Genomic DNA, 113,218 nt, shown 5'->3' on the forward strand with positions numbered 1-113,218 from the left:
CCCGCGGACGACCTGGTGCCGTCGGGTCGGGGCGTGCCGGGCCCCGCGGTCCCGAGTCTGTCCGAGACCACCCGGCGGGCGGCGCTGATGGACCTGGTGGACGCCATGGCCACGGCGCTGCTGAGCCTGCCCGACGAGGGCACCGCACCGGCCCTCGAACGCGCGGCAGAAGTGCTGCACGGGCGGTTCGCGGACTGGGTGGTGGCCGACGCGGGCGCCGCGCGGCTGACCCGTACGGCGGTGCTGGGACCGGCGGAGTGCGCCGAGGAGGTGGCGGCCCTGGCCGGGCAGGATCCCGCCGCGTGCCCCCTCGTGGTCGAGGCGGCGCGCGGCGGTTCGACGGCGCTTCAGGTGCGGCCCGAGGACCCGGAGGCCTTCGGCCGTGACGCCTCCGGTGCGCCGGTCCTCGTACGCGCGAACGTGACGTCGTTGCTGTGCGTACCGCTGACCGGCGCGTCAGGGACCGTGCACGGGGTGCTGACGCTGTTCAGGAGCGGGACCGGGCCGGCGTTCTCGATGGCGGAGGCACAGGCGGTGGACATGATGTCACGTCACATAGCGCTGGCCATGGCGCGGTTGAACTGACCGGCGGCCCGCGGGCTAGGCCGCGTCACGCATGACCTGGTCGCGCAGCCGGTCGCAGCAGCGGCTGATCAGCCGGGAGACGTGCATCTGGGAGATGCCGAGTTCGTCGGCGATGCGGCTCTGGGTCATGTCGCCGAAGAACCGCATGTAGAGGATGGCGCGTTCACGTTCGGGCAGCGCCTGGATACGGGGCTTGACGGCCTCGCGGTCGACGACGGTGTCGAGCGCCGGGTCGGCCGAGCCGAGCGTGTCGCTGAGCGAGTAGCCGTCGTCGCTGCCGGGCAGTTCGGCGTCCAGGGAGAGCGCGGTGAAGCTCTCCAGGGCCTCCATGCCGGTCCGGACGTCGTCCTCGCTCATCCTGGCGTGCTCGGCGATCTCGGCGATGGTGGGCCTGCGCCCCGGCACGGTCTGCGCGAGGTCCTGGCAGGCGAAGCGCACCCGGTTGCGCAGGTCCTGGACCCGGCGCGGCACGTGCAGGGTCCACATGTGGTCCCGGAAGTGGCGCTTGATCTCGCCGGTGATGGTCGGCACGGCGTAGCTCTCGAAGGCGTTGCCCAGTTCGGGGTCGTAGCGGTCGACGGCCTTGACCAGGCCGAGAGCGGCGACCTGGCGCAGGTCCTCGTAGCTCTCGCCCCGGCTGCGGAAGCGGCCCGCGAGCCGTTCGGCCATGGGCAGCCATGCCTCGACGATCCTCTCGCGGAGCAGGTCGCGCTCCGGGCCCGGGGGGAGCCCGGCGAGTTCGCGGAAGGCCCCGACGGTGTCGGGGGCGTCGTCGTGCGGATGGTGCGTCGCGCTCGCTTTGGTTCGCATGATGCGTCGCAACTCCCTCGGGGGGTGCCTTGAGTTGGACAGTCACCGTGGGAGCGCGCCCGTGCGCCGGACGGGTACACCCGTGGCGCGGTTCGCCGCTCCCACGGACGTGCCTCCTGTCCGAAGCACTGGGGCTGCGTCTGCCCCGCCGCATGCGGGACAAACGCCGGGTCCCACAGGGGACTCGCTCCCGGCCGCACAGGGGACGAAGGTCCTGTCGCACGGGGCGCGGACTCCCCCGTCTGCCGCGAACACGGCCGAACAGTCCGCCGAACAGGCCGCTGACCAGGCCGATATACACGCGCGGCGACGGGCGTGCGTACGCACGTGTCGAGCGCGGGCCGACGGGTACGCGCCCACCACCCCCGAACCTCTGGAGGGACAGATGCAGCGAGGCAGTGACCGCTTGAGCGTCCACCGGGACGAGGAGATGAAGCACGAACTGCGGGACATGCTCAGGTCGGGACACCCGACCCGGACCGAGGAGTGGCACGATCCCGAGCCCTTCGCCGACGACGACCCGCCGATCACGGTCGGCCCCGTCGTGCCGAACCGGTCCCCCGGCTCCCTGGAGACGCTCCGGCTGGAGCTCGCGCGGTTCCTGGGCCGGACGTCGTTCCCGGCCGGTCCGCGCGAGCTGATCGGCGTACTGCGCGGCAAGAACGCACCCGACAGCCTCGTCGAGGCGCTGGAACTGCTGCCGCTCGACGAGCGCTACGGCACCGTCCACGAACTGGCCGAATCGGTCGTGGGAGCCGTCAGGGCGCGTTAGCGAGGGCATGGCCGCCGGGACCGGGGGTACTGCGGGTGGCATCGTCCATCACCCGGACACCCCCGGTCCGGGACGGCAGGAAGGCCGGCAGACATGGCAGTTTTCGTCAGGGACGTCATGACGCCGGGCGTCGTCGCGGTCCGCCCGGACGCCTCACTGGTGGAGGCGGCCCAGCTGATGCGCGCCCAGGACGTCGGTGACGTCCTGGTGGCCGATCACGCGCTCGTCGGGATCCTGACCGACCGCGACATCACCCTGCGCGCCGTGGCCGACGGCGCCGATCCGCTCACGGTGAGCGCGCGGGCCGTGTGCACACCGCATCCGGTCGTGGTCGGCCCGGACGACGCCCTGGTGACCGCGGTGCAGCTGATGCGCGACCACGAGGTGCGGCGGCTGCCGGTGGTCGACGACGGGCGTCCGGTGGGCATGGTCGCCCTCGGCGACCTCGCGGCGGTGCTCGACCAGGACGTCTAGACCGCGAAGGCCGTCCCGGGGCGGTCCGCGCCCGTGGGCGAAGGCCGCCCCGGGAGCCTCGGGAGGCTCAGGGCCGGCGCCCCAGCAGGCACAGCAACTTCGTCTGTTCGTCGGCCTCGGGCGGCGGCTGCACCGGCTCGGCGAACAGTCCGCTCTCCGCCAACCTGGCGACGTACGGGGCCACTTCACGCATCGTGAGGGCGACGAGGTCGGCGGGGAGCTGCTCGTCCACGCCGATCGCGCGGGACAGGTCCCAGGCGTGCACGACGAGGTCGGCGGTCATCTGCGCGCAGTAGGCGTCGGCGCCGGTGTCGCCGTACGAGAGGTGGACCGTGCGGTCGAGGGCACGCGGCGCGCCGAACGCCTCACGGGCGGCGTGCGCCGCCGTCTCCCAGGACGCCGCGGGGTCGGAACCGAGCATGTCACCGTCGAAGGTGTCGCCGATGGCCTCCACGGTGGCGCCGTACCGCACCAGCGCGGGCACCCACAGCTGCTCGGAGACGAGATGGTTGACCAGGTCGCGCACCGTCCACTCCGTGCACGGCGTGCCCGCCTCCCACTGGTCCGCGCGGACCTGGCGGACCCGGTCGCCGAACAGGTCCAGGGCCTGCGCGTGCCGTGTCAGCAGGGGATCCGGGCCCGGGGTGGCGAGCGGTCCGGTCCTGTGTTCCGTCGTGGGAGTCATGCGGCTCAGGCCCCTCCGGGCGTCCGCTCGCGGGCGCCGTCGCGTGTGCGGCCCGCGACGACCCGGCGCCGCGGATGGCGGCGCAGGTACTCGCCCTCCAGCTGCGCCATGCGTTCGTTGTGGACGCGCAGGGCGTCGTTCGAGCCGTGCAGGAGCGTGTCATGGCGCGTGCGATGGATCGTCTCCAGCTCCTTCATCAGCTGCTGGTCGTCCAGACGGCCCGGGTCGACTCCGGTCATGGTGGTACCCCGCTCGTCGTGTCCTACGGTGCGGTCCGGGTACCGGCCCGGCGAGCATGGTCCGAGCGGCATCCGGGAGGGGCCATGGAGCTCGCCTCCCTCCCTCCACCTTACGAAGATCCGCGGCCCTCGGCCTCCGTGTGTGCCGCAGGAGGGGCGCGCCGGAGGGCGGGACGAGCCCGGTCGAAAGGACCGGGCCGGGCCCCGCACGGCCCGGGATCAGCGGCTCACCTGGCACGCTCCACGCGGCGCTCGTCCCACACCGGCTCCTGCGTCTCCCGCACCCGCCCGTCGGACCCGAAGACCAGATAGCGGTCGAAGGAGCGCGAGAACCAGCGGTCGTGGGTGACCGCGAGGACCGTGCCCTCGTACGCCTCCAGCCCCTCCTGGAGGGCCTCCGCGGACTCCAGGTCGAGGTTGTCGGTCGGCTCGTCGAGCAGCAGGGCGGTGGAACCCTCCAGTTCCAGGAGCAGGATCTGGAAGCGGGCCTGCTGGCCGCCGGAGAGTCTCTCGAAGCGCTGCTCGGCCTGCGCGGTCAGCTCGTAGCGGCGCAGCCGGGACATCGCGGCGCCGCGGTCCTGGGAGTGCTCGGTCCACAGGATGTCGAGCAGCGTGCGGCCCTCCAGCTCCGGGTGGGCGTGCGTCTGCGCGAAGTGACCGGGCACCACACGGGCGCCGAGCTTCCACTCGCCGGTGTGGGCGACGGTGTCGCCGGCGAGCAGGCGCAGGAAGTGCGACTTGCCGGAGCCGTTCGAGCCGAGGACGGCCACCCGTTCGCCGTAGAAGACCTCCAGGTCGAAGGGGTGCATGAGTCCGGTGAGCTCCAGGCCCTTGCAGGTGACGGCCCGCACGCCGGTGCGTCCGCCGTGCAGCCGCATCCGGATGTCCTGTTCGCGCGGCGGCTCCGGAGGCGGTCCGGCCTCCTCGAACTTCCGCAGCCGGGTCTGCGCGGCCTGGTAGCGGGACGCCAGCTCATGGCTGATGGACGCGGCCTGACGCAGGTTCAGTACGAGCTTCTTGAGCTGGGCGTGCTTCTCGTCCCAGCGGCGGCGCAGCTCCTCGAAGCGCGCGAACCGCTCCCGGCGCGCGTCGTGGTACGTCTCGAAGCCGCCGCCGTGCACCCAGGCGTCGGCTCCCGTGGGGCTGGGCTCCACACTCACGATCTTCTCGGCCGCGCGGGCCAGCAGTTCCCGGTCGTGCGACACGAAGAGGACGGTCTTGCGGGTCTCCTTGAGGCGTTCCTCCAGCCAGCGCTTGCCGGGGACGTCGAGGTAGTTGTCCGGCTCGTCGAGCAGGAGCACCTCGTCGGTGCCGCGCAGCAGGGCCTCCAGCACCAGGCGCTTCTGCTCGCCGCCGGACAGGGTCCGCACCAGACGCCACTGCGCCTTCTCGTACGGCACGCCGAGCGCCGCGGTGGTGCACATGTCCCAGAGGGTCTCCGACTCGTATCCGCGCACCTCGGCCCAGTCGGCGAGCGCCTGCGCGTAGCGGAGCTGGGCGGCCTCGTCGTCGACGGTCATGATCGCGTGCTCGGCGGCGTCGACGGCCCCGGCCGCCTCGCGGATCCGTGGCGGTGCCACCGACACCAGCAGGTCGCGTACGGTCGTCTCGTCCCGCACGGAGCCGACGAACTGGCGCATCACGCCCAGTCCGCCCCCGACGGTGACGGTCCCCCCGTGCGGTTTGAGCTCTCCCGAGATCAGCCGCAGCAGGGTCGTCTTGCCGGCCCCGTTGGGCCCGACCAGGGCGACGACGGCCCCTTCTCCCACCCGGAACGACACGTCGCCGAGCAGCGCCCTCCCGTCGGGCAGGTAGTACTCAAGGTGCGCGGCTTCGAGGTGTCCCATGAGGAGGCATTCTCGGTGGACCCGGTGCCGCGGGGCAAACGTGTATTCGGCGCGACGCCGGACGTCGCGGGAGGTCGGGGCGTCGCAGGGTGTCCGGGTGCGCCGGAGGACGCGCGAAAGGCCCGGGCGCGCGGGGCGTGCGCGGACGTCGCGAAAGGCCCGGGCGCGCGGGGCGTGCGAGGACGTCGGAAGACGTCACGGAAGGCCGGGCGAGAAATCGCCGGTCCGGGGTATGCGCAGTGCCATGACCCTGACCCCAGACGTCGACCTCACGCTCCGCCCCCCGGGCCGCCACGTCCTGCGGGACCGCCTGCTCTCCGCGGACTCCGGCCTCTTCGAAGCGGTCGCGGCGCGGCACTGGCCGGGCGGCGACCGCGTGCTGCCCCGTCTGAGCCGCAGTGCGAACCACGGCGTGCTGTGGTTCGCCACGGCCGCGGCGATCGCCGCGAGCCGCACCCCGAGGGCCCGCCGGGCCGCCGTCCGGGGCCTGGCCTCGCTCACCCTCGCCTCCGCGGCCATCAACACGATCGGGAAGCGGTCGGTACGCCGCTCCCGTCCCGCCCTGGACCCCGTCCCGCTGGTACGGCAGCTGAAGCGCCAGCCGATCACCACGTCGTTCCCGTCGGGGCACGCGGCGTCGGCCGCGGCCTTCGCGACGGGCGTCGCCCTGGAGTCCCGGGGGTGGGGCGCGGCCGTGGCCCCGGTGGCCACGGCGGTCGCACTGTCCCGCGTCTACACGGGCGTCCACTTCCCGAGCGACGTACTGGTGGGCGCGGCGCTGGGCGTGGGCGCCGCGTACGCCGTACGCGCCCTCGTCCCGACCCGTGACCGGGGACGCCCGGCCGGGCGTCCCCGCGTGGACGCGCCCGCGCTGCCCGAGGGCGAGGGCCTGGTCATGGTGGCGAACGCGGGTGCGGGCACTCCGGAACGGGTCCGGGCCCTGGCCGACGTGCTGCCGCGGGCGGAGGTCGTCGAGTGCGAACCGGCCGACGTCGGGGCCGAACTGGAGAAGGCGGCGGCGCGCGCCCGGGTCCTCGGCGTGTGCGGCGGTGACGGCACCGTGAACGCCGCGGCGGAGGTGGCGCTGCGCCACGGCCTGCCGCTCGCCGTCCTGCCGGGCGGCACCCTCAACCACTTCGCGCTCGACCTCGGCGTGGAGGGCGAGCGCGATCTGAGCCGTGCCCTCCAGCGGGGCGAGGCGGTGCGGGTGGACGTGGGCCGCTTCTCGGCGGGCCGCAAGGGGGGCATCTTCCTCAACACGTTCAGCCTGGGCGTCTACCCGGAACTGGTGCGGGAGCGTGAGCGCTGGTCGCCGCGGATCGGCGGCTGGCCCGCGGGACTGCTCGGCGCGGTACGCGTCCTGCGCGCGGACCGCCACCCGCTGCACGCCGAACTCGGCGGCCGCAAGCACCCGTTGTGGCTGCTGTTCGCGGGCAACGGCACGTATCACCGAATGGGCCTCGCGCCGGCCCGGCGCTTCGACCTGGCGGACGGCAAGCTGGACGTGCGGGTCGTGCACGGCGGACGTCACCCGGCGATACGACTGCTCGCCGCGGCCTTCGCGGGACCGCTCACCCGCTCCCCCGCGCACGCCGCCGTCCGGGTCCGGAACCTGCGCATCGACGGCATCGCCCCCGGCACACTCCTCGCCCACGACGGCGAAGTCACCGAGGTGGACGGCCCGGTGACCTTGCGGAAGACGCCCGAGGCCCTGACCGTCTACTGCCCGCTCCCCTTCGACGGTCAGGACACCGGCCACACCGCGTGAACCCAGCCGTCCACATAGCAAGATGCTGGTCTCATCATTCGACATGAGCGCGTACGGTGATGGCATCGCCTCGCGGGGTGCGTACGTGACCCCGCGAGGTCCCGTACGACGCGAAGGGGAACGGTCATGTCGAAGTCGCAGGAGACCGCCGTCTACACGCACGGCCACCACGAGTCGGTGCTGCGTTCGCACACCTGGCGCACCGCCGCCAACTCGGCGGCCTACCTGCTCGGTTCGCTGAAGCCCCACATGAAGATCCTGGACATCGGCTGCGGTCCTGGCACCATCACCGCCGACCTGGCCGCTCTGGTCCCCGACGGGCACGTCACCGGCGTGGACCACGCGCCGGGCATCCTGGACCAGGCCCGCGCCCTGGCCGCCGAACGCGGTCTGGACAACGTCGAGTTCGCGGTCGCCGACGTGCACGCGCTGGAGTACCCGGACGACACCTTCTGCGTGGTCCACGCCCACCAGGTGCTGCAGCACGTCGGCGATCCGGTCCAGGCGCTGCGCGAGATGTACCGGGTCACCAAGCCGGGCGGCTTCATCGCGGTCCGCGACTCGGACTACTCGGCCATGACCTGGTACCCGCTGTCGCAGGGCATGGACGACTGGCTGGCCCTGTACTTGCGGGTGGCCCGCGCCAACGGCGGCGAGCCGGACGCCGGACGCCGTCTCAAGTCGTGGGCGCTGACCGCCGGCATCCGGGACGTCACGGCCTCGTCGAGCACCTGGACCTTCGCCACCGAGGACGAGCGGTCGTGGTGGAGCGGGCTGTGGGCCGACCGCACGGTGGCCTCGGCGTACGCGGAGCGGGCCACACAGGCCGGTCACGCGACGGCGGAACAGCTGCGGGCGGTGGCGGACGCCTGGCGGGAGTGGGGGCGCGAGGAGGACGGCTGGTTCTCGGTCCTGCACGGAGAAATTCTCTGCCGCAAGGAGGCCTGATTCTCCGGTTCCGGGACACTCGGACGTGCAGGAGGTCAACACTATGGTTCCCATCTTGCTGGTACTGCTTCTGGTCCTGATTCTCTTCGGTGCCGGTTTCGCGGTGAAACTTCTCTGGTGGATAGCGCTGGCGGTGCTCGTCCTGTGGCTGCTCGGATTCCTGGTGCGCGGCACGAATGCCGGTGGCGGCAGGGGCCGGTGGTACAGGTGGTAGCCATCCCGGTCTGATTCCGGGAGTTGTTGGGAGTTCCGGGAGAGAGACAAAAGCGGCCCGCGGACCGGTCATCCGGTCCGCGGGCCGCTCGTCTCATACCCCGTGCAGGTCGGACGTGATGGACGTCGTGTCGCAGCGCAGGTCAGACGTGATGGACGGTGGTGTCGCACGCAGGCCATGCCAATTCGCCCGCGAACGTGGATTCCCCGGTGAAGGCGTAGGCAGCCCACGGTCCGGTGAATTCCACCCGCAAACCTGACTCCTCATGCTGTGCCCGACGCACACGCTCCACGAATTCCTCCGATTTCATTCGAGGAACCAGATAGGCGGCGTCGAGCACATTCGTGCCGGACTTCCCGGAGAGCTCCACATTGCGTGGCGGGTGCAAACACGCGCCCTCGGCGCGGCGCGACAGGTCGTCATGCAATTGCCGGGCGTATTCCTCGGCATTCGCCGGAACCCGGCCTTCCGCCGTCGCGCCGGAAAACCCCGCGAGGTCGGGTCCGGCGCCTTCGAATGCGGCGGGCCCGCCGGTCTCGGCGTAGATCCGCACCCGCCATTCCACCCGCCCGTCGATCCGGTCGAGGGCGCGCACGAACCGGTCGTGCCCTTCCTGCATCATCAGGCGCACGGCGGCGTCGTCGCGGAGCACCGTGGCGAGCCGCACGGGCAGCGGGCTGGTGACGGTGGTGAGCGCGTCGACGACGCACTCGTGGGCCAGGGCGGTCTCGCCCACCCATTCCGGATCCCGCAGACGACCGCGCAGCGGCTCCACGGCGAAGTCCTTCTCCGGGACCGTGCCGACCACGGCGACCAGGTCCTCGTGCAGGACCTGGCGGGCCGGGGCTCCCGCGACACCGGTCAGCTCGGCCGACAGGGCCGCGGGGAACGGCCGGCAGATCGCGTAGACGTACCGCAGACCAGTCATGCGCTCTCCTCCTTCGGGCCCGGTCGGCGCGGCTTCGGCATTGTCCGCCCGCACGCGCCGCTCGGCATACCTTCGCGTCGTCCTGCGTCCTCCGCCTTCACCCGCCGCTCAGCGCACCACCGCCGTCTCGACCAGGAGCCGCGCGGCCGCCGCGATCGCCTCGGCGTCGATGCCCGCGGCGTGCAGCTGCTCGCCCGGGCTCGCCGAACCGGGCATCGTACGGACGGCGAGGCGCACCAGGCGGGGCACCGGTCGGCCGTCCAGGAAGGCGTCCAGGACCGCGTCCCCGATGCCGCCCTCCTCACGGTGGTCCTCGACCGTGACGAGGCAGCCTGTCTGTTCGGCGGCGTCGCGCAGGGTCCGGCGGTCGACGGGCTTGACCGAGTAGAGATCGACGACCCGGACCTGGATGCCCTCGCGGTCGAGCGCCTCCGCGGCGGCCAGCGCCTCGTGGACGGTGACACCGGCCGCGACCAGGGTCAGCCGGTCCTGGCCACTGGCGCGCAGCACCTTGCTGCCGCCGACCGGGAACTCCTCCGTGGGGCTGTAGATCACGGGGCTGTCGCCGCGCGAGGTGCGCAGATAGCGGATGCCCTCCAGGTCGGCCATGGTGGCGACGAGCTTGGCCGTCTGGTTGGCGTCGCACGGGTAGAGCACGGTCGTCCCGTACAGCGCGCGGAACATCGCCAGGTCCTCCAGGCCCATCTGGGAGGGCCCGTCCTGCCCGATGGCCACGCCCGCGTGCGAACCGACCAGGTTGATGCCGGAGCCGCTGACCGCCGCCATGCGGACGAAGTCGTGGGCGCGCGTCAGGAAGGCGGCGAAGGTCGAGGCGTAGGGCACCCAGCCGCGGCTCGCCATGCCGACCGAGGTGGCGACCAGCTGCTGTTCGGCGATGTAGCACTCGAAGAAGCGGTCAGGATGCTCCTTGGCGAAGAACTCGGCGCGCGTCGAGTCGCTGACCTCGCCGTCCAGGACCACGACGTCGCCGCGTGCGGTGCCGAGCGCGGCGAGCGCCTGCCCGTAGGCGTCCCGGGTGGCGACCTCGTCACCGGTGTCGTAGCGGGGCAGGTCGAGGTGTGCGGAGTGCGCGGCGTGCACGGTCCGTGCGGCGGGCGGCTGCTGGACCTCCACGTGCCGCTCGTGGACCCCGCCCAGCTCCGCGACGGCCTCCTCGGGGTCGGGCAGCGGTTTGCCGTGCAGGCCCTCGCGGTCCTGGGCGGAGGCGACGCCCTTGCCCTTGAGGGTGCGGGCGATGATCGCGGTCGGTTGTCCGGCGGTCGATCCGGCCTCGCCGTAGGCGCGGTCGATCGCGTCCACGTCGTGCCCGTCGACCTCGACGGTGTGCCAGCCGAAGGCCCGGAAACGCCGGGCGTAGGCGTCCAGGTCGTGGCCGTGCCGGGTCGGCCCGCGCTGGCCGAGGCGGTTCACGTCGAGGATCGCGACGAGGTTGTCGAGGTGCTCGAATCCGGCGTGCTCGGCGGCCTCCCAGACGGAGCCCTCGGCGAGTTCGCTGTCCCCGCACAGCACCCACACCCGGTAGCCGGTGTGGTCCAGCCGTTTGCCGGCGAGCGCGACGCCCACGGCGACGGGGAGCCCCTGTCCGAGGGAACCGGTGGCGGTCTCCACCCACGGCAGCCGCCGGGGCGTGGGATGGCCCTCCAGCCGGCTGCCCCGCTTGCGGAAGGTGAGGAGCTCCGGCTCGCTGATGGCCCCCGCGGCCTTGTAGGCGGAGTACAGCAGGGGCGAGGCGTGGCCCTTGGAGAGGATGAACCGGTCGTTGCCGTGATGCTGGGGGCGTTCGAAGTCGTAGCGCAGGTGGTTGGCGAGCAGTACGGCCATGAGATCGGCCGCGGACATCGACGACGTGGGGTGCCCGGAGCCCGCGGCGGCGGCCGCGCGCACGCTGTCCACACGCAACTGCTGTGCCAGCTCGTTGAGTTGACGGGTCTTCATGACGCTCCTTCCGGTCGGTCGGCGTGCTTCGCCGGTGCACCGGGCACGCGTGCCAGTTCCGGCGACGCGGTGTCCAGGGGGACGGACCACGAGCGGACCAGACCGAGTTGTACGGCCTGGCGCGGGAGTACGGCGTCCAGCAGCCAGTCGGCGGCGACCCGGACGCGGTTCGCCGGCATGGCGGCGAGGTGGTAGCCGCGGGTGACCACTCCGGCGACGGGCCCCGACAGCGGGACGCCGAGCGGGTTGGCGGCGGCCTTGGCGCCGCCGAGGTCGACGGTGAAGCCCAGGTCGCGGTGGTGGTAGGCGCGGCGGCTGCCGATGCCGAGCGAGGCGGCCACGTTGCGTCCGGCGATCCGTCCGTGCCGCCAGGCGTGCTGGGCGGTCATCGGCGTGTACTGCCCGGGCCGGTCCAGATCCGGCACGGCCGCGGCGTCCCCGCACGCGTACACCTCGGGATGGCCGGGCACCTGGAGGTACGGGTCGACGAGCAGCCGCCCGTGCTCCAGGGGCCGGCCGAGTCCCGCGACCAGCGGGTCGGGGCGGACGCCGACGCACCACACCAGGGTCCGGGTGTCCACGAACTCCCCGTCGCTGAGCCGGACCCCGGTGGGCGTGGCCTCCTCGACGGACGTCTGGGTGCGCACGTCGACGCCGCGTTGCCGCAGCACGCGGTCGGCGGTGCGCGAGAGCCGCTCGTCGAGTTCGGGCAGGACACGCGGCGCGACGTCGAGGAGCAGCCAGCGGGGCCGCATGCCGTCGTACAACGGCTGTTTGCGCACCAGCGCGTCGGTGAACAGCTTTCCCTGGGCGGCGACCTCGGTCCCCGTGTAGCCGGCGCCCACCACGACGAAGGTGCAGCGTGCGGCGCAGTTCTTCGGGTCGTCGGCAGCGGCGGCGAGCTCCACCTGCCGGGTCACGTGATCCCTGAGGTAGAGCGCCTCCGGCAGGCCGCGGAAGCCGTGCGCGTACTCGGCGACGCCCGGCACGGGCAGCAGTTTGTTGACGCTGCCGACGGCGAGGACGAGGCGGTCGTAACCGAGGGTGCCGCCGTCGCCCTCCGGGCCGGTGTAGTGGACGGTGCGGGCGTCGAGGTCGATGCCGTCGGCCTCGCCGAGCACGAGGCGCACCCGCGGCAGGGTTCCGGTGAGCGAGACGGTGACGCGGCGCGGCTCCAGCACGCCGGCGGCCACCTGGGGCAGCAGGGGCAGGTACAGGAAGTAGTCGGTGGGGTTGAGCAGGGTGATGTCGGCCTTGTGCCGGGTCAGCCGCGACAGGACGCGGGCCGTCCGGTACCCGGCGAAGCCGGCACCGACGATCAGGATGCGGGGTCGACTCACGGTTCGCCTCCGGCGGTGTCGCTCGTACGGGCTCTTCCGCGTCCCCAGGGCGCGGGCACCCAAACACCGGCGCCCCCAGCGTCTCACCCGTGTCGTCCGGGTTCACGTCGGGAGCGCCGCGGCGACGAGTCGCCGTCACCGCACGCGGCGTGCGTCACGGTCAGCGCACGCGGTGTCCGTCACGCGCGGTGATGCGGCGCATCCGGATAGTCCGTTCCGGGAATGTGGGGGGTGCTGCCGGGGGCGCCCGGGGGGACGGGCGGGACCGGCGGGTAGGGCATGCCGAGGCCGCTGGGCGGAGCGGCCGGGGCCGAACCGCCGACGACGTGGTCGGGGTCGGTGTGCCCGTGCGGGTGCGCGGAGCGTCCGTGCGGGTGCGTGGACGGCCGGGCCATGCCGCGCAGCACGAAGGCCACCACTCCGAGCAGTGCCGCGGTGATCAGGGCGGCGGCCCAGCCGGGCAGCCCCGCGGCGAGGCCCAGGCCGATGGCCAGAGCCAGCGCGGCGCCCGCGTACAGGGCCAGGGCGCCGGACGCCGCGTACAGCGTGGCCGTGCGGCGCTGCTTGCGGGTCTGTTCGCGCAGCTCGTCCCGTACGGTCTCGCGGGCCACCTGCGCCAGCTCGTCGACGAGGTCCTTGTCCAGGTGTTCCAGATGATCCAAGCGTTCCATGGCCGCCGAGTACCCGGCCCGGCAGTGGCATAACGCGAGGTAGGCGGCCGGTCCGGGGGCGGACCCGGGCGGCTGCGCGCTCCGGCGGGCCGGCGGGTGCGGTGCTCCCGCGGTGTGCGGGATCCGTGCGAAACGATCTCCCGTCCGGGCGGCCCCAACTAGGCTCCTCCCATGGAGATTCTGGGAGCCACGCTGCGTATCTGCGTCGACGACCTGGAGGCCTCGGTCCCGTTCTACGAGAGACTCGCCGGCGGGAGCGCCCTCCGCTTCGAGCGCGGCGGTGTCTCCGTGGCCGCTGTCGGGTGCTTCCTGCTGATGAGCGGGCCCGAGGCCGAACTGGAGGTCCTGCGCAAGGTCGCCGCGACCATCGCCGTCAAGGACGTCGACGAGGCCCACCGTGTCCTCACCGAGTCGGGCGCGCACGTGCTCGCGGGTCCCGTCGCCACTCCGGCGGGCCGCAACCTGATCGCCATGCATCCGGACGGATCGGTGTACGAGTACGTGGACCGCAGAGCGGAGTAGCCGTCCGGAACGGGCGGCGGGCCCCCGGCGGCTCCGGTGCCGGTCCGGCGGGCCCCCGGGGCTCCGGTGCCGGTCCGGCGGGCCTCCGGCGGCTCTCCGGTGCCGGTCCGCCCGCCCCCACGGGGACTCCCGTACAGACGGAGCCCCCGGCGGAGCGCCCGGGCGCGTGCCTCGGGCCGGTCAGTCCGTGGGCGGCCGCATGCGGAACTCGTACCGCGCCGGCAGCGGATCGTCGGTCAGGCGGGCCCACACCTGGGACATCACCTCGGCGCCCTCGCGCAGGTCGGCCACCTCGAACCCCTCGTCGAAGACGGCGCGGGCCGCGGACACGTCCCCCTCGGCGAGCAGCAGCTGCGCCTCGATCAGACGGAACCGGCCCCGCGCGCGGGTGCCGGAGCCGAGCCGCTCCCACACGGACCGCGCCTGACGGGTCCGCCGTACCGCGAGGAGCGCCTCCACGGCCTCCCGTCCCAGCGCGGTCGTCGCCGCGGTCCACACCTCCCCGGAGTCCCGCCGCTCACGGCACAGGTCGTCGAACGCCTCGACGTACCGGTCGGCGGCCCGCTCCCTGTTGCCCGCCTGCGCGTCGGCGACGGCGAGACAGCGGAGCAAGGGCCACAGGGACGGGGCGAGTTCGAGGGCACGCTCCCAACTGCGCACGGCCTGCGCCGAGTCGCCGGCGTGCCACTGGGCCACCCCGAGGTGGTACTCGGCCAGCGGCACGGCGGGCGCGGTCTCCAGCATGTCCCGCCAGTGCGGGGCGACCAGCGTCTCACCGGGCGGCCCGACCCGCCGGGGCTCGGGAAACGCACCGGTCCGCAGGAGTTCGAGCCAGGGGGCCTGCGCCTCACCGAGCGTGGACTCCTCGAACGGCGTACCGGGCAGCTTGTGGGCGGAGCGCAGGACCTCCAGCGCTCCCCAGCCCGAACCGACGGCGAGCACCTCGCCGGGGTCGGTGTCGGCGTGCGGCAGCCAGGCGGCGTACGCGGCGTCGACGTCCCGGCGCGGCAGGACGTCCTCCAGCCGGGACTCGGCCTCCGCACGCGCCGCCGCCCAGTCCTCGCCGTGCGCCGCCTCGGCTCCCACGGTCAGCGGCCCGTAGGCCTCCAGCCACGAGAACTCGCTCTCCGCCTCCAGCCGTACGTGTTCGAGCTGCGTGCGCGCCAGTCCGGCCTGGATCTCGCAGTAGCCGCCGGTCCCGGGCTCGGTGAGCCACTCCTGCCAGCGCCGCCCGCCCGGTCCCGAGCCCCATACGAACAGCTTGCGTCCGCGCAGCAGGTCGGTCGAGGTCTGCACGAGTGCGTCGCCCGCCTCGTCGACCGCCGCGATCCAGCGGCGCTGCCCGTCGGGCACCTCGTAGAAGAAGTCGGCGGGGAAGTGGCTGTTGAGCGGGTACGTCCGGTCGGCGTCGTCGTACGACGGCACCGGTATGCGCCGCAGCCGGCGCTCGTACCCGAAGTGCCAGGCCTCGTCGGCCGGCGCCAGGACCCTGCGCTCCTCGGGGACCGCGATGTTGGACCACCAGTACACGGGCGCGGGCCGCTCGTGCGGATTGCGCACGCGGACGCCGACGTACAGGAAGTCGGAGCCGTCCGGCAGCCACAGATCGACCTGGAAGGGAAGGTCCCGCAGTCGCTCCCACTCCCACAGGCGCAGCATCTCGCCGCCGTCGGGGGCGGGCACACGGGCGGCGTGGAGGGGTGAGCAGGACAGGGTGGTGTGGCCGGTGGCGCCGATGTTCCACTCGATGCCGCCGGAGAACCAGGCGCCGTTGAGGGCGAAGCAGGCGGGCTGCACCACCGGGTTGCGGTAGAGGAGTTCGCGCTCGGTGGGTTTGTGCAGGAGCGAGACGATCCGGCCGCCGAGGCCGGGCAGCACGGTGGCGCGCAGCCGGTCGTTCTCGATGACGACGGCGTCGAGTTCGCGGGGGATGCGTGCCCTGCCGTATCCGTCCCGGATGCGCTCCGGCAGGACGCTGTGCAGGGGTTCGTAGCCGATCTGCCGGGCCATGTCGCGCGGCAGGCCCTCGCGGTCCCGCTCGTCGATGCGGTGCGCCTCGTCGAGGGTCAGCAGCGGAGGCAGCGGATTGCTGGGGCCCAGGTCCGCCGCAGGGAGCGTCAGTACGTCACGTCGGATCGTCGTCACGATGACCATGGAACATGGTCCTGCGGGAAGTGACCAGGGGCTGTGCTCGCAAGAATGCGGTCAGGATTCCGCAAAGGCGGCGACGACGAGGTCGGTGAGCAACTGCCCCGCCGTGCCGTCCGGGTCCAGGTCGGGGTCGTAGATGGTGATGTTGAGGCCGACGCAGTGCGGGGAGCGCACCAAGGGGCGCAGCAGGGCGAGGAGTTCGTCGGGGAGCAGTCCGTCGGGGTCGGGGCTGTCCACGGCGGGCATCACCGACGGGTCGAGGCAGTCGGCGTCGAGGTGTACCCAGAAGCCCTCGAGGTGCGGCTGTTCGAGGGTCTGCACGGTCGCCCGCGCGAGGGCGTCGGCACCCCACTCGCGCAGTTCTCCGACGGTCACCGTCGGGATCTTCAGCGCGGCGAGCTCGTCCCGCTCGGTGTCGTAGTCGCGGATGCCGAAGAGCCGTACGTCCTCGTCGCGCAGGTAGGGCCTCAGCCCCTCCAGGTCGGTCAGGTCGTCCTGGCCCCGGCCGGTGGCCAGGGCGAGTTCCTCGCCGCCCGCGGCACCGATCCGGTCGGAGTTGCCGGGGTGGCGGAAGTCCGCGGATCCGTCGACGGCGACGATGCCGTAGCGGCCGATGCGGCGCAGCGCCAGCGACGCTCCCAACTGGATGGAGCAGTCGCCGCCGAGGACGACGGGCAGGTCACCCGCGCGGACATGGTGCTCGATGCGGTCGGCGAGCTTGACGGTGTACGCGGCGATGGCGGCGGCGTTGAAGACGCCGTCGCCCTCCTGCCAGTCGCCCCGGTCGTAGCGCGGCGGGACGACGGCACCGCCCTCCAGGGCGCCGAGCCGCTGCACGATGCGCTGCTCGCGCAGGGCGCCGGCCAGCTTGTAGCAGCCGGGGACGGTGCCCGGCGCCGGGGGCCGCAGGCCCAGGTTGGAGGGCGCGTCGAGGACCACGATGTTCCGCATGGACTCATCCTGTCCCGGCGTCCGCCGGGCGGGAAGAGACCATTTCCGCCGTGATCGCCCAGCGCTCGTGGTCCCGCCAGACCCCGTCGATGCGGATGAAGTCCGGCGAGAAGCCCTCCAGCCGGAACCCGCACCGCCGGGCGAGCGCGAGGGAGCCGGCGTTGCCCGGCTGCGCGTTGATCTCCAGCCGGTGCAGCCCCATCGCGCCGAAGGCGTACCGCACGACGAGGTCGAGCCCCTCGGCCATCAGCCCGCGGCCCGCGGCGTGCGCGAAGGCGCCGTACCCCAGCGCTCCGCACAGGAAGCCGCCCTCGACGATGTTGTTGATGTTGATGAACCCGGCGATGCCTCCGTGCTCGCGTTCGCAGACGAGGAAGCCGGCCTTCGTCGGATCGTCGATGAGCCGTCCCGCGTACCGGGCGTAGGCGTCGGCGCTGTCGGGCGGGAAGAGCCAGGGCTGGTGCAGTTCCTTGCTCTCGCGGGCCCGGGCGGTGAACTCCGGGCCGTCCTCGTGGGTGAAGTGGCGTATGCCCACACGAGGGCCTTCGGCGAGGTAGTCAGGCATTCCGTCACCTTACGCGAACGGGTGTTTCAGCTGCGGCGCTTCCTGACGGCGTACGCGCCGCAGAGCCCGCCGATCGCGCCGGTGCCGAGGAGGGCCATCCACAGCGGCATGGTCACCTCAGGGCCGAGCAGCCGGATCTTCGTGCTGCGTCTGTTCTCGAAGACGAAGATCAGGGTGAGCAGGGCCAGGGCCGCGATGCTGATCCTGCCGGGGGTCGCCGGTCCGCCGCTGCCGTTCCCGCCCTCGCTCTCGGAGGTCTTCGGGCTCATGCGCCCAGCATGGGCGGCGCGGTCGCGGCACGCGCGGTGGGACGTTCCTACGGGTGACCCGTGACCGCCCACGGTCACGGGTCACCCTGGCCGGTCGCCGGGTTCCGTCGGTCCCCGCGTCAGTCCCCGACGACCGGCAGCTCCAGTACCCCGGTGTCCCCCGGTGAGCTGGTGACGGTCACCGGCTTCACCCCCTTGTTCCCGAAGTAGGCGTCGTCGCTGGCGGCGACGACGAACCGGAGCCGGTGTCCCGCCTCGTACCGGTGCACGATCCCCGGCAGCGAGACGGTGAAGCGCCGCGTGACGTCCGGCACCCGCACGGGTGCCACCAGGCGGTGCACCAGCGTCTTGGTGCCGTCGGGCGCCACGTCGTAGAGCTTGGCGAAGAGGACCAGTTTGTCCGCGGCGTCGCCGGAGTGCTGCACACGCTCCGTCCCAGGTGAGACGACCTTCAGCGTGGCCCGGGGCGCTCCGACCACGTCGACCGCACGGGGCAGCGGTTCACTGGTCCAGCCCAGGTAGGTGCCCGGTGTGTCGTACGGCGCCGGGTCGGGCAGTCCGACGACCCCGGCGAGGGAGCTCTCGGAGTGGCTCGTGGGCAGCGGCAGGTTGCGGTACTCCCGGCTGCCGCGCGCGACCTTCTTGCGGTCGTCGACGAGCTTTCCGTCACCGGACAGGTAGAGCGCGCGGCTGAGCGAGGGCAGCCGGCCGGCCGTCGCGTAGGTGTGACCTGGATCGGCGATCCAGTCGCGGTAGTACGCGAACGCCGGTCCGGTGTCGGCGTCCTCACGGTGCCTCAGATAGCGGTCGAACCAGGCGAGGATCCGTTTGCCGACGTAACTCGTCTCCAAGTTGCCCTGCGACAGATTGAGTTCGCCGCTCGCCGGGTCGGTGAGCCCGCCGCTGTGACCCCACGACTGCCAGATCATGGTGGTCGTGGTGCCCTGGGCCTTGAGCGCCTTGTACGTCGCCGTCGCCTCGTTGAGGTTGAACAGGCTGTCGGCCTGGCCCTGGACGAGGAGGGTCGGCGCGCGTACCCCCCGTAGATAGGAGACGGGCGACACGCTGCGGGCGTAGTCGAGCAGCGGCCCGGTCCTGGCCGCCGGGTAGCTGCCCGAGTTGAGGGTCCGCACCGTCCGGCAGGCGTCACTCACGAAGTGCAGGCAGGTCAGGTCGTTGATCCGGGAGGGGTCCAGGTTCGGTTCGGTCAGCGGCTGGGTCTCGCCGATCAGGTAGAAGCCGTTGGCCCACTGCCATTTGAAGGCGCCGGGCACCTCGCTCGCACCGCCGGCGTTGTTGGGGTCGAGGGAGTACGCGAGGTCGTGCCAGGTGATGAGAGGGACGAGGGCGTCGACGCGGTGGTCCACCGCGGCGGTGGCCATCTGGACGGCGCCGCCGTACGAGCCTCCGATCATGCCGACGCGGGGATCGGCCTTGCCGTCCCGCGCCACGTAGTCGGCCCGTGTGCCGTCGTCCGCGGCGCGTGTGCCGGCGAGGAAGTCGACCAGCCGGGAGGCCGCCACGCCGTCGATGCGCGGGTCGTCGAGGGAGATCAGGCACCCCGATCCACCGAAGCCCAGCCCGGAGTAGACGAGTCCCACATAGCCACGGGCGGCGAACGCCTTGCCGATCGCGTCCGTCGAACCGTCCGACTTGCTGCCGCCGAAGCCGTTGGTGGCGAGCACGGCGGGTGCGGGGTGGTCGCGGTCCACTCCGGCGGGCCGGTACAGGTCGGCGTCGATCGTGCAGGTGCGCCCGCCGGCCTCGACCGTGAACGTGAGCGCGGTGACGGAGTACGGGACGGGCGCGGCGGACGCGGGTGCGGTGAACGCGAGCGGAGCCGTGAGCGCGGCTGCGAGAGCCAGGGCGAGCGGGGCACCGGATCGCCTGGAGCGGGATCCGGGCACTCGCGGGCGACGGGACACATGGACCTCCACGGTGAGGACGACCCGAATGAGCGCGAAACGACTACCGACCGGTAAGTACCGGCCGGAAGTCATGCTGTGACACGTGTCAGACGGAGGTCAATCACCGTGCTGCATGTTGTTGACGGAGATTCAGTGAACGGGCCGCGTCCGTGACCGCCGGTCGCGGCGGCCACGGACGCGGCGCGGGAGCTTCAGACCAGGGCGGGTTCGTCCAGCGTCAACGTCCCTGTGTCGGCGTCGAGTTCGGCCGGCAGGCCGAAAGGTGTGGTGAGCGCGCCCTCGCAGTGCCCGAAGCCGAAGTGCTCGGCCACGGGCACGCCGAGACCGCCGAGCCGGTCGGCGAACACCGCGCGCACCTCTTCGTAGGGACCGCAGTCCTCCCAGGATCCGAGGGCGATCCCGGCGACCCCGTCGAGCCATCCGGCGCGCAGCAGCTGCGTCAGGATGCGGTCCAGCCGGTACGCCTCCTCGCCGATGTCCTCGATCAGCAGGAGTCCTCCCCGGGCGGAAGGACGCGCGTGCGGCGCGCCGAGGCCGGCGGCCAGCAGGGACACGCAGCCGCCGAGGGTGACCCCCCGGGCACGCCCCGGCACCAGCGCGGTGCCGCGGCCCGAGGCGATGGTCCGCACCGACTCGGGCTCGAAGAGGGTGGCCCGCAGATGTTCCTGCGCCCGCGCGTTCTTCAGGAAGTCGATGCCCGCCACCATCGGGCCCTGAAGGGTCGCGAGGCCCACCCGGGTCGCGAACGCCTCGTGCAGCGCGGTGATGTCGCTGAACCCGAGGAAGACCTTGGGCCCCGCGGCGCGGATGGCGTCCCAGTCGAGCAGGTCGATCATGCGCTGCGCGCCGTACCCTCCGCGGGCGCACAGCACCGCGGACACGTCCGGGTCGCACCAGGCGGCCTGGAAGTCGGCGGCCCGGTCGGCGTCCGTGCCCGCGAGATAGTTGAAGTCGGCGTGACGGTCGAGGACATGGGGCGCCACCACGGGGTCGAGATGCCAGCCGCGCAGGATGTCCAGGCCCGCCTGGAGCCGCTCCTCGGGGATGGGGCCGCTGGGCGCGACGACGGCGACACGCGCCCCGGGGGCGAGTCGTGCGGGTCGGGTCAAGGGCTCGGTGGTGGTCACTCGGCGTGCTCCGGTTCCTGGCTGAGGGGTGTCACTTGGCGAGCTCCAGGGTCGGGACACCGGGCGGGTGCAGTCCGAAGACCTGGGCGTACAGCGAGAGTTCGGACTCCAGGACCCGCACCATCGTCTCGGCCCGCCGGAAGCCGTGTCCCTCGCCCTCGAAGGCGATGTAGGCGTGCGGCACGCGCCGGCCGTGCTCCTCCAGCCTGGCCAGGAACCGCTCGCACTGCACGGGAGGGCAGATCGCGTCGTCGAGCCCCTGGAGCAGCAGGAACGGCGCGGTGATCCGGTCGGCGTGCTCGGTGGGCGACCGCTCCGCATACCGGCCGGGTACCTCGGCGATCGGGCCGACCAGGCTCTCCAGATACCGCGACTCGAAGTCGTGGGTCTCCCCCGTGGCCCAGCCCGCGAGGTCGAGGATCGGGTAGATGATCGTGCCGCAGGCGTACACGTCGGTGCTCGCCAGGGACGCGGCCGTGGTCCAGCCGCCCGCGCTGCCGCCGCGGATGGCCAGCCGGTCTCGGTCGGCGGTGCCCTCCGCGGCCAGAGCCAGTGCGACGGCCGCGCAGTCCTCGACGTCGACGACGCCCCACTGCTCGCGCAGCCGGTTGCGGTACTCCCGCCCGTGGCCCGTCGATCCGCCGTAGTTGACCTCGGCGACACCGATCCCGCGGGAGGTGAAGTAGGCGATCTCCAGGTCGAGGACGAGGGGTGCCCGGCCGGTGGGTCCGCCGTGCGCCCAGACGACGTACGGCGGCAGTTGGTCGCCCGCGGCGACGTGGCCTGGGTGGTGCGGCGGGTAGATGTGGGCGTGGATCTCGCGCCCCGCGGGACCGGTGAAGGAGCGGATCTGCGGCTCCGGGTAGTACGCGGGGTCCACCGGGTCCTCGTGCCGGGCACCGGTCACCCGGGCGCGGCCGGTGCGGGCGTCCAGCTCGACGACCTCGTAGGCGCTGCGGGGGCTGGCCCCGACGCCCATGATCCTGCTGCCGTGCACGGCGAGGGTGGGCGCGAACTCGGTCCAGGGGCCGGCCGCGTCGACCACCTCACCGGTCTCCGGGTCCAGGACGCCGAGGGCGGTGGCACCGCGCCCGTGGACGACCGCGATCAGGCCGGTCTCCAGCGGCGCGAACCAGCGGTGTCCGACGCGCCACAGCGGACCGCCGAACTCCTCCTCGCGCGGGCACAGCGCCACCGGGTCGCCGTCCGGGTCCAGGCGGTACAGATTCCACCAGCCGGTGCGGTCGCTCGCGTACAGCAGGGTGCCGTCGGGTGCCCAGTCGACCTGGACCACGGACTCCTCGGGGCCGCCGGCGACGGACCGCGCGGCGTGCAGGGTGCCGTCCTCGGCCACGTCGGCGAGGATCACCTCCGTCCCGTCCCACGGCATCCGGGGGTGGTCCCAGGCGAGCCAGGCCGCCCGGCGACCGTCCGGCGAGAGGCGCGCCCCGGTGACGAACCGGTGCCGCCCGTCGCTCAGTTCCCGGACGGCGTCGCGGTCCTCGGCGGCCGACCCGTCCAGCGGTACGGCGGCGAGCACCCGCCGTACGTCGGAGGGTCCCTCCCCGGTGAACTCCTCCAGGACGCACCACACCTCGCCGCGCTCCGGCCGCAACTGTGGATCCACCCAGCGCAGTCCGCCGCCGACCGTGGAGACAGGGGTCAACGGCGTGGGGGTGCCGCCCGGTTCGTGCCGGTAGAGCCGCTGGTCGGCGAAGTCGACGAACACCGTGAGGGGCCCCTCGGGGCGCATGACCCCGGCCCACGGCTGCCCGCCGTACTCGATGACGCGGCTGCGCACGTTCCACGGGGCCGGCAGCAGGGACTCCTCCGTGCCGTCCGCCCGGCGGCGGACGAGTGTGCGGCGTCCGCCCTCCTCGGGGCGGGGCTCGGTCCACCAGGCCTCGTCACCGACGAAACCCACGAACTCGGGGTGGCCGTCGTGCGCCGCGGCCAGTGTCGCGTCGATGGGCGAGGGCCACGATCCGTACGCCAACGTCTGCATGCCGTCCCCCTAGGCCGTGCGCAGAAAGCGGTCGAGGACGCGGACACCAAAATGGAGCGCCTCGACCGGGACGCGCTCGTCCACGCCGTGGAACAGGGCCTGGTAGTCGAAGCCCTCCGGAAGCTTCAGCGGGGCGAAGCCGTATCCGGTGATGCCGAGGCGCGAGAACTGCTTGGCGTCCGTGCCGCCGGACATGCAGTACGGCACCACATGTCCCTCGGGCGCGAACTCCTCGACGGCCTCGCGCATCTTCGCGTACGTCGCGGAGTCCAGCGGTGCCTGGAGGGCCACCTCCCGGTGGTGGAAATCCCACTCGACGTCAGGTCCGGTGAGCCGGTCCATGGTGGTGCGGAACTCGTCCTCCCAGCCCGGGAGATATCGGCCGTCCACATAGGCGACGGCCTCTCCCGGAATCACGTTGATCTTGTAACCGGCCTCCAGCATCGTCGGGTTGGCGCTGTTGCGCACGGTGGCCTCGACGAGCGCGGCGGCCGGTCCGAGCTTGCCCAGGAGGCCGTCCACGTCGTCCAGGCCGGCGTCCACGCCGTACAGGGCGGCCAGTTCGGTCAGGGCCGCGCTCGCGGTCGGGGTGAGCCGCAGCGGCCACTCGTACTCCCCGATACGGGTGATCGCCGAGGCCAGCCGGGTCACCGCGTTGCTCCGGTTCACCTTCGAGCCGTGCCCGGCCCGCCCGCGCGCGGTGAGCTTGAGCCAGCCGGTGCCCCGCTCGCCCGCGGCGATCGGATACAGCTGCCGTCCCGCCCCGTCGTGGAAGGTGAACGCCCCCGACTCGCTGACGCCCTCGGTGCACCCTTCGAAGAGCCCGGGGTGCTGATCGGCGAGGAAGCCCGAGCCGTCCTCGGCGCTCGCCTCCTCGTCGGCGGTGAAGGCGACGACGATGTCGCGGCGCGGACGCACGCCGGTGCGCGCCCACTCGCGGACGACGGCCAGGATCATCGCGTCCATGTTCTTCATGTCGACGGCGCCGCGCCCCCAGACCACACCGTCGCGGACCTCGCCGGAGAACGGGTGCACGCTCCAGTCCTCCGCCTGCGCGGGCACGACGTCGAGATGACCGTGCACGAGCAGCGCGTCTGCTGACGGGTCGGTGCCCTCGATGCGCGCGACGACGTTCGTCCGTCCGCGGGTGCGCTCCAGCAGCGTGGGCTCCAGACCCGCTTCCGCGAGCAGCGCCGCGGCGTACTCTGCGGCCGGGCGCTCCTGGCAGTCGCCTCCGCCGCGATTGGTCGTGTCGACACGGATGAGCTCGGAGGTGAACCTCACGACCTCGTCGAGTGCCTGTGCGTCAGCCATACTGCTCCTCCACCGCGGCCGAGACGATCGTGGTGACCGCCTTGAAGGTGCGAATCCCCTCGTACATGGTGTCGCTGGTGTACGCCACCTTGCGCTCCCCGATGCGGTCGACACCGGGCACGACCGTGGCGGCCATCGACAGATGCTCGGCGTCGAACTCCAGCGCCACGGTGAACGGGCCGCCGACGACCGGTTCGTGACGCACCGCCAGCGCCGCCGCCTCCTTGGCGGCGGCCCGGATGTCCGCGGCGGTCCTCGCGGGTGTGCGGCACACGGCCGCATAGCGCGAGACGTGGTCCTTGACGGCGACCTTCAATGCCTCCGGCGCGTAACCGAGCGCGTCCTCGCAGGCCACGTCGTCGCCGGTGACGAGGACGACCGGCACTCCGTACTCGGCGACGACATGGGCGTTGAGCAGGCCTTCGCTGGCGCGGACGTCGTTCACCCACACCCCCGTGATGGAGTTCGCCAGGTAGGTGTGCGCGAGGACTCCCTCCATTCCGGCGCCGGCGTGATAGCCGACGAAGGCGATGCCGTCCACGTCGGCGTGCTGCACGCCCTCCACCATGGACAGCGACTTGTGCCGCCCGGTGAGCATCTGTGCCCGCTCGTCGAGACGCTCCAGCAGGAGATTGCGCATGGTCCAGTGCGCCTCGTTGATCAGCACCTCGTCGGCGCCGCCGTCGAAGAAGCCGAGCACGGCCGCGTTGACGTCGGAGGTGAACAGTGAGCGGCATCGCTCCCACTGCTCGGTCCCCGGCAGCACGTCGGCCGGCCAGGTCACTCCCGTGGCGCCCTCCATGTCGGCGCTGATGAGGATCTTCATGACTCGAAACCGTACGCGCTTCGGCCCGGACCCGGCAGAGCCTGTGGACAACTCTCACCGGTCCAGACCACTGACGTCACCCGGTACGCCCCGCCACCAGCCATTTCGACGGAAGCTCGATGCGTGTGCCGTCCGCCGTGCATTCGGTCGTGACGAGCGGGAGTTCACCGTTCGCCAGCACCGTGAGGCCGGCGGCGCGCAGATACTCGGGGACTGCGGCGTCCGCGACCTCACCGGGGGCGATGCCGTGCCGGAACACCGGAGCCAGCTTGGCGGGCGGGCCGTCGGCGCCCTGCGCCAGACCGCGCAGCACGGCTCCCGCGGCTTCGGCGAGTTCGACGAGGAAGACCCGGCCGCGCTTCCCCACCAGCGTCGCCAGCCCGTCCACGAGCGGCTGCCGGTCGTCCGGCTCGGCCTGGTGGAGGACTCCGCGCATGTAGACGTTGGCGTCGCCGAGCTCCGCGTGCAGGGTCTGTGCCTCGGTCTTCTCCGCGGCGTCGAGCTGCCGGTAGCCGGCCTGACCCGCCGGGTCGGCCTGGCGCGCGTGGTCGAGCGCGGCCGCCGACAGGTCGGCGCCGACGACGTGCGGGAAGCGGTCGGCGAGGAAGCGGGTCTGGGTGCCGTTGCCGCAGCCGAGGTCCACGACGGGCAGGTCCCGGACCGCCAAGTGGGGTTCGAACAGGGCGAGATGGACACCGGCGGTCAGGGCGGGCTCGGCGTCCCAGAAGACCGCTCCGGGTTCGTCGGGGGCCTCCTGCCAGAAGCTCTCCCAGGACTGCCTGTACCGACTCGTCACACTCATGCCCGCTCCCCGGGTCGCGACCGCAGCCCGCCGGGACCTGGCAGGCGAGATCGGTCTATCGCGCCCGGCGCGCGGCGACAAGCGGGCGGCGCGTTCCTTCACGCCACTTTCGGTCCGCGTACCCCTGGCGCACTTCGCGCGCCCCCGCCCGATGGCCGCCGGTGCCGCCGTTCAGCACCGTCGTGGCAGGGTCAGTTCGAACCGGACGGACTTGCCCGCGCCGGTCCGGCTGGCGCCCCACTCGCGGGCCAGGGTGCTGACGACGCGCAGTCCGCGCCCGCACTCGTCGGTGGGCCCGGCGCTGAGCAGCGTCGGCAGTGTGTGGTCGTCGTCGGCCACCTCGCACAGCAGGGTGTCGCCGCGCACCAGCCGCAGGTCGATGCGCCGGCTGTGCGCGTGGCGCACGGCGTTGGTGACCAGCTCCGCGACCATCAGCTCGGCGTTGTCGGTCAGTCCGCCCAGGTCCCACGCGTGCAACTGCTCGCGGACCACCGCGCGCGCCCTGCCGACCTCGACCGGGTCGAGCGCGAGGCGCCATTCGGCGACGTCCTCGGGCTCGATGCCGTTGAGGCGGGCCATCAGGAGGGCCACGTCGTCCTTGCGTCCGCCGCGGGTGTTGAGGGAGCGGATGATGGTGTCGCATGCGTCGTCCATGGACGCGGCGGGGTGGGCGGCGGATTCGCAGAGCGTGGCGAGGCCCACGCCGATGTCCTCGCCGCGGACCTCGACCAGACCGTCGGTGCACATCACGAGCCGGTCGCCGGGCGTCACGCGCACGCGTACCGACTCGAAGGGCACTCCGCCGACCCCGATGGGCGCACCGGTCGGCAGGTCGAGCAGCTCGCTGCGCCCGTCCCCGGCGTGCACGAGGACGGGCGGGATGTGGCCCGCGTTGGCGATCTCCAGCTCACCGGCGATGGGGTCGTAGACCGCGTACAGACAGGTCGCCAGGTAGGTGTCGCCGAGTCGCTGGGCGAGGTCGTCGAGATTGCGCAGGAGCTGGGCGGGCGGCAGGTCGAGCGCGGCCATGGTCTGCACGGCGGTGCGCAACTGACCCATCATCGCTGCGGAGTTGAGGCCGTGCCCCATCACGTCACCGACGACCAGGGCGGTGCGGGAGCCGGGCAGCTTCACGGAGTCGAACCAGTCGCCGCCGACGCGGCCGAGGAGCGTGCCGGGCAGGTAGCGGGTCGCGATGTCGCATCCGGCCATGCGGGGCGCGATGTGCGGCAGCATGCTCTCCTGGAGGGTCTCGGCGACGCTCTCCTGGTAGGTGTACATGCGGGCGTTGTCCAGCACGAGGCCTGCGCGGGCGGCGAGTTCGGCTCCGGTGACGCGGTCCATGTCGTTGAACTCGACGCGCTCGGGGTGGCGCAGCAGGATCATGAACCCGAGGACCACGTTGCGGGCCTTCAGGGGGACGACCAGCATGGAGCGGTTGGTGATGAGCGGCCGGATGTCGCGCTTCTCGAACTGCGCGGCGATCATGTGGCCCATCTGCTCGCTGATCCGCGGCACGAGCACGGGCTCACCGGTGGTCATGCACTGGAAGAACGGGGTGTGGGCGGGGAAGGGCATGGCCTCGCCGACGGGTACGACGTCGTCCCAGCGGCCCGGCTCGTCCGTGTGTTCCAGGGCGACGCGGTGCCACATGGTGGTGGTGTCCGGCACGCCGTCGTGGAACCCCTCGCCCGCGACGACCTGTTCGCGCAGATAGGTGCCCGCCACGTCGGTGAAGCGGGGCACGACGGCCCGGCTGACCTCCAGGATGGTCTGCGCCAGATCGAGCGAGGTGCCGATGCGTCCGCTGACTTCGTTGAGGAACTCCAGTCTCTCGCGCACCGCGACGTATTCGAGGTCCGTGCCCTCGTCCTGGTCGTCCTGCGGCACGGGCTCGCCGGAGGCGGCGGCCCTGGCGGCCCGGGCTCGGCGCGCCTTGCGCTCGGCGCGCCGGGGTACGCCCCAGTCGGGGGTGACGGGCACCCGGTCGTTCTGGCTGAACTCCAGTACGGGATAGCCCAGTTCGAGGACCTGTGCGACGATGCGGGCGCTCTCGCCGACGCTCATGCTGGGCAGGATCTCGGGGAGCCGGCGGGCCAGTTCCTCCGCGCCGGGGAAGTCGGTGTGCAGGGCGAAGCCGGGCGCGATGCGCTCGATGCCCGCGCCGGCCGCGGGGTGGCCGTCCGGGTGGTCGGGGTCGCCCTGGTCGCCGAGGCGGAGTGCGGCCGCGTCGGCGGCGAGCACCAGGAGGCGTTCGCGTCCGGGGCCCACCAGCGGGTACGCCCACCACAGGACGTCGATCCGTTCGCCGTCACCTGCGCTGAGCCGGGCCCGCCCTGCGGCCGGGTAGGCGAGCCGTCCGTCGAGGGACGTCTCCAGGCCGGGGCCGAGGCCGTCGTAGGCCGCGTAGGCCCCGTAGGGAGCGGCGTCGTCGTCCTCGGGCAGTGCGCCGGAGACGGGCAGCAGGTCGGCGGCGAGACGGCCCACCGCGTCTTCCTTTGGGGTGCCGAACAGGCGCCTGGCGCCGGTGCTCCAGTGGGAGACGAGTCCACCGCGGTCCACGAGGACGACGGCCAGCGGGACGCGGCCGACGGCGGTGTGTTCCGCCGTGCCGTTCCCAGCTCCGCGGCTGGGAGTCGTGCCCACTTCGGTGCCACGGTCCATGGCCCAGGCCCTCTCTCCCCACGGCTCCGCAAGATCTGTGCCGCCCCCCTTACCGTACGGCGGCCTCCCGTCATGATGTGTGTCAATACGGGAATTGACCTCCCGGGGGCGGCTCCGGCGCGCGGTGCGCCGGGCGTGCTCCGTCGCACCGCCCGGATCCGCGGCCGACTCCGGAGCCCGTGGGCCGTGGCCCGTGGCCCGTGGCCCGTGGCCCGTGGCCCGTGGCCCGTGGCCCGTGGCCCGTGGCATGCTCCGTCGCACTGTCCGGAAGCGCCACCGGATCCCGCCGCCGAGTCCGCTGCCCAGGCCCGCGGCCGGGCCCGCGCGGCCGGGCGCTCCCGCGACCGCGTCGGTGTCGGCCCGGTCCGCCCGCGTCAGTCTTCGTGCCCCAGTTGCAGGTCCCGTTCCGTCCGGCCTCCCCCGGCGACCTGGAGCACGGTCGCCACCGGCGGGTAGCCCGCGGCGATGACGGTGTACTCGCCGGAGGACAGATCGACGAACCGGAACGTTCCGTCCGCGCCGGTGGTCAGGGTGTCCACCACGTTGCCCGCGGCGTCCAGGAGGGTCACGCGGGCGTCCTCGACGGGGCGTCCGCCGCCCGCCCGTACCGTGCCGCGCAGCACGGCACCGCCCGCGAGCTCGACGTCCTGGCGGGTCTCGCGGGCGGCCTGGACGGAGACGGGGAGCGCGGCCGGGCGGAACGCGGGAGCGCTGGCGGCGAGGGTGTACTCGCCCGCCACCAACTCCGTCATGACGTAGCCGCCTTCGCGCCCGCTGCGGGTGGTGGCCACCACCTCTCCGTGCACATTGGTGAGGGTGACGGTGGCTTCCCGTACCGGGGTGCCGTCCGCGGTGAGCACACTGCCGGCGAGGCGTCCCGCGCCGCCGAGCACGACGTCCAGCTCCACGGGGCGTTCGCCGACGGTCACCGAGACGGCCTGCGGCTGGTGGCCGCCGGCCGCGGCGATCAGGACGTACGAGCCGGATCCCGGCGTCGACAGGGCGTACCGTCCGTCCTCGCCGCTGGCGCCGCGTCCGATCTGGGCTCCCGCGACGTCGATGAGGGTGAGCGCGGCGCGCGGTACGACGGTGCCGTCGGGGTGCTGCACCGTGCCGCAGACGGGGACTCCGGCGGGGTACGGCGAACGGCCCGGCGGGATGTGGGCGGTGGTGCGGGCCGTTTCCGGTTCGGCGGCGGAGGCGTTGTGGGACACCAGGGGTTTCTCCTTGAGGAAGAAGGCGATGGCCAGGCCGAGGGCGAGCACCGGGACGAGGTAGAGGAAGATCCGCGGCATGGCGTCCGCGTAGGCCCCGATGTAGTCGTCGCGCAGGGCGGCGGGCATCGCGTGGACGAGCTGCGGGGTGAGGGACTCGGAGTCCCCGAGGGCGTCCTGTCCGCGCGTGGGCAGGCGCTCGGCGAGGGCGTCGGCGAGCCGGTGGGCGAACAGGGTGCCGAAGATGGCGGCCCCGACGCTGCCGCCGATCTGCCGGAAGTAGTTGTTGGCGCTCGTCGCGGTGCCGAGGTCGGCCGGGGGCACGGAGTTCTGGACGGCGAGGACCAGGACCGGCATCACCAGGCCGATGCCGGCGCCGAGGACGGCCATCCAGATGCTGTAGTGCAGCCGGGGCGTGTCGGCTTCGAGGCGGGACAGCAGCCACATGCCGACGACGGAGAGGGCGCTGCCGAGGAGCGGATAGGGCTTGTAGCGGCCGGTACGGCTGATGAGCTGCCCGGAGACGATGGACGCGCCGACGATGCCGCCCATCATCGGGAGCATCAGGAGTCCCGATTCGGTGGCGCTGGCCCCGTCGACCATCTGCAGGAAGGTCGGCAGATAGCTGGCGGCGCCGAAGAGGGCGACGCCGATGACGAGTCCCACCAGCGCCGTGACGTTGAAGACGCCGTCCTTGAACAGCCTTAGCGGGATGAGGGGTTCGGGCGCGACGCTCTCGACCACGAGGAACAGCAGTGTCGCGATGAGCGCGCCGGCTCCGAGCCCGAGGATGACCCGTGAGCCCCAGGCGTACTCCGTGCCGCCCCAACTGGTGAGCAGCACCAGGCAGGTGGACGCGGCGGCGAGCAGGATCACGCCGAGGACGTCGACGCGCCCTCTGGCCTCGGGCTTCGGCAGTTTCAGCACGACGGTGACGACGGCCAGCGTGAGCAGCCCGAAGGGCACGTTGACGTAGAAGCACCAGCGCCAGGACAGGTGGTCGGTGAAGTAGCCGCCCAGCAGGGGGCCCGCGACGGATGCCAGGCCGAATCCGGCCCCGATCAGCCCCATGAAACGGCCGCGTCGGCGGGGCGGCACGATGTCCGCGATGATCGCCTGCACGCCGATGAGGAGACCGCCCGCGCCGACGCCCTGGAGCGCGCGGAAGGCGATCAGCTGGTCCATGGTGCGCGACCAGCCGGCGAGTGCCGAGCCGATGACGAAGACGACGATCGCGAACTGGAAGACGCCCTTGCGGCCGAAGAGATCGCCGAACTTGCCGTAGACCGGGAGTCCGACGGTGGAGGTGAGCAGGTAGGCCGTGATCGCCCAGGACATCTTGTCCAGGCCGTGCAGCTCCCCGACGATCTTCGGGAGCGCGGTGGCCACGATCATCTGCTCCAGGGCGGCCAGCAGCAGGGCGAGCATCAGCCCGAAGAAGACAAGTCGGATCTGGCGCGAGTCGAGTTCGGCGGGCCGGGCGTCCGCCTCCACGGCGTCCTTCGGGGGTGCGGTACCCGGCTCGTCCTGCACCAGAGTGATCCCGCCCACGTACCGCTCCCCTCGTCGCGCCCACCGCACAATTCCCGCTTATCGCGACAACTGCGAGCAAGCACGACGAGTTACGGCACGACGTCGCGCGACAGGGAGATCCACTCGAAACGGTGAGGACCGCAACGGGCCCTGGAGCACGGCCCCTTGGGCGCCGGACGCCTACTCCCTGGGACCGCTACTTCTTCTCGGTCTCGGCGGCGAGCCTGACGAGCACCTCGTCGTAGATCCGCCCGAGACCCTTGGGCGCGAAGGTCTTCTCGAAGAAGCCGCCGATGCCGCCCGCGCCGTTCCAGACGGTGGTGACCACGACACGGGACGAACCCTCGCCCGCCGGCGTGACACGCCAGGTGGTGACCATCGAGGAATTGCGGTCCTTCTCGACGAGCTCGCCGTCGGTGGGCTCGCTCACCTCGAGCAGGCAGTCGCGGACGCGCTTGCTGGTGGCCTGGAGCTTCCAGTGGACGAGGGTGCCCTCGCCGTCGCCGCCCTCGCGCACCTCGTACTCGCTGAAGTGCTCCGGCAGCAGCTTCGCACGCGTGCCGGTGTAGTCGGCCAGCGCGTCGAACACCGCCTCCGCGTCCGCCGCGATGACCCGCTCCGTCGTCGCCTCGACCTGCGCCATTGCACTTCCTCCAGCACTTGGTTCCTCGGGGTGTGCGGCCAGCCAACCACCAGGCGGCCCGGCCGCCCAAATCGGGACCGGGCGGGGTCTCCGGGGCGACGTGGATATCCGGTCGCACGATCAAGGGAACATGTGTTCTATTCTGTGGTCAGTGCTACCGAGGAGGCGCCATGCGCTGGGAGAACCTCACCGCGGACCCCGCCGGGGACCCGGCCCGCGACGCCGCGCTGTTCGGCGCGGACGCGGTGACCACCCGTACGTTCGACACCCCGGAGTTCCGCGGGATCACCTTTCACGAGATCCGGGCGCGGTCGATCGTGAACCGGGTGCCGGGGGCTTCGCGCATGCCCTTCGAGTGGACGGTCAATCCGTACCGGGGGTGCACGCACGCGTGCGTGTACTGCTTCGCGCGCAAGACGCACAGCTATCTGGACCTCGACACCGGACTCGGCTTCGACTCCCAGATCGTCGTGAAGGTCAACGCGCCGGATCTGCTGCGCCGCCAGCTCGCCTCGCGCCGCTGGCACGGCGAGCACATCGCGATGGGCACCAACGTCGACTGCTACCAGCGGGCGGAGGGCCGCTACCGGTTGATGCCCGGCATCATCGCGGCCCTGCGCGACCACGCGAACCCCTTCTCGATCCTGACCAAGGGCACGCTGATCCTGCGCGACCTCGACCTGCTCAGGCAGGCGTCCGAGGTGACCGACGTCGGCATCTCCGTCTCGGTGGGCTTCACCGACACCGAGCTGTGGCGCACGGTCGAGCCGGGCACCCCGGCTCCGGAACGCCGCCTGGACGTGGTGCGCACCCTGACGGAGCACGGCATCGGCTGCGGTGTGCTGATGGCGCCCGTCATCCCCTTCCTCGGCGACCACCCCGCCCAGCTGCGCGCCACCGTCCGCGCGATCGCCGCCGCGGGGGCCACGTCCGTGACCCCGCTGGTCCTCCACCTCCGGCCCGGCGCCCGCGAGTGGTTCATGGCCTGGCTGGAGCGGCACCACCCGTACCTGGTCCGCCGCTACGAGCGTCTGTACGCGGAGGGCGCCTACGCCCCGAAGTGGTACCAGCGCCGGATCACCCGTCAGGTGCACGAGCTGGCGCAGGAGTACGGCATCGGCCCCACGCGCGCGGGAATGCCGCGCAGGATCGCCGCCCCCGAACCGGCCGCTCCCGAAGCCGTCGCCTCCGAGCCGACCCAGCTGACGCTGCTGTGACGACCGCGCGGCGCGCCGACCGTGCCGCATGAACTCCCAGGACCGGTCCGCATGCGTCCGTGAACACTTCTGACGGCATCCGAGCGATCCCGCGGCTCAATCGGGTCAAGTCTTGTCAGAACCGGTTCCTCCGGCCTCCCTTTCCGGCACGATGCGGCGAAGGCCGTGGCGTGCACGGCTCAAAACCTCCGTCCTGGGAGGCCTTATGAAGAAACGCGCAGCTGCTCTGTGCGGGGCAGCCGCCGTGGTGGCCGGGATGATCACGTCGATCCCGGCCGACGCGAGCGCCGGCTCCGCGACCGCACCGCGCACCACCCAGACCGCCAAGCTCACCTGGAAGAAGTGTGCGACCAGCGACTATCCGACGCTCCAGTGCGCGTCGGTGAAGGTACCGCTGGACCACTCGCACCCCGACGGGCGGAAGATCACTCTCGCCCTCTCGCGCGTCCCGCACACCGCCGCGAAGTCCCAGGGACCGTTGCTGGTGAATCCGGGCGGCCCCGGCGGCAGCGGGCTCACCCTGGCCGGATTCGTCGCCTCCTCGCTGCCGAAGTCGGTGGCCGCGCAGTACGACGTCATCGGCTTCGACCCGCGCGGCGTCGGCAAGAGCGAGCCCGCCCTGGACTGCAAGCCGGGGCACTTCTCCCCCGTCCGCCCCGACTCGGTGCCCGCCACTCCGGCCCTGGAGAAGGCCAACGTCGACCGCGCCAAGGCCTTCGCGACGGCGTGCGGCAAGAAGTACGCGAGCCTGCTGCCGTACATCGACACGGTCAGCGCCGTCCGCGACATGGACTCGATCCGCGGCGCGCTCGGGGCCAAGAAGATCAACTACTTCGGCTACTCGTACGGCACCTACCTGGGCGCCGTGTACGCGAAGCTCTACCCGCAGCGCGTACGCCGCCTGGTCCTGGACTCCGTCGTCGACCCCGTCGGCGTGTGGTACGACGACAACCTCGGGCAGGACTACGCCTTCGACGACCGCCAGAAGGCCTTCCTGGCGTGGGTCGCCAAGCACAACGCGACCTACAAGCTGGGCACCGACCCGGCCAAGGTCGAGGCCAAGTGGTACGCGATGCGCGCCGCGCTCGCCAAGAAGCCCGCACAGAAGAAGGTGGGCGCCTCCGAACTGGAGGACACCTTCATCCCCGGTGGCTACTACAACGGCTACTGGCCCTACCTCGCCCAGGCGTTCTCGGACTACGCGAACGGCAAGAAGAGCGACTCGCTCGTCCAGGCGTACGAGGACTTCGGCGCCGTGGACGCCTCGGGCGACAACGGCTACAGCGTCTACACCGCGGTGCAGTGCCGTGACGCGTCCTGGCCGCGGGACTGGAACCAGTGGCGCAAGGACAACTGGGCCGTGTACGAGAAGGCACCGTTCATGGCATGGAACAACGCCTGGTACAACGCGCCCTGCGCCTTCTGGCCGACGCGTTCGCTGCGGCCGGTGGACATCTCCAACAAGTCGCTGCCGCCGGTGCTGCTCTTCCAGGCCACGGACGACGCCGCCACCCCGTACCAGGGCGGTGTCACGGTCCATCGCAAGCTGCGCGGCTCCAGTCTGGTCGTCGAGCAGGGCGGCGGGAACCACGGCATCACGCTGAGCGGCAACGCCTGCCTGGACAAGTACCTGACGGCGTATCTGACCGAGGGCAAGGTGCCGCACGGCAGTGGTGAGGCCGACGCGGTGTGCAAGAAGCTGCCCGACCCCGAGCCGCTGAGGGCGAAGGCCGCGTCCTCCTCCTCGCGGGGGTCGACGCTGCACGGACTGCTCGGCTTCCGGGGCTGATCCCCCAGGCCGAAGGCCCGTCGGGGGCGTTGTCGGACCCGTGGTCCACCATGGACCCATGACCGAGCCGATGCGCGTTCACGCCCCCGGCGGGCCCGTACCCGCCGCCACGCCGCTGTCCCCGACGCCCCACGGGGGCAGCAGCGCGTACGGGGTGGTGTGCGGGTGAACGGGCTCGTGATCCGCGAGATGACCCTCGACGACTGCCCGCACGTCGCCGAGATCCGTGTGCGCGGCTGGCAGAGCGCGTACCAGGGGCTGATGCCGCAGTCGTACCTCGACGGTCTCAGCGTGGCCGAGGACACGGCGCGTCGGCGCGCGTTCTTCGAGCGCGGCGACGGCGATGTGGTGAACCTGGTCGCCGAGCGGCAGGGCGAGCTGGTCGGCTGGGCCTGCCACGGACCCTACCGGGACGGTGAAGTCCGCACCGGCGAGATCGAGTTGTACGCGATCTATGTGCGTCCCGACCGGGTCGGCAGCGGTGTCGGGCGGGCCCTGCTCGCCGAGTCCGTCGCCCGGTGCGCGGCGGCCGGTCACGAGCGGATGCTGCTGTGGGTCCTCAAGGAGAACGCTCCGGCCCGCCGCTTCTACGAGCGGTCGGGTTTCGGACCGGACGGCGCCGAGGAGCCTTTCGAGGTCGACGGTGTCGCGATACCCGAGGTGCGTTACGCGCGCCCCCTGACCGGTACTGCCCTCGCCTGAGCCGCCGACATCCCCGCGAGACTCGGGACGGTCCCGTCCCGGAGCCCTCCGGCCGGCACCGCACCCACCGAGCGCTCGCGCACCTTCCGGCCGATCGCGCACCTTCCGGTCCGCCCTACTCCTTCCGGGCGGGCAGCAGGGCCAGTGCGTGGACCGCCGCCTCCGCGAGAGCCGGATGGGCCAGCGCCTCGCTCAGCACGGGTCTCGCACGGTCGTCCCCCAGCATGCCGAGGCCCTGCACGCACGCGAGGGCCACGCTCCGGTAGGGATCGTGTGGACGCAGCCGGCGCTCCAGGGTGGTGATGAGCGCGGGCACCGCCTCGGGGGCGCGCAGCTCGACGAGCAGTCGTATCGGATGGAGGGCGTAGGCGACGCGCAGCTCGTTCGTGGCGAGCGCCGCCGCCGCGCGGGCGGTGCGCGGATCGCCGAGCCGTGCCAGCGCGTACGCGGCGGACGCGCAGCGCTGCGGGTCGCGGTGGTTGAGCAGCAGGACGAGTGCCTCGAAGGCCCGCCGGTCCCCGGCAAGCCCGAGCCGGAAGGCGACCAACTCCCTGGCCCACAACGGCTGTCCGTTCTCCGTGAGCGCGGACGCCAGCGCGTCGACGTCCTCGGTCGCGGCGAGCCGGTCGTACTCCGTCGAGCCCGCGGCCTCGCTTCGTAGACGCTCCGTGAGTGATCGCAACTCTCCGTCCATGACGCCGAGTCTAGAGAAACGCGTGGGACGTCGGGACGTACATCACAAACTCGGGGGCTGGCGCGCTCGTTACCGGCGGGTTAAGCTCAGACGAGCGAGTTACCCACTCGCCTCACCCTTGCGGTGGCCTGGTGACGCAGCCGCCGCAGGAGCAGTCGGTTCGGTGCCTCAGGTACCGCAGTACGACACGGCTTGGGACAGGGCCGGTCGACTTCACCGTTCGTCGGGGCGCGCGTTGTGAGCGCCTCGGGACGGACCGGGCGTGTGCGCCAGTCAGCCCGGCAACACCCGCAACCTCCGCACCATGTGCGCCTGTCGGCGTACCCCATGTGCACTCCTCAGTCGTCACCCTCTTCCTGGAGTCCCGCGATGGCCACTCCCCTGTCCGACACCCCTCTGCCGCAGCTCAAGACCGTCGCCGTCGTCGGCCTCGGCACCATGGGCACCGGCATCGCCGAGGTCCTCGCCCGCGCCGGCCGCGAGGTGATCGGCATCGACATCAGCGAGGCCGCGGCCGCCCAGGCCGTCGCCGCGCTCGAAGCGTCCACGGCCCGCGCGGTGCAGCGCGAGCGCCTCACCGAGCAGGAGCGCGGCGACGTCCTCTCCCGCTTCCGCACCTTCACCGAGCTGGCCGCCGCGGCCGACGCCGACCTGGTCATCGAGGTGACCCCGGAGTCGTACGACATCAAGCAGCAGGTCTTCCGGGAGCTCGACGCCGTCGTGCGCCCCGAGGCCATCCTCGCGACCGGCACCAACGCGCTGTCCGTGACACGGCTCGCCGCCGACTCGGCCCGCCCCGAGCGCGTCCTCGGACTGCACTTCTTCAACCCGGCCCCGGCGATGAAGCTCGTCGAGGTCGTCTCGTCGGTGCTGACCTCCCCGCAGGCCGTCGGCGCCGTCACCGACCTGGCGATCGAGCTCGGCAAGGAGCCCGTCGCCGTCGGGGACCGCCCCGGTTTCGTCGCGGACGGACTGCTGTTCGGCTACCTCAACCAGGCCGCCGCGATGTACGAGGCGAAGTACGCCTCCCGCGAGGACATCGACGCGGCCATGAAGCTCGGCTGCGGCCTGCCCATGGGACCGCTCGCACTGCTGGACCTGATCGGCGTGGACACCGCGCGCACCGTCCTGGAGGCCATGTACGCCGAGTCGCACGACCGGCTGCACGCCCCCGCGCCCATCCTCAAGCAGCTCAGCGAGGCGGGCCTGACCGGCCGGAAGTCGGGCCGCGGCTTCTACTCGTACGAGGCCCCCGGCAGCGCGACCGTCGTGCGGGACGCGCTCACGCCGCTGGAGGGCGCCGCCCTGGTCCCGGGCCGCACCGTCCGCTCCGTCGGCGTCGCGGGTTCCGGCACCATGGCGTCCGGCATCGCCGAGGTCTTCGCGAAGGCCGGGTACGAGGTCGTCCTCGCCGCCCGCAGCGTGGAGAAGGCACAGGCCGCCAAGGCCCGTATCGGCAAGTCTCTTTCGCGCTCCGTCGACAAGGGGCGGATGACCGCCGAGGCCGCCGCGCAGACCCTGGACCTGATCACCCCGGCGGGCACGTACGACGCGTTCGCCGACGTCGACCTGGCCCTGGAGGCCGTCGCCGAGGACCTGGCGATCAAGCAGCAGTTGTTCGCCACGTTCGACAAGGTCTGCAAGCCCGGGGCGATCCTGGCCACCACCACGTCGTCGCTGCCCGTCGTGGCCTGCGCACGCGCCACCTCGCGCCCGCAGGACGTGATCGGCATGCACTTCTTCAACCCGGCCCCGGCGATGAAGCTCGTCGAGGTCGTGCGCACCGTGCTCACCGCCGACGACGTGCACGCCACTGTGCGCGAGGTCTGCGCGAAGGTCCGCAAGCACCCGGTGGACTGCGGCGACCGCGCGGGATTCATCGTGAACGCCCTGCTGTTCCCGTACCTGAACAACGCGATCAAGATGGTCGAGGAGCACTACGCGACGCTCGACGACATCGACGCCGCGATGAAGCTGGGCGGCGGGTACCCGATGGGACCCTTCGAGCTGCTGGACGTGGTCGGCCTGGACGTCTCGCTCGCCATCGAGAAGGTCCTGCACCGCGAGTTCCGCGACCCCGGCCTGGCCCCCGCGCCGCTCCTCGAACACCTGGTGGCCGCGGGCTGCCTCGGCCGCAAGACCGGCCGCGGCTTCCGCGAATATGCCCGGCGCTGAGCGTACGGGCGACTGGTTCGCGGAGAGCCCCGACTGGGGCGGACTGCTCGACCCGGCCGGACACCCCCCGCCCCAGGAGGGCGGGGGGATCCCCGGACATGCGCGCTCTCCTGCGCACATGCAGTACGTTCGGGTCATGTCCCAGCCCGCCAAGTCCTCACGTACACCAGCCACGCCCGACGCACCGGAAAGTGCTGCCGGCAGTCGCGCGGCCGCTCAACGCCTCAAGATGCGCCGGGAACTGGCGGCCGCGGCCATGGAGCTGTTCGCGACGAAGGGGTACGAGGCGACCACCGTCGACGAGATCGCGGCCCAGGCCGGAGTCGCCCGCCGGACCTTCTTCCGCCACTTCCGCTCCAAGGAAGAGGCGATCTTCCCCGACCACGACGACACGCTGATCCGGGCCGAGGCCGTGCTCAACGCGGCTCCCGCGCACGAGCATCCGCTCGACACCGTGTGCCGGGGCATCAAGGAAGTCATGAAGATGTACGCGGCGCGGCCCGAGATCTCGGTCGCCCGCTACAAGCTCACGCGCGAGGTACCCACCCTGCGCGAGGCCGAGATCGCGTCGGTGGCCCGCTACGAGCGACTCTTCACCCGCTATCTGCTGGGCCACTTCGACGAGCACGCGCACGACGACGACGCCAACGACGACCCGCTGCTGGCCGAGGTGGCAGCGTCCGCCGTCGTGACCGCCCACAACCACGTGCTGCGGCGCTGGCTGCGGGCGGGCGGCCAGGGCGACGTGGAGGCACAGCTCGACCACGCCTTCGCGATCGTGCGGAAGACGTTCGGCAACGGGATCGGCGCCGGGCGGGAGTCCACCCCCCGTTCGGCACCCGCCTCCTCCTTCACGGAAGGCGACGTGCTGGTGACCGTCGCCCGCGTCGACGCCCCGCTCGACCAGGTCATGCGCACCATCGAGCAGGCGCTCAAGGAGCGTCCGTAGCGGCTTCGTCCGCGCGCCGCGCCGACGCCGCGGCGCGCACCTCGGAGCCGTGACGGCTCCGGACTTCGAGACGGGCCCCGGAGCCAGGTCCGCGACCGCGCAACTCTCCAGCCGGGCCGCCGGCACCGGGGCCCGCACTTCAGAGCCGTGACCGCTCCGGACTCCCGGACGGGCCCCGGACCCAGGTCCGCCACCGCGCGACTCCCCGGCCGGGCGGGCGGCGCCGGGTCCCGCGGCGCGGAGCCGTGAGCGTCAGGCTCCGGCCCCGGGCCGCGCCAGGCCCCACAGCCCCGGGCCGTACTGGGGCCCGGCTCCCTGCCGCGAGAATCCCGGCCTTCGCCGGTCCCGCCGATCCGGAGCGCCTCCGGGCCCGCGCACCCGGCGCTCCGGCCCGGAGCCGGCGGCCGGGCGGGCCGTCCGTCCCCACCCCTCCAGGTCGGCGACCAGCCGTCCGACAGCGGGGACCCCACGCCTCCTCGCGGACGCTCGCGAGCAGACCCCGGGCCCGGGCCGGACAGACGCAGGGGCAGCCGGCCCACTGCCGGACCCACCGGGGCCGGCCCGCTGCCGGACCCACCGGGGCCGCCCCGCCGGCGATCGCCACCGGGTCCGCGGCGCACGTGCCGCCGCACGTACACAGCCCCACCTGCCGCGCACCGTGATGCAGGCCCACCTGCCGCGCACCGTGATGCAACCCCACGTGCCGCGAGCCGTCGCGAACGGCGGGCGCCCAGGCCTCCTCTCCCCGCCCTCGCCGCACCGTTGCGCGCACTCCCCCGGCGTCCTGAACGCACGCGGGCAGCTGCCCCCGCCGTGACATCCGGCGGACCACGACAAGACCTCCCATAGCCACCTACTCGACAGTAGCTTTGATCGATCATCGCTCATTTGTTACGTAAAGATTTCATCTGAGGCCAACTTCTGGCACTCAGTGCCTTGTCAGGTGACACGCGGTGTCATACGTTGAAGGAGTCCGGGCGGCCGGCGTGCAGAGACCTTTCGTACGCCGGCTGTCCCCGCAAGCCCCCCAGGCTGCGCGCCCGGACGCCTGCGTCACAGGCAACCTCCTGCGCCGACCAAGCGCCGCCACAGCACCACCTCCGCCGAACCGACGGCACCCCTCACACCCTCAGCAGCACCGACGTAACCCTCAGCGTCTTCCCTCAGGACGCTCATCGCCGGAGGCAACACAGTGAAGGAAATCCTGGACGCGATTCAGTCGCAGACCGCCACGTCTGACGACTTCGCCGCTCTGCCGCTCCCCGAGTCCTACCGCGCGATCACCGTGCACAAGGACGAGACGGAGATGTTCGCCGGGCTCAGCACCCGCGACAAGGACCCCCGCAAGTCGATCCACCTGGACAACGTGCCGGTGCCGGAGCTCGGCCCGGGCGAGGCCCTGGTGGCCGTCATGGCCTCCTCGGTCAACTACAACTCCGTGTGGACCTCGATCTTCGAGCCGCTGTCGACCTTCGGCTTCCTGGAGCGCTACGGCCGGCTCAGCGAGCTGACCAAGCGCCACGACCTGCCGTACCACATCATCGGCTCCGACCTCGCGGGCGTCGTCCTGCGCACCGGCCCGGGCGTGAACGCCTGGCACCCCGGCGACGAGGTCGTCGCGCACTGCCTGTCGGTCGAGCTGGAGTCCTCGGACGGTCACAACGACACGATGCTCGACCCCGAGCAGCGCATCTGGGGCTTCGAGACCAACTTCGGCGGGCTCGCCGAGATCGCCCTGGTCAAGTCCAACCAGCTGATGCCGAAGCCCGACCACCTGTCGTGGGAGGAGGCCGCCGCTCCCGGCCTGGTGAACTCCACCGCCTACCGGCAGCTGGTCTCCCGCAACGGCGCCGGCATGAAGCAGGGCGACAACGTGCTGATCTGGGGCGCGAGCGGCGGGCTCGGCTCGTACGCCACCCAGTTCGCGCTGGCCGGCGGCGCCAACCCGATCTGTGTCGTCTCCAGCGAGCAGAAGGCGGACATCTGCCGCTCGATGGGCGCCGAGGCGATCATCGACCGCAGCGCCGAGGGCTACAAGTTCTGGAAGGACGAGCGCACCCAGGACCCGAAGGAGTGGAAGCGCTTCGGCAAGCGCATCCGCGAGTTCACCGGCGGCGAGGACATCGACATCGTCTTCGAGCACCCCGGCCGCGAGACCTTCGGCGCCTCGGTCTACGTCACCCGCAAGGGCGGCACCATCACCACCTGCGCCTCGACCTCGGGCTACATGCACGAGTACGACAACCGCTACCTGTGGATGTCGCTGAAGCGGATCATCGGCTCGCACTTCGCCAACTACCGCGAGGCGTGGGAGGCCAACCGCCTGATCGCCAAGGGCAAGATCCACCCGACGCTCTCCAAGGTCTACTCCCTGGAGGACACCGGGCAGGCCGCCTACGACGTGCACCGCAACCTCCACCAGGGCAAGGTCGGCGTGCTGGCGCTCGCCCCCGAGGAGGGCCTGGGCGTCCGCGACCACGAGAAGCGCGCCCAGCACATCGACGCCATCAACCGCTTCCGGAACGTCTGAGGTCCCCAGATGACTGAGCGTCAGAAGGACCGGCCGTGGCTGATGCGCACGTACGCCGGTCACTCCACCGCCGAGGCGTCGAACGAGCTGTACCGACGCAACCTCGCGAAGGGCCAGACAGGCCTGTCGGTCGCGTTCGACCTTCCGACGCAGACCGGTTACGACCCCGACCACATCCTCGCCCGCGGCGAGGTCGGCCGGGTCGGGGTCCCGGTCTCCCACCTCGGTGACATGCGCCGTCTGTTCCAGGACATCCCCCTGGAGCAGATGAACACCTCGATGACGATCAACGCCACGGCCATGTGGCTGCTGGCGCTCTACCAGGTCGTCGCCGAGGAGCAGGGCGCGGACATCACCAAGCTCCAGGGCACGACCCAGAACGACATCGTGAAGGAGTACCTGTCGCGGGGGACGCACGTCTTCCCGCCGGGCCCCTCCCTCCGTCTGACGACGGACATGATCACCTACACGGTGAACCACATCCCGAAGTGGAACCCGATCAACATCTGCAGCTACCACCTGCAGGAGGCGGGTGCCACGCCGGTCCAGGAGATCGCGTACGCGATGTCCACCGCGATCGCCGTCCTGGACGCGGTGTTCGCGTCCGGCCAGATCGCCGAGGATCGCAAGGGCGACGTCGTGGCCCGTATCTCCTTCTTCGTGAACGCGGGCGTCCGCTTCGTCGAGGAGATGTGCAAGATGCGGGCGTTCGGGCGCATCTGGGACCGGATCACCCGCGAGCGGTACGGCATCGAGAATCCCAAGCAGCGGCGCTTCCGGTACGGCGTCCAGGTCAACTCCCTCGGTCTGACCGAGGCGCAGCCGGAGAACAACGTCCAGCGGATCGTGCTCGAGATGCTGGCCGTGACCCTCTCGAAGGACGCACGCGCGCGTGCCGTGCAGCTGCCCGCCTGGAACGAGGCGCTGGGCCTGCCCCGGCCCTGGGACCAGCAGTGGTCGCTGCGCATCCAGCAGGTGCTCGCGCACGAGAGCGACCTGCTGGAGTACGAGGACATCTTCGAGGGTTCGCACGTCATCGAGGCCAAGGTGTCGGCCCTCGTAGAGGAGTCGCTGGCCGAGATCGACCGCATCCAGGAGATGGGCGGCGCCATGGCCGCCGTCGAGTCGGGCTACCTGAAGTCGCAGCTCGTCTCCTCGCACGCCGAGCGCCGCGGCCGTATCGAGTCCGGCCAGGAGAAGATCGTCGGCGTCAACATCTTCGAGTCCACCGAGCCGAACCCGCTCACGGCCGACCTGGACGCGGCCATCCAGACGGTCGACCCGGCCGTCGAGGCCCGGGTGATCGGCGCCCTGGAGAACTGGCGCGACACGCGCTACCAGCCTCCGTTCAACCACCCGCGCCCGTGCAAGGCGCTGGAGCGGCTGAAGGAGGCCGCCAAGGGCACCGACAACCTCATGGAGGCCACCCTGGAGTGCGCCCGCGCCGGGGTCACCACCGGCGAATGGGCCGGGGCCCTGCGCGAGGTGTTCGGCGAGTTCCGCGCGCCGACCGGTGTCTCCTCCGCGCCCGTCGCGGTCACCGCCGAGGAGGGCACCGCGCTCGCCCAGGTCCGCCGCAAGGTGGAACTGACGGCGCGGGACCTCGGTGTCGGCAAGCTCCGCTTCCTGGTCGGCAAGCCGGGCCTGGACGGACACTCCAACGGCGCCGAGCAGATCGCCGTGCGGGCCCGCGACGCCGGCTTCGAGGTGGTCTACCAGGGCATCCGGCTGACGCCCGAACAGATAGTGGACGCCGCGGTCGCGGAGGACGTGCACGGTGTCGGGCTGTCCATCCTGTCCGGCTCGCACGCCCAGTTGGTGCCGGACGTGCTGGAGAGGCTGCGCGAGGCCGGCGCCGCGGACATCCCGGTGATCGCGGGCGGGATCATCCCGAACGCCGACGCCGAGCAGCTGCGGGCCGCGGGAGTGGCCGCGGTCTTCACACCGAAGGACTTCGACATCACCGGAATCATCGGCCGTATCGTCGACGAGATCCGGAAAGCGAACAAGCTCGACCCCCTGGAGGTCCCCGCATGACCACGCCCGTCAACCGTCTGCGTCCGCGTCGCTCCTGCCTCGCGGTCCCGGGGAGCAACCCGCGCTTCCTGGAGAAGGCCCAGGGCCTCCCCGCGGACCAGGTCTTCCTCGACCTGGAGGACGCGTGCGCGCCGCTGGCCAAGCCCGGGGCACGGCACACCATCGTGAAGTTCCTCAACGAGGGCGACTGGACCGGCAAGACGCGGGTCGTGCGCGTCAACGACTGGACCACCGAGTGGACGTACCGCGACGTCGTGACCGTCGTGGAGGGCGCGGGCCAGAACCTCGACTGCATCATGCTGCCGAAGGTCCAGGACGCCCAGCAGGTCGTGGCGCTTGACCTGCTGCTGACGCAGATCGAGAAGACGATGGGCTTCGAGGTCGGCAAGATCGGCATCGAGGCGCAGATCGAGAACGCGCAGGGCCTGAACAACGTCAACGAGATCGCGACGGCCTCCCAGCGCGTCGAGACCATCATCTTCGGCCCGGCCGACTTCATGGCGTCCATCAACATGAAGTCGCTCGTCGTGGGTGAGCAGCCGCCCGGCTACCCGGCGGACGCCTACCACTACATCCTGATGAAGATCCTGATGGCCGCCCGCGCCAACAACCTCCAGGCGATCGACGGCCCCTACCTCCAGATCCGGAACATCGACGGCTACCGCGAGGTCGCCCAGCGCGCCGCCGCGCTCGGCTTCGACGGCAAGTGGGTGCTGCACCCGGGCCAGGTCGAGGCGTCCAACGAGATCTTCTCGCCCTCCCAGGAGGACTTCGACCACGCCGAGCTGATCCTGGACGCGTACGACTACTACACGTCCGAGGCGGGCGGCAAGAAGGGCTCCGCGATGCTCGGCGACGAGATGATCGACGAGGCCAGCCGCAAGATGGCCCTGGTCATCTCGGGCAAGGGCCGGGCCGCCGGCATGCAGCGCACCAGCAAGTTCGAAGCCCCGGAGGCCTGAGCACCATGCAGTTCGGACGCACCTACGAAGAGTTCGAGGTCGGCGCGGTCTACAAGCACTGGCCCGGGAAGACGGTCACGGAGTACGACGACCACCTCTTCTGTCTGCTGACCATGAACCACCACCCGCTCCACATGGACACGAACTATGCGGAGAAGACGACGGATTTCGGGAAGAACGTCGTCGTCGGCAACTACATCTACTCGCTGCTCCTCGGCATGTCCGTGCCGGACGTGTCGGGCAAGGCGATCGCCAACCTGGAGATCGAGTCGCTGCGGCACGTGGCGCCGACCTTCCACGGCGACACGATCTACGGCGAGACGACGGTCCTGGACAAGACGCCCTCCCGGTCCAAGTCGGACCGCGGGATCGTCTACGTCGAGACCAAGGGCTACAAGCAGGACGGCACGCTGGTCTGCGTGTTCCGCCGCAAGGTGATGGTCCCCACCGAGACGTACATCAAGGAGCGCGGCGGCGAGCAGCCCGGCCGCCCGGAGCTGAAGCAGACGGAGAAGTAGCCATGGCGCGACTCGCCCAGACCGCCGGTCTGACCGACATCCAGCAGGAGATCCTCTCCACCGTCCGCGACTTCGTGGACAAGGAGATCATTCCGGTCGCCACCGAGCTGGAGCACCGCGACGAGTACCCGCAGCAGATCGTCGACGGCCTCAAGGAACTGGGCCTGTTCGGCCTGATGATCCCGGAGGAGTACGGCGGCCTGGGCGAGTCCCTGCTCACGTACGCGCTGTGCGTGGAGGAGATCGCCCGCGGCTGGATGTCGGTGTCCGGCATCATCAACACGCACTTCATCGTGGCGTACATGCTCAAGCAGCACGGCACGCAGGAGCAGAAGGACCACTTCCTGCCGCGGATGGCGCTGGGCGAGGTGCGCGGCGCGTTCTCGATGTCGGAGCCGGGTCTCGGCTCGGACGTCTCGGCGATCACGTCGAAGGCGGTCAAGGACGGCGACGAGTACGTCCTGAACGGTCAGAAGATGTGGCTGACGAACGGTGGCTCGTCGACCCTGGTGGCCGTCCTCGTGCGAAGTGACGAAGGACACCCCGAGGGCACCGCGCCCCACAAGTCGATGACGACGTTCCTGGTGGAGAAGGAGCCCGGCTTCGGCGAGGTCCGTCCCGGTCTGACCATTCCCGGGAAGATCGACAAGATGGGCTACAAGGGCGTCGACACGACCGAGCTCATCATGGACGGACTGCGCATTCCGGCCAATCGTGTACTCGGCGGGACGACCGGCCGAGGGTTTTACCAAATGATGGACGGAGTCGAGGTCGGGCGCGTCAACGTCGCGGCCCGTGGCTGCGGTGTCGCCCAGCGTGCCTTCGAGCTGGGTGTCTCCTATGCCCAGCAGCGTCACACTTTCGGCAAGGCGATCGCCCAGCACCAGGCCATCCAGTTCAAGCTGGCCGAGATGGCTACCAAGGTCGAGGCGGCCCATGCCATGATGGTGAACGCGGCACGCAAAAAGGACTCCGGGGAACGAAACGACCTCGAAGCAGGGATGGCGAAGTACCTCGCCTCCGAGTACTGCAAGGAGGTCGTGGAGGATGCGTTCCGGATCCACGGCGGCTACGGCTTCTCCAAGGAGTACGAGATCGAGCGCCTCTACCGCGAGGCCCCGATGCTGCTGATCGGTGAAGGCACCGCCGAAATCCAGAAAATGATCATCGGGCGCAGGTTGCTCGAAGAGTATCGACTCCAGGGCTAGATGTCGTGATTCGGGGTGTTTTCTTCGCGAAGAAGATCACACCCCGTCAACACTCTTCGGCCGCCGACTCGGCTTCCTGGCTTGCCCAGTTGCGGCCCGCGACCGGTACGATCGCCGGAAAGCCGCCGTCCCCCGTTCCAGCGCGGCATCATCCGCTACGAAGGTCATCCATGCCCCACAGCCAAACCTCTGCACAACGCGGCCGGGTCCGCCTCGCGCGCGGAGCATCGCCGTGGCTCCTCCCGACCGTGGCCACCGCAGCACTCAGCCTGGCCCGCGCGCGCCGCTCCGGCGCCGCCAAGGCCGTGGCCGTACCCGCCACCGCGCTCGCGGCCGGCATGCTGTGGTTCTTCCGCGACCCCGAGCGCGAGATCACCCAGGGCCGCGTCATCTCGCCCGCCGACGGTGTGGTGCAGAGCATCATGCCGTGGAAGGACGGGCGCACCCGCGTCGCGATCTTCATGAGCCCGCTCAACGTCCACGTCAACCGCGCGCCGCTCTCCGGCACGGTGACGTCGGTCGAGCACATCCCCGGCGGGTTCGTTCCGGCGTTCAACAAGGAGAGCGAGAACAACGAACGCGTCGTCTGGCACTTCGACACCGAGCTCGGTGACATCGAGATGATCCAGATCGCCGGCGCGGTGGCCCGTCGCATCGTCCCCTACATCCCTCAGGGCACCAAGGTGGAGCAGGGCGACCGGATCGGCCTGATCCGCTTCGGCTCGCGCGTCGACATCTACCTCCCCGAAGGTGTCGAGGTCGATGTGGAGGTCGGTCAGAAGACCGTGGCTGGGGTGACTCGAATTGACCGTGATTGATCCTGAGACACAGGCCGGCTGGGTGCCGGAGGCCGAGGACGTGGACGACGAGGAGGAGATGCCGCTCTCGCTCCGCCTCTCAATAGCGGACACCCTCACCCTCGGCAACGCCACGTGCGGCTTCATGGCGGTGTACTTCACCACCACCGGCATCCTGATCCCGCACCTCACGGGCAGCCAGGAGACGGGCATGGCGCGCCACAGCGCCGCCACGGCCGTCATCCTCATGCTGTGCGCCGCGGTCTTCGACCTCTTCGACGGTCTGGTCGCCCGCAAGCTGCGCTCCTCCCCCATGGGCGCGGAACTGGACAACCTGTCCGACCTGATCAGCTTCGGACTCGCGCCGGCGTACTTCGTGCTCGTCTACGGCATGGTCGCGGACGACGCGCACCAGCGGGTGGCGGCGGTGGGAGCCATCGTGGTCCTGCTGGCGGTCGTCCTCCGCCTCGCGCGGTTCTCCTGCGTCACGGTCAAGGACGGCACCTTCCAGGGCATGCCCTCGCCGTTCGGCGCGCTGACCGTCGTCTCCATCGTGCTGCTGGAGCTGCCGTTCGTCGCCACGCTCATGGCGATCATCGGCACCGCCTGGCTGATGGTGAGCCGGGTCGAGTACCCGAAGCCGCGGGGCCGCCTCGCGGTCGCGATGCTCTCCTGGATCGTGCTCAGCATGGGTCTCCTGGCGGCCTGGGCGTTCGACGCCCCGAGCGGCCAGCTGCTCCTTCAGACGGGCTGCGCGCTGCAGCTGGTCATGGGTGCGGTCATCCCGCTCTTCGCCACGGCCCGGAGGGTGAACAACTTCCGGGACAACCGTCGCGAGGCACGCGCGACGCAGCTGCCGTAACACCCCGTACGTCGCCGAAGGGCCCCGAACCGGATGGTTCGGGGCCCTTCGCGTGCGTGGGGCGGGGTGTCACGAGCCGGGCGTGTAGCCCTCCGCCGCGGACGAGGCCTCGGCCTCGCGGACCACCTTCATGCCGCCCACCGCGCTCTTGTCGGGCCGCAGGATCACGCTCTGCTTGGAGGACGCCGACTTCGGGTCGCTGAAGTCCTGCGTGATGCCGAAGCCCGGGTCGAAGGCGTCGATGGTCAGCAGGGCCTTGTCGACGCCCTCACGGGTGAGGTCCTTGGCCGCACACGCCTTCTTCAGGGCCTCGCCGAACGCGGCGGCGGCGGTCCAGCCCGCCACCACGCCGTTGTCGAGGGAGTCCTTCGGGTAGGCGGCCTTGTAGTCCTCGACGAGCTTCTTGGCCTGGGGCGTGTCGGCCCCGATCGGCAGCGACGGCGAGGCCACGTAGTAGTTCGCCGTCAGGGCGGGACCCGCCTGGGTGGCGAGCAGCTGCGGGGCGAAGGCCGAGTTGTTGCCGATGATCGGTACCGGGAACTTGCCTGCCGCCGCGACACCGACCAGGGAGGCCGCCTGCCGCGGGCCGGCGCTGATCACGATGGCCTTCACCTTCGCCTGCTTCAGCGCCGCGACCTGTCCGGTCATGTCGTTGTCCGTCGGTTTGATCTTCTGCTCGACGACCTGGAGCCCCGCCTTCTTCGCCATGTACTTGGAGCCGGCCAGCGCGTTCTCGCCGTAGTCGCCCTCGAAGTACACGTGGCCGATCTTGTCGCCCTTCTTGAGGCCCTTCTCCTTCATCAGGAAGTCGATGGCGTTGATGGTCTCGATGTCGTAGGTGGAGCCGATGACGCGGATGTACGGGCTGCCGAGCAGGTGGGCGGACCAGGCCTGCGGCAGGACCAGCCCCTTGTCCTGGCCGTCGATGCGCTGCTTGACCGCGGCGACGAACGGCGAGCCGATGAACTGCGTGAAGCCGAGCACCTTGGGCGCCAGCTCGGTGTACCCGGAGACGGCCTTCTGCGGGTCGTAGCCGTGGTCGCGGACCGTGAGGGAGAGCTTGTAGCCGCAGACCCCGCCGCTCGCGTTCACCTGCTTCACATAGAGCTGCTGCGCCTGGGTGACGCTCTTGCCGAGGGTCGCGTACACCCCGGTCATGTCGGTGAGCACGCCGAGCGAGATCGTCTTCCCGGAGATCCCGGCACCGGTCTTCACGCCGCCCGCCGACTGCTTGTCTCCGTCGCCGTCCTTGGCCTTGGAGCTGCAGCCGGCCAGCACGAGCAGTGCCGCCAGCGCCCCGGCGGCCACCCTGGCCGTATGTGTCGTTCTCATCGTTCCTCCCCTGGAGTGGCCCCTGAACCGGGACTGACGCGGCGCCGGGCGGCCAGCCTGACCAGGCCGCCCGGCAGGAAGAGCACCACCGCCACGACGGCGGCGCCGTACAGGTACCGGGCTGCCTCGCCCGGTGCGATTCCGCCCGTCCCGGGGTCCGAGACAAGGGGCAGCGCATCGCTGTAGCGGGTCAGCAGCTGCGGCAGCAGCGAGACGAAGACGGCCCCGACCACCGCCCCGGCCACCGATCCGAGCCCGCCGATGACGATCATGGCGAGATAGTCGAGCGAGAGCGTGATCCCGAAGTAGTCGGGCACGGTCCGCTGGAAGACCAGGGCGAGCAGGACCCCCGCCAGACCCGCGTACATCGACGACAGGACGAAGACGGCGGCGCGGTAGCGGGCGACCGGCACCCCCATCACGCCGGCGGCGATCCGGTGGTCGCGGATCGCGTTCATGGCGCGGCCGGGCCGGCCGCGCAGCACCCCGCGGGCGAAGAGGGCGCAGCCCAGCAGCAGCACCAGCCCCGCGTACCAGAGCTTCTCGGCGGAGCCGAACGGCACGGCGGCGACGACGACCTCCCGGTCGTCGAAGGTGAGGCCGAACAGGCTGAGCGGGGGTACGTCGCGGCCGTTGAAGCCGCCCGTCAGGTCGCGCGCGTTGAACAGCACGTGCTGGCCGATGAAGATCAGCGCCAGTGTGGCGATGCCGAGGTAGGCGCCGCGCAGCCGGCCCGCGATCGGGCTGAACAGGCCTCCTGCGACACCCGCGACCAGTACGGCCAGCACGGCCGCCAGCCAGCTCGGCAGTCCCAGACCGGTCAGCCCGTCGCCCCCGTCGGCGGCGAACACGCAGTACCCGTAGGCGCCGACCGCGAGGAAGAAGGCATGGCCCATGGAGAGCTGCCCGGTCGCGCCGGTGAGGAGATTGAGGCCGATCGCGCCGATGGCCGCGGCCATCGCGAACAGCCCGGACTGGAGCCAGAAGCGGTCGAGATAGAAGGGCAGCGCCAGCAGCAGGACCGCACCGGCCACCTGTACCCAGGTCCGGACACCGGGCAGCCGGAGGGTGCGGTGACGGGCGGGCCGGGTGGTGCCGGTGGCCTCGTCACGGGCGAGGACGTCAGACACGGGCGAGCTCCTTGGTGCCGAACAGCCCGGCGGGCCGGATGAGCAGGATCGCGACCATGACCAGGTAGGGCGCGAGGTCGCCGAGGCCGCGTCCGAGGAAGGTGAGGTCGCTCTGGTAGCCGGTGGCGAGGGACTCGGTGATGCCGACGAGCAGCCCGCCGACCAGCGCGCCCGTCGTCGAGTCGAGGCCGCCGAGGATCGCCGCGGGGAAGGCCTTCAGCGCGGCGAGGGAGGTGGCGCGTTCCAGTCCCGGAGTGGGGAAGACCGTCAGGAACAGCGCGGCGACGGCGGCGAGACCTCCGGCCACCGCCCACGCGCCGAGCGACACCCGGCCCAGCCGCACACCCATCAGTGCCGCGGTCTCCGGGCTCTCCGCCGCCGCGCGCATCGCCACACCCCAGGACGTGTACCGGAAGACCAGCAGGAAGGCCGTGATGAGCAGGGCGGCGGCGACGAACGCGGCGATCCGTGTGTGGGCGAGCGAGACCGGCCCGACGGTGAGCACGGAGTCGCCCCACGGGTCGCCGAGCGCCAGCACGTCCGTGCCGATGCGCCGGGTCAGCTCGGTGGTGAGCAGGATGTCGACGCCGATCGTGACGATGGCGAGGACGCTGTGGTCGGAGCCCCGGTAACGGCGCATCACCAGGAACTCCACGGCGGCCCCCACCGCCGCGGCGCCGGCGATGCCGGCGAGGAGAGCGGGCCAGAAGCCGATGTCGTCGTGGAGGGTCGCGGTGACGTATCCGCCGGCGAGGAGCAGCGAGGCGTGGGCGAAGTTCACGACCTCGGTGGCCCGGAAGATGACGACGAATCCGAGGGCGATGAGTGCGTAGACGGAGCCCAGCGAAATGCCGTTGAGCAGGAGTTCGGCGAAGGTGCTCATGAGGTGCTCTCCTCCTCGTCGGCGCGCTCGCCCAGATAGGCGCGCACCACCGCCGGATCGTTCTGTACGTCCTCGGGTGCGCCGTCGGCGATCCGGCGCCCGAAGTCGAGTACGGTCACCGCGTCCGCGAGCCGCATCACCACCCCCATGTCGTGTTCCACCAGCAGGATCGAGATGCCGAGGCTGTCGCGGACCCCCGCGACGACCGCGGCGGTGCGGCGCCGTTCGTCGGCGGTCATGCCGGCGACGGGTTCGTCCAGGAGCAGGATCCGGGGCTCCATGCACAGCGCCCGGGCGAGTTCGGCGAGCTTCTGCTGCCCGTACGGCAGTGATCCGGCGGGCCGGTCGAGGCAGTCCTCCAGGCCCACGAACGCGGCGATCTCGCGGACACGTTCGCGGTGCCGCCGTTCCTCGCGCGCCGCCGCGGGCAGCCGCAGCCCCGCGGCGAGGAAACCGGTACGGGTCAGCCGGTGGCGGCCGAGCAGCAGGGAGTCCTCGACGGTGGCGTGCGGCGGCAGGGCGAGATTCTGGAAGATCCGGGCCACGCCCAGCCCCGCGATGCGGTGGGGCGGCAGACCGGTGAGCTCGTGGTCGCCGAAGCGGACGCTGCCGGACGCGGGCCGGCAGACACCGGAGAGCACGTTGAAGCACGTGGACTTCCCGGCGCCGTTGGGACCGATGAGGGCGTGCACGGTCCCCGGTCGCACGGTGAAGCCGACCGCGTCCAGCGCGGTCAGCCCGGCGAACCGGACGGTGACGTCCCTGACGTGCAACGGGGGGACGTCGGCGATCGTGCCGTGCACGGGTGCGGGGGCTTCGGCCGCGTCGCCCGGCACGGCGACGCCGGAGGAGGACCGGTCCTTGGCGGGGCCCGGTGTTGCGGCTGTTTCAGGTGTTTCCACTGGTGCTGTTCACCCCTTCCAGCGGGACAGGGCCGGCAGGCCGCCCGCTCGGGACACGTCGGCCGCCGCGTCCTCGTCGGTCACGCCCAGATACCGGCGGCGCACCTCGTCCGAGGCGGCGAGCGTGTCCGCGGGGCCGGACAGCGTCACCTCCCCCACCTCCAGGACGTAGGCGCGGGACGCCAGCCGCAGGGCGAGGGCGGCGTTCTGCTCGACGAGCAGGACGGAGGTGCCCTGTTCGTTGATCTCCCGCACGGTGTCCGCGATCCGCGCGGCCATCAGCGGGGCGAGCCCGAGCGACGGCTCGTCGAGGAGCAGCACCTTCGGGGAGCCCATGAGCGCCCGGCCGACCGCGAGCATCTGCTGCTCGCCGCCCGACAGCAGTCCCGCCCGCTGCTGGGCCCGGTCGGCGAGGACGGGGAAGAGGTCGTGCACACGGCGCAGGGCGCGGGCCCGCTCCGCCCGGCCGCCCGAGCCGCCGAGCGCGCCGGCCCGCAGATTGTCCGCGACCGTCATGCGGGCGAACACCCGCCGTCCCTCCGGGACTTGGGACACGCCGACGGCCACCACGCGTTCCGGCGGCAGCCGGTCCAGTGGGCGCCCGCCCAGCGAGACGGTGCCGCCGGTCACCGCTCCCCCGTGGAAGGAGAGGGTCCGGCACACCGCCCGCAACAGCGTCGACTTTCCCGCGCCGTTGCTGCCGAGGACCGCCACCACGGCGCCTTCGGGCACCTCCAACGACACCTGGCGCAACGCGCGCACGGGTCCGTATCCGACCGACAGATCCCGCACGAGCAGAGCGGATCCGCCCATGGCACCTCCCTTTCCTCGCTCGGTGTGGCGCTCACCTCAGCACCGGCGGGGACGCCCGTCCACGGGGTGCGGACGAAACGCGGCGGGAGCCCAGAGGTGACGTCGGCCGGTTGTGCGCGCGCACAACACCGCGTGTCAGGGGCCTGTCCGGCAGGGTGCCGCGGTGGCATCCTCCGGCCATGGGACGGCGCAGACCGCGGACCGGTCATGACTGGAAACTGCTCGAGGAGTCCTGTACGGCGCTGCTGGAGCGACTGCCCGAGCTCGTCGACGAGCACCTGCGTCAGCTGGCCGAGCACTCACCGGTCTACGGGCAGGTGCTGCCGTACGACCAGCAGTGGCAGGAGGCGGAGACGGCGATGCGCATCGGCATCCAGACGATCTCGGCACCGCGGGACTCCCCGCGCCGCGATCTGGAGCACGCCGAGGACGCGGGGCGCCGCCGCGCCCGGCAGGGACTGCCTCTGGAACTCCTGGTCCACGCCTACCGTGCCGCGGGCTATCTCGTGTGGGACGCACTGCTGGAGGGCGCCGCGGGCCGGGAGCCGGAACGGCTCGCGGTGCTGATGCGGTCCGCGACGATGGTGTGGGCGGCCGTGGACGCGCAGGCCGCCATCGCCTCCGAGGCCTACCTCGCGACCGAGAAGGAGCTGCGGCGCCGCACCGACGAGCAGTTGCAGGCCCTGCTCGACGCCCTGCTCGAAGGCAAGGAGGCGCCCGGGCTGGCGGCGCGCGCCGCCGCGGGGCTCGACCTGCCGGAACAGGGGCCGTACGCCGTGGTGGTGCTGCGCCCCGACCGCCGCGACGGACGCGACGCGTTCCCCCGGCCCATGCGGGGAGCGGGGCTGCGATTCATCTGGCGGATGCGGACGGACTGCGAGGTCGGTGTGGTCGCGCTGGGCCCGGGGCAGGGCCTGGACGCCGTGGCGCAGCTGCTGGACGGACGCCGTGCGGGGCCGGGCGGCATCAGTCCGGTGGTCTCGGGCCTCGCCGAGCTGGGCCGGGCCCGGCGGATGGCCGAGCTGGCGTTACGCACCTGTCCGCCGGACGCGACACATGTCGTACGCCTCGACCGGCGGATGCCGACGGCGCTGGTGGTGAGCCAGCCGGAGCTGGCGGGGCAGCTCGTGTCGGACGTGTTCGGCGAGCTGCTGACGCTGGACCCGGCGGACCGGGCGGTGCTGCTGGAGACGCTCGACGTGTGGCTGGCCTGCGAAGGCTCCGCGGGCCGGGCGGCAGGGCAGCTGTACTGCCACCGCAACACGGTCTTCAACCGGCTGCGGCGGCTGGAACAGCTGACGTCGAGATCCCTGGCCCGGCCCCGGGACCTGATCGAGATGACGCTGGCGCTGGACGCGTACCGGCTGGCCGGGGGCGGGGCGGCGGCCTGAGGCGGCACGGGTGCCTCCGGGCGGGGCGAGCACCGCCCTCGGACCACGGACCGCCCGGCCCGGCAGCGGCACCGGGCCCGGCAGCGGGCCCGTCACCTCGGCAGGGCCCCGCCGCACCTCGGCCCGCGAAGCCCGGCCGCCGCCCAGCCCGCAGAGCCCGGCCGCCGCTCGAGCTCGGAAAGCCCGGCGGCAGCTCAGCCGGAGAGTCCGGCCGCCCTGGAGACGGGACCAGGACGGGAAGGATCCGGCCGCGCCCCCGTCACGGCTTCTCAGCCGAGGAAGTCCCGCCCGATGTTCTCCGCGACCCGCTCCAGGATGGGGCCGGCGTCCGCGATGCACTTCGCGACGTCGGGCTCGACCTCCGTCAGCGGGTACGCCCGCCTGATGCCGGCCTGTCCGAGCGCCTCGGGAGGAAGGGCGAGGCGCCCGCAGACCGCGACGACCTCCTTGCCCGCCGCGCGTGCGGCGGCGGCGACGCCGGCCGGGGCCTTGCCGTGCAGCGTCTGCTCGTCGAGCGAGCCCTCACCGGTGACGACGAGGTCGGCGCGGTCGAGCGCCGGGGCGAAGCCCAGGACGTCGAGCATGACCTCGATACCGGGACGGAAGCGGGCCCCGAGGACGAGCGCCCCGTACCCGATGCCGCCCGCCGCACCGGCGCCGGGTGCCGCCGCGTACTCGGCGGCCCGGGCACCGATCGACTTCTCCAGGACCCTGGCGAAGTGGGCGAGCGCGGCGTCGAGGGTGGCCACGTCGTCGGGGCTCGCACCCTTCTGGGGGCCGTAGACGGCCGGGGCGCCCTTGGGACCCGTCAGCGGGTTGTCCACGTCACTGGCGAGCACGAAGTCGACCGAGGACAGCCGGGCGTCCAGCGCGGAGAGGTCCGCGCTCGCCACGCCGCGCAGCGCCGCACCGCCGGGTGCCACCGGCTCGCCGTCCGCGTCCAGGAAGCGCGCGCCCAGCGCGGCCAGCATGCCCGCGCCGCCGTCCGTCGTGGCGCTGCCGCCGACGCCGAACACGATGGTGCGCGCACCGGCGTCCAGCGCGGCGCGCAGCAGCTCGCCCGAGCCGTACGTCGACGCGGTGAGCGGCGCGAAGACCCCGGCGGGCAGCCGCTGCAGCCCGCTCGCCTCGGCCATCTCGACCACGGCGGTGTCTTCGCGCAGCGCGTACGCAGCGGTCACCTCGTCGCCGAGCGGCCCCGCGACGCGCAGCTCGCGCCGCTCGAACCCGGCGGCGACCGCCGCGTCCACGGTCCCGTCGCCTCCGTCGGCCACGGGCAGCGCCTCGACCTCGGCGCGCGGCGCGACCCGGCGCAGTCCGGCCGTCACCCGTTCCGCGACCTGCACGGCCGTCAGCGATCCCTTGAACTTGTCCGCGGCGATGAGCACACGCGGGGTCCGATTCACTGCAGCGTCCGCCACCTTGCATTCCCCTTGCTTTCCGGGCCTTGCTCACGTCAAGGCAGTCGCGCCGCTGCGACCTTAACCGCAGGAAGCCCCCGCCGTCATGCCCCGCCCACCTGCCGGAACCGTCCCGCTCCGTGGACCGCGACGGTCCGATCCGTGGATCACGGCGGCACGTCCCCGTCCGCGCCGCGAGGGTCCGGCACCCGGCGGCGTCCGGCGGCCCGGGGCGTGCGGCGCGGTGAAGCGGTCCGGTGCCCGCGGGCACCAGCCTTGCCGAACACCGCGCGCGGCCGCCCGTAATTGGGTAAACCGGAGCTATGACCCCTGTGGGCACTGAGCTCGCGGACCGCGTCCTCGGGGGCTGGCTGGGCCGGATCGCGGGCAACATGCTCGGCAAGCCGGTCGAGCAGGGCGACCACTGGACGCGGGATCGCATCGACCGCTATCTGCGGCAGGCCGCGGCCCTGCCGCTCACCGACTACCTCCCCGAGCCGGCCGATGACGGCACCGGCGAGGAGTTCGCGCTGCGACCGGAGTGGCGGAGTTGCGTGCGCGGCCGTATCCACGGCAGCTGCCGTGACGACGACGTGGACTACGCGATCCTCGGGCTGGACCTGCTGGAGACCCACGGGTTCTCCTTCAGCACCGAGCAGGTGGGCGACCTGTGGCTGCTGCGGCTGCCGTATCTGCAGACGTTCACGGCGGAGCGCGCCGCGTACCGCAATCTCGCGAACGGTCTGAAACCGCCGCTGACGGCCACCTACGACAATCCGTACCAGGAGTGGATCGGGGCGCTCATCCGCGCGGACGTCTACGGCTGGACCTGCCCGGGCCTGCCGCGCCGCGCCGCCGCTCTGGCCCGCCGGGACGCCGTCCTGTCGCACACCGGCAACGGCGTGTACGGGGCGATGTGGGCGGCCGCGCTGGTCTCGGCGGCGTTCACGGCACCGACCGTGCGGCACGCACTGGACACGGCGCTGACGGTGATCCCCGCGAGCAGCCGCCTCGCCCGCACGGTGCGCCGGGTGCTGACGCTCCACGAGACCCGGATGACCTGGGAGGACACGCTCAGCACGGTCGCCGAGGAGACCGCGGGCCTCGGCTGGATCCACACCGTCCCGAATGCCGCGGTCCTCACGGCGGGGCTGCTCTACGGCGACGGGGACTTCACCCGCACCATCACGCTGACCGTCCGCGGCGGCCTGGACACCGACTCGAACGGCGCGACGGCGGGCTCGGTCGCCGGGGTCCTGTGCGGGGCGGACGCGGTTCCGGAGCAGTGGAAGGACCCTCTGGAGGACACCGTGCGCAGTGCGGTGTTCGGCTTCGACGGGGTGCGGATCAGTGAGCTCGCGTCCCGCACGGTCGCTCTCGCCGAGGCCGGGAACGGTTCCTGAGCCCCTGGGCCCCTGAGCCCCCGGGCCGGTGGGCCGGTGGCCGAACTCACGCGGCTGAGGCCGCACTTCGCGCAGGTGAGTCCGGGGGCGGGTGCCACAGGCTGGTTACCCTTCGGGCATGACCACTCCGGACTTCGCCACGTACATCGCGGGTCTGCCCCGCATCCTCGCCGGGGCAGCCGCCCTGTTCCGCGACGCCGAGGGGCGGGTGCTGCTCGTCGAACCGAACTACCGGGAGGGTTGGGCCCTGCCGGGCGGCACCGTCGAGTCGGACGACGGGGAGACCCCGCGGCAGGGCGCGCGCCGGGAGACCGCCGAGGAGATCGGCCTGGACGTCACCCTGGGCCGGCTGCTCGCGGTCGACTGGGTGCACGGCACGGCGCGGCCCCCGCTGGTGGCCTATCTGTACGACGGCGGCGTCCTCGACGAGAACACGCTCAAGTCGATCCGCCTCCAGGAGGAGGAACTGCTGTCCTGGCGCCTGGTACCGCGCGAGGAGCTGGCCGACCACCTGCCGGGTGCCCTGGGCCGACGGGTCCTGGCCGCCCTCGACGTCCTGACGGACGGCGGGGGCACGGTGGAGCTGGAGAACGGCCACCGGGTGGGCTGACCTCCGGCGCCCGGCCTCACCCAGCCGCGGTGGCTGCCTGTCTCTCGGCGCACTCACCGTCCGGAGCGTGCGCCTCGTGCTGCGTCGGACACACCCGCATCAATGTGACATGACCGGATCGACGACGGACGGGCGACCCGCGAGATGGGCCCGAAGGTGCGCCCGAACGGCTGCACGTTGGGGCCAACTGGTGTGCGTGGTCCGAAGATTGACCCATCAGTACGCACGAGTTAGACCAATCTATGGAAAAAGGGCCGCGTTTCGCCGGGGCACACCGCGTGACCGGCCGCTGAGGGTCCAACCTCGCACTCGGATTCGGGACATCACCCGAACCTGATGAGGCAAGGAGCACCCTGATGAGTCCTGAGTACAGGACGACTTCGCTTCTCGGGCCGCTGGCGCGAGACAGATTCAAGAAGGCCGGAATGGTGGCCTCCCTCGCTCTGGTCATGGCGACCAGCGTGGTGAGCCCCGCCGCCGCTTCGGCACGGGCCGTGAGCGACCACACCACTGCGATGAGCCGTTTCGGCGGCGACAAGTGCGACGAGTCGAAGCCCAGCAAGACGAAGTCCGTCCTGCCGTACGGCGAAGACGGCAAGGACAAGTGCAAGGGCGCGACCGGTGCGACCGGCGCCACGGGTGCGACCGGCGCGACCGGTGACACGGGCGCGACCGGCGGCACCGGAGCCACCGGCGACACGGGCGCGACCGGCGGCACCGGAGCCACCGGCGACACGGGCGCGACCGGCGGCACCGGAGCCACCGGCGACACGGGCGCCACTGGCGGCACCGGAGCCACCGGCAACACCGGCGGGACGGGTGCCACCGGCGGCACGGGCGCGACCGGCGGCACGGGCGCCACGGGAGCGACGGGGCCGTGCTCCGACATCGACGCCTTCCAGGGCCAGGGCAACTTCGAGCTCCGGGCCGCCCTGACCGGCGGAATCTTCTACGCTGGCATCCGTGACCCTTCATCGACGGGGAACATCCGCTGGACCGACCTCAGCGGCAACGATGGGTACCCGCAGGGTGGCACGGACACCCAGGGCCGTCCCATCGGCTTCCCCTGTGGGGCCGCGGTCGCCGAGCACCAGACGTCTGAAGGCGTCAAGTTCGAGACCATCACGGACACGGGACGGGTCTACGAGATCACGTGTGACGAGAGCGGTGGCAACCCGCAGGCCCTGGAGTGCGAAGACGCGACCTGGTCTCAGGTGACCTTCCAGCCGGTCGCCGGCGCCAACGACGGCGGGGCCCCGGCTGGGTGATCTGTAGATAGAGCGCAAAAGGGGTGTCCGACGGGCAGACCGCCGGACACCCCTTGCGACTTTCGCGGCCTGTATCCACAAGAGGACGCAGTGGCGGCAGAGCGGCTGCCCCTCCACCACAAGCCCGCCCCGGGAGACCGAGTCCTGGGGCGGGCCCCAGTCTCACCAGGCGTGGCGGCTAGCGCTTGTCCCTGCGTACGAGCAGGGACACGGTCATCCCCGTCACCGGCTGAGTCGCGGACAGTTTGTACTGGCTCTGCAGAACGCTCGCCTGCACCGGGTTGATGGCCATGAAGGGGAAGTCGGTGCCCTGCGTCAGCAGCCAGATACGGGGCTCGCCCTTGAGGCACTGGACCGGGGCGGAGCACTCGACCGCGTAGAGGTCGTTGATCTCGGTGGGGGTCTTGGCCAGGAATACGTCACGCAGCTTCAGGTCGCGGGGCAGGTAGTACTGGACTCCGCCGTCGAGCTGCCAGGTGTTCGCACGGTCGAAGGCGACGGCGTCTCCGGGCTGGTACTGCCGCTTGATCACGTCGGCCGCCGCCGCGTAGTCGAGGGTCACCGGGGCGTCATGCTCGAACGGTCCCCGCATCTGCTTCTGGTCGGACAGGGTGAGGACGGCCAGCGCCACGACGAGGGCCGCGATGGCTTTCGGGGAGCGGGAGGCCGCGGCGAGGCCGGCGCCGGCGAGGAGCGCCCAGGCCGGGAGGGTGAAGAGGACGTAGACGTTGCGGAAGTAGGAGACCTCGCCGTGGGAGCCGAGCCAGACGAGGACGGGGGGCAGAAGGGCCCAGGTACCGCACAGGAACAGGGGGGCCTTGCGCGGCGAGCGGGCCAGCAGGGCAAGGGCGATCAGTGCTCCGGCGCCCAGGGCGGAGGCGAAGACGTCACGCAGCATGGAGAGCAGTGCCCACGCGTCGGGCTCCGGGACCCAGTACAGCTGGCGATGGGCCTGGGAACGGCCGAGCAGGACGACCGGGGTGACACAGCCGGCGGCGACCAGGAGGGCGAGGGCGGACTTCCACCACAGGGAGCGGTTCTGTCGCGCCTGGGCCGCGAGCACGCAGGCATGGGCCACCACGACGGACAGTGCGATCAGGTGGAGGAGTCCGACGACGGCCAGCGTGAGTGAGTAGGCGGCCCATCGCCAGGGGCTGCGAGGGTTGTCCAGCGCACGGAGCAGCAGAAGCGTCGCCAGGGAGACCACGAAAATCACCAGAGCGTAGCTCCGGGCCTCCTGGCCATAGCGACTCACGGCCGGCACGAGCGCGAAGAGAATTCCGGCGAGAATTCCGGCACGATACCCGAAGAGCCGGTGTCCGATCAGACTCACGACGGACGCGGCTCCGGCCACGGCCAATACAGTGGGGAGTCGCAGGGAAATGACGGAATCCCCGAAGAGCCCCACCCACAGGTGCATCAGCAGATAATACGTGCCGTGCACGGCGTCGACGTTTTGGAGAGTAGCGAGGATCTGGCCGGTGCTGCGGTTCACCATGTCCCGGGTGACCAGTTCGTCGCGACCCAGCAGAGAGTCGGCCATGCCATGGCCGACCAGGGCGAACGTGAGGGCGAACGGCCAGAGCCACAGCCACGCCCGGCGGCTTCTGGACTCGGCGGCCTCGACGCTTTGATCTTCTTCGCGCGGAAGGGGGAGCGGCGCGGTGATTACCATGAAAATCTCCCATGCCCGACAGCAGGAACTGCTCACTTATACAGAGGCACGGGCGGCCGGGATGACAGGCAGCTCGAGCCACCACCTATATGGGCGCCAAACCTCCAGTCGCGGTCCTTGCATGGGGTTTCATAATTCACTAAAGTCACCGACTGATCCTTTTCATCACAGAAAAGAAAAAGTCATGAAAACGGTCTGCCTCAATATGATCGTCAAGAATGAGGCGCATGTGATCCGACGCTGCCTCGAATCCGTGCGCCCTCTTGTCGACTCCTGGGTGATCCTCGACACGGGCTCGACCGACGGCACCCAGGACGTCGTCCGCGAAGCCCTGGCCGACCTGCCCGGGGCGCTGTACGAGAGCCCTTGGAAGGGCTTCGACCTGAGCCGCAGCGAAGCGATCGGTCTGGCACGGGACCGTGCGGACTATCTCCTGTTCATCGACGCCGACGACGTGATGGAGACCGTTCCCGACTTCACGATGCCCGACCTTTCCCACGACTGCTACGACTTCGAGGTACGCCACGGTTCCCTCGTCCACTGGCGCGCGACGATGGTGTCGACTCGCCTCCCCTGGCGGTACGTGGGGGTGCTGCACGAGTACCTGGAGTGCGACACCCGCTTCGACCGGGCGACCTTCGAAGGCGCCCGCATGGTCATCATGGGCGGTGGCGGGCGCCTCCAGGGCAGCCAGCGGGAGAAGTACCTCCGCGATGCCGCGGTCCTCAAGGGCGGGCTCGCCAAGGAGCCGGACAACACCCGGTACCAGTTCTACCTCGCCCAGAGCTGGCGCGACGCAGGTGAGCCCGCGAAGGCGCTCGCCGCGTACGACCGGCGCGCCGGCATGGGCGGCTTCGCCGAGGAGGCGTTCTGTGCCCGGCTCTACGCGGCCCGGCTCGCGGTGGATCTCAAGCGCCGGTGGCCCGAGCTCATCTCCCGCTTCCTGGAGGCCCACGAGTCCCGGCCCACCCGGGTCGAACCGCTCGGCGAGCTCGCGCGCCTGTGCCGCGTGAAGGAAGAGCGCTGGCCGCTCGCGTACACGTTCGCACGACGTGCGGTCGAGATCCCGCAGCCGCGGGACATCCTGTTCGTCGAGCACGGCTGGTACGAGTGGCGTTCGCTGGACGAGCTGGCGGTGTCGTCGTACTGGATGGGCGAGTACCGCGAATCGCTGGAGTGCTGCGAGAAGCTGCTGGACGGCGGGAAGCTGCCCGAGGAGCATCGTCCGCGCATCGTCGCGAACCGGGACTTCGCGCTGGGGAAACTGCGCCTGGGCGCCGGGCCGGGCGCACGGACACTCGTCGGTGGATGAAGTTCGTTCCGTGCGGGTCGAACGGATATCCGTTCGACCCGCTCCCCGGCCGGACCTACCCTCGGTCCCATGAACAGGCCCCTCGTCGCCATTCTGAGCGGCGCCGGTATCAGCACGGACTCCGGAATCCCCGACTATCGCGGTCCTCAGGGGCTGTGGCGGCGGGATCCCGAGGCCGAGAAGCTCGTCACCTACGAGTACTACATGGGTGATCCGGAGATCCGGCGCCGCTCGTGGCAGATGCGGCGTGGGAACCGGGCGCTGGAGGCCGAGCCGAACGCGGCGCACCGGGCGGTGGCCGAGCTGGAGCGGTCCGGGGTGCCGGTGCGGGTGATCACGCAGAACGTGGACGGGCTGCACCAGCTGGCGGGTATGCCGGCGCGCAAGGTGCTCGAACTGCACGGCACCGCGCGGGCCGTGGTGTGCACCGAGTGCCACGCGCGGGCGCCGATGGAGGACGCTCTCGCGCGCGTCGAGGCCGGCGAGGACGACCCGCCGTGCCTGGAGTGCGGCGGCGTCCTCAAGTCGGCGACCGTCATGTTCGGCGAGCGCCTCGATCCGGTCGTCCTCGGCGAGGCGGTCGCGATCACCAAGGCCTGTCAGGTGTTCATCGCGGTCGGGAGCACCCTCCAGGTGCAGCCGGCCGCCGGGCTCGCGGGGATCGCCGCCGATCACGGGGCGCGGCTGATCATCGTCAACGCCGAGCAGACGCCGTACGACGACCTCGCCGACGAGGTCGTACGGGAACCGATCGGCACGGCGCTGCCCGAGCTGCTGCGGGGGCTGGGGAGCTAGGGGGGTCGTTCGGGAGGAGGCCGATCAGAACGACACCCCCCGGCCGACCCTCAGAAGAGGGCTCCTCCGCTCTCGAAGTCGAGCAGTCGCTTCTTGCGGTCCAGGCCGCCGCCGTATCCGGTGAGGCTGCCGTCGGCACCGACGACACGGTGGCAGGGCACGATGATGCCGATGGGGTTCTTGCCGTTGGCGAGGCCCACCGCGCGGGAGGCGCCGGGACTGCCGAGGGCGTCGGCGAGGTCGCCGTACGAGCGGGTCTCGCCGTAGGGGATGCGGCGCAGCTGGTCCCACACACTGCACTGGAACGGCGTTCCCCGCAGGCTCAGTTCGAGGGTGAACTCCTTCAACTCTCCCCCGAAGTAGGCCTCCAGCTGTTCGGCCGCCTCGTCGAAGAGCGAGTCGTCGCGGTCGCCGAAGGTCTCGTCCGGCGGACGGTGGCGCTGGCCCACCATGTAGAGGTTGGACAGGACACCGTCCGTGGCGACGAGGGTCAGGGGTCCGTACGGGCTGTCGAGCACTGTGTGCCGTTTCGCTGTCATGTCGCGGAAGGTCCTTGGTCGTTGATCCTTGGTCCGGTGGTCACACGGGGAGGAAGTTGATCGGGTGGCCGTCCGTCGCCCACAGGTACTGGACGGCGTACGCCCGCCACGGCCGCCAGGCCGCCGCGCGGGCGGTGAGCGCCGCGGGCGTGGAGGGCAGGCCGAGCTCCTGTGCGGCGCGACGGATGCCGAGGTCGGTGGGCAGGAACGCGTCGGGGTCGCCGAGTGCCCGCATCGCGATGACGTCGACCGTCCAGGGGCCGAAACCCGGCAGGGCGAGCAGCCGGGCCCGGCTCTCCTCCCAGTCGCTCTCGACGCCCAAGTGGAGCGTCTTGTCAGCGAGTTGGGTCACCAGCGTGGTGAAGGTGGTCCGTCGGGTGCGGGGCATGGCCAGCGACTCGGGGTCGACGGCGGCGAGCGCGTCGGGCGTCGGGAAGAGATGGGTGAGACCGCCCTCCGGGTCGTCGACGGGGTCGCCGTGCGCGGTGACCAGGCGGGCCGCGTGGGTGCGGGCGGCGGCCGTGGAGACCTGCTGGCCCAGCACGGCGCGTACGGCGAACTCCGCCTCGTCGACCGTGCGCGGCACCCGCCGGCCGGGCGCCTTGTCGACGAGCGGGGCGAGCAGCGGGTCGGCGCGCAGCCGGTCGTCGACGGCGACCGGGTCGGCGTCGAGGTCGAGCATGCGGCGGCAGCGGCTGATCGCGACGGGCAGGTCGCGCAGGTCGCTGAGGGTGAGCCGGCACCCGATGTGGTCCGGCATCGGCGTCAGCGCGGCGATCCCGTGTCCGTACGGGAGCCGCAGGGTCCGCCGGTACGCCCCGTCGCGCCACTCCTCCACGCCGGGAACGGCGGTCGCGGCGAGGTGGCCGAAGAGGTTGTCGGGATTGAGCGGGGCACGGAAGGGGAGCCGGAGACTGAGCACGCCCGGTGTGGCGCCGGCGCCGTTCTTCGGCCGGCGGGCGCGCAGTTCGCTCGGGGAGAGCGCGAAGACCTCGCGCACGGTGTCGTTGAAGGTACGGATCGACGAGAAGCCCGCCGCGAAGGCGATCTCCGCCATCGGCAGGGGGGTGGTCTCGATGAGCAGCCGGGCGGTCTGGGCGCGCTGGGCCCGCGCGAGGGCGAGGGGTCCGGCGCCCAGCTCGGCGAGGAGCTGCCGTTCGATCTGGCGGGTGCTGTAGCCGAGCCGGCCGGCGAGGCCGGGGACGCCCTCGCGGTCGACGACGCCGTCACCGATCAGGCGCACCGCGCGGGCGACGACGTCGGCGCGCTGGTTCCAGGCGGGAGAGCCTGGGCTGGTGTCGGGCCGGCATCGCTTGCAGGCCCGGAACCCGGCCTGCTGGCAGGCGGCGGCGCTCGGGTAGAAGGTCATGTTCTGCGGCTTCGGCGGTACGGCCGGGCAGCTGGGCCGGCAGTAGATCCGCGTCGTCAGCACCGCGGTGAAGAACCATCCGTCGAAACGCGCGTCCTTCGACTGGACGGCACGCACGCAGCGCTCGATGTCGGTGTGCATTCCGTTCCGCATGTCTCCAGCATCGGGCACCGGCGAGGGCCGGGCTGGCGAAAATGCGACATGTACGTCGGCCTGCCTGCGGGCGCCCGGACCGCACCGCTCACCGGTGCCACGCGGACGCGCGCAGGAACGTAGCCCGACCAGGCGGTCCGTCACGTCGAGCACCTGCGGCCCGGCCTCAGCGACACGGCCGATCGACGTCCCGCCGGGCGGACACGGGTGGGGTCAGCGGACCGCTTCGCCCTGGGCCACCTCGACCTGGTGGTGGAAGGCGAGCACCCCGGCCGCCGAGGCGCCGGCCGACACACAGGCGCAGGCGACCACGAGCAGGGCCAGCCAGCAGGCGGCGCGGGAGCGGCGCCGCGGAGCGGCGAGGAGGGCGGCGACGCGCCGGGGCACGGGGCCCGTGGTGACCGCGGGGGCGAAATCGGGGCGGTCCGAGCGGGCCGCCTGCGTGGCCAGCGCGGCACGGGCGATGGCGCGCGCGGTCAGCTTCCGGTCCCCCACCACGGCGGCGGCGGCCTCGTCGGCGGCGCGCTCCGCGGCGAGCGCGACGGCCGCACGGACCGGGCGCAGACCTGGGTGGCAGTGCGCGGCGAGCTCGGCCGCGAGGAGGAAGCGGTGGTGACCGTAGTGGTTGTGGGCGCGTTCGTGGGCGAAGAGCACCTCGCGTTCGCCGGGGGCGAGGCTGCGGAGCATCGCGGTGGTGACGACGATGCGGTGCGGGCGGCCCGGCAGGGCGTAGGCGTCCGGGTGCGGTGAGTCGACGACGCACAGGTCGCCCGCGGCGGGGCGGCGGTCGGCCTGGGTCCGGGCCACCCGGAAGGCCCGGAGCTGGCGCGCCGCGGAGCGGGCGAGGGTCCAGGCGCCGACGGTGAGCACGCCGGTGGCGCCCGCGGCGGCGGGCAGGACGACCAGGTCGGACGCGGTACGCAGCGGATGGACGAGTTCGCCGAGGCTCGCGAGGACCGGCACCTTGAGCAGGCCGTTGAGGACGAGGGCGCCGAGCGCCGCCACGGAAGCGCCGGCCAGCACGAGGACCGCGCAGGTCAGCGTCCACAGCGCGGTCACCGGAGCGAGCCGGTCGAGACAGCGGCGGGCCAGCGGCGGCAGCGCGAAGGGCAGCAGCAGCGGGAGGAAGAGCAGGGCCGTCATCGTCCACCCGATTCCGGCAGCAGGCACTCCCCGCCGGGCTCCGCCGGGCCGTGCGCGGCCGTCCCCTGGGAGTCGTCGGACTCCAGCAGGTCGCGCAGGAGGCGTTCGTCGTCGGGGCTGAGCTGGGCGACGAACCGGGCGAGGGCGGTCCCCCGGTCGTCGTCCCGGTCCAGTTCGGTGTGCATGCGCCGGGCGGTCAGGCCGTGCGGGTCCTGGACGGGGAAGTACGCGTAGCCGCGGCCCTGGCGCTCACGGCCGACGATGCCCTTCTCGTGCAGCCGGGACAGGATCGTCGTCACCGTCGTCCGGGCGAGGCCGGAGTCCAGCTCCGCCTGGACGCGCCCGGGCGTCAGGGGTGCGCTCGCCGCCCAGAGGGCGGCCAGTACGCCGGCCTCGAGCTCGCCCGCCGGCCGGCGTTCGTCCTTCGCACTGCTCATGGGCACGATCCTCATCCCGTCATCGTCTACAGTCCAGTAGACCATCTACAGGATTGTAGTCACCGAGGTGCGCCTCGATGCTCCGACGGTACGCGCCCGTCGCGCGTGAGCGGTCGTGCGTGGACGACTGCTCACGCGGCCGGCCCGGTCCTGCGGTGGCTCACAGGACCCGGCGTCGCACCAGTACGCCCAGCGCCATGAGGCCCGGGAGCAGGGGCAGCCAGGTGGTGAGCAGCCGGTAGCCGAGGACCGTCGAGGCCGCCGCGCTGCCGGACGCCCCGGCGAGAGTCAGCGCCAGGGCGAGGGCGGCATCCAGCGAGCCGAGGCCGCCGGGAGTGGGCAGCAGGACGGCGGCACCGCTCGCGGCCAGGTAGGCCAGGGCCACCTCGGCCGGGGGCAACGGCAGTCCGACGGACCGGGCCACGGCGACGACGACGGCCGCGTGCAGACCGGCGAACGCCAGCGAGCCACCCCACAACGCGGCCGCCCGTCCGGGGACCTCGTGCACGGCGCGGACGTCCGCGAGCACCGCCCGCAGCGCGCGTCGTACGAGCCCCGAGAGCGCGATCACGGCGGTGGCGAGCACCGCGACGGTCACGGCCCATGCCGTCGGGGAGACATGCGGAAGGCGTAGGGCGCCGGGGCAGGCGGGCGCCAGCGCGGCGATCAGCAGGGCGCGGGCCACGGCGCCGGCGGTCGCCTTGACCGCCAGCGCGGTCGCCGACCTGGGCACCGGCAGTCCGCACCGGTTCAGGAAGCGGAAGTTGACCGCCCCGGATCCCAGTCCCGCGGGCAGCAGATGGTTGGCGGCGCAGGCCGCGAACTGGACCGCCACCAGGCGTCCGGTGGGCAGCGGACGGACCACGGCGCCCTGTTGGGCGAGGGCCGAACATGCCCAGGTCGCCAGGGTGGCCGCGGCCGCCACGAGCAGCCAGCCGCGGTCGGCGTGGGCGAGCCGGCCTGCCGCGGTCTCGATCACCGGCCGGTGACGCCAGGCCAGACAGCCGGTGCAGAGCAGGACGGCCAGCGCGACCCCGGCCTGCCAAGGCGTCCGCCGGACGAGGGCGGTCGGAGCGGTGCCGGATGGAGAACTCATGAGGCCCGGCCTCCCGGTCCGGTGGGGGCGAGGTAGGCGCGCAGGCCGCCGACGCGATGGTGTTCCCAGGTCCGGGCGAACGCGGGCGGTCGCCCGCGCCGGGAGGTCAGCACCGCGACCGGCCGGCTCCGTCCGGTCCGCGCGAGTGCCTGCCCGGTCGTGTTCGCGTTGTGCCCCGAGGTCGCGACGGACGCGCACCCGGCGCGGAAGGCGATCGGGACGGCGTCCCGGCCGGTCAGGACGCACGGCGGCCGTACACCCAGCTCACGCAGGCCGGCGGCGGCGCGGGCCCAGTCGCGACGGGAGTCCGTGGCGTCGCGGACGGTGTCGTCCAGCACCGCGTACTGGACCGCGAGATGGCCGGCGAGGCCGAGCACAACCGCAGTCACGGCCGCCGGACGCCACAGGCCGTGCGCGACGGTGACCAGACGGACGAGGGCGCCGGCGACCGGGAGGGAGAGGAGCGCGTAGGCGGGGAGCAGGAAGCGCGGGGCGGCGTAGCCGATCATGAACAGGTACGGGAAGGCGGCCGTCGCGGCGCAGGCCAGCGGGAGCAGCGTGCGCGCCGTGCGCCGGGCTCTGATCGCCGCCACGAGACCTGCCGCAGCCAGCGGGAGCAGCGCGAACCACCACACCAGCACGACGGTGTCGGGCATCGCGCCGGTGCAGGGGCGGCACAGGATGCGTCCGCCCAGGCTGCGCATCTGGTCGGCGACGGCGATGTTCCAGCCCAGGCCGCCCTGGATGCGGGAGCCGTCGGCGAGCCTCTGACCGAGGCCGCCGTAGCCGATGTACGCCTCGACGACCCACTCGGCCGCGCCGGCCACCAGGCCCGCGACCAGCGCGACGGGCAGCCAGGTCCGTCCTCGGCGCAACTCCGGCACCGCGAGGACGAGCAGCGGGAGGGTCGCCCAGACCGCGTCGGTGGGCCGCATCAACGCCATCAGCGCGGAGCCCAGCCCCACACCCCACAGCGCCGCCCGGTTCCGGGGGACGGCGCGAGCCCGCAGGAAGCAGGCGACGCACAGCAGGGCTCCGACGGCTACCCAGTAGTTGGGCATGGCCTGCGGGCCGTAGAAGACGGTCACCCACAGCGTCGCGAACAGGGCGCCGGCCAGGGCGATCAGCCGCGCCGGGAACAGATGCCGCCAGGCGCACAGCGCCACGAAGAGGCCGAGCCCCGACAGCAGGGCCAGGCACACCCGCAGGAGTGCCGTGGACGACGACCAGGAGACGACGGGCGCGACGAGCAGGGGGACGCCACGGGCGCGGGGTGCGCTGAAGAACGCCGCCGGTGCGTGCCCGCTGACCTGGCTGACGTAGACCGTCTCGTCCCAGCCGAGCCCCATGCCGGGCCCCACCAGCAGCAGTTGGGCCAGAGTGAAGGCGGCGGCCACCAGGGCGATCCCGCACCGCCCGCCGGAGTGCCGAGCGGGCGGCCGGCCCGACGGCGGACCGGCCGCCCCTTCGGCACCGGCGAGCGGAATGTCCGCGGTCCTGACCATCGTCCACCCTCCAGCCCTACAAGCTGTAGGGTTCCCTCGCCCTACGCGACACAGAGCAGGGGTCAAATCCGTGAAATCATGGACAAATTACCGCGCGCTTCAGGGCCTCGCAGTCCGGGAACGGCATCCGGGGCGAGCGCCACCACCCGCCCCGGTCCCCCGGCTCCCCCAGGCCCGGACCGGCCTCCGCTCCCCCTACGCGCTATAAGGTGGCGACCATGGCTGGCACGAGCCCCCACGGCAGAGCGGACCGGCGACGCGCGGGCGAACTGGAGAGCGCAGTGCTCGCCACCCTCTGGGCCACCGACGACGCCCTGACGCCCGCCGAGATACAGGGCGAGATCGGCGGCGATCTCGCCTACAACACCGTGCACACCATCCTCAAGCGCCTGTACGACAAGGGGTTGGTGCGCCGCGACGTCGACGGGCGGCGCGGTGCCTACCGGCCCACGAAGGACGCGGCCGAGATGACCGCCGACGCCATGCACGAGGCGCTCGACCGCGGCCCCGATCCGATCGCCGCCCTCCGGCACTTCGTCACCGGGCTGAGCCCGCAGGAGGAGGCGGCCCTGCGCTCGCTGCTCGACGGGGACGAGCAGTGAGGATCGACGTCCACGCCGCGGACGGCCCCCTGGCTCGCGTCCGCTCCACCGGGTGACCGGTCCCCCGCGTCAGCGACCGGCGGCCGGACGCCGTGGGACGCCTTCCGGGGCTGCCGTCCGGGGCACGGCCGACCGGACCCCCTGCGGCTACTTCTCCTCGGAGGGGACCTGTGCGGCGAAGGCCCGGTAGGCGGACTCGTCGAAGAGGACGAAGGTGACCTCCTCGACGTCCGTCGGGGTGGCCCGGACCGTCTCCACGGCGATCCTGGCGGCGTCGTCCATCGGCCACCCGTAGATGCCGGCGGACACGGCCGGAAAGGCGACGGTGCGCGCGCCGAGCTCGTCGGCGACGCGCAGGGACTCGCGATAGCAGGACGCGAGCAGCGCCGAGCGGTCCTCCTCGCGGCTGTACACCGGTCCCACGGTGTGGATCACCCAGCGCGCGTCCAGTTCGCCGGCTGTGGTGGCGACGGCGCGGCCGGTGGGCAGCCCCTTGCCGTACTGCGAGGCGCGCAGCTTGCGGCAGTCCTCGAGGACGGCGGGGCCGCCGCGGCGGTGGATGGCTCCGTCCACGCCTCCGCCGCCGAGCAGCGAGGAGTTCGCCGCGTTGACGACGGCCTCGACGCTCTGCCGGGTGATGTCGCCCTGGACCAGCTTGATCGCGGTCATGCCTGTCTGAGTCTCCTCCACACGGCCTTCGCCGCGTTGTGCCCCGACATGCCGTGGACGCCCGGGCCCGGTGGGGTGGCGGACGAACAGATGAAGACGGCCGGGTGGGGGGTGCTGTAAGGGAACAGGGACAGTCTGGGGCGCAGCAGGAGCTGAAGCCCGGAGGCGGCGCCGCAGGCGATGTCACCGCCCACGTAGTTCGCGTTGCGGGTGGCCAGCTCCGGCGGGCCCGCCGTCGCGCGGGCGAGTACACGGTCGCGGAAGCCCGGCGCGAAACGCTCCAGCTGCCGCTCGATCGCGTCCGTGAGATCACCGCTCCAGCCGTTCGGCACGTGTCCGTACGCCCAGAAGACCTGCTTGCCCTCGGGCGCGCGGGTGGGGTCGGCGACGCCGGGCTGCACGGTGATCAGGAAGGGGGTGTCCGGTGCCCGGCCCTCCCGGGAGGCCGCGTGCAGCGCGCCGGCGATCTCCGCACGACTGCCACCGACCTGCACGGTACCGGCGGAGCGGGCTTCCTTCGCGGTCCAGGGCACGGGCCCGTCCAGCGCGTAGTCGATCTTGAAAACGCTCGCCCCGTACCGGTAGTGCTCGTAGAAGCGGCCGAGCCCCGCGATGCGGGCCAGGGCGGTGGGCGAGGTGTCGAAGACGTACGCGCGGGCGGGCGGCAGGTCGTCGAGACGCTTGACCTCGTAGTCGGTGTGGACGGTGCCGCCGAGGTCCTTGAGGTACGCGGCGAGCGCGTCGGAGATGGACTGCGAGCCGCCGCGCGCGACCGGCCAGCCCCGGGCGTGCGCGGCCAGCGCGAAGACGAGGCCGACGGCACCGGTGGCGAAGCCGCCGAGCGGGGCGATGACATGGGCGACGAGGCCCGCGAACAGTGCCTGGGCCCGCTCGTCGCGGAAACGGCGCATCAGCCAGGTCGAGGGCGGCAGCCCCGTGAGGCCGAAGCGGGCGAGGGTGACCGGGTCCCGGGGCAGCGCCGTCAGCGGCAGCGACATGAAGTCGTGCGCCAGCGTGTCCCACTTGGTGAGGAAGGGCGCGACCAGCCGGCGGTACGCCCCGGCGTCGCGCGGGCCGAACGACGCGGCCGTCTCGGCGACGGACCGCGACAGCACCGCCGCCGTGCCGTCCGTGAAGGGGTGCGCCATGGGCAGCTCGGCGTGCAGCCACTCCAGGCCGTACCGCTCCAGGGGCATCGCTCGGAACGCGGGCGAATTGATGCCCAGCGGGTGCGCGGCCGAGCAGGGGTCGTGGCGGAAGCCGGGCAGGGTCAGCTCCTCGGTCCGCGCTCCCCCGCCCACGGTGTCCCGGGCCTCGAAGACGGCCACGGAGAAGCCGCGGCGGGCCAGCTCCACGGCAGCGGTCAGTCCGTTCGGTCCCGCACCCACCACGACGGCATCGAGCATCGACGGCACCTTCGGACTCCTTTGTCAGCCGATGGCCACTGGGGATCAGGATATGCCGCGGGACCGACAGCCTTGGCGGCGCGGGGGGTTGGGAAGGGGACACCTCCCGACGTGCGCGGGGCGGCCCACGCCCCCGGGGGCTCGGCGGAGTGCGGTGGCCGAGCGGGTCTCCGGTGCCGCCCCGGCGGGCCGGGCCCACCCGCGCTCAGGGGTGACGCGGTGGACGTGCGGGTCGGGGAACCGCTCCACGGCGGAACTCGTCGACGACGGGCTCGGTGTCACCCCGGCAGGCCGACCTCACCGGCAGCCGGGGCCGGGGCCGTAGTCAGGCGCAACCCCGGTCGGCCGAGCTCACCGACCCCCACGGGGCGGGGCGGCGACCCGACAGGACTCCGGTGTCACCCCGGAAGGCCGAGCTCGCCGCCGATCGGGGCGGGGCGCTCCGGCCGGAAGGGGCCGGGTCGGCGTCGGGTCGGGCTCACGCCGACAGCAGGGCCACCACCCGGCGGGCCGTGGCCTCGTCCCGGGCCGCGGTGAACGGCAGCGCGTTGCCCCCCGTCACGCGGAACGGCTCGCCCGTGAGGGTCAGGTGGGCGCCGCCCGCCTCCTCGACGAGGAGCAGGCCCGCGGCGTGATCCCACGCCGCCTCCCATGAGAACGCGACCGCGTCCAACTCCCCTCGTGCCACGGCCAGATACTCGAGGCCGGCCGAGCCACAGGGGCGCGGGACGACTCCCTCGGCGCGCAGGCCGAGCAGCGCGTGCTTCTGTTCGTCGGTGGTGTAGTCCGGGTGGGAGTGGGCGATGTCCAGGTCGCGGCCGGGTACCGGCGAGCCGGAGCGCAGGCGCACGCCGTCGAGGAAGGCGCCCCGGCCGCGTATCGCGACCGCGAACTCGTCGCGCGCGGGGGCGTACGTCCAGGAGGCGAGCACGACTCCGTCCCGGGCGAGCGCGACGAGCGTGCAGAAGCCGGGATCGCCGTGCACGAACTGGCGGGTGCCGTCGACGGGGTCGACGATCCAGACCGGCGCGGAGCCCTGTATCGCCTCGTAGGTGGCGGGGTCGGCGTGCACCGCCTCCTCGCCGACGACGACCGAGCCGGGCAGAGTTGCGGTGAGGACACCGGTCAGATACCGCTCGGCCTTGCGGTCGGCGTCCGTCACCAGGTCGTGCGGGCCGGACTTCTGGTCGATCTCGTGCGCTCCGAGCTGCCGGAAGCGGGGCATGATCTCGGCCGCCGCCGCCTCGCGGACCGCTTCTTCGACGTCGGAGCTGCGCCGGGCGAGAAACTCGTCGATGGTTTCGATGTCTTCGATCATGACTCCATGAGAGCACGCGCCTCTGACAATCCCCGCACGCCCGGTGCACTCAGGGTGGAATCCGGATGAACTCCGAGGGGCCCCGCTCTCAGCGTCCGACCGCGTACCCCTGCATGCCGCGCGGATTCGCCGCGGCCGACAGCACGCCCGTCGCGGGGTCCCGCGCGACCGCGCACAGACGTCCCTCCGACCACGCCTCGCCGACCTGGACGTCGTGCCCGCGGCGCCGCAGCTCGTCGACGACCGCCGCGTCCGTGCGGGACTCGACGGTGAGGCTGCCGGGGTGCACGCCGCGCGGGTAGAAGGAGCCGGGGAAGCTGTCGTTGTGCCAGTTCGGGGCGTCGATCGCACCTTGGAGATCGAGACCGCCGCGCACGGCGGGACGCAGCGCCACGGCCAGGAAGAAGTGGGTCTGCCACTGGTCCTGCTGGTCCCCGCCCGGTGTGCCGAACGCCATGACCGGGACACCGTCGCGCAGGGCGAGCGAGGGGGTGAGCGTGGTGCGGGGACGGCGGCCCGGCGTGAGGGAGTTGGGCAGTCCCTCCTCCAGCCAGGTCATCTGGAGCCGTGTGCCGAGCGGGAAGCCCAGTTCGGGCACGACGGGGTTGGACTGGAGCCAGCCGCCGCTGGGTGTGGCGGCGACCATGTTGCCCCAACGGTCGACGACGTCGAGGTGGCAGGTGTCGCCCCGGGTGCCGCCGTCGGCCGCGACCTCGGGTTCCGCGGCCGTGCGAGCCGGCCGTGCCACGGTGGGTTCGCCCGCGCCGGGCGCCGCGAGCGCGTCGAAGCCGGGTTCCCACGGAGCGGGCACACGCGCGTGCCCGCTCAGCCGCGGGACGCGCCCTCCGGGGCTGCCGGGACGCAGCTCGTACGACGCCTTGTCGCCGACGAGCGCCCGCCGCTCGGCGTTGTACGACTCGGAGAGCAGCTCGTCCAGCGGTACGTCGTCGGCGTCCCCGTACCAGGCCTCCCGGTCGGCCATGGCGAGCTTGCAGCCCTCGACGAGCAGGTGGACGTATTCGGCGGAGCCGTACGCGGGCAGTTCGGGCGGCAGCAGGGCCAGCTGCTGCAGCAGGACCGGGCCCTGGCTCCAGGGGCCCGCCTTGCACAGGGTCCAGCCGCGCCAGTCGTAGGTCACGGGCGGCTCGTATCCGGCGGACCAGCCCGCGAGATCCGCGGCCGTCAGCGTGCCGGTGTGGCGCTCGCCGCTGGTGTCCAGGGTGGGGCGGCGGGCCTGGCGCACCAGGGCCTCGGCGATGAAGCCGGAGCGCCAGACCCTGCGCGCGGCCTCGATCTGTTCCACCCGGCCGGTCTCCTCGGAGATCTCGGCGAGGAGCCGACGCCAGGTCGCGGCCAGGGCGGGGTTGCGGAACAGCTCGCCGGGGCGGGGCGCCCTGCCGCCCGGCAGGTACACCTCGGCCGAGGTCGTCCACTCCGTCTCGAACAGCTCGCGCACCGTCTCGACGGTCTCGCCGACGCGTTCCACGGGCGCGTGGCCGTCCTCGGCGTATCCGATCGCGTACGCGAGGACGTCGGCGAGCGGCTTGGTGCCGTGGTCGCGCAGCAGGAGCATCCAGGCGTCGAAGGCGCCCGGCACGGCGGCGGCGAGCGGCCCCGTGCCGGGGACGAGGTCCAGCCCGAGCCCCCTGTAGTGGGCGACCGTCGCGCCCGCGGGCGCGACACCCTGCCCGCACAGCACCCGTACCTCGCCGCCGGCCGGGGCGAGGATGATCGGGACCTCGCCCGCGGGCCCGTTGAGGTGGGGTTCGACGACGTGCAGGACGAAGCCCGCGGCGACGGCGGCGTCGTACGCGTTGCCGCCGTCCTCCAGGACGGCCATCGCGGACTGCGAGGCGAGCCAGTGGGTCGAGGACACCATGCCGAAAGTGCCCTGGAGCGTCGGTCGGGTCGTGAACATGCCTGCCACCTCGCTGTGCCGAGCGATCAACCTCGCCCCCGACTATGGCACTTGCCGCGGCCCGGACGGCAGGGTGGCCCGCCCGGAACGGACGGGCGCCTTCCGGGGCGTCCCACGGACCGGACCCGCCGGTCCGGAAGAACCCGGAATGATCGGAATCATTCGCCCGCGGCCGTCGTTGCTCCTCGTGGAACTGAACGGAGGCGGATCGGTGCACGGTGAGTACAAGGTCCCCGGCGGCAAGCTCGTCGTGGTGGATCTGGACGTCGAGGGCGCGGTGCTGCGCCACGCGCGCGTGGCGGGCGACTTCTTCCTCGAACCGGACGAGGCGCTGGACGCCGTCAATCACGCGCTGGAGGGTGCGCCGGCCGACACCGACGCGGCGGGTCTCGCCGCCCGCATCGACGCCGCGCTGCCCGAGGGCACGGTCATGTACGGCCTGACTTCGGAGGGCATCGGGATCGCGGTGCGCCGAGCGCTGGCGCACGCCGCCGACTGGACGGACTACGACTGGCAGCTGATCCACGAGGGGCCGCAGTCCCCGGCCCTGCACATGGCACTGGACGAGGTGCTGACCACGGAGGTGGCCGCGGGCCGGCGAGCGCCGACGCTGCGGGTGTGGGAGTGGGGCGCCCCGTCCGTGATCATCGGCAGTTTCCAGTCCCTGCGCAACGAGGTCGACCCGGCGGGCGCCGCCCGGCACGGCATCGAGGTGGTCCGCCGCATCTCCGGCGGCGGCGCGATGTTCGTGGAGCCGGGCAACACCATCACCTACTCGCTCTCGGTGCCGGAGGCCCTGGTCCAGGGCCTGTCGTTCCAGGACAGCTACGCCTATCTCGACGACTGGGTGCTGGGCGCGCTCGGTGACATGGGGATCAAGGCCTGGTACCAGCCGTTGAACGACATCGCGACGGATCAGGGAAAGATCGCGGGCGCCGCGCAGAAGCGGGTGGTCGGACCCGGCGGCGGCCCGGGCGCCGTGCTGCACCACGTGACCATGTCGTACGACATCGACGCCGACAAGATGCTCGAAGTGCTGCGCATCGGGCGGGAGAAGCTCTCCGACAAGGGGACGAAGAGCGCGAAGAAGCGGGTCGACCCGCTGCGGCGGCAGACGGGACTGGCGCGCGAGGCGGTCATCGAGCGGATGATCGACTCGTTCCGCGGGCGGTACGGGCTGGTGGACGGCAAGGTGACGCCGGAGGAGCTGGCGCGGGCGCGGGAGCTGGCCCGCTCGAAGTTCGGCGCCCCGGAATGGACCGCGCGGGTGCCGTGAGCCGTGCCGCGCGCGGTACCCGCCCCGGAATGGACCGCGCGGGTGCCGTGAGCGGTGGCGCGCACGGCTCCCGCGGCTAGGTGGCCGGTGCCCAGGCCGTGGTGCCCAGGATGTTCTCCGGGCCGATGTCGAGGGGGTCCGGCAGGCGTACGGTCGTGGTGCTCCGCCCCGCGGCCGGGGCGACCCGCAGGTAGGTGCCGTCCTCCGCGGCCATCCGCCAGTACAGGCCCGCCCGCGCGCTCTCGCCGGGACCGAGCGTGAGTGCCTCGGGGCCGGGGTCCTCGGGCGCCATGGCCACCTGGTCGGTGCCCTCCACGGTCCGCACGCCGGGGATCGGGTCGCCCTGCGGGCCGAGGACCCGGACGGACGGGTACCCCTTCAACTCGTACGGCTTCTTGCCGCAGTTGGTGAGCGTGATGGTCATGGCGCGCAACCCCATGGCCGCGTCGACGGGCCCGGTGCCGACGCGCAGGCCGGACAACGGGCAGCCGCGGTCCTGCTGGACCGGGACGGCAGGTGACGCCTTCGGCCCTGCGGGGAGGGCGGGTGACGTCTCGGAGACCGCGGGGGCGGACGGCTGGGCGGCGCGGGTCCGTGTGGCGGCCGGGGTGGGTTCCCGTGCGGGGTTGCGCTCACGGTCCAGCTCCGCGGAGAGCCCGCAGCCGCTCAGGGTGAGCGCCAGCAGACTGGCGAGGGCGGCGGGACGGATTCGCTTCCGGCGTGTCGCGATCACCGACCGATGATCGCACGAGGCCGCCTCGACGGACGCCCTCACTCCGTGTGCCCACGTGCCGTGACGAGGCCCGATTCGTAGGCGAAGACGACCAGTTGGGCGCGGTCGCGGGCCCCCAGCTTCGTCATCGCGCGGCTGATGTGGGTCTTGGCCGTCAGCGGACTGATCACCATGTGCGCGGCGATCTCCTCGTTGGTCAGACCGCGCGCGGCGAGCGCGGTGACCTCGCGCTCGCGACGGGTGAGGCATTCGAGTCCCGGCGCCGTGGCCCGGTCGGGGGGACGGGCCACGAACTCCCCGATCAACGTCCGGGTCACGGACGGGGACAGCAGCGCCTCGCCGACCGCGACGACCTCGATGGCCTGGAGCAGATCGGCCGGCTCGGTGTCCTTGAGCAGAAACCCGCTGGCGCCGGCCCGCAGCGCCTCGAAGACGTACTCGTCCAGGCCGTAGTTGGTGAGGATGACGACGCGTACGCCGCAGAGCGCGGGGTCGGCCGCGATACGGCGGGTCGCCTCGATGCCCGTCATCACGGGCATCTGCACGTCGACGAGGGCGATGTCGGGGATCTGCGCGCGGACGAGCGCGAGCCCTTGCTCGCCGTCGGCGGCCTCGCCGACCACCTCGATGCCGTCCTCCGCCTCCAGCAGGGCGCGGAAGCCGGCGCGCATGAGGGCCTGGTCGTCGACGAGCGCCACCCTGATCACGGGGTCTCCCCGGGCGGGCACAGCGGAAGGGCGGCCCGGACCGAGAAGCCGCCCTCGGCGCGCGGAGCGGCGTGCAGGGTGCCGCCCAGGGCCTGGACCCGCTCGCGCATTCCGGTCAGTCCGATGCCGGGGACGGGCGCGCAGGAGGGCCGCGCGGTGCCGTCGTCGTCGACGCGGATCGTCAACTCCTGCTGGGCGTAACCGAGTTCCACCAGGACCTTGGCGGGTCCCGCATGCCGGGCGGCGTTGGTGAGGGCCTCCTGCACGATGCGGTACGCGGCACGGTCCACGGTCGCCGTCAGGGGCCGTTCCTCGCCGGCCACCCGGAGGTCGACGGCGAGGCCCGCGGCGCGCGCCCGCTCCACGAGCACAGCGGGCGTGCCGGTCGGCTCGTCGGTGCGCAACACCTCCAGGGTGGAGCGCAGTTCGCGCATCGCCTCGCCGCTCGCCTCCTGGATGGCGAGCAGCGCGGGCGGTATCTCCTCGCCGCGTTTGCGGGCGAGGTGCACGGCCACCCCGGCCTGGAGCTTGACGATCGAGATGCTGTGCGTGAGCGAGTCGTGCAACTCCCGGGCGATGCGCAGCCGTTCCTCGCCGGCACGCCGCAGGGCCGCCTCCTCGCGGGTGCGTTCGGCCTCCAGGGCGCGCTGTTCCGTCTGCCGCAGATACGCCTGCCAGTTCCGGTCGGCGAGGCCGGTGACCAGGGCGCACAGGAACCAGCCGGTGAGCAGCGTCGTCCGCTCCACGAGCTCCTGGGTCGTGGGGCCCGCGGTCGCGAAGCCCGCGAGGAACACGACGCTCGCCAGCGCGGCCACGCCGCGGCGACCGGCTCGTGCCGCCGTGTGGACGGCGCTCAGCACCGGGAGGGCGGACAGCGAGCCGGGATGGGCGTGCACGACGTACGCGGTGGTAGTGACCGTGGTGATCGCCAGCACGGCACGCGGGGTGCTGCGGTAGGCGGCGAGGGCCAGTGAGCCGAGGGCGACGAGGGCGAGGTCGACGGGGGTCGTGTCGGCGTCGAAGGCGGCCGCGGTCAGCACGAGCGCGCCGACGACGACCGCGAGGGCCGTGTCGGCCAGGCGCCTGCGGGTGGCCCGGTCGAGCTGCATGGACGGCACTTTATGCGGCGGGGACGACACCCGCGTCAGACCTGTGGAGGGCGCCCGCAGTACTCCCGGCGGAGTAGGCCGGGGCTTTCCCGGGCCCGGTGGAGCAGCCCGCATCACCTCCGGGTGTACGACGCCCCCGGGGCCCCGGCCGGGCGAGGGTTCTCACGGCACAGCACACGGCATCCGGCGCCGCCACAGGTGCCGCTCTCACCCGACCCAGGAGGCACGACATGCCGCTCTCCGGCCCTTTCCGGTACACCACCCCGCCGCCGCCCGACGCGGCGACGGGACGGACCGCCGAGGTCTACGCCCAGCTCTCGGACGACTTCGGCATCGCGCGTCCGCCGACCTTCGTGGTCCTCTCCTCCGCACCCGAACTCATGGCCGCCGCCTGGGCGTTGACGCGCGAGTCGCTCGTCGCGGGGGCCGGCGGGCGGGCGGAGAAGGAGCTCGCGGCACTCGGGGTGTCCCAGGCGAACCGCTGCCCGTTCTGTGTGGACGCCCACACGATGCTGCTGCACGCCACCGGCGACCACGCGCTCGCGGAGTCGGTGGCACGCGGCGACACGCCCGCCGACGCGGAACACGCGCGCGTGCTGGCCTGGGGCCGGGCGACCCGGACCCCCGGCGCGCGGGAGTTGAGGCCGTACCCCTTCCCCGCGGCGCACGCCCCCGCGTTCATCGGCACCGTGCTCTCCTTCCACTTCATCAACCGGATCGTGTCGGCGCTGCTGACGGAGAACCTGCTGCCGGGCAACATCCAGCGGTTCCGGGCGGTGCGGAGTCTGGCGGGGCGCTCGTTCTCCCGGACGGTGCGCCGCCGCCCGGCCCCGGGCGCGGGGACGACGCTGCTGGACACCACGGACCCCGGTCCCGGCTGGGCGCTCGGCACCTCCGTCGGTCCCGCCTACGCGGCCCTGCGCGACGCCGCCCTGCAGGGCGCGGGACTGCTCGACGAGGCCGACCGGCTGCTCGTACGGGACGTGGTCGGGCGGTGGGACGGCACGCACCCGCCGCTCGCGTGGGACGCTCTTCCGGACCGGTCCCGCCCCGGGGCGCGTCTCGCGCTGCTGGCCGCCCTCGCTCCGTACCGGATCACGGACGAGGACGTGGCGGCGTGGCGTGGAGCGGAGCATTCCGACCATTGCCTGGTGCATCTCGTGGCGTACGGCGCGTTCGCCGCCGTCGACCGCATCGAGAGCGCCCTGCCCGTGCGCCGGGTCCGGGAGGCGTCGTGACCACGATCGCCAACTCCGTGCAGGCCGAGGCATGGAACGGCCCCGTCGGGGCGCACTGGGCCGCCCATCAGGAGCGGTACGACACGATGGTCTCCGGCGTGAACGACGCGCTGTTCGCGGGCGCGGACATCGCGCCGGGCGACCGCGTCCTGGACGTGGGCTGCGGCGCCGGGACGACCACGCGGATCGCGGCACGGCTCGCCGCGACCGGGCACGCGGTCGGGGTGGACATCTCGGCGCCGTTGCTCGCCAGGGCGCGGGAGATCACCGCGGCCGAGGGCGTCCCGAACGCGGCGTACGAGCTCGCCGACGCGCAGGTCCACCGCTTCCCGCCCGCCGGGTACGACGTGCTGATCAGCCGGGGCGGTGTGATGTTCTTCGCGGATCACGCGGCCGCGTTCCGGAATCTGGCACGGGCGTTGCGGCCCGGCGGGCGGCTCGCGTTCGTCTGCCCGCGGCCGGCGGGTCCGGACGTGGAGGAGTCGCGGGCCCTCGGCCTCCTCGCGGGCCTCTTGGAAGGAGCCGCACGGGCCGCCGGACAGCGCTCCGGTGCGCGCGACGGGACGGACCCGGCCGCGGAAGCCGGTGTCCGCACCGGCACGGACCCCACTCCGGTCCCGGACGACCGGCCGACCTGCGCGGCCCCGCGGTCCGCTCACGCCGCGATGACCGCGATGGCCGCGATGGCCTCGCTGGCCGACCCGGCGCGGATCCGCGAGGCGCTGAGCGTGTACGAGGACGTGGCGGTGACGCCGGTCGACACGGAGACGGTGTGGGGACGCGACGCCCCGGACGCGGTGCGCTTCCTGCTGTCCCGCACGCCGGGACAGTCGATCGCGCCCGACACCCGCGCCGCGCTGGAGGACACCCTGCGCCCGTACGAGACGTCCCGCGGTGTCCGGCTCCGGGCGGCGGTGTGGCTGGTGACCGGACGGCGGAGCGTCTGACGGACCGTGAGCCGGTGTCCCGCCGTCAGCGCGCGGGCAGGGTGTCCCCGCTGTCACCGCTCAGGCACGGAGCGAGTTGGCACTTCCGCCCCACAGGGACTCGTGTGACACTGGCGTCCCGTCCGCAGTGCGGACCCTGCTCCGCACCGTCCCCCACGAGAAGTGAGCCGTGCGTTCTCTTCCTCTGCCGCTCGCCCTCACCGCGCGTCTGCTGCCGGTGGCCGTGCTCGCCTCGGCGGGCTGGGCCCTGACGTCCGGCCCGTTCGCCGCTGCCCCCACCGCGGATCACAAATCGTCCCAGAAGAAGACCAGTACGGCGTCCGCGCCGTCGACGTCGGCGGCCACCAAGACGTTCACTGCGTCGCCCGCGCCCTGCACAAGCGTGCCGACGGCCACGCTCAAGTCCCTGGTCCCGGGCGCCAAGACGGCAGGCCAGGAGATCCCGTCGACGGACAAATCGGTACGCCGCACCTGCTCCTGGAACGCCCTGAAGGGGTTCGACTACCGCTGGCTCGACGTCTCGTACGAGATCAAGGAGTCGGACCAAGCGGCACAGAAGGCGTACGAGGGTCGCATCGCGGACAAGAGCGGCGGAGGGGCGGTCCCCGGGCTCGGCGACTCGGCGTACTCCGTCGTGAACCTCACCACCGAGGACAAGCAGCAGACCCGTGAGGGGGTGGTGATCGCCCGCGCGTCGAACGCGGTGGTGATCATCACCTACAACGGCAGCGACTTCGAGACGAAGAAGGCACCCGGCACCGACGAGATCAACAAGGGTGCCATCAAGGCGGCCAAGGCGGCGGTGGCCGCGCTAGAGGACGGCCAGAAGGGCTGACCGTCCTCCGGGGCGTGTCAGGCGGCGGTCTCCTGTCTGCCGCGCAGCAGCATCAGCACCAGGTACAGCACCGACGAGGTGCCGAGGCCGACCGCCCAGCCGTAGTCGGCCAGGGGTTGCAGCGCCGGAATCGGCCGTCCGTCGACCAGCGGGTGGAAGTCGGCGCCGCCGACAGCGAGGACGCCGCCGGTGACGAAGGCGACGACGGCCCGCCAGTTCCACCCGCCGTCGTACCAGTAGCGGCCGCCCGTGCGATACAGGTCCACCAGGTCGAGCCGCGTGCGGCGCAGGATCCAGTAATCGGCGATGAGGATGCCGGCGACCGTGCCGAGCAGGCCGCCGACGAGGCCGAGCCAGGTGAAGATGTAGCCCTGCGGGTCCGCGTACAGCTTCCACGGGAAGATGAGCACGCCGAGCACGCAGGTGACGAGCGCGCCCGCACGGAAACTGATCTTCCGCGGCGCGACGTTGGAGAAGTCGAAGGCCGGTGAGACCAGGTTGGCCGCGATGTTCACGGACAGGGTCGCCACCAGCACGGTCACCAGCGCGTACAGCACTCCCACCACGTTGTCGGTCTTGGCGGCGAGCTGGACCGGGTCCCAGACCGGCTTGCCGTACACCGCCTGCGAGCCGGAGGTCACCAGCACGGAGAGGAAGGCGAAGAGCGTCATCGTGGTCGGCAGGCCGAGGGCCTGGCCCCACGTCTGCGCCTTCTGGCTCCTGCCGTACCGGGTGAAGTCCGGGATGTTCAGGGACAGCGTGGACCAGAAGCCGATCATGCCCATGAGGGAGGGCCAGAACAGCTTCCAGAAGTCCCCGCCCCAGCCGAGCGCGGAGGGCTGGTCGAACAGCGGGCCGAGGCCGCCGGCCTTGCTGCTCATCCACCAGAGCATCACGCCCGCGCCGACGAGCACGAAGGGCGCGGCCCAGTTCTCGAAGCGGCGGATCGTCTCCATGCCCCGGTAGATGATCGCGACCTGGAGCACCCAGAAGATCGCGAAGGACAGCCACATCGTCCAGGCGTGACCGCCGATCTGCGAGGCGTTCGCCCAGCCGTCGCCGAAGAGCTTCCCGGCGAGGAAGTAGATCGCCTCGCCGCCGATCCAGGTCTGGATGCCGAACCAGCCGCAGGCCACCAACGCCCGCACCACGGCAGGGAGGTTGGCGCCGCGAATACCGAAGGAGGCGCGCGCGAAGACGGGGAAGGGGATGCCGTACTTGGGTCCGGCGTGCCCGGTGAGCAGCATCGGGACCAGCACGATCAGATTGGCCAGGGCGATGGTGAGGACGGCCTGCTTCCAGTCCATGCCGACGGCGATCAGGCCGGAGGCCAGGGTCCACGAGGCGGTGTTGTGGGCCATACCGACCCACAGCGCCGAGAAGTTGTAGGTGGTCCAGGTGCGCTTCTCGGTGGGGACCGGCAGCAGGTCCTCATTGGCGTACGGGCCGCTGGGCTGCGGCGAACCAGGGGCGATCTCCACCCGGCCGTCGGCGAGGGTGACTTGGGAGGTCGGCGGTATGGCTGTGGGAGCGGTGTCGGTCATGGGCAGGCCAATCGAAGGAGGTGGGACGGGAGAGGCCGTGCGGGTGGAGCCGATGGGGGGTGCACTCCTTGGGACACCGGCCGCGGTGTCCCGTGACGAACCTGCTCGGAGCGCCCTGACCCCCTTCCCGGGACGGCGGGAAGGGGGAGTTCACAGGGGATGTACGGGGACGGGGAATCCGTACGGGGGACGGGAGGCCGCTAGCCGTTGACGGCGGGGATGACCTCGTCGCCGTACGCGTCGATGGTGGCCTCCTGCGCGTCGTGCATGTCGTAGACGGCGAACTGGTCGACGCCCAGCGCACGGAGCGCGTTCAGCTTCTCGATGTGCCGCCCGGGTGTGCCGATCAGGCAGAACCGGTCGACGATCTCGTCGGGCACGAACGCGGTGTCGGGGTTGTCGGCGCGCCCGTGGTGGGAGTAGTCGTAGCCCTCGCGGGCCTTGATGTAGTCGGTGAGTTCGTCGGGTACGGCGCCGGAGTGCTCGCCGTACTTGGCGACCAGGTCGGCGACGTGGTTGCCGACCATGCCGCCGAACCAGCGGCACTGTTCCCGCGCGTGGGCGAGCGCCTCGGGCGAGTCGTCCGCGGTGACGTACGCGGGTGCCGCCACGCAGATCTTCACCTCGGACGGGTCGCGGCCGGCCGCGGCCGCGGCGTCCTTCACCGCCTTGACCATGTACTCGGTGAGGTAGAGGTCGGCGAGCTGGAGGATGAAGCCGTCGGCCTCCTCACCGGTCATCTTGAGGGCCTTCGGGCCGTACGCGGCCATCCAGACGGGGAGTTCGGCGCCGGGCCGCACCCAGGGGAACCTGACGACGGTGCCGCCGAGGTCGGCCTCGTCGCCGCGCGCGAGCGCGCGGATCACCTTCATCGCCTCGCTTATCCGGGCGAGGGTGTTGGGCTTGCGTCCGGCGACGCGCATCGCCGAGTCACCGCGCCCGATGCCGCACACCGTGCGGTTGCCGTACATGTCGTTGAGCGTCGCGAAGGTGGAGGCGGTGACCTCCCAGGTGCGCGTGCCGGGGTTGGTGACCATCGGTCCGACCGTCAGCCGCTCGGTGTGCGCGAGGATCTGACTGTAGATCACGAAGGGTTCCTGCCACAGCACGGCGGAGTCGAAGGTCCATCCGTAGGTGAAGCCGTTGTCCTCGGCCCGCTTCATCAACTCGATGACGCGGGAGGCAGGGGGGTCGGTCTGCAGGACGAGTCCGAAGTCCATGGCGCCACTCCTGGTCGCTCAGAGAAGGTACTGACAGGTGGAGCGGGGGGTGTAGACGCCGTGCCCCGCGCGTCCGGTGAACTCCCGCTCGGTGATGACCGGTTCGCCGCGCGAGAGCACGGACTCGACCCGTCCGGTGACGCGCTTGCCCTCGTACGCCGAGTAGTCGACGTTCATGTGGTGCGTCTCGACCGACATGACCTGCTCGGCGTGCGGGTCGTAGATGACGACGTCGGCGTCCGCGCCGGGCGCGATCGTCCCCTTCTTCGGGTACAGGCCGAACATGCGCGCCGGGGTGGCGCAGGCGATCTCGATCCAGCGGCGACGAGAGATGTGCCCGTCGACGACGGCCTGGTGGAGCAGGTCCATACGGTTCTCGACGCCCGGCAGGCCGTTGGGGATCTTCGAGAAGTCGCCCCGACCGAGCTCCTTCTGGCCCACGAAGCAGAAGGGGCAGTGGTCCGTCGAGACGACCTGGAGGTCGTTGGTGCGCAGCCCCCGCCACAGGGCCGCCTGGTGCTCCTTGGGACGAAGAGGCGTGCTGCACACGTACTTCGAGCCCTCGAAGTCCGGCTCGGCCAGGTTGTCCGTCGACAGGAAAAGATACTGCGGGCATGTCTCGCCGAAGACGTTCAGGCCCTCGTCGCGCGCCCGTGTCAGCTCCGCGACGGCCTCCTGTGCCGAGACGTGCACGACGTAGAGCGGGGCACCCGCGACCTGGGCCAGTCTGATGGCGCGGTGGGTGGCCTCCGCCTCCAGGAGCGCCTTGCGGACCTCTCCGTGGAAGCGCGGGTCGGTCTCGCCGCGGGCCAGCGCCTGTTCGACGAGCACGTCGATCGCGATGCCGTTCTCGGCGTGCATCATGATCAGTCCGCCGTTCTCGGCGGAGCGCTGCATGGCGCGCAGGATCTGGCCGTCGTCGCTGTAGAAGACGCCGGGGTAGGCCATGAACTGCTTGAAGGAGGTGACGCCCTCCTCCACCAGCAGGTCCATCTCCTTGAGCGTCTCCTGGTTCACGTCGGAGACGATCATGTGGAAGCCGTAGTCGATGGCGCAGTTGCCGTCGGCCTTGGCGTTCCAGGTGTCGAGGCCCTCGCGCAGCGAGCGGCCGACGCTCTGGACCGCGAAGTCGATGATGGTCGTGGTGCCGCCCCAGGCCGCGGCCCGGGTGCCGGTCTCGAAGGTGTCGGAGGCGAAGGTCCCGCCGAAGGGCAGTTCCATGTGGGTGTGGGCGTCGACGCCGCCCGGGATGACGTACTTGCCGGTGGCGTCGATGGTCCGTTCGGCCGTCCACGCCTCGGCCGCGGGAGTGCCTGTCGCGGCGAGGGCGGCGATCCGGCCGTCCTCGATCAGGACGTCGGCGTGGATCTCGTCGGACGCGGTGATGACGAGTCCACCACGGATGACGGTACGGCTCATGCTCCCTCTCCTTCCGGTCGTGCGTGCACTGAGGGAATACCGAAGCTGTCAAGGGCTGGGGTCAACGCTGTTTCCTCGGGGGAATGCCGGTGGGAGGGGCGGGGCCGCGCGGGTCCGCGGGCCCGCCCCCCGTGCGCCGGGCCCGCGGGACGCGGCGTGCCTACGGGGCGGTCAGCGGCCCGTACGTGCCCGGGGCGCGGTCGCGGTAGAACTGCCAGCGGTCGCGGACCTCTCGGAGCTTGGCGAGGTCCAGGTCGCGGACGACGAGTTCCGTCTCCTTGTCGCCTGCCACCTCGCCGACGAACTGGGCTTCCGGGTCCACGAAGTACGAGGTCCCGTAGAAGTCGTTGTCGCCGTGCTCCTCGACGCCGACCCGGTTGATCGCGCCGATGAAGTACTCGTTGGCGGCGGCCGCCGCCGGCTGCTCCAGCTGCCACAGATAGCCGGACAGGCCGCGGGAGGTCGCCGACGGGTTGAAGACGATCTCGGCACCGGCGAGGCCCAGCGCGCGCCAGCCCTCGGGGAAGTGCCGGTCGTAGCAGATGTAGACCCCGATCCTGCCGACCGCCGTGTCGAAGACGGGCCAGCCGGAGTTGCCGGGCCGGAAGTAGAACTTCTCCCAGAACCCCGGGACCTGGGGGATGTGCGTCTTGCGGTACTTGCCGAGGTACGAACCGTCGGCGTCGATCACGGCCGCGGTGTTGTACAGGACGCCGGGCTGCTCCTCCTCGTACATCGGCAGGACGAGGACGAGGCCCAGCTCCTTCGCCAGCGCCTGGAAGCGGCGCACGATGGGGCCCTCGGGGATCTGCTCGGCGTACGCGTAGAACGCCTTGTCCTGGACCTGGCAGAAGTACGGCCCGTAGAACAGCTCCTGGAAGCACAGGACCTGGGCGCCCTGCGCGGCCGCGTCGCGGGCCGCCTGCTCGTGGACCTGGATCATCGATTCCTTGTCGCCGGTCCATGCGGTCTGGAAGACGGCGGCGCGGATCACTCTGCTCATCGGGACCTCCGGTCGCTCGGTGTGCGAGGAGCCTAGGAAGCCCGGACGGCGGCTTTGAGTTGCACCGTGTCACGTCTGAGACGCCCGGCCGTTCCACCGTGTCACCCTTGCGTCGTCCCATGTTTCACCTGAGTCGTCCGGTGTTTCCGTGTCGTTGCCCGTCGTGCTCCCACCGGTGGCGCGGGGCGTGCTCCCGGTGTTGTTGCGCGTCGTGCGCGAGCAGTGCGATGTGCACGGACGCGGCCTGCTCGAAGTCGTCCAGGTCGACGCCCAGACGCGTCTGTATGGCCTCCAGCCGGCGGTACAGGGCGGGCCTGCTGACGTGGTGGAGCTGAGCGGTGCGCGACTTGTTGCGGCCGGTCGCGAGGTACGTCCGCAGCACCGGCAGCAGCTCCTGCTCCGCTTCGGCCCCGCACAGCAGCCCGTCGAGCTCCCGCTCGGCGAAGGACTGGACGTGCGGATCGTCGCGCAACAGCCGGACCAGGCCGCGCAGATGGACGTCCCGCAGTCGCACAAGGACCGGACGGTCCTCGTCGGCGGGGGCGTCGGCGGCGGCCTCGGCGACGTGCAGGGCCTCGCGCAGGCCGCCCGGTACGTCGTCCCAGGCGATGCGCGGGGAGGCGGCGGCCACGGTCGTAGCGGTGCCGGTCTCGTGGCGCAGCCGGGTGGCGAAGTGCGCGGCCAGCGCCTCCGCGTCCTGGTCGCGGGCGAGGCTGAGCAGGACGGCCGTGGCCCCGTCCGCGAGTTCGGCGACGAGCCCGGGAAGGCCCACCAGCCTGAGGACGCGGTCGAGTTGTGCCGGGTCGCCGTCCGGCACGACCAGTGGGACGAACGTCCGCCGGTTGACGGGCAGTCCGGCCGCCCGCGCCCTGGGCAGCAGTTGCCGGACCGGTACGACGCCGCTCACCAGGTCGGTCAGCAGACCCTGCGCCGACTCCTCCTCCCAGGTGTGCACGGAGCCGCCGAGCATCCGGTGCAGGACCAGCGCCTCGGCGGCGCGGTCGGCGAGCAGCCTCCCGGTCGCGTCGTCGCCGCGGTACCCGCACAGCACGATGCGGCCCCAGCGCTCTCCGCGCCCGCCCAGCTCTGCGCGGATCCACCCGTCGCCCTCGCTGCCGCCCGCCTGCCGCGCGATGCGCTCCCAGTCCCGCAGCACGTCGTCCACCGCGGACCGCTCGCCCGCCGTGGCGAGCACCCGGTGTGCGAGATTGGTGACGACGACGGGGCAGGCGGCGTGCCCGGCGATCTCGTCGAGCATCCGTTGCAGCGGGGCGCCCGCGGTGACGAGCCCGGTGAGCGCCGTGCGCACGGCCTCGGAGAGGCTGACGGCCGCGAACTTGCTGCGCACCAGGCGGGACTGCACCTCCTCCGTCAACTCGGCGAAGGGGAACGGCCGGTGCAGCACCACCATGGGCAGCCCGCACCGCTCGGCGGCCCGGCGCATCACGTCGGGCGGTGCGGGAAAGGCGCGGCCGAGTCCGAGGACGACGGCGGCGGCCTCCGCGCGGTGCAGCGAACGGATGTACTCGGCCTGCGCGTCCGGGTCGCCGGCGAGCAACACGCCCGTGGTGAGCACCATTTCGCCACCGCTGAGCATGACGCCCACGTCGGCGGCCTCGGCGACGTGCACCCAGCGCACCGGCCGGTCGAGGTGGCCCGCCCCGGCCACCACCTCGGGCTCTCCGGCGAGCACCCGGTCCAGGGTGAGGACCTGGCGCACCGACAGGGCGGGTTCCAAGGCGGTGGTCATGGCGACGTTCCCCTCATGTCCTTGGCTCGGTTCGCTCCGGGGCGCCGTCGCCCGTGCCGGGGAGGCCGGGCCGTGCTCGGCTCTCCTTCGCCGTGCTGCTACTGGGCGCGCCGCAGGGCGCGCTCCAGGATCGCCGCGCCCTCCTCCGCCTCCGCGACGGTGAGGGACAGCGGCGGCGCGATGCGCAGCACGCTGGTGTTGTGGCCGCCGCCCTTGCCGATCAGCAGGCCCTCCTCGCGCGCCGCTTCGAGGACGGCCGCGGCCGCTTCCGGGTTCGCCTCGTCGCTGCCCGCCTTGACCAGTTCGACGCCGATCATCAGCCCGCGTCCGCGGACCTCGCGTACGCCGTCGAGCTGCGCGGCGATCGCGCGGAGCCGCTCGATGAGCAGACCGCCGACGCGCCGGGCGTTGCCCTGGAGGTCGTGTTCGAGGAGGTAGCCGAGGTTCGCGAGCCCCGCCGCCATCGTGACCGGCGAGCCGCCGAAGGTGGAGATGGAGTTGGAGTCGAGACTGTTCATGATCTCGGCCCGGGCGACGACCCCGCCGATGGACATGCCGTTGCCGATGCCCTTGGCGAAGGTGAGCATGTCCGGGGGGCCTGCGTCGGCGTGCGCCTGCCAGCCCCAGAAGTGGTCGCCGGTGCGGCCCCATCCGGTCTGCACCTCGTCCGCGATCCACAGGACGCCGTGCCGGTCGAGGACCTCACGGAAGGCCGCGTACAGGCCGTCCGGCGGCGTGGTGAAGCCGCCGACGCCCTGGATGGGTTCGGCGATCAGGGCCGCGGGCGGGCGGACATGGCCGAGCAGGTCCTCCAGGTCGTCGACGCATGCCGCGATGAACTCGGCGTCCCCGAGCCCCGCGTAGGGGCCGCGGGTGCGCACGCCGCCGTGGACGTAGAGCGTCTGGAGGGGCGAGAGCGAGGTCGGTGACCAGCTCTTGTTGCCGGTGATGCCGACGGCGCTGAAGGAGCGGCCGTGGTAGCTGTTGCGCATCGCCAGGATCTGGTTGCTCTGCCGGTGGGCGGTGGCGAGCAGCAGGGCGGTGTCGTTGGCCTCGGTGCCCGAGGTGGTGAAGAAGACCCGGGCGTCCGGGATGCCGGACAGCTGAGCGATCCGCTCGGCGAGTTCGACCATCGGCCGGTTGAGATACAGGGTCGAGGTGTGGATGATCCGGCCGGCCTGTTCGCTGACGGCCTTGGTGACCTCGGGCAGGGCGTGCGCGGTCATCGTGGTGAGGATGCCGCCGAAGAAGTCCAGGTACTTGTTGCCCTGGGCGTCCCAGACGTACCGGCCCTCGCCGTGGGTGATCTCGATCGGGTCCTCGTAGTAGAGGGCGAGCCAGTCCGGCAACACCGCCTTGTGCCGCGCGTACAGGTCCGTCACGGCTGCACCAGCCCTTCGTACGCGTCGGGACGGCGGTCCCGGTAGAACGCCCATTGCTGACGTACTTCCTCGATCAGGTCGAAGTCGAGGTCGCGGACGACGAGTTCCTCGGTCTTGTCGCTCGCGGGGTCCCCCACGAACTGTCCGCGCGGGTCGACGAAGTACGACGTCCCGTAGAAGTCGTTGTCCCCGTACTCCTCCTGCCCGACGCGGTTGATCGCCGCGATGAAGTACTCGTTGGCGACGGCCGCCGCGGGCTGTTCCAGCTGCCAGAGGTAGGCGGAGAGACCGCGGGAGGTGGCGGAGGGGTTGTAGACGAGCTGGGCGCCGTTCAGGCCGAGCTGCCGCCAGCCCTCCGGGAAGTGCCGGTCGTAGCAGATGTAGACGCCGATCCTGCCCACCGCGGTGTCGAAGACGGGCCAGCCCAGGTTCCCCGGTTTGAAGTAGTACTTCTCCCAGAAGCCCTTCACCTGGGGGATGTGGTGCTTGCGGTACTTGCCGAGGTAGGTGCCGTCGGCGTCGATCACGGCCGCGGTGTTGAAATAGAAGCCGGACTGTTCGACCTCGAACACGGGCACGACGACGACCATGCCGGTCTCGCGGGCGAGCTCCTTCATGCGGGTGACGGTCGGGCCGTCCGGCACGGGCTCCGCCCAGCGGTAGTGCTCGGGCTCCTGGACCTGGCAGAAGTACGGGGCGTTGAAGACTTCCTGGAATCCGATGACCTTGGCGCCCTGACGGGCCGCCTCGCGGGCGTGTTCCTCGTGCTTGGCGACCATGGATGCGGTGTCGCCGGTCCAGGTGGCCTGGACCAGGGCGGCACGTACGACGTTGGCCATGAGCTGCTCCTTCGACGGGACGTCAGAGAGCCTCTACGCCCGTAGACAAAGGCTGTAGAGGGTCGAAAGTAAGCCCCGGGGAGAGCCTTGCCAAGACCATCGTCGTTAACCCGCTGAGTCGATCACGTTTCTTACCCCAGCGGGTGAGTGACGGCACGGACGCCCCGTCGGGAGCACCTGCTCGGAGGCTGCGGTGGCGGTCGGGCGCCTGCCGGTGGGTGGGTCGGGTCCGTGCCGGTGATCCGCCCGTTGCAGCCCTCGTGCGGGGCGGTACTGGTAGGACCTCGGTGGGTGCGTGGCGCCGTCCGCAACGGGCATGTGATTCACCGGCACGGCCCCTTCCGTGAGATAGCGGCTGCGGGTGCGTTCATCGCGGGTTCCCGCACACCTCTGGGGCCGGGGGGGCACTGTTCAGCCCGTCCGGCGTTTGAGGACGAGGCCGTTCAGGCCGATCGGGGGTCCGGGGGCGGAGCCCCTGGGGCTTGGACGGGTAGGGGCGGAGGGGGCGAAGGAACCGGGTGCGTCCCCCTACCGCGGGCGGGGCCTCGGTGGCGTGACCCTCTCACGCGGGTCAGGCCGTGTGGCCCGCCACTCTGAGGGCGTGGACCAGGTCCCAGTGACGCTCGTCCGACACCTCCCGCGCCGCCTCCAGGAGCAGCGGGACCAGCCGCTGCGGGTCCGCCTCCGCGCTCCGGGCCGCCTCCTCCGGGGTGCGTACGCGGACGTACGCGCCGAGCAGCGCGCGGATCTCCCGGTCGCGGCCGTCCTGCGCCAGGCCGAGCACGGCGGCCCCGATCTCCGGCGCCGGCCGCGCGACGCCCTGGCGCAGCATCTGGCGGCCGTCGGCGCTCCGGCCCGCGGCGGTGAGCGCGTCGGCGGCGGCGACCAGCCGGTCGGCGGGCAGCGAGGCCGCCTCCCACAGCAGCGTCGCCCAGTCCGCGTCGAGGCCCGCGCGGTTCAGTTCGGCCGCGAGCAGCGGGAAGCGGGCGGCGGGCCAGTACGCGGCCTCGACGAGCAGGGCGTGCGCCTCGCCGCTCCGTCCCTCGCCGCGCAGCCGGGTCAGCAGCGCCACGGTCTCGGAGGTGGCCCGCAAGGCGTCTGTGTCCACCGGGGCCGTGCGTGGCTGTTCGGGTTCCTCGGCAGCCCCCGCGAAGCGGGCACCGCGGGGCGTACGCCGGGGGCTCGGTGCGGGCGGGGCGGGCAGCGCCTGCACGGCCTGGGGTACGGCTTCGGGGGCGTCGTCCTGCTCCATCATCCCGGCGAAGCGGGCGCTGCCCCGGGGGCGGCGTTTCGACCGCTGCTTGGGGACGGGCGCCGTCGTCTCCGCCATGGGGCGAGGGCTTCCGGACGTTTCTGCGGGCTCGACCGCGGGCCTCGGGCCGCGCGAGGCCCCGGAAGGCTCCTGGGGGCTCGCCAGGGGCTCCGCGGACGCGTGCGGGCTGCCGTGCCGGGCACTGGCACTGGCACTGGCACCGAGTGGGGCCTGCGGGTCGTGCGCGGCCGCGGGCGGGCCGCTCCATGCCTGCGCCTGCGGGCCGCCGTACCGGGTTGCCAGCGGGGCACTGTGTTCATCTCCCTGCGGGCCGCCGCCGTATCCGGTCGTCTGCGCGGCGTTGTGTGCGGCTGTCTGCGGGCGGCGCACCGTACCCCGCGCGCCCGCACCAGCACCAGCACCAGCACCAGCACCAGCACCAGCACCAGCGTCCCACCGGACGTCATCCGTCGCCGTGGGCCGGCCGTCCGGTGCGCGTGCCGGCAGCGCGTCGCCGCTCGCCCTGGGCGGGAAATCGAGCGCGCCCTGTGCGTGGGGGCGCAGGGCGCGGCGGTCGAGGTCGACCATGCGGCGTCGGAGCTCCGCGCAGCGGGCCGAGGCGCGTTCATGGTCGTCGTGGGCCCAGGCGAGGTCGAGGCGGATCGACTCGGCCTCCTCCACGGAGCCGGCCGACGGGAGCTGCCGGTTCAGTTCGGCCTGGCGTTCCGCCGCGTAGCGCTGTTCACGGAGCATGACGTCGAGCCGGTCGCTGAGGGCGTCGCGGCCGCCCGGCCGGGCGTCGTACGCGGCGAGCGAGGCGCCGTGCAGGGCGCGGGCCCGCTCGCCCTCCTCGTCGGCCGCACGGTCGCCGAACTCGGCGGCGAGGTCCTGGAGGAGCGCCGCCACGACGTCCCAGGGCGGGACCTCCCAGCCGTCCAGGCAGGCCCGCATGCCGTCGGGATCTCGCTGCCAGAAGACCCCGCACCAGCCGCCGCCCTGGTCGAGCCGTGCCATCAGCCCGGTCAGGTACTCGGCGAAATCCCGTATCTGCACCGGGAGTTGTCCTACGGCCATCACACGACTCCCTGCCCGAACGGACCACTTCGGTCCGGTAGACAACACGAGTCGTGTTACGGGACGGCTACGGGGAGTTTGCGGACGGGACGCAGAGGGCTCCCGCACGGGGCGCACGGAGGTGTGCGGCCCGGCGCGGTCCGCGCGTCACGCCGCCACGGCGGGCGCGCACCGCGCGACGAGGTCGTCCATGGACAGTCCGAGCGCCTGAGCCAGCGCCGCCACCGTGAAGAAGGCGGGGGTGGGCGCGCGTCCGGTCTCGATCTTGCGCAGGGTCTCGGCGGAGATCCCGGCGACGGCCGCGACCGCCGCCATGCTGCGGGCGCCGCGCGCCTCGCGCAGCAACTGCCCGAGCTGCTCGCCGCGTTCGCGCTCTTCGGGGGTCAAGGGGGTACGCACCATGCCGCCATTCTAATACCGGTATAGTAATTGGCATGGTGGAACTGAAGACGGACACGTCGATGGACGAGATGTACGAGGCGGGCCAGGTCGTGGGCCGTGCACTGACAGCGGTGCGGGAGGCCGCGGCGGTCGGCGTCTCGCTCCTGGAGCTGGACGAGGTGGCGCACCAGGTCCTGCGGGACGCGGGCGCGAGCTCGCCCTTCCTCGGGTACCGCCCCTCCTTCGCCCCCACGCCGTTCCCCGCGGTCATCTGCGCCTCGGTCAACGACGCGATCGTGCACGGCGTGCCGGACCACTACCGGCTGCGCGACGGCGATCTGGTCTCCATCGACTTCGGCGCCGAACTGAACGGCTGGGTGGGCGACTCGGCGATCAGTTTCGTGGTCGGCACGGCCCGGGCCGCCGACGTGCGCCTGGTGGAGACCGCCGAGCGGGCGCTCGCCGCGGGCATCGAGGCCGCGGTCGTCGGCAACCGCATCGGGGACATCGCGCACGCCGTCGGCACGGTCTGCCGAGCGGCCGGGTACGGCATCCCGGACGGGTTCGGCGGCCACGGCGTGGGCCGCCGGATGCACGAGGACCCGCCGGTCCCGAACGAGGGCCGCCCCGGGCGGGGGCTCCCGCTGCGGCACGGCATGGTCCTCGCCATCGAGCCCATGCTCATCGGCGGCGGCACCGACGGCTACCACGCGGCCCCCGACGGCTGGACCCTGCGCACGAACGACGGCTCCCGAGCGGCCCACACCGAGCACACGGTGGCCATCACGGACGCAGGGCCGCGCATTCTGACGGCCCGCTGACCGGCCCGCCGGGGGTCCGGCGACGCCGCGCCCCCGGACCGCACCGAGCAGGCGCGCACAGCGCGCCGGGGACCGGGCGCGGACGACGCGGGGCCGGCCCTGCCGGCCCCGTCGCCGCACGCCCGCCGTACCGCGCCCGTGGCTACGACGCCGGGCGCACCACCATCGCCGAGCCTCCACCGCGGCGCACCTTCTCCGCCGCGGCCAGCCACTGGCCGTTCGGCAGGCGCTGGACGCCCGTCGCCGCGCCGATCTCGGGGTTCAGCTTGAAGGAATGCCCGATGGCGGCCAGCCGGGCACTGGTCGCAGTGTCGTACAGGCCCGGTTCGAGTTCCGTCTGAGCGGCGTTGCGCTGGCTGGCCCGCGGCGCGGCGATCGCGTCCACCAGCGGCATCCCGCGGTCCACGAACTCGGTCAGGGTCTGCAGGACCGTGGTGATGATGGTCGCGCCGCCGGGCGATCCGAGCGCCACGACGGGCCGGTCGTGCTTGTCCAGGACGATGGTCGGCGAGATCGACGAGCGCGGACGCTTGCCGGGGCCCGGCAGGTTGGGGTCGTGCACCGCCGGGTTCGCCGGAGTGAAGGAGAAGTCCGTCAGCTCGTTGTTGAGGATGAAGCCGCGGTGCGGGACCGTGATGCCGCTGCCGCCCGTCTGCTCGATGGTCAGCGTGTAGGAGACGACGTTGCCCCACTTGTCGGCGACCGTCAGGTGCGTGGTGTTCTCCCCCTCGTACGTCGTCGGGGCGGCCTTCCCGGCGGCGGAGCAGGCCGCCGGGTGGTCCGGGTCACCGGGCGCCAGCGGGCTGGCCAGTACGGCGTCGTCCTTGATCAGGCACGCGCGCGAGTCCGCGTACTTCTGGGACAGCAGTCCGCGCGTGGGCACGTCCTCGAAGGCGGGGTCGCCCACCCAGCGGCCTCGGTCGGCGAAGGCGATGCGGCTCGCCTCTATGTAGCGGTGCAGGTACTGCACGTCACTGGCCTTCGAGAGGTCGGACCGCTCCAGGATGTTGAGCGCCTCCCCGACCGTGGTGCCCCCCGAGGAGGACGGGGCGATCGAGTACACCTTCAGACCGCGGTACGAGACCTTCGTCGGCGCCTGCCGCTTCGCCTCGTAGGCCTCCAGGTCCTTGAGGGCGAGCCTGCCGGGCCGCGCGTTGTAGCCGGAGGCCGGGTCGACCGGCGGTTTGTTCACGGTGTCGACGATCTCCCGGCCGAGCCTGCCGCCGTAGACGGCGTCGACGCCCTTCCTGCCCAGCTCTTCGTAAGTACGCGCCAGATCGGGGTTCTTGAAGGTGGATCCGACGACGGGCAGGGAACCGCCGGGGAGGAACAGCCGCGCGGTGTCCGGGAAGTTCTTGAAGCGGGCCTGGTTGGACTCGGTCTGCGAACGGAAGGTCGCGTCGACGGTGAAGCCGTCGCGGGCGATGCGCTCGGCCGGAGCGAGCACGCTCGTCAGCCGCTTGCTGCCCCAACTGTCCAGCGCGGTCTGCCAGGTGGCGGGCGTGCCCGGTGTGCCCACGCTCAGCCCGCTGGTGACGGCGTCCGCGAAGGCGAGGGGCTTGCCGTTCTCCACGAAGAGGTTCGAGTCGGCGGTCGACGGCGCCGTCTCGCGGCCGTCGATCGTGTGCACCGTGCGGGACTTGGCGTCGTAGTAGACGAAGTAGCCGCCTCCGCCGATGCCGGACGAATAGGGCTCGGTGACACCGAGGGCCGCCGCGGTGGCGACCGCCGCGTCCACGGCGTTGCCGCCCTTCTTCAGGACCTCGATCCCTGCCGCGGAGGCGTCCGCGTCGACGCTCGCCACCGCGCCGCCGTACCCGACCGCGACGGGCACCTTGTCCGGCGTGACGGGTGCGCCCTTCGCCCCGGCGGAGGGCGGCGCCGCCGCACCGACCGAGACCACCGCGGCCGAAACCGCCAGGACCGCCAGATTCCGCGCAACAGAGCGACTCATCCGTACCTCCAGTCATCAGCCGTCCGCGCAGCGTAACTTCAGCGCACCCTCCCCGTCAGGACCCCCTCGAACACCGTTCCGCATTCCCGCTAGCATGCGCGCCCATGAATGACGACGTGCGCAACATCGTCCTCGGCGTGGTCGCCGCCGGCCTCAGTGCCGCGCTCGGCTGGCTCACCCGTACCTACCTGTGGAAGCGCAAGCTGCGCCGCAAGCAGGCGTTCTTCGGACTGCCGGACAACTCCGAGTCGCTCCTCGTGGTCAACCGTGAGGCAGGCGGGCCTGAACTCACGGTAATGCGCCACGACGTGTTCGCGCTGCTCGAACTGTCCGCGCTGATCAAGGACTGCGGTGCGCATGCCCAGGTCATCGCGCACGACACGGCGCAGCAGGGCTTCGGCGAGCGCACCGAGTTCTGCGTGGGCGGGCCGTCGTCCAACCGCCGGATGGCCGCGCATCTGCACTCACTTCTCCCGGGCATCCGCGTCAACGTCGACCCCGAGCCGGGTCCGGACCGCGGAGCCTTCCAGATCGGCAGCGAGCGCTACCGCCTGGAGTCGGGCAAGAGCGAGTACGTGATCCTCGCCCGGCTGGTCGCGGGCCAGGACCGTGCGACGAGACCGGTCTTCCTCTTCTGCGGCCAGCGCGCGATCACCAATCAGGCGGCGACCCGTTACCTCGCCCGCAATCACGAGCGCCTCGCGCGCAAGCACAACAACGGCTCCTTCGTCCTGCTGCTGAAGGTCGTCAACTCCCAGGCGTACGGCCCCGATGTCGTCGAGGTCGTCGCGGACGTCACCCGGGCCGCCCAGAGTCCGCTGCCCACGCCCGCCCCGCCGCGGAGCTCGCACCGGGCCGCCTCGTAGCCGGGGCGGTCCCACACGCGCCGCCGGGCTCCCCGGCGGCACATCTCGTGCCCGGCGTCCAGCACCCGGAGCGCACACTTCGGCCCACTCGGCACTCACTGAATGCACAGTTCAACAATCGTTACTCCCACGTAACTTACCGGTGGGTTACCTCCAGTAAGGGGGCGAGGTTACCGTCGGGTCACTTTGCGCTGACACGAGTGAGGAGTGACCCGTGGGACACGGTCGCAACGCCCTGCGCACGTCCGCCGCCGGTGCCGTCTCGGCGACGCTGCTCGCCGCCGGTCTCGGCCTGGCACCCGCCGCCTCGGCCACCGGCACGCCCGGTATCCGCTTCGTCGACATCTCCGGAGACGGGGGCACGGTCCTCAAGGCCAACGTCGTCACCCCCGCGGGCGCCGACGGCACCCGCAGCTATCCGCTCATCGTGCTGCCGACGAGCTGGGGCCTGCCCCAGGCCGAGTACCTCGTCCAGGCCCAGAAGCTCGCGAACTCCGGCTATGTGGTGGTCAGTTACAACGTCCGCGGCTTCTGGCAGTCGGGCGGCGAGATAGAAGTCGCGGGGCCGCCCGACGTCGCGGACGCCTCCAAGGTGATCGACTGGGCGCTCGCGAACACCCCGTCCGACGCGCGGAAGGTCGGCATGGCGGGCGTGTCCTACGGCGCGGGCATCAGCCTGCTGGCCGCGGCGCACGACGAGCGGATCAAGGCGGTGGCCGCCCTCAGCGGCTGGGCCGACCTCATCGACTCGATCTACTCGGGCCGCACCCAGCACGCGCAGGCCGCCGCGCTGCTGGACGGCGCCGGCGCGCTCACGGGCCGGCCGAGCGCCGAACTCCAGCAGACCTTCAAGGACTTCTTCTCCTCCGACCTCTCCAAGGAACAGAGCCTCATCGCCTGGGGCAAGAAGCGCTCCCCGGAGACCTACGTCGACCGGCTCAACGCGAACGGCGCGGCGATCATGCTCGCCAACGCCTGGGGCGACACGATCTTCCCGCCCAATCAGTACGCCAAGTTCTACGAGGAGTTGACCGGCCCCAAGCGGCTGGAGTTCCGGCCCGGCGACCACGCCACGGCCGAGGCTACCGGGCTGTTCGGACTCCCCAACGACGTGTGGACGGACACCGGACGCTGGTTCGACCACTATCTCAAGGGCGCGGACAACGGCATCGACCGTGAGCAGCCGGTCCAGCTCAAGTCGCGCTCCGCGGGCGGCTACGAGGGCTACCCCGACTGGAAGTCGGTCGGAAAGGCGTCGAAGAAACTCGCGCTGCCGGGCACGACCACCATCCACGCGAACGTGGACTCGGGCGCCGACGGCGGGATCGTGTTCCTGTCCAGCATCCTGGACCAGCTCGCCCAGTTGCCTCCGACGGCCTCGATCCCGCTGCTGCCGCGGTGGTGGGCGGCGGTCTGGCAGTCGGAGAGGTACGCGAGCGCGCAACAGGTGCGCGGCACCGCCAGGTTGCACACCACGGTCACCGCGACCAAGGAGAGCGGCACCCTCGTCGCGTACCTGTACGACGTGGGCCCGCTCGGCCTCGGCAAGCTGGTCAGCAACGCGCCGTACACCTTCCACGGGCAGACGCCCGGCAAGCCGTTCGGCGTGGACCTGGAGTTGTACTCCACGGCCTACGACGTTCCGGCAGGGCATCGCCTCGCCCTGGTCGTCGACACGGTCGACCCGCTCTACATCGAGCACAACCCGTCCGGCGCGCAGCTGACCTTCTCCTCGCCGGCGCACGACCCGTCGTATGTGACGGTGCCCCTGCGCGAGCAGTGATCTCCGGCTGCCGCCGGCCGGGCCTGGCCCTGTGAGCTGCTGCTCCCCCTACGGTCTCGGGGCCGTGGGGGGACCCCCACCCGGCAGCAGCGTCCCTGGTTCGGCCGGTGCCCCGTGCACGGCCTCGGTCTTGGGACCGTGCCGCTCCCGCCGGGCCGCCCCGAGGGCGAACCAGTGGTGCGGCATGCACGTCCCGGTGCGCGACGGCGGGGGCGCCACCGGCACGAGGACGAACGGCACATCGTAGTCGACGTTCCGCGCGAGCGGCTTTCCGGTGCGGACGAGCGCCCTGCCGGCCGGCAGCGGCCGGACCTCATGGGCGCACACGTGTGGTACGGACATGTGCGGCACTCCCCGTTCAGTGATTGAGCATCTCGGAAATGAAGTCCTTGGCGCGGTCACTGCGCGGGTCGATGAAGAACTCCTCGGGGGTGCGCTCCTCGACGGTGCGGCCGTCGAGCACGAACACGACGCCGAGAGACCAGGCCGGCCTCGGCGCGGAGCCGGGCCAGGGCCTCGCCCCCGTCGGGGAGCGGCCGGCCGTCGAGCTCGATCGTCCCTGATGCGATGGTCTCCAGACGGTTGATCGTTCTGTGCAGGGTGGATCTGCCCGGACCCGACGGGCCCGTGATCACCACCACCTCCCCCGTGCCGACCGTGAGGCTGATGTCTTGCAGGACATGTGACTCCCCGAGGTACTTGTTCACGTCGTGCAGCTCGATCAACGGATCGACAGCCATACCGGACCTGCCCGCTTTCAGCTCTGTCGATCACGCAAACTATCGACGTAAAAGGGGACTTACGGGACGACACGCACTCGCGATCATTAACCGTATTTGAGGCTGCATAACGGTCGGATCACGACGCCGGGTGAGCGGGGCCGCCCCGCCTCGCCCCGGCGCCGCGAGGGCACGGCCTCCGGATCACGCCCGGTCAGCGGGGGTGCGGAGCCTTCCGTCATGCGGTGCGCCTCGGACGGCGGTCCCTCTGAGCGCCCCCTCGGACGATCCGATCGTCGGCCTGGACGTGTCGCCGGTCGACGCCCACGGGGGCCAGGGCGCTTCGTTCGGATCAGCTCGGGTCCGAACGAAACCCCTAGGTCCACGCCCCGAGCTTCTCTGGGTTGCGGACCGCCCAGATGTGGGTCACCCGGCCACCGGAGCCGGAGAAGGCCGCCACCGTCACCGTGATCCCGGCGTGCTGGGCCACGAGGCCGGGCTGACCGTTGACCGTCCGCTCCAGGAGCGTCAGGCCGGGAGCCTTCTCGGCGAAGTGGGCCAGGTACCGGGCGATGCGCTCGCCGCCCTCGACCGGGCGGAGCGCGGCGCCGACCACACCGCCGCCGTCGGCCGTCATCGTGGCGTCGGGGGCGAGCAGCCCGACCAGGGCCTCGATGTCCCTGGCCTCCCAGGCCTGCTTGAAGTCCCGCACCAGACCGGCCTGTCCCGAGACCGGGGTGTGCGCGGCACGCACCCGGCGCCGGGCCGACGACGCCAGCTCACGGCAGGCCCCCGGCGACCGGTCGAGGATCTCGGCGACCTCGGCGAAGGGGTACCGGAACACGTCGTGCAGCACGAACGCCACGCGCTCGGCCGGTGTCATCGACTCCAGGACGACGAGAAAGGCCATGTGCACCGACTCGTCGAGCGTGACCTGGTCGGCGGGATCGACCGCGCGGTCGGTCCACTCCGTGCGGTCCGGCAGCGGCTCGGGCACCCACGCGCCGACGTAGCGCTCACGCCTGACCCGCGCCGAGCCGAGCAGGTCCAGGCAGACCCGGGTCGCCACCGTCGTCAGCCAGGCGCCGGGCGAGGCGATGGCCTCCTGCTGCCGCGACGACAGCGCGTACCAGCGGGCGTACGTCTCCTGCACGGCGTCCTCGGCCTCGGCCAGCGACCCGAGCAACCGGTAGGCGATGTTGGTCAGATGCCGCCGTTCGCCGAGGACCGCGCTCGGCTCTGTGGTCACGAAGACCGTCCCCCCTGACATTTTCCGCACCTGTGTCGTCGGAATGGCGCAACCGTACAGAAGATCCACTGCCACGAGGCAGGAGAGAGGACCGCATCATGGCCATCCGGACGACGGCAGTCCCGCGCGGCACCACATTCCTCCAGGTCGCGATCGCCCTGCAGACCGCGACCATCTTCCTCCAGGCCGTCAGCGCCGGACTGCTGCTGACCGCGCACTACGGCCAGGTGATGCACAGCGTCGGTGCGCGGGTGATGTACGGCGCGTCGATGCTGTACGTGCTCGCCGCGGTCCTGGCGTGGAAGCCGGGCGGAGGTTCGCCCCGGCCCGTCCTTAACGCGTCGGGCTTCCTCGCCCTCGCCTCGGCGCAGGTGGTGCTGGGCATCGCACACGTCCCGGCGGTCCATGTCCCGCTCGGCATCCTGATGTTCGGCCTGAGCGTGCTGGCGCTGGCGCGCCACCGGTCCGAGGCCGCCCCTTCCTGATCACGGCGCCGACCGGATCATGCCGCCCGCGCTGCGACCGGACGGCCCGGCGGGAACGGCTCAGGCCTCGGCGGCCTCGGCGTACACCTGCGACAGTTCGGGGACGCCCTGCACGGCCCAGTCGAGGCCGGCCTCGACGACGGGGATCTCGCGGCCGGAGGCGAGCCGCACCACCGGGCTGCCGCCCGACCAGACGTGCCACGTGGCCCCGGGAACGGTGCGCACCACGACGGTGCCGAGATACAGGCCCGCGTCGTTCCCCAGCCACGGCAGCGCCTCGGGGTCGTCGCGCCAGCGCGGCAGGAGCTGATCGAGCGCGGTCAACGAAGCGGGGGTGTCGTCGAGTTCGAGCCCCGCGGCCGAGGCGTGGGAGCGGAGCAGCTCGCACTCCGAGAGCAGTTCGGCCACGCCCTCCGGGTCGTTCTCGAAGGCGGCGGCGAGGCTCTGTCCGTGCTCGTGCGGGGTGCGCCCGAGCAGTCTGTCCAAGAAGCGGATGTTCATGACCGGCCTCTCCGTGGGGTGCGATCTCCGACAGCTCCGCGTTTCCGGTATTTCCAAGAATGTATCTTGCGGCAGTTGATCACGGAATCATCTGAATCACGGCGCCGTCACTGCCCGGCCCGCACATCTCGCCGCGAGCATGGCACGCCACCGGCACCGCACCGTGGGCCGCCGCGAAAGGGTCACGCCACCCGCACCACTCGCCGACGCCCGCCGCGAGCACGTCACACCGCTCGCCGACGTCGCCGCTGCTGCCGCCGCCGCCGCGAACAGGGCACGCCGCTCGCACCTCGTGCCGCCGGCCACCGCCCGGCGCGAAGGGTCCACGTCGCCCGCACCGCCCGCCGCCGCCCGGCGCGAGAGGTACACGCCGCCCGCACCGCACCGCCCGCCGCGAACGCCCCGCACCTCCTCACTCCACCCCAGTGCGACCGGCCCCGGCGACCGTGTCCGTCACGCCCTTGCCAAAGGTATTCATCCTTCGTAGAGTTCAACACAGCATGAGTTCAACACACGTTGACTTTCATGTTCCGCCACCCCACGACCAGGAGAGGCAGGGCCCGTGCAGAAGATTCCCTTCCAGGTGAACGAGGGCGGGATCGTCGCCCTGCTGCCGAACGGGCATGTCGAGTTCCTCGCCGCGTCCGCACGGGAGCCGATCGAGCGCCACAACTCCGGACAGGCCGTGAGCGCCGCGGAGTTGATGACGCACGCGCTGGCCGATCCGCTGGTGACGCTCGACCGGTTCCATCTGCCCGCCCCGGCCATCGCCTTCGTGGAGACGACGAACCTCTGCAACCTGCGCTGCCGCCACTGCTACGCGGACTCCGCGTTCAAGCGCCCCGACGAGATATCCACCCCGCGCATCAAGCAACTCCTCGACGAGTTCGCGGAGATGGGCGTCCTCCAGGTGTTCCTGACGGGCGGCGAGATCTTCTCCCACCGGGACGCGGTCGAGATCATCCAGCACGCCCGCAGCAAGCCCTTCAGCACGCAGATCTTCACCAACGGCCTGCTGGTCACCGAGGAGCGGCTCGCCCGGATCCCGCCCGGCCAGTCGTTCTTCATCAGCTTCGACACCGCGGACCCCGAGCGGACCGTCCGCGGCAAGATGGACTTCCCCAAGCTCCAGCACGCCTTCGAGATGATGCGCAAGCACGGGCACGTGTTCCGCACGGCCATCTCCGTCCACCGCAACAACATCCAGGACGCCGAGGAGATCTTCGACTGGTGCGCGGAGCGCGGGTACCCCCGGCCCCAGTGGCTGGAGACGCACCCGGTGGGCCGGGCGCTGCTCCACCCCGACATGCTGCTGCGCCCCGAGGACGTCGACGAGGTCTTCGAGGTCTACAAGCGCTGCATGGACCGGTACTCCGCCGAACCCGACCAGGAACCGGTCGCGACGCCCGCCGGTGAGGGCCGGCGGGCCGCCGACGAGATCCGCGGAGTGGACACCATCCAGTTCTGCCAGCGCCTGGAGCGCGCCGTGGGCCAGGAGAAGTGCGGCCGCTCGGTCGTCTACGTGAACAGCCGCGGCGACGTGTACCCGTGCAGCAACTGCATGTCGGGGCAGCTCTACCGGGCCGGCAACACCACCGAGAAGCCGTTCGCCGAGATCTGGCGGCACGGGTTCGACGAGTTCCGCGACATCCGCTTCAGCGACCACGCCGTGTGCGGCTCGTGCCCGGTGGCCCAGGAGGACATCTGGTGCCAGTTCCGCTGCCCGCCGCTGGCCCGGAACATCACCGGCGACCCGAAGGGCTGCGGCGCCACCGAGTACCTCCAGGAGTTCACGCTGCGCTCGGGCCGCTACTGGCGCGACCGCAAACAGCGCAACGTACGCCTGACCCTGACGCCTCGTCAGTCGACGTCGGCCGACCCGTCCGGCCCCACCCGACTCCCGCTCCCGACGACGTGAGCGGGCCCCTGTCCCACGGCGGCGCGACCGCTGCCGCCTCCACCGAAGGGAAGACTGCCATGCCCGAAGAGAAGAAGGTCATCCGCATCCACCTGGAGCCGGGGCAGGAGGGCGTGACCCTGAGCGCCGTCGGAGCCGCCTCGGCCACCGCGCCCGCCGAGACCCTGGTGGAGGCCACGAACATCACGGAGGCCACCGTCATCGAGGTCGAGGTCTGATCCCACGCCTTTGCCGAAGGCGACGAAGCGGTGCACCGCTTCCCGGCCCGTTGAGGGGCGGGCCGGGAAGCCCCGCCGGACGGCAGAGGCCCGCACGCCATCCGTTCCTCCCCCGACGCGCGGGCCCGGCCCGCAGCGGGGGACACCATGCCCAGCTCCCTGCGCGGAGCCGGCTGTAGGAGACGAGGTCGCGATGAGCAGGACGGCTGCTTCGGCCGGCACCACAGCACTGCGCCGCCCCGGCGGGGGAACCACGTCACGCCCCGGCACGGGCACCGCGCCGCGCCGCGGCACGGGACTCGCGCGGCTGCTCGACCAGAACCCCGCGCTGCGGATCGGTCAGGACGACTACAACATCAACGTGACGGCCAACTACGGCGACCAGCTGTCGACTTCGCAGGTCGCCGCCGCCATCCGGGACCATCCGGGCGCCGGCCGCCCCGCCCACCTCTACTTCCACGTGCCGCTGTGCGCCTACATCTGCCACTTCTGCAACTACGTCAAGCGCAAGGTCGCGGACGGCCCCGAGGGCGAGGCGGCCCCGCGGATCTGGACGGACCTGCTGCTCGACGAGTCCGGCCGGCGGCTCGCCCACTCCCCCTGGCTCGCGCACGCCCCGATCGAGTCGGTCTATCTCGGCGGAGGCACGGCGTCGCTGCTCGGCACCGAACAGCTGAAGCGGCTGCTGGACCACGTACGCGCCCGCTACACGCTCGCCGACGACTGCGAGATCTCGCTGGAGGGCAACCCGGACAACTTCCAGCACGACGAGCTGGCCGAGGCCTGCGCCATCGGGTTCAACCGCTTCAGCGTCGGCGTGCAGTCCCTGCAGAGCGAGGTCAACGCGTTCGCCGGACGCGGCCACGACGCCGAGATGTCACTGCGGGCCGTCGCCAAACTGCGGGCCACCGGCAGGCCGTTCAACGTCGACATGATGTTCGGGCTGCCCCATCAGTCGACGGCCACGGTCGCGGACGACATCCGGCGGCTCATCGACCTGGACGTCCCGACCATCACCATCTACCGCCTGCGCAACGCCGACCGGGCGAAGATGGGCATCGGCAACCGGGCGTTGTGGAACGTCGACAGCGTCAAGAACAGGCTGCGCGAGCAGCACCTGTTCCCGTCGCTCGGCGAGACGTACGCGATGCGCGAGGCCGTCGTGGAACTGCTGCTCGACGGCGGCTACCACCCGAGCCCCTGCGGCTGGTGGAACCGGCCCGGCGTCTACCCGGACGGGAACATCCCGCGGGTGTCCCGCAACAAGTGGCAGCGCCACGACTCGATGATCGCGTACGGGCCCGGTGCGTACGGCTGGCTGACCGGCGACGGGGACACCGTCGTACAGACCCACAACATCGCCGACATCTCCGGGTACGCGGCCCGGCTCAAGGAAGGCCCGGGTCTGCCGTTGGCCTCCGGCAGGCGGCTGGCGGGCTACCAGGCCATCGGCATGGTGCTCGGCTTCGCCTTCAAGGCGAACCAGCCCGTCGACGCCGGCCGGTTCCGCCGGAGGTTCGGCGTCGAGCTCTTCCACGACGAGCCGTTCGCGGCGGTCTTCGCCGAACTCGTCGAACGGGGCCTCATGGAGCGGGTGCCCGGCACTCCGGAGAGCATCGCCCCCACCCTGGACGGCGAGGCGCTCCACGAGGAGATCATCAGCGTCTACTTCCACCAGCGCATCGGCGGCTTCGCCGAGGCCGTCTGCCACAGGTGAGCCGATGAACGTGCATCAGCGCACCCAGTGGCACCGGGACACCGACGGGACGCGGTACCGCGCACGACGGTCCTTCCCCGCCGGTCCGGCCCGCGCCACCGTCCTGCTGGCCGGTCCCGGCAGCGTCTCCGTCCTGGACGGGCAGGGACGGGACGACCTGCTGCTGGAGCGACTCACCGGCCGGCTGGTCGCCCAGGGCGCACAGGTGCTCACCTGCGACATGCCGGTGCGGGAGCCGAACTCGCCCTCCACGGAGGCCGATCGGCGCACCCGGGCCGGCCGGCTGTCCCGGCTGCTGGCGGCACACCGGCACCTGCCCGCCGGACCGCTCGTACTCGTCGGCTTCTCCCTGGGTGCGCTCGCCCTGCTCCAGCTGCTGCGCTCCGGCGAACCCCGGCAGGCGGACCGCGCGGTGCTGGTCGGCACGGTGATCGAGGAGGACGCCTTCCTGACCTCGCACGTCCCGTCCCTCGACCTCGTGTACGGCAGCTTCGACCTGGTGGGCTACATGGCCGACGCCGACGACGAGACACTGCCGCCCGCCGTGTTCGCCCCGGACATGTACGGCCAGTGGTCGGCGAGCCGGCTGGTCGGGCGGCGCGCCTTCGAGGTCCGCGTGCATCTGCTCGAAGGGCTCGGGCACACCCTCCATCCCTGCGGCCCGGGTCCGTCCCGGGACGCGATCACGGCACTCACCGACCTGGTGGGCACCGCTCAGTGACGGTCAGACGGCACACGACGCAGAAGGCGGCGCACGACATGCTCTCCAGCCAGCGATTCGACAAGATCGCCGAGAACTTCGCGACCAGCGAGGTGCACCGTTCCAGCCCCACGATGGAGGCCCTGCACGAGACGCTGGGCCCGCAGACCGGGCGTGCCGTCTGCGACGTCGCCTGCGGCGCGGGCCACCTGGGTCTGTCGTTCGCCGACGAACTCCCCGCTCGTCTCGTCGCGGTGGACCCGGCGCCGAACATGCTGGCGTCCGTGCGCAGACTCGCGGCGGAGCGCGGCATCACCGTGGAGACGGCCGAGGCCCGTGCGGAGGAACTCCCCTTCGCGGACGCCTCGTTCGACCTCGTGGTGTCCCGCCTGGCCCCGCACCACTTCGGTGACATGCCGCAGGCCGTGAGCGAGATGACACGGCTGCTGCGCCCCGGAGGGCGTCTCGCGGTCATCGACCTGGAGGGCCACGAGGACCCCGCCGTCGACGCGCTCAACCACGAACTGGAGATGCTGCACGACCCGACGCATGTGCGCAGCTACACCCTGGACGAGTGGATCGGCTTCTTCCAGGACGCCGGGCTCAACGTGCCGGTCGCCCGGGGTGCCCAGTCGGAGAGCCGCACCGGGGTGCCCGTGAAGCGGTGGTGCGAGATCGCCTCGTCCGGCGCGGAGGCCGAGCGGGCCATCCGGGCCCGGCTCGCCGAGGCGCCGGCGCGGCACCGGGAGGCCCTCGGCATCCGTCAGGAGGGCGAGGAGTACTTCATCCCCGTGCGCACCTGCATGGTGATCGGTGTGAAGCCGCTCGGCGGGGTGCGCTGAGATGCCGGTGATCAGGCTCTTCTCCCCGGCGCCCAGCCCCGGGGCGGCCGTGCTCGGCGAGCTGGCCGACTCGGTGACGGCGCTGCTCGGGCTGGAGCGCGGTCACTGCTGGGTGTGGTGGCAGCGCCTGGAGCCGGACACCTTCCACCGGCCCGAATGGCACGCGGCTGCCGCGGCACCGGCCCCGGTCGGGTTCGTCGTGTGCAAGGAGAGCTACAGCCGGTCGCAGGTGCACCGGCTGCTGCGGCTGCTCCAGGAGCGGCTGGGCGTCCTGCTCGGCGTGCCGCGCGAGGAGATCTATCTGACCGTCCAGCGGGCCACCGAAGGGGAGTTGCTCGTCCGGGGCCGGGTGTGGTCCCTGGAGCAGGACGCCGCGGGACCGGCCCTGGACGGCGACGACGGAAGGACTGGCATGACCGGTGAACCGATCACTGACCTGGTGCCCATCGCACATGTGCACAACGAGCGGCGCGAACTCGTCGACGACCACTGGGGGGAGGTGACGTCCGTCATCCGGCTGGACGCCGAGCGATTCACCGCGGACGCGCTGCTCTGCCTCGACTCGTTCTCGCACCTGGAGGTCGTCTTCCACTTCCACCGGGTCCCGCCGACCAAGGTGCAGGAGGGCGCGCGTCATCCGCGCAACAACCCGCAGTGGCCGCAGGCCGGCATCTTCGCGCAGCGCGGCAAGAACCGCCCCAACCGCATCGGGGTCTCCCGCTGCCGGCTGGTCAAGACGGACGGTCTCGATCTGCACGTCGTCGGGCTCGACGCCGTCGACGGCACCCCGGTGCTCGACATCAAGCCGTATCTGCGGCAGTTCGGACCGCGCGAGGAGGTCGTCCAGCCGGAGTGGGTGGACGAGCTGATGCGCGACTACTACTGACCACCGACCGAGTGAGGAAGCCATGGCACAGACAGCGGAGCGGGAGCGGCGCGGGCGGCTGCGCGGCGCGGCGACGGTCCTGCTCGTCGCGGTCTTCGTCGACGCCCTCGGCAGCGGGCTCTACATGGCCGTGTCGGTCGTCTTCTTCACCCGGTATCTGCACCTCGGAAGCGGGCAGGTGGGAGTCGGGCTCTCCGTCGCGGGCGCGGTGTCCCTCCTGTCCCTGGTGCCGATCGGGATGCTGGCGGACCGGTCCGGCCCGCGACGCATGCTGATCGCCGCGCATCTGGCCCGGGCGGCGCTGCTCACCTGCTATCCGTTCGCCTCCGCCTTCCCGGCGTTCCTGTGCGTGATGGCGCTGCTCGCGGTCGCCGACCGCGCGGCCTCGCCGCTGGTGCAGGGCCTGTTCGGTACGGCGGTCGGCAAGGAACAGCGGGTCAGGGCCATGGGGCGGGCACGGTCCCTGCAGAACCTGGGGCTCGCCCTCGGCGGCCTGGTCGCGGGGGCGGCGCTGGTGCCGGACAGCGACGGTGTGTACGTGGGCATCGTGTATGCCGACTCGGCCTCGTTCGTGGTCGCGGCGGCCCTGGTCGCCCGGCTGCGGACGACGACGGCGGCCGCGCTCGACGGTGGGCGGCCGCTGCCGTGGAAGCGGCGGTTCAGTGTGTTCCGGGACCGCCGCTTCGCTCTCCTGACCGGGCTCAACTCGGTGGTCAGCCTGCACGTCACCGTGCTGACCGCGGGTGTCCCGCTGTGGGTGCTCGCCCATGACCGCCTTCCGCGGGCGGTGATCGCCTGGACGCTGGTCCTGAACACCGTCGTGGTGGTGCTCTTCCAGGTGCGTGCCACCCGGGGCATCGAGAGCGCCGGGGACGGCGGGCGCGCGTTGCGGCGCGGCGGACTGCTGCTCGCGGTGGGCTGCGGCGGGCTCGCCGTGACCGGGGCGGCGCCGGCCCCGGTCGCCGTCGCGCTGCTGCTCGGCGCGGTCGCCTTCCAGGCGTTCGCCGAGATGCAGCAGCAGGCGGGAGCCTGGGCGATCTCGTACGACCTGGCGCCCGAGGACAGCCGCCAGGTGTACCTGGCCTTCTTCGGCCTGGGGAACGCGGCCCGCAACACCTATGGGCCGCTGGTCGTGACCTTCCTGGTGGTGCGGCAGGGGGCGGTGGGCTGGCTGCTGCTCGGGGCCCTCGTGCTCGCCGCCGGGGCCTGGTCCGCCCGTGCCGGCCTGTCGGCCGGCCCACCGCCCGTCGCCGGGTCCGCAGGTCGGGCCGCCGCTCCGGCGGCGGCGCCGTCGGCCGACCCGGCCTTCCCGCCGTCCGCGGACCCGGTCCCGGCAGTTTCCGCAGCCCCGGTCGCAGCGCCGCACACGGACCCGGTCCCGGCGCCGTCCGCAGACCCGGCCGCCGCGCCGCACGCGCCGTCATCCGTGCCCCACGTCCAAGGAGGAATCCGTGGCCATCGCTCCTGAGCAGTCCGTCATCGTCGTGGGAGCCGGGCCCACCGGGCTCGCCCTGGCGTGCGAGCTGGCCGCGGCCGGTGTGTCCTGCACCGTCCTCGAACGCCGTCTCGCGCCGTCCACGCAGTCCCGGGCCATGGGCCTGTACAGCAGGACCATGGAGGTGCTCGACCTGCGCGGCCACGCCGACGCCCTGGTGGCCCTCGGCCGGCCGGTGGGCCGGATGGTGCCGGCGCGCGGTGCCCGTGTCGACTTCGCCGAGCTGGACACCCGATTCCCCTGCCTCAACGTCATCCCGCAGAGCCGCACCGAGGAGGTGCTCCAGCAGCGGGCCCTCGACCTCGGCGTCACCATCGAGCGCGACGCGGAGGTGTACGGCCTGACGCAGGACGGCTCCGGCGTCACGCTCCAGGTGCGCACCGCCGACGGGGAGTGGGAGGAGAGCGCCGACTTCGTCGTCGGCTGCGACGGCGCCCACAGTGCCGTACGCGAACTGGCCGGCATCGCCTTCCGCGGCCGTACGTACGACATCGCGCCGATCCTCGCCGACGTGCGGCTGCGCAAGCCGCCGCCGGACGACGTGCTCGTCGTCTCCGGCGGTGGCGGGGTGATGGTCTCGGTGCCGTACGGCGACGGGCTGTACCGGATCGCCGTGGCACGCCGCGACCGGCCCTGGACGCGGGAACCGGTGACTCTGGAGGAACTCGGCGAGGTCCTCACGCGGGCGCTGGGGTTCGATCCCGGACCGTACGAGCCGGAGTGGCTGGCCCGGTTCAAGATCCACCAGCGGATCGCCGACCAGTACCGGACCGGGCGGGTGCTGCTCGCCGGGGACGCGGCGCACCTGCACTCTCCGCTGGGCGGACAGGGGCTGAACCTCGGTATCCAGGACGCGGTGAACCTGGGCTGGAAGCTCGCCGCAGAGGTGCAGGGCTGGGCGCCCGCCGGGCTGTTGGACTCCTACGAGACGGAGCGCCGGCCGCAGGCCGAGCGGATTCTCGCGGCCACCGACCGGGCCACCCGGCTGGCCACGGCCTCGTCCCCGCTGGTGACCTCGCTGCGCCGTGCGGCGATGGCCAGGGCCCTTTCCCACCGGCGGATCCGGAAGGCCGCCGGCGAGGCGATCTCCGGGCTGCGGACCGGGTACGCGCGGCGCGGGGCGTCCGGCGCCCGGCTGTCCGTGCGGGCGGGGCAGCGGGTGCCCGACCTCACCGTGCCGCGCGCCGGAGGTGCTCCGGTGCGGCTGTACTCGTTGATGCGCGACGGGCGGTTCCTGCTGCTCGACCTCGGCGAGGACGGGCGGTGCGCCGCGGTGACCGAGGCGTGGGGTTCCCGGGTCAGCCCGGTGCGTGTCGGTGCCCCGCTGCCCGAACTTCCCGGTGTGGGCGCCCTGTTGGTGCGCCCGGACGGCTACGCCGCCTGGGTGGACGGGACGGGCGACGCCGACGGGCGCGAGAGGCGGATGCGGTCGGCTCTGCACGAGTGGTGCGGTGAGGAGGGACCCGCGCCGCAGCCGGCGGTCAGCGAGGCAGGCCGGGCGGGCGCCGCCGCACCCGGTGCGGCGGCGGCCGCCGAGCAGGCACCCTCGCCCGTCGAGCAGGCCTGAGGGCGGATCGCCCGGTCCCGCCGGACGGTGGGGCCGGGCCCGGGTGTGGGAGGAAGGCCGTGGTGACAGTTCGTTCCCAGCGGACCCGCGAGGCGATCCTGTACGCCGCTCGCGTGCACTTCGCGGCCGACGGGTACCAGCGGGCGACCATACGGGCCATCGCCGCGACGGCGGCCATAGACCCCTCGATGGTCATGCGGTACTTCGGAAGCAAGGAGCGGCTGTTCGAGGCCGCCCTCGACGTCGATCTGGGGCTGCCCGACCTGACGGGCACACCGGTGGAACGGCTGCCGCACGCCCTCGTCGCGCATTTCCTGGCGCCGTGGGAGCAGGACACGGCCGAGGGGTCGCTGCGCCTGCTGCTGCGTTCGGCGGCCACCAACGAGCGGGCCGCGGAGCGGCTGCGCAGCGTGCTGCACGAGCAGTTCACCAGCAGTCTGACCGGTGTGCTGGGCGTGGAGCGGGCGGCGGCCGGCAGCGGACTGGTCGCCGCACAGTTGCTGGGGGTGGCCTTCGCGCGGTACCTGCTGCGGCTCCAGCCGATCGCCGAGTTGTCCGTGCAGGCCCTGGCCGATCTGGTCGCCCCGTCGATGAGGGCCGCGCTGGCCGGTCTGTGAGACACAGGGGAAGGGGCCCGATGCCGTCGGCATCGGGCCCCTTCCCCTGTGTCAGCTGCGCCAGCTCTGCGGCGCACGGTAGGGCGCCGGGCGGTCCCAGAGGGGGACGACCGGCGCGGGCGCCGCGGGCGGCGCCTCGTCGGCGGCGGGGGTGGCCCGGGCCAGGAGGACCGCGGTCAGGGCGGCGAGTTCCTCGGCGGGGAGCGCGCCTCCCCTGACCACGCGGACGAGGGGCGCTGCTGTTTCGGTGGCTGTGGTCATGACGCTCCTTCGGGTGCGCGGTCACTGAGGGGGGTTGCCGTGTTTGCGGGACGCCAGGTCGGCGTGCTTGGTGCGCAGCATGCGGAGCGACTCGGCGAGGACGCGGCGGGTCTCGACGGGGTCGACGACGTCGTCGAGCAGTCCGCGCTCCGCGGCGTAGTACGGGTGCATCAGCTCGGCCTTGTACTCCTTGACGAGCTGGCGGCGGGTGGCCTCGGGGTCGTCGGCGGCCTGGATGCGGCGGCGGAAGATGACATTGGCGGCACCCTCCGCGCCCATCACCGCGATCTCGTTGGAGGGCCAGGCGAACGAGAGGTCGGCGCCCACGGAACGGGAGTCCATGACGATGTACGCGCCGCCGTAGGCCTTGCGCAGGATCAGGGATATCCGGGGCACGGTGGCGTTGCAGTACGCGTAGAGGAGTTTGGCGCCGCGCCGGATGATGCCGTTGTGCTCCTGGTCGACGCCGGGCAGGAAGCCGGGGACGTCGACCAGGGTGACCAGCGGGATGTTGAACGCGTCGCACATCTGGACGAAGCGGGCCGCCTTCTCGCTGGCGTCGATGTCGAGGACACCCGCCAGGACCAGGGGCTGGTTGGCGACGATCCCGACGACCTGGCCGCCGATGCGGGCGAGGGCGACGATCACGT

General features: G+C 72.1%; 99 protein-coding genes and 2 pseudogenes (2 of these 101 cut by a window edge). 43 read left to right on the forward strand and 58 right to left on the reverse strand.

The annotated features are described in order from the left end of the window. On the forward strand, positions 1–585 hold the 3' portion of the coding sequence (locus ABEB03_RS17280) for a PAS domain-containing protein (protein ID WP_345649134.1). It extends 543 nt beyond the left edge of the window; only the last 585 of its 1,128 coding nucleotides appear in the window; its start codon lies off the left edge, out of view; it ends in the stop codon at positions 583–585. A gap of 15 nt (positions 586–600) precedes the next feature. On the opposite strand, the gene ABEB03_RS17285 is transcribed toward ABEB03_RS17280, so the two are convergent. After that, entirely contained in the window at positions 601–1,395 is a 795-nt protein-coding gene (locus ABEB03_RS17285; RefSeq protein WP_345649137.1) for an RNA polymerase sigma factor SigF, read from the reverse strand. A gap of 385 nt (positions 1,396–1,780) precedes the next feature. Between ABEB03_RS17285 and ABEB03_RS17290 the strand changes: the two genes are divergently transcribed. Then, positions 1,781–2,167 carry a DUF2795 domain-containing protein gene (locus ABEB03_RS17290; protein ID WP_345649140.1) on the forward strand — a complete coding sequence of 129 codons (387 nt, stop codon included), beginning with the start codon at positions 1,781–1,783 and terminating at the stop codon, positions 2,165–2,167. A 93-nt stretch (positions 2,168–2,260) separates the two neighbouring features. Next, positions 2,261–2,641, forward strand: coding sequence for a CBS domain-containing protein (locus ABEB03_RS17295; RefSeq protein ID WP_345649143.1), 381 nt, complete (start codon positions 2,261–2,263; stop codon positions 2,639–2,641). A gap of 67 nt (positions 2,642–2,708) precedes the next feature. Here the strand turns inward: ABEB03_RS17295 and ABEB03_RS17300 are convergent, their stop codons facing one another. The 3 genes from ABEB03_RS17300 to ABEB03_RS17310 form a co-directional block, all read right to left on the reverse strand. Continuing rightward, the gene (locus tag ABEB03_RS17300; protein WP_345649146.1) at positions 2,709–3,326 is read right to left on the reverse strand and encodes a TIGR03086 family metal-binding protein; all 618 of its coding nucleotides are present in this window, start codon (positions 3,324–3,326) and stop codon (positions 2,709–2,711) included. 5 nt (positions 3,327–3,331) lie between these two features. Then, positions 3,332–3,637: a DUF6158 family protein gene (locus ABEB03_RS17305; RefSeq protein WP_095937605.1), complete on the reverse strand. Its 306-nt coding sequence runs from the start codon at positions 3,635–3,637 to the stop codon at positions 3,332–3,334. Between the two features lie 155 nt (positions 3,638–3,792). Further along, positions 3,793–5,412, reverse strand: a complete 1,620-nt coding sequence (locus tag ABEB03_RS17310; RefSeq protein ID WP_345649150.1) for an ATP-binding cassette domain-containing protein — start codon at positions 5,410–5,412, stop codon at positions 3,793–3,795. Positions 5,413–5,662: 250 nt separating this feature from the next. Between ABEB03_RS17310 and ABEB03_RS17315 the strand changes: the two genes are divergently transcribed. The 3 genes from ABEB03_RS17315 to ABEB03_RS17325 all read left to right on the forward strand — a co-directional run bounded on the left by ABEB03_RS17315 (position 5,663) and on the right by ABEB03_RS17325 (position 8,342). Further along, entirely contained in the window at positions 5,663–7,180 is a 1,518-nt protein-coding gene (locus ABEB03_RS17315; protein WP_345649542.1) for a bifunctional phosphatase PAP2/diacylglycerol kinase family protein, read from the forward strand. A 126-nt stretch (positions 7,181–7,306) separates the two neighbouring features. After that, positions 7,307–8,128, forward strand: coding sequence for a class I SAM-dependent methyltransferase (locus tag ABEB03_RS17320; RefSeq protein ID WP_345649153.1), 822 nt, complete (start codon positions 7,307–7,309; stop codon positions 8,126–8,128). Between the two features lie 43 nt (positions 8,129–8,171). Next, positions 8,172–8,342 carry a hydrophobic protein gene (locus ABEB03_RS17325; RefSeq protein WP_345649158.1) on the forward strand — a complete coding sequence of 57 codons (171 nt, stop codon included), beginning with the start codon at positions 8,172–8,174 and terminating at the stop codon, positions 8,340–8,342. 142 nt (positions 8,343–8,484) lie between these two features. Here ABEB03_RS17325 and ABEB03_RS17330 read toward each other — a convergent pair whose 3' ends face one another. The 4 genes from ABEB03_RS17330 to ABEB03_RS17345 form a co-directional block, all read right to left on the reverse strand. Then, positions 8,485–9,270 carry a GvpL/GvpF family gas vesicle protein gene (locus ABEB03_RS17330; protein ID WP_345649161.1) on the reverse strand — a complete coding sequence of 262 codons (786 nt, stop codon included), beginning with the start codon at positions 9,268–9,270 and terminating at the stop codon, positions 8,485–8,487. A gap of 108 nt (positions 9,271–9,378) precedes the next feature. Beyond that, the gene (locus ABEB03_RS17335) at positions 9,379–11,226 is read right to left on the reverse strand and encodes a transketolase (RefSeq protein ID WP_345649164.1); all 1,848 of its coding nucleotides are present in this window, start codon (positions 11,224–11,226) and stop codon (positions 9,379–9,381) included. Next, on the reverse strand, positions 11,223–12,566 hold the full coding sequence (locus ABEB03_RS17340) for an NAD(P)/FAD-dependent oxidoreductase (RefSeq protein WP_345649167.1): 1,344 nt from the start codon (positions 12,564–12,566) through the stop codon (positions 11,223–11,225). The genes ABEB03_RS17335 and ABEB03_RS17340 overlap by 4 nt, the downstream gene beginning before the upstream one ends. A 179-nt stretch (positions 12,567–12,745) precedes the next feature. Then, positions 12,746–13,237, reverse strand: coding sequence for a phage holin family protein (locus ABEB03_RS17345; protein WP_345649170.1), 492 nt, complete (start codon positions 13,235–13,237; stop codon positions 12,746–12,748). Between the two features lie 171 nt (positions 13,238–13,408). Here ABEB03_RS17345 and ABEB03_RS17350 point away from each other — a divergent pair, with 171 nt between their 5' ends. Further along, entirely contained in the window at positions 13,409–13,759 is a 351-nt protein-coding gene (locus ABEB03_RS17350) for a VOC family protein (RefSeq protein ID WP_345649173.1), read from the forward strand. Positions 13,760–13,939: 180 nt separating this feature from the next. Here the strand turns inward: ABEB03_RS17350 and ABEB03_RS17355 are convergent, their stop codons facing one another. The 13 genes from ABEB03_RS17355 to ABEB03_RS17415 form a co-directional block, all read right to left on the reverse strand. After that, a complete protein-coding gene (locus tag ABEB03_RS17355; protein ID WP_345649176.1) occupies positions 13,940–15,913 on the reverse strand; it encodes a DUF5107 domain-containing protein in 1,974 nt (657 codons plus the stop codon). Positions 15,914–15,964: 51 nt separating this feature from the next. Beyond that, a complete protein-coding gene (locus ABEB03_RS17360; RefSeq protein ID WP_345649179.1) occupies positions 15,965–16,861 on the reverse strand; it encodes an arginase family protein in 897 nt (298 codons plus the stop codon). A 4-nt stretch (positions 16,862–16,865) separates the two neighbouring features. After that, complete coding sequence (locus ABEB03_RS17365; RefSeq protein WP_345649182.1) at positions 16,866–17,426, reverse strand: GNAT family N-acetyltransferase; 561 nt, start codon at positions 17,424–17,426, stop codon at positions 16,866–16,868. 26 nt (positions 17,427–17,452) lie between these two features. After that, entirely contained in the window at positions 17,453–17,695 is a 243-nt protein-coding gene (locus ABEB03_RS17370) for a LapA family protein (protein ID WP_345649185.1), read from the reverse strand. A gap of 119 nt (positions 17,696–17,814) precedes the next feature. Beyond that, positions 17,815–19,632, reverse strand: a complete 1,818-nt coding sequence (locus ABEB03_RS17375) for a CocE/NonD family hydrolase (protein ID WP_425589255.1) — start codon at positions 19,630–19,632, stop codon at positions 17,815–17,817. A gap of 182 nt (positions 19,633–19,814) precedes the next feature. After that, positions 19,815–20,750: a S66 peptidase family protein gene (locus ABEB03_RS17380; protein WP_345649191.1), complete on the reverse strand. Its 936-nt coding sequence runs from the start codon at positions 20,748–20,750 to the stop codon at positions 19,815–19,817. A gap of 31 nt (positions 20,751–20,781) precedes the next feature. Next, positions 20,782–22,755, reverse strand: coding sequence for an LpqB family beta-propeller domain-containing protein (locus ABEB03_RS17385; RefSeq protein WP_345649196.1), 1,974 nt, complete (start codon positions 22,753–22,755; stop codon positions 20,782–20,784). Positions 22,756–22,764: 9 nt separating this feature from the next. After that, on the reverse strand, positions 22,765–24,069 hold the full coding sequence (locus ABEB03_RS17390) for a M20/M25/M40 family metallo-hydrolase (protein ID WP_345649199.1): 1,305 nt from the start codon (positions 24,067–24,069) through the stop codon (positions 22,765–22,767). Next, positions 24,062–24,895 (reverse strand): M55 family metallopeptidase, encoded by an 834-nt coding sequence (locus tag ABEB03_RS17395; RefSeq protein ID WP_095937589.1) that lies wholly within the window; start codon positions 24,893–24,895, stop codon positions 24,062–24,064. The genes ABEB03_RS17390 and ABEB03_RS17395 overlap by 8 nt, the downstream gene beginning before the upstream one ends. Before the next feature lie 76 nt (positions 24,896–24,971). Beyond that, positions 24,972–25,697, reverse strand: coding sequence for a class I SAM-dependent methyltransferase (locus ABEB03_RS17400; RefSeq protein WP_345649203.1), 726 nt, complete (start codon positions 25,695–25,697; stop codon positions 24,972–24,974). A gap of 171 nt (positions 25,698–25,868) precedes the next feature. Then, a complete protein-coding gene (locus tag ABEB03_RS17405; RefSeq protein WP_345649205.1) occupies positions 25,869–28,361 on the reverse strand; it encodes an ATP-binding SpoIIE family protein phosphatase in 2,493 nt (830 codons plus the stop codon). A 374-nt stretch (positions 28,362–28,735) separates the two neighbouring features. Continuing rightward, positions 28,736–31,126, reverse strand: a complete 2,391-nt coding sequence (locus tag ABEB03_RS17410; RefSeq protein ID WP_345649207.1) for an MFS transporter — start codon at positions 31,124–31,126, stop codon at positions 28,736–28,738. A gap of 178 nt (positions 31,127–31,304) precedes the next feature. Then, positions 31,305–31,751 carry an SRPBCC family protein gene (locus ABEB03_RS17415; protein WP_345649210.1) on the reverse strand — a complete coding sequence of 149 codons (447 nt, stop codon included), beginning with the start codon at positions 31,749–31,751 and terminating at the stop codon, positions 31,305–31,307. 170 nt (positions 31,752–31,921) lie between these two features. Here ABEB03_RS17415 and ABEB03_RS17420 point away from each other — a divergent pair, with 170 nt between their 5' ends. The 3 genes from ABEB03_RS17420 to ABEB03_RS17430 all read left to right on the forward strand — a co-directional run bounded on the left by ABEB03_RS17420 (position 31,922) and on the right by ABEB03_RS17430 (position 35,459). Then, a complete protein-coding gene (locus ABEB03_RS17420; protein WP_345649213.1) occupies positions 31,922–32,968 on the forward strand; it encodes an Rv2578c family radical SAM protein in 1,047 nt (348 codons plus the stop codon). 205 nt (positions 32,969–33,173) lie between these two features. Next, complete coding sequence (locus tag ABEB03_RS17425) at positions 33,174–34,757, forward strand: alpha/beta hydrolase (protein WP_345649215.1); 1,584 nt, start codon at positions 33,174–33,176, stop codon at positions 34,755–34,757. Positions 34,758–34,946: 189 nt separating this feature from the next. Further along, positions 34,947–35,459, forward strand: a complete 513-nt coding sequence (locus ABEB03_RS17430) for a GNAT family N-acetyltransferase (RefSeq protein ID WP_345649545.1) — start codon at positions 34,947–34,949, stop codon at positions 35,457–35,459. 115 nt (positions 35,460–35,574) lie between these two features. Here ABEB03_RS17430 and ABEB03_RS17435 read toward each other — a convergent pair whose 3' ends face one another. After that, complete coding sequence (locus ABEB03_RS17435; protein WP_345649217.1) at positions 35,575–36,153, reverse strand: adenylosuccinate lyase; 579 nt, start codon at positions 36,151–36,153, stop codon at positions 35,575–35,577. Positions 36,154–36,522: 369 nt separating this feature from the next. Here ABEB03_RS17435 and ABEB03_RS17440 point away from each other — a divergent pair, with 369 nt between their 5' ends. From ABEB03_RS17440 to pssA, 9 genes are all read left to right on the forward strand, one after another. Further along, a complete protein-coding gene (locus ABEB03_RS17440) occupies positions 36,523–38,328 on the forward strand; it encodes a 3-hydroxyacyl-CoA dehydrogenase family protein (RefSeq protein ID WP_345649219.1) in 1,806 nt (601 codons plus the stop codon). 136 nt (positions 38,329–38,464) lie between these two features. Then, a complete protein-coding gene (locus ABEB03_RS17445) occupies positions 38,465–39,277 on the forward strand; it encodes a TetR family transcriptional regulator (RefSeq protein WP_345649221.1) in 813 nt (270 codons plus the stop codon). A gap of 1,192 nt (positions 39,278–40,469) precedes the next feature. Continuing rightward, positions 40,470–41,807 (forward strand): crotonyl-CoA carboxylase/reductase, encoded by a 1,338-nt coding sequence (gene ccrA, locus ABEB03_RS17450; RefSeq protein WP_095937579.1) that lies wholly within the window; start codon positions 40,470–40,472, stop codon positions 41,805–41,807. A gap of 9 nt (positions 41,808–41,816) precedes the next feature. After that, positions 41,817–43,844 carry a protein meaA gene (locus ABEB03_RS17455; protein ID WP_345649227.1) on the forward strand — a complete coding sequence of 676 codons (2,028 nt, stop codon included), beginning with the start codon at positions 41,817–41,819 and terminating at the stop codon, positions 43,842–43,844. Continuing rightward, positions 43,841–44,806, forward strand: a complete 966-nt coding sequence (locus ABEB03_RS17460) for an HpcH/HpaI aldolase/citrate lyase family protein (RefSeq protein ID WP_095937577.1) — start codon at positions 43,841–43,843, stop codon at positions 44,804–44,806. The genes ABEB03_RS17455 and ABEB03_RS17460 overlap by 4 nt, the downstream gene beginning before the upstream one ends. Before the next feature lie 5 nt (positions 44,807–44,811). Further along, the gene (locus ABEB03_RS17465; RefSeq protein WP_345649236.1) at positions 44,812–45,324 is read left to right on the forward strand and encodes a MaoC family dehydratase; all 513 of its coding nucleotides are present in this window, start codon (positions 44,812–44,814) and stop codon (positions 45,322–45,324) included. A 2-nt stretch (positions 45,325–45,326) separates the two neighbouring features. Next, the gene (locus tag ABEB03_RS17470; protein WP_028801874.1) at positions 45,327–46,532 is read left to right on the forward strand and encodes an acyl-CoA dehydrogenase family protein; all 1,206 of its coding nucleotides are present in this window, start codon (positions 45,327–45,329) and stop codon (positions 46,530–46,532) included. A 170-nt stretch (positions 46,533–46,702) separates the two neighbouring features. After that, positions 46,703–47,350, forward strand: a complete 648-nt coding sequence (locus ABEB03_RS17475; RefSeq protein WP_345649240.1) for a phosphatidylserine decarboxylase — start codon at positions 46,703–46,705, stop codon at positions 47,348–47,350. Positions 47,351–47,372: 22 nt separating this feature from the next. Then, positions 47,373–48,191 carry a CDP-diacylglycerol--serine O-phosphatidyltransferase gene (gene pssA, locus ABEB03_RS17480; RefSeq protein WP_345649548.1) on the forward strand — a complete coding sequence of 273 codons (819 nt, stop codon included), beginning with the start codon at positions 47,373–47,375 and terminating at the stop codon, positions 48,189–48,191. Between the two features lie 69 nt (positions 48,192–48,260). Here the strand turns inward: pssA and ABEB03_RS17485 are convergent, their stop codons facing one another. The 5 genes from ABEB03_RS17485 to ABEB03_RS17505 all read right to left on the reverse strand — a co-directional run bounded on the left by ABEB03_RS17485 (position 48,261) and on the right by ABEB03_RS17505 (position 53,251). Continuing rightward, entirely contained in the window at positions 48,261–49,523 is a 1,263-nt protein-coding gene (locus tag ABEB03_RS17485) for an ABC transporter substrate-binding protein (RefSeq protein ID WP_345649243.1), read from the reverse strand. Then, positions 49,520–50,653, reverse strand: coding sequence for a branched-chain amino acid ABC transporter permease (locus tag ABEB03_RS17490; RefSeq protein ID WP_425589256.1), 1,134 nt, complete (start codon positions 50,651–50,653; stop codon positions 49,520–49,522). The genes ABEB03_RS17485 and ABEB03_RS17490 overlap by 4 nt, the downstream gene beginning before the upstream one ends. Continuing rightward, entirely contained in the window at positions 50,646–51,536 is an 891-nt protein-coding gene (locus ABEB03_RS17495) for a branched-chain amino acid ABC transporter permease (RefSeq protein WP_345649246.1), read from the reverse strand. The genes ABEB03_RS17490 and ABEB03_RS17495 overlap by 8 nt, the downstream gene beginning before the upstream one ends. Beyond that, positions 51,533–52,339 (reverse strand): ABC transporter ATP-binding protein, encoded by an 807-nt coding sequence (locus ABEB03_RS17500; RefSeq protein ID WP_345649554.1) that lies wholly within the window; start codon positions 52,337–52,339, stop codon positions 51,533–51,535. The genes ABEB03_RS17495 and ABEB03_RS17500 overlap by 4 nt, the downstream gene beginning before the upstream one ends. Before the next feature lie 108 nt (positions 52,340–52,447). Further along, a complete protein-coding gene (locus ABEB03_RS17505) occupies positions 52,448–53,251 on the reverse strand; it encodes an ABC transporter ATP-binding protein (RefSeq protein WP_345649249.1) in 804 nt (267 codons plus the stop codon). Positions 53,252–53,430: 179 nt separating this feature from the next. Between ABEB03_RS17505 and ABEB03_RS17510 the strand changes: the two genes are divergently transcribed. Beyond that, a complete protein-coding gene (locus ABEB03_RS17510; protein WP_345649252.1) occupies positions 53,431–54,642 on the forward strand; it encodes a PucR family transcriptional regulator in 1,212 nt (403 codons plus the stop codon). 269 nt (positions 54,643–54,911) lie between these two features. Here ABEB03_RS17510 and ABEB03_RS17515 read toward each other — a convergent pair whose 3' ends face one another. After that, the gene (locus ABEB03_RS17515; protein WP_345649557.1) at positions 54,912–56,030 is read right to left on the reverse strand and encodes a glycerate kinase; all 1,119 of its coding nucleotides are present in this window, start codon (positions 56,028–56,030) and stop codon (positions 54,912–54,914) included. Positions 56,031–56,365: 335 nt separating this feature from the next. Between ABEB03_RS17515 and ABEB03_RS17520 the strand changes: the two genes are divergently transcribed. The 3 genes from ABEB03_RS17520 to ABEB03_RS17530 all read left to right on the forward strand — a co-directional run bounded on the left by ABEB03_RS17520 (position 56,366) and on the right by ABEB03_RS17530 (position 59,323). Then, positions 56,366–57,445 (forward strand): ADP-ribosylglycohydrolase family protein, encoded by a 1,080-nt coding sequence (locus tag ABEB03_RS17520; protein WP_345649255.1) that lies wholly within the window; start codon positions 56,366–56,368, stop codon positions 57,443–57,445. A 118-nt stretch (positions 57,446–57,563) separates the two neighbouring features. Then, a complete protein-coding gene (locus tag ABEB03_RS17525) occupies positions 57,564–58,055 on the forward strand; it encodes an NUDIX hydrolase (RefSeq protein WP_345649257.1) in 492 nt (163 codons plus the stop codon). 356 nt (positions 58,056–58,411) lie between these two features. Then, positions 58,412–59,323 carry a hypothetical protein gene (locus ABEB03_RS17530; RefSeq protein WP_345649259.1) on the forward strand — a complete coding sequence of 304 codons (912 nt, stop codon included), beginning with the start codon at positions 58,412–58,414 and terminating at the stop codon, positions 59,321–59,323. Between the two features lie 178 nt (positions 59,324–59,501). On the opposite strand, the gene ABEB03_RS17535 is transcribed toward ABEB03_RS17530, so the two are convergent. After that, positions 59,502–60,998, reverse strand: coding sequence for a glycosyltransferase family 39 protein (locus ABEB03_RS17535; protein WP_345649261.1), 1,497 nt, complete (start codon positions 60,996–60,998; stop codon positions 59,502–59,504). 205 nt (positions 60,999–61,203) lie between these two features. Between ABEB03_RS17535 and ABEB03_RS17540 the strand changes: the two genes are divergently transcribed. Both ABEB03_RS17540 and ABEB03_RS17545 read left to right on the forward strand, forming a co-directional pair. Continuing rightward, complete coding sequence (locus ABEB03_RS17540) at positions 61,204–62,310, forward strand: tetratricopeptide repeat-containing glycosyltransferase (RefSeq protein WP_345649265.1); 1,107 nt, start codon at positions 61,204–61,206, stop codon at positions 62,308–62,310. A 69-nt stretch (positions 62,311–62,379) separates the two neighbouring features. Continuing rightward, positions 62,380–63,105 (forward strand): SIR2 family NAD-dependent protein deacylase, encoded by a 726-nt coding sequence (locus ABEB03_RS17545; protein WP_345649269.1) that lies wholly within the window; start codon positions 62,380–62,382, stop codon positions 63,103–63,105. Positions 63,106–63,155: 50 nt separating this feature from the next. On the opposite strand, the gene ABEB03_RS17550 is transcribed toward ABEB03_RS17545, so the two are convergent. The 6 genes and pseudogenes from ABEB03_RS17550 to ABEB03_RS17575 all read right to left on the reverse strand — a co-directional run bounded on the left by ABEB03_RS17550 (position 63,156) and on the right by ABEB03_RS17575 (position 69,347). After that, positions 63,156–63,644 (reverse strand): methylated-DNA--[protein]-cysteine S-methyltransferase, encoded by a 489-nt coding sequence (locus ABEB03_RS17550; protein WP_345649272.1) that lies wholly within the window; start codon positions 63,642–63,644, stop codon positions 63,156–63,158. Positions 63,645–63,684: 40 nt separating this feature from the next. Further along, entirely contained in the window at positions 63,685–65,166 is a 1,482-nt protein-coding gene (locus ABEB03_RS17555; RefSeq protein ID WP_345649275.1) for an AlkA N-terminal domain-containing protein, read from the reverse strand. A gap of 213 nt (positions 65,167–65,379) precedes the next feature. After that, complete coding sequence (locus ABEB03_RS17560) at positions 65,380–66,309, reverse strand: M48 family metalloprotease (protein ID WP_345649560.1); 930 nt, start codon at positions 66,307–66,309, stop codon at positions 65,380–65,382. A 71-nt stretch (positions 66,310–66,380) separates the two neighbouring features. Then, a pseudogene (locus tag ABEB03_RS17565) lies at positions 66,381–66,746 on the reverse strand (BlaI/MecI/CopY family transcriptional regulator); the annotation flags it as partial. A 160-nt stretch (positions 66,747–66,906) separates the two neighbouring features. Further along, on the reverse strand, positions 66,907–67,842 hold the full coding sequence (locus tag ABEB03_RS17570) for a lysylphosphatidylglycerol synthase domain-containing protein (protein ID WP_345649278.1): 936 nt from the start codon (positions 67,840–67,842) through the stop codon (positions 66,907–66,909). After that, positions 67,839–69,347, reverse strand: coding sequence for a hypothetical protein (locus ABEB03_RS17575; RefSeq protein WP_345649281.1), 1,509 nt, complete (start codon positions 69,345–69,347; stop codon positions 67,839–67,841). The genes ABEB03_RS17570 and ABEB03_RS17575 overlap by 4 nt, the downstream gene beginning before the upstream one ends. A gap of 218 nt (positions 69,348–69,565) precedes the next feature. Here ABEB03_RS17575 and ABEB03_RS17580 point away from each other — a divergent pair, with 218 nt between their 5' ends. Beyond that, positions 69,566–69,949: a BlaI/MecI/CopY family transcriptional regulator gene (locus ABEB03_RS17580; protein WP_345649284.1), complete on the forward strand. Its 384-nt coding sequence runs from the start codon at positions 69,566–69,568 to the stop codon at positions 69,947–69,949. Between the two features lie 147 nt (positions 69,950–70,096). Here the strand turns inward: ABEB03_RS17580 and ABEB03_RS17585 are convergent, their stop codons facing one another. The 4 genes from ABEB03_RS17585 to ABEB03_RS17600 all read right to left on the reverse strand — a co-directional run bounded on the left by ABEB03_RS17585 (position 70,097) and on the right by ABEB03_RS17600 (position 75,260). Continuing rightward, on the reverse strand, positions 70,097–70,618 hold the full coding sequence (locus ABEB03_RS17585; RefSeq protein ID WP_345649287.1) for an O-acetyl-ADP-ribose deacetylase: 522 nt from the start codon (positions 70,616–70,618) through the stop codon (positions 70,097–70,099). After that, positions 70,615–72,024 (reverse strand): phytoene desaturase family protein, encoded by a 1,410-nt coding sequence (locus ABEB03_RS17590; RefSeq protein ID WP_345649290.1) that lies wholly within the window; start codon positions 72,022–72,024, stop codon positions 70,615–70,617. Before ABEB03_RS17590 ends, ABEB03_RS17585 begins: the two co-directional genes overlap by 4 nt. Positions 72,025–72,502: 478 nt before the next feature. After that, positions 72,503–73,342 carry an inositol monophosphatase family protein gene (locus ABEB03_RS17595; RefSeq protein ID WP_345649293.1) on the reverse strand — a complete coding sequence of 280 codons (840 nt, stop codon included), beginning with the start codon at positions 73,340–73,342 and terminating at the stop codon, positions 72,503–72,505. Between the two features lie 88 nt (positions 73,343–73,430). Beyond that, complete coding sequence (locus ABEB03_RS17600; RefSeq protein ID WP_345649296.1) at positions 73,431–75,260, reverse strand: gamma-glutamyltransferase family protein; 1,830 nt, start codon at positions 75,258–75,260, stop codon at positions 73,431–73,433. Between the two features lie 211 nt (positions 75,261–75,471). Between ABEB03_RS17600 and ABEB03_RS17605 the strand changes: the two genes are divergently transcribed. Further along, positions 75,472–76,536, forward strand: coding sequence for a lipoate--protein ligase family protein (locus ABEB03_RS17605; RefSeq protein WP_345649562.1), 1,065 nt, complete (start codon positions 75,472–75,474; stop codon positions 76,534–76,536). A gap of 76 nt (positions 76,537–76,612) precedes the next feature. Here the strand turns inward: ABEB03_RS17605 and ABEB03_RS17610 are convergent, their stop codons facing one another. From ABEB03_RS17610 to ABEB03_RS17620, 3 genes are read right to left on the reverse strand one after another with little or no spacing between them, the layout of a single operon-like run. Further along, complete coding sequence (locus tag ABEB03_RS17610; RefSeq protein ID WP_345649300.1) at positions 76,613–77,269, reverse strand: DUF4232 domain-containing protein; 657 nt, start codon at positions 77,267–77,269, stop codon at positions 76,613–76,615. Between the two features lie 38 nt (positions 77,270–77,307). Then, the gene (locus ABEB03_RS17615) at positions 77,308–77,976 is read right to left on the reverse strand and encodes a response regulator transcription factor (RefSeq protein WP_345649305.1); all 669 of its coding nucleotides are present in this window, start codon (positions 77,974–77,976) and stop codon (positions 77,308–77,310) included. Then, the gene (locus tag ABEB03_RS17620) at positions 77,973–79,085 is read right to left on the reverse strand and encodes a sensor histidine kinase (RefSeq protein ID WP_345649309.1); all 1,113 of its coding nucleotides are present in this window, start codon (positions 79,083–79,085) and stop codon (positions 77,973–77,975) included. Before ABEB03_RS17620 ends, ABEB03_RS17615 begins: the two co-directional genes overlap by 4 nt. Positions 79,086–79,315: 230 nt before the next feature. Between ABEB03_RS17620 and ABEB03_RS17625 the strand changes: the two genes are divergently transcribed. The 3 genes from ABEB03_RS17625 to ABEB03_RS17635 all read left to right on the forward strand — a co-directional run bounded on the left by ABEB03_RS17625 (position 79,316) and on the right by ABEB03_RS17635 (position 82,105). Next, positions 79,316–80,323 carry a carboxymuconolactone decarboxylase family protein gene (locus ABEB03_RS17625; protein WP_345649312.1) on the forward strand — a complete coding sequence of 336 codons (1,008 nt, stop codon included), beginning with the start codon at positions 79,316–79,318 and terminating at the stop codon, positions 80,321–80,323. After that, positions 80,320–81,270, forward strand: coding sequence for a class I SAM-dependent methyltransferase (locus ABEB03_RS17630; RefSeq protein ID WP_345649315.1), 951 nt, complete (start codon positions 80,320–80,322; stop codon positions 81,268–81,270). Before ABEB03_RS17625 ends, ABEB03_RS17630 begins: the two co-directional genes overlap by 4 nt. 169 nt (positions 81,271–81,439) lie before the next feature. Continuing rightward, positions 81,440–82,105: a hypothetical protein gene (locus tag ABEB03_RS17635; RefSeq protein ID WP_345649318.1), complete on the forward strand. Its 666-nt coding sequence runs from the start codon at positions 81,440–81,442 to the stop codon at positions 82,103–82,105. A gap of 17 nt (positions 82,106–82,122) precedes the next feature. Here the strand turns inward: ABEB03_RS17635 and ABEB03_RS17640 are convergent, their stop codons facing one another. The 9 genes from ABEB03_RS17640 to ABEB03_RS17680 all read right to left on the reverse strand — a co-directional run bounded on the left by ABEB03_RS17640 (position 82,123) and on the right by ABEB03_RS17680 (position 93,990). Beyond that, positions 82,123–83,649, reverse strand: coding sequence for an NCS1 family nucleobase:cation symporter-1 (locus ABEB03_RS17640; protein WP_345649320.1), 1,527 nt, complete (start codon positions 83,647–83,649; stop codon positions 82,123–82,125). 200 nt (positions 83,650–83,849) lie between these two features. Next, positions 83,850–84,869 carry a TIGR03842 family LLM class F420-dependent oxidoreductase gene (locus ABEB03_RS17645; protein ID WP_345649323.1) on the reverse strand — a complete coding sequence of 340 codons (1,020 nt, stop codon included), beginning with the start codon at positions 84,867–84,869 and terminating at the stop codon, positions 83,850–83,852. A gap of 18 nt (positions 84,870–84,887) precedes the next feature. Next, entirely contained in the window at positions 84,888–86,288 is a 1,401-nt protein-coding gene (hydA, locus tag ABEB03_RS17650; protein WP_345649326.1) for a dihydropyrimidinase, read from the reverse strand. 160 nt (positions 86,289–86,448) lie between these two features. Beyond that, positions 86,449–87,291, reverse strand: coding sequence for a nitrilase-related carbon-nitrogen hydrolase (locus ABEB03_RS17655; protein ID WP_345649328.1), 843 nt, complete (start codon positions 87,289–87,291; stop codon positions 86,449–86,451). A 124-nt stretch (positions 87,292–87,415) separates the two neighbouring features. Next, positions 87,416–89,041 carry a PucR family transcriptional regulator gene (locus ABEB03_RS17660; protein ID WP_345649331.1) on the reverse strand — a complete coding sequence of 542 codons (1,626 nt, stop codon included), beginning with the start codon at positions 89,039–89,041 and terminating at the stop codon, positions 87,416–87,418. Between the two features lie 98 nt (positions 89,042–89,139). Continuing rightward, positions 89,140–90,423, reverse strand: coding sequence for an aspartate aminotransferase family protein (locus tag ABEB03_RS17665; protein WP_345649334.1), 1,284 nt, complete (start codon positions 90,421–90,423; stop codon positions 89,140–89,142). Then, on the reverse strand, positions 90,420–91,262 hold the full coding sequence (locus ABEB03_RS17670; RefSeq protein ID WP_095937545.1) for a nitrilase-related carbon-nitrogen hydrolase: 843 nt from the start codon (positions 91,260–91,262) through the stop codon (positions 90,420–90,422). The genes ABEB03_RS17665 and ABEB03_RS17670 overlap by 4 nt, the downstream gene beginning before the upstream one ends. Positions 91,263–91,833: 571 nt before the next feature. Next, positions 91,834–93,588 carry a hypothetical protein gene (locus ABEB03_RS17675; protein WP_345649338.1) on the reverse strand — a complete coding sequence of 585 codons (1,755 nt, stop codon included), beginning with the start codon at positions 93,586–93,588 and terminating at the stop codon, positions 91,834–91,836. A 147-nt stretch (positions 93,589–93,735) separates the two neighbouring features. Continuing rightward, positions 93,736–93,990 (reverse strand): helix-turn-helix domain-containing protein, encoded by a 255-nt coding sequence (locus ABEB03_RS17680; protein WP_095937543.1) that lies wholly within the window; start codon positions 93,988–93,990, stop codon positions 93,736–93,738. 32 nt (positions 93,991–94,022) lie between these two features. On the opposite strand from ABEB03_RS17680, the gene map reads away from it, so the two are divergent. Continuing rightward, on the forward strand, positions 94,023–94,790 hold the full coding sequence (map, locus tag ABEB03_RS17685; RefSeq protein ID WP_345649344.1) for a type I methionyl aminopeptidase: 768 nt from the start codon (positions 94,023–94,025) through the stop codon (positions 94,788–94,790). A gap of 142 nt (positions 94,791–94,932) precedes the next feature. Here the strand turns inward: map and ggt are convergent, their stop codons facing one another. Beyond that, on the reverse strand, positions 94,933–96,744 hold the full coding sequence (gene ggt, locus ABEB03_RS17690; protein WP_345649347.1) for a gamma-glutamyltransferase: 1,812 nt from the start codon (positions 96,742–96,744) through the stop codon (positions 94,933–94,935). 104 nt (positions 96,745–96,848) lie between these two features. Here ggt and ABEB03_RS17695 point away from each other — a divergent pair, with 104 nt between their 5' ends. Further along, entirely contained in the window at positions 96,849–97,610 is a 762-nt protein-coding gene (locus tag ABEB03_RS17695) for a hypothetical protein (protein WP_345649350.1), read from the forward strand. Positions 97,611–97,824: 214 nt separating this feature from the next. Next, positions 97,825–99,393 carry an alpha/beta fold hydrolase gene (locus ABEB03_RS17700; protein WP_345649353.1) on the forward strand — a complete coding sequence of 523 codons (1,569 nt, stop codon included), beginning with the start codon at positions 97,825–97,827 and terminating at the stop codon, positions 99,391–99,393. 48 nt (positions 99,394–99,441) lie between these two features. On the opposite strand, the gene ABEB03_RS17705 is transcribed toward ABEB03_RS17700, so the two are convergent. The 3 genes and pseudogenes from ABEB03_RS17705 to sigJ all read right to left on the reverse strand — a co-directional run bounded on the left by ABEB03_RS17705 (position 99,442) and on the right by sigJ (position 101,382). Then, positions 99,442–99,735, reverse strand: coding sequence for a hypothetical protein (locus ABEB03_RS17705; protein ID WP_345649356.1), 294 nt, complete (start codon positions 99,733–99,735; stop codon positions 99,442–99,444). A 137-nt stretch (positions 99,736–99,872) separates the two neighbouring features. Further along, positions 99,873–100,133 (reverse strand): annotated as a pseudogene (locus ABEB03_RS17710) (ATP-binding cassette domain-containing protein); the annotation flags it as partial. Between the two features lie 355 nt (positions 100,134–100,488). Further along, the gene (sigJ, locus tag ABEB03_RS17715; RefSeq protein ID WP_345649359.1) at positions 100,489–101,382 is read right to left on the reverse strand and encodes an RNA polymerase sigma factor SigJ; all 894 of its coding nucleotides are present in this window, start codon (positions 101,380–101,382) and stop codon (positions 100,489–100,491) included. 77 nt (positions 101,383–101,459) lie between these two features. Between sigJ and ABEB03_RS17720 the strand changes: the two genes are divergently transcribed. Further along, the gene (locus tag ABEB03_RS17720) at positions 101,460–101,846 is read left to right on the forward strand and encodes a hypothetical protein (RefSeq protein WP_345649362.1); all 387 of its coding nucleotides are present in this window, start codon (positions 101,460–101,462) and stop codon (positions 101,844–101,846) included. 60 nt (positions 101,847–101,906) lie between these two features. On the opposite strand, the gene ABEB03_RS17725 is transcribed toward ABEB03_RS17720, so the two are convergent. Continuing rightward, positions 101,907–102,347 (reverse strand): DUF6278 family protein, encoded by a 441-nt coding sequence (locus tag ABEB03_RS17725; protein WP_345649365.1) that lies wholly within the window; start codon positions 102,345–102,347, stop codon positions 101,907–101,909. 562 nt (positions 102,348–102,909) lie between these two features. On the opposite strand from ABEB03_RS17725, the gene ABEB03_RS17730 reads away from it, so the two are divergent. The 9 genes from ABEB03_RS17730 to ABEB03_RS17770 all read left to right on the forward strand — a co-directional run bounded on the left by ABEB03_RS17730 (position 102,910) and on the right by ABEB03_RS17770 (position 112,307). Next, on the forward strand, positions 102,910–104,265 hold the full coding sequence (locus ABEB03_RS17730; protein WP_345649368.1) for a radical SAM/SPASM domain-containing protein: 1,356 nt from the start codon (positions 102,910–102,912) through the stop codon (positions 104,263–104,265). Between the two features lie 59 nt (positions 104,266–104,324). After that, positions 104,325–104,483: a hypothetical protein gene (locus ABEB03_RS17735; RefSeq protein WP_158690554.1), complete on the forward strand. Its 159-nt coding sequence runs from the start codon at positions 104,325–104,327 to the stop codon at positions 104,481–104,483. A gap of 193 nt (positions 104,484–104,676) precedes the next feature. Continuing rightward, positions 104,677–106,200 carry a coproporphyrinogen-III oxidase family protein gene (locus ABEB03_RS17740; RefSeq protein ID WP_345649400.1) on the forward strand — a complete coding sequence of 508 codons (1,524 nt, stop codon included), beginning with the start codon at positions 104,677–104,679 and terminating at the stop codon, positions 106,198–106,200. A gap of 4 nt (positions 106,201–106,204) precedes the next feature. Further along, complete coding sequence (locus tag ABEB03_RS17745) at positions 106,205–106,921, forward strand: alpha/beta fold hydrolase (RefSeq protein ID WP_345649403.1); 717 nt, start codon at positions 106,205–106,207, stop codon at positions 106,919–106,921. A gap of 38 nt (positions 106,922–106,959) precedes the next feature. Continuing rightward, on the forward strand, positions 106,960–107,742 hold the full coding sequence (locus ABEB03_RS17750; protein WP_345649406.1) for a methyltransferase domain-containing protein: 783 nt from the start codon (positions 106,960–106,962) through the stop codon (positions 107,740–107,742). Position 107,743: 1 nt separating this feature from the next. After that, a complete protein-coding gene (locus tag ABEB03_RS17755; RefSeq protein WP_345649408.1) occupies positions 107,744–108,628 on the forward strand; it encodes an SAM-dependent methyltransferase in 885 nt (294 codons plus the stop codon). A 22-nt stretch (positions 108,629–108,650) separates the two neighbouring features. Further along, complete coding sequence (locus ABEB03_RS17760) at positions 108,651–110,096, forward strand: MFS transporter (protein WP_345649410.1); 1,446 nt, start codon at positions 108,651–108,653, stop codon at positions 110,094–110,096. Beyond that, entirely contained in the window at positions 110,080–111,690 is a 1,611-nt protein-coding gene (locus ABEB03_RS17765) for an FAD-dependent oxidoreductase (protein WP_345649413.1), read from the forward strand. Before ABEB03_RS17760 ends, ABEB03_RS17765 begins: the two co-directional genes overlap by 17 nt. Before the next feature lie 62 nt (positions 111,691–111,752). Next, complete coding sequence (locus ABEB03_RS17770) at positions 111,753–112,307, forward strand: TetR/AcrR family transcriptional regulator (protein WP_345649415.1); 555 nt, start codon at positions 111,753–111,755, stop codon at positions 112,305–112,307. Between the two features lie 51 nt (positions 112,308–112,358). Here the strand turns inward: ABEB03_RS17770 and ABEB03_RS17775 are convergent, their stop codons facing one another. Next, the gene (locus ABEB03_RS17775) at positions 112,359–112,568 is read right to left on the reverse strand and encodes an acyl-CoA carboxylase epsilon subunit (protein WP_345649418.1); all 210 of its coding nucleotides are present in this window, start codon (positions 112,566–112,568) and stop codon (positions 112,359–112,361) included. Between the two features lie 21 nt (positions 112,569–112,589). Beyond that, positions 112,590–113,218: the final stretch of an acyl-CoA carboxylase subunit beta gene (locus ABEB03_RS17780; protein WP_345649421.1), read on the reverse strand. It continues 946 nt past the right edge of the window; the window shows 629 of its 1,575 coding nt (coding positions 947–1,575); its start codon lies beyond the right edge, outside the window; the stop codon is at positions 112,590–112,592.

Origin of the sequence: Streptomyces siamensis, from assembly GCF_039543605.1 — a bacterium.
Lineage (GTDB): Bacteria > Actinomycetota > Actinomycetes > Streptomycetales > Streptomycetaceae > Streptomyces > Streptomyces siamensis.

What these genes read in the sequence shown, in the direction of transcription:
- ABEB03_RS17285 (WP_345649137.1), bottom strand. Translation starts at nt 1,395, where the DNA reads ATGCGAACCAAAGCGAGCGCGACGCACCATCCGCACGACGACGCCCCC.
- ABEB03_RS17290 (WP_345649140.1), top strand. Translation starts at nt 1,781, where the DNA reads ATGCAGCGAGGCAGTGACCGCTTGAGCGTCCACCGGGACGAGGAGATG.
- ABEB03_RS17295 (WP_345649143.1), top strand. Translation starts at nt 2,261, where the DNA reads ATGGCAGTTTTCGTCAGGGACGTCATGACGCCGGGCGTCGTCGCGGTC.
- ABEB03_RS17300 (WP_345649146.1), bottom strand. Translation starts at nt 3,326, where the DNA reads ATGACTCCCACGACGGAACACAGGACCGGACCGCTCGCCACCCCGGGC.
- ABEB03_RS17305 (WP_095937605.1), bottom strand. Translation starts at nt 3,637, where the DNA reads ATGCCGCTCGGACCATGCTCGCCGGGCCGGTACCCGGACCGCACCGTA.
- ABEB03_RS17310 (WP_345649150.1), bottom strand. Translation starts at nt 5,412, where the DNA reads ATGGGACACCTCGAAGCCGCGCACCTTGAGTACTACCTGCCCGACGGG.
- ABEB03_RS17320 (WP_345649153.1), top strand. Translation starts at nt 7,307, where the DNA reads ATGTCGAAGTCGCAGGAGACCGCCGTCTACACGCACGGCCACCACGAG.
- ABEB03_RS17325 (WP_345649158.1), top strand. Translation starts at nt 8,172, where the DNA reads ATGGTTCCCATCTTGCTGGTACTGCTTCTGGTCCTGATTCTCTTCGGT.
- ABEB03_RS17330 (WP_345649161.1), bottom strand. Translation starts at nt 9,270, where the DNA reads ATGACTGGTCTGCGGTACGTCTACGCGATCTGCCGGCCGTTCCCCGCG.
- ABEB03_RS17335 (WP_345649164.1), bottom strand. Translation starts at nt 11,226, where the DNA reads ATGAAGACCCGTCAACTCAACGAGCTGGCACAGCAGTTGCGTGTGGAC.
- ABEB03_RS17345 (WP_345649170.1), bottom strand. Translation starts at nt 13,237, where the DNA reads ATGGAACGCTTGGATCATCTGGAACACCTGGACAAGGACCTCGTCGAC.
- ABEB03_RS17350 (WP_345649173.1), top strand. Translation starts at nt 13,409, where the DNA reads ATGGAGATTCTGGGAGCCACGCTGCGTATCTGCGTCGACGACCTGGAG.
- ABEB03_RS17355 (WP_345649176.1), bottom strand. Translation starts at nt 15,913, where the DNA reads ATGGTCATCGTGACGACGATCCGACGTGACGTACTGACGCTCCCTGCG.
- ABEB03_RS17360 (WP_345649179.1), bottom strand. Translation starts at nt 16,861, where the DNA reads ATGCGGAACATCGTGGTCCTCGACGCGCCCTCCAACCTGGGCCTGCGG.
- ABEB03_RS17365 (WP_345649182.1), bottom strand. Translation starts at nt 17,426, where the DNA reads ATGCCTGACTACCTCGCCGAAGGCCCTCGTGTGGGCATACGCCACTTC.
- ABEB03_RS17370 (WP_345649185.1), bottom strand. Translation starts at nt 17,695, where the DNA reads ATGAGCCCGAAGACCTCCGAGAGCGAGGGCGGGAACGGCAGCGGCGGA.
- ABEB03_RS17385 (WP_345649196.1), bottom strand. Translation starts at nt 22,755, where the DNA reads ATGCAGACGTTGGCGTACGGATCGTGGCCCTCGCCCATCGACGCGACA.
- ABEB03_RS17390 (WP_345649199.1), bottom strand. Translation starts at nt 24,069, where the DNA reads ATGGCTGACGCACAGGCACTCGACGAGGTCGTGAGGTTCACCTCCGAG.
- ABEB03_RS17395 (WP_095937589.1), bottom strand. Translation starts at nt 24,895, where the DNA reads ATGAAGATCCTCATCAGCGCCGACATGGAGGGCGCCACGGGAGTGACC.
- ABEB03_RS17400 (WP_345649203.1), bottom strand. Translation starts at nt 25,697, where the DNA reads ATGAGTGTGACGAGTCGGTACAGGCAGTCCTGGGAGAGCTTCTGGCAG.
- ABEB03_RS17405 (WP_345649205.1), bottom strand. Translation starts at nt 28,361, where the DNA reads ATGGACCGTGGCACCGAAGTGGGCACGACTCCCAGCCGCGGAGCTGGG.
- ABEB03_RS17415 (WP_345649210.1), bottom strand. Translation starts at nt 31,751, where the DNA reads ATGGCGCAGGTCGAGGCGACGACGGAGCGGGTCATCGCGGCGGACGCG.
- ABEB03_RS17420 (WP_345649213.1), top strand. Translation starts at nt 31,922, where the DNA reads ATGCGCTGGGAGAACCTCACCGCGGACCCCGCCGGGGACCCGGCCCGC.
- ABEB03_RS17425 (WP_345649215.1), top strand. Translation starts at nt 33,174, where the DNA reads ATGAAGAAACGCGCAGCTGCTCTGTGCGGGGCAGCCGCCGTGGTGGCC.
- ABEB03_RS17430 (WP_345649545.1), top strand. Translation starts at nt 34,947, where the DNA reads ATGACCCTCGACGACTGCCCGCACGTCGCCGAGATCCGTGTGCGCGGC.
- ABEB03_RS17435 (WP_345649217.1), bottom strand. Translation starts at nt 36,153, where the DNA reads ATGGACGGAGAGTTGCGATCACTCACGGAGCGTCTACGAAGCGAGGCC.
- ABEB03_RS17440 (WP_345649219.1), top strand. Translation starts at nt 36,523, where the DNA reads ATGGCCACTCCCCTGTCCGACACCCCTCTGCCGCAGCTCAAGACCGTC.
- ABEB03_RS17445 (WP_345649221.1), top strand. Translation starts at nt 38,465, where the DNA reads ATGTCCCAGCCCGCCAAGTCCTCACGTACACCAGCCACGCCCGACGCA.
- ABEB03_RS17455 (WP_345649227.1), top strand. Translation starts at nt 41,817, where the DNA reads ATGACTGAGCGTCAGAAGGACCGGCCGTGGCTGATGCGCACGTACGCC.
- ABEB03_RS17460 (WP_095937577.1), top strand. Translation starts at nt 43,841, where the DNA reads ATGACCACGCCCGTCAACCGTCTGCGTCCGCGTCGCTCCTGCCTCGCG.
- ABEB03_RS17465 (WP_345649236.1), top strand. Translation starts at nt 44,812, where the DNA reads ATGCAGTTCGGACGCACCTACGAAGAGTTCGAGGTCGGCGCGGTCTAC.
- ABEB03_RS17470 (WP_028801874.1), top strand. Translation starts at nt 45,327, where the DNA reads ATGGCGCGACTCGCCCAGACCGCCGGTCTGACCGACATCCAGCAGGAG.
- ABEB03_RS17475 (WP_345649240.1), top strand. Translation starts at nt 46,703, where the DNA reads ATGCCCCACAGCCAAACCTCTGCACAACGCGGCCGGGTCCGCCTCGCG.
- ABEB03_RS17485 (WP_345649243.1), bottom strand. Translation starts at nt 49,523, where the DNA reads ATGAGAACGACACATACGGCCAGGGTGGCCGCCGGGGCGCTGGCGGCA.
- ABEB03_RS17495 (WP_345649246.1), bottom strand. Translation starts at nt 51,536, where the DNA reads ATGAGCACCTTCGCCGAACTCCTGCTCAACGGCATTTCGCTGGGCTCC.
- ABEB03_RS17505 (WP_345649249.1), bottom strand. Translation starts at nt 53,251, where the DNA reads ATGGGCGGATCCGCTCTGCTCGTGCGGGATCTGTCGGTCGGATACGGA.
- ABEB03_RS17510 (WP_345649252.1), top strand. Translation starts at nt 53,431, where the DNA reads ATGGGACGGCGCAGACCGCGGACCGGTCATGACTGGAAACTGCTCGAG.
- ABEB03_RS17520 (WP_345649255.1), top strand. Translation starts at nt 56,366, where the DNA reads ATGACCCCTGTGGGCACTGAGCTCGCGGACCGCGTCCTCGGGGGCTGG.
- ABEB03_RS17525 (WP_345649257.1), top strand. Translation starts at nt 57,564, where the DNA reads ATGACCACTCCGGACTTCGCCACGTACATCGCGGGTCTGCCCCGCATC.
- ABEB03_RS17530 (WP_345649259.1), top strand. Translation starts at nt 58,412, where the DNA reads ATGAGTCCTGAGTACAGGACGACTTCGCTTCTCGGGCCGCTGGCGCGA.
- ABEB03_RS17535 (WP_345649261.1), bottom strand. Translation starts at nt 60,998, where the DNA reads ATGGTAATCACCGCGCCGCTCCCCCTTCCGCGCGAAGAAGATCAAAGC.
- ABEB03_RS17540 (WP_345649265.1), top strand. Translation starts at nt 61,204, where the DNA reads ATGATCGTCAAGAATGAGGCGCATGTGATCCGACGCTGCCTCGAATCC.
- ABEB03_RS17545 (WP_345649269.1), top strand. Translation starts at nt 62,380, where the DNA reads ATGAACAGGCCCCTCGTCGCCATTCTGAGCGGCGCCGGTATCAGCACG.
- ABEB03_RS17550 (WP_345649272.1), bottom strand. Translation starts at nt 63,644, where the DNA reads ATGACAGCGAAACGGCACACAGTGCTCGACAGCCCGTACGGACCCCTG.
- ABEB03_RS17555 (WP_345649275.1), bottom strand. Translation starts at nt 65,166, where the DNA reads ATGCGGAACGGAATGCACACCGACATCGAGCGCTGCGTGCGTGCCGTC.
- ABEB03_RS17560 (WP_345649560.1), bottom strand. Translation starts at nt 66,309, where the DNA reads ATGACGGCCCTGCTCTTCCTCCCGCTGCTGCTGCCCTTCGCGCTGCCG.
- ABEB03_RS17570 (WP_345649278.1), bottom strand. Translation starts at nt 67,842, where the DNA reads ATGAGTTCTCCATCCGGCACCGCTCCGACCGCCCTCGTCCGGCGGACG.
- ABEB03_RS17575 (WP_345649281.1), bottom strand. Translation starts at nt 69,347, where the DNA reads ATGGTCAGGACCGCGGACATTCCGCTCGCCGGTGCCGAAGGGGCGGCC.
- ABEB03_RS17580 (WP_345649284.1), top strand. Translation starts at nt 69,566, where the DNA reads ATGGCTGGCACGAGCCCCCACGGCAGAGCGGACCGGCGACGCGCGGGC.
- ABEB03_RS17585 (WP_345649287.1), bottom strand. Translation starts at nt 70,618, where the DNA reads ATGACCGCGATCAAGCTGGTCCAGGGCGACATCACCCGGCAGAGCGTC.
- ABEB03_RS17590 (WP_345649290.1), bottom strand. Translation starts at nt 72,024, where the DNA reads ATGCTCGATGCCGTCGTGGTGGGTGCGGGACCGAACGGACTGACCGCT.
- ABEB03_RS17595 (WP_345649293.1), bottom strand. Translation starts at nt 73,342, where the DNA reads ATGATCGAAGACATCGAAACCATCGACGAGTTTCTCGCCCGGCGCAGC.
- ABEB03_RS17600 (WP_345649296.1), bottom strand. Translation starts at nt 75,260, where the DNA reads ATGTTCACGACCCGACCGACGCTCCAGGGCACTTTCGGCATGGTGTCC.
- ABEB03_RS17620 (WP_345649309.1), bottom strand. Translation starts at nt 79,085, where the DNA reads ATGCAGCTCGACCGGGCCACCCGCAGGCGCCTGGCCGACACGGCCCTC.
- ABEB03_RS17625 (WP_345649312.1), top strand. Translation starts at nt 79,316, where the DNA reads ATGCCGCTCTCCGGCCCTTTCCGGTACACCACCCCGCCGCCGCCCGAC.
- ABEB03_RS17640 (WP_345649320.1), bottom strand. Translation starts at nt 83,649, where the DNA reads ATGACCGACACCGCTCCCACAGCCATACCGCCGACCTCCCAAGTCACC.
- ABEB03_RS17645 (WP_345649323.1), bottom strand. Translation starts at nt 84,869, where the DNA reads ATGGACTTCGGACTCGTCCTGCAGACCGACCCCCCTGCCTCCCGCGTC.
- hydA (WP_345649326.1), bottom strand. Translation starts at nt 86,288, where the DNA reads ATGAGCCGTACCGTCATCCGTGGTGGACTCGTCATCACCGCGTCCGAC.
- ABEB03_RS17655 (WP_345649328.1), bottom strand. Translation starts at nt 87,291, where the DNA reads ATGAGCAGAGTGATCCGCGCCGCCGTCTTCCAGACCGCATGGACCGGC.
- ABEB03_RS17660 (WP_345649331.1), bottom strand. Translation starts at nt 89,041, where the DNA reads ATGACCACCGCCTTGGAACCCGCCCTGTCGGTGCGCCAGGTCCTCACC.
- ABEB03_RS17670 (WP_095937545.1), bottom strand. Translation starts at nt 91,262, where the DNA reads ATGGCCAACGTCGTACGTGCCGCCCTGGTCCAGGCCACCTGGACCGGC.
- ABEB03_RS17675 (WP_345649338.1), bottom strand. Translation starts at nt 93,588, where the DNA reads ATGGCCGTAGGACAACTCCCGGTGCAGATACGGGATTTCGCCGAGTAC.
- ABEB03_RS17680 (WP_095937543.1), bottom strand. Translation starts at nt 93,990, where the DNA reads ATGGTGCGTACCCCCTTGACCCCCGAAGAGCGCGAACGCGGCGAGCAG.
- map (WP_345649344.1), top strand. Translation starts at nt 94,023, where the DNA reads ATGGTGGAACTGAAGACGGACACGTCGATGGACGAGATGTACGAGGCG.
- ggt (WP_345649347.1), bottom strand. Translation starts at nt 96,744, where the DNA reads ATGAGTCGCTCTGTTGCGCGGAATCTGGCGGTCCTGGCGGTTTCGGCC.
- ABEB03_RS17695 (WP_345649350.1), top strand. Translation starts at nt 96,849, where the DNA reads ATGAATGACGACGTGCGCAACATCGTCCTCGGCGTGGTCGCCGCCGGC.
- ABEB03_RS17705 (WP_345649356.1), bottom strand. Translation starts at nt 99,735, where the DNA reads ATGTCCGTACCACACGTGTGCGCCCATGAGGTCCGGCCGCTGCCGGCC.
- sigJ (WP_345649359.1), bottom strand. Translation starts at nt 101,382, where the DNA reads ATGTCAGGGGGGACGGTCTTCGTGACCACAGAGCCGAGCGCGGTCCTC.
- ABEB03_RS17720 (WP_345649362.1), top strand. Translation starts at nt 101,460, where the DNA reads ATGGCCATCCGGACGACGGCAGTCCCGCGCGGCACCACATTCCTCCAG.
- ABEB03_RS17725 (WP_345649365.1), bottom strand. Translation starts at nt 102,347, where the DNA reads ATGAACATCCGCTTCTTGGACAGACTGCTCGGGCGCACCCCGCACGAG.
- ABEB03_RS17735 (WP_158690554.1), top strand. Translation starts at nt 104,325, where the DNA reads ATGCCCGAAGAGAAGAAGGTCATCCGCATCCACCTGGAGCCGGGGCAG.
- ABEB03_RS17740 (WP_345649400.1), top strand. Translation starts at nt 104,677, where the DNA reads ATGAGCAGGACGGCTGCTTCGGCCGGCACCACAGCACTGCGCCGCCCC.
- ABEB03_RS17745 (WP_345649403.1), top strand. Translation starts at nt 106,205, where the DNA reads ATGAACGTGCATCAGCGCACCCAGTGGCACCGGGACACCGACGGGACG.
- ABEB03_RS17750 (WP_345649406.1), top strand. Translation starts at nt 106,960, where the DNA reads ATGCTCTCCAGCCAGCGATTCGACAAGATCGCCGAGAACTTCGCGACC.
- ABEB03_RS17755 (WP_345649408.1), top strand. Translation starts at nt 107,744, where the DNA reads ATGCCGGTGATCAGGCTCTTCTCCCCGGCGCCCAGCCCCGGGGCGGCC.
- ABEB03_RS17760 (WP_345649410.1), top strand. Translation starts at nt 108,651, where the DNA reads ATGGCACAGACAGCGGAGCGGGAGCGGCGCGGGCGGCTGCGCGGCGCG.
- ABEB03_RS17775 (WP_345649418.1), bottom strand. Translation starts at nt 112,568, where the DNA reads ATGACCACAGCCACCGAAACAGCAGCGCCCCTCGTCCGCGTGGTCAGG.